93 protein-coding genes, 1 tRNA gene, 1 pseudogene and 1 riboswitch (2 of these 96 only partly in view) are annotated in these 114623 nt (G+C 69.2%); of the genes and pseudogenes, 47 read left to right on the top strand and 48 right to left on the bottom strand.

The genetic code is table 11. The annotated features are described in order from the left end of the window. The 3 genes in view from MJ605_RS13880 to MJ605_RS13870 are tightly spaced (at most 47 nt apart) and all read right to left on the bottom strand, a layout consistent with a single transcriptional unit that may run on beyond the window. Positions 1-1579: the 5' portion of an alpha/beta hydrolase gene (locus MJ605_RS13880; protein WP_243042130.1), read on the bottom strand. 5 nt of this gene lie to the left of the window's left edge; 1579 of the gene's 1584 nt are visible here — the first part of the coding sequence; the start codon lies at positions 1577-1579; its stop codon lies beyond the left edge, outside the window. A gap of 47 nt (positions 1580-1626) precedes the next feature. After that, positions 1627-1821, bottom strand: coding sequence for a helix-turn-helix transcriptional regulator (locus MJ605_RS13875; RefSeq protein WP_243042129.1), 195 nt, complete (start codon positions 1819-1821; stop codon positions 1627-1629). Next, entirely contained in the window at positions 1818-2396 is a 579-nt protein-coding gene (locus MJ605_RS13870; protein ID WP_243042128.1) for a hypothetical protein, read from the bottom strand. The genes MJ605_RS13875 and MJ605_RS13870 overlap by 4 nt, the downstream gene beginning before the upstream one ends. Before the next feature lie 469 nt (positions 2397-2865). Between MJ605_RS13870 and MJ605_RS13865 the strand changes: the two genes are divergently transcribed. The 4 genes from MJ605_RS13865 (at position 2866) to MJ605_RS13850 (ending at position 8137) form a co-directional block, all read left to right on the top strand. Beyond that, entirely contained in the window at positions 2866-3441 is a 576-nt protein-coding gene (locus MJ605_RS13865; RefSeq protein WP_243042127.1) for a fimbrial protein, read from the top strand. A 72-nt stretch (positions 3442-3513) separates the two neighbouring features. Next, positions 3514-4263, top strand: a complete 750-nt coding sequence (locus MJ605_RS13860; RefSeq protein WP_243042126.1) for a fimbrial biogenesis chaperone — start codon at positions 3514-3516, stop codon at positions 4261-4263. Continuing rightward, the gene (locus MJ605_RS13855; protein WP_243042125.1) at positions 4260-7028 is read left to right on the top strand and encodes a fimbria/pilus outer membrane usher protein; all 2769 of its coding nucleotides are present in this window, start codon (positions 4260-4262) and stop codon (positions 7026-7028) included. Before MJ605_RS13860 ends, MJ605_RS13855 begins: the two co-directional genes overlap by 4 nt. Further along, the gene (locus tag MJ605_RS13850; protein WP_243042124.1) at positions 7025-8137 is read left to right on the top strand and encodes a fimbrial protein; all 1113 of its coding nucleotides are present in this window, start codon (positions 7025-7027) and stop codon (positions 8135-8137) included. Before MJ605_RS13855 ends, MJ605_RS13850 begins: the two co-directional genes overlap by 4 nt. A gap of 4 nt (positions 8138-8141) precedes the next feature. Here MJ605_RS13850 and MJ605_RS13845 read toward each other — a convergent pair whose 3' ends face one another. Together MJ605_RS13845 and MJ605_RS13840 are read right to left on the bottom strand one after the other, a co-directional pair. Beyond that, positions 8142-8474, bottom strand: a complete 333-nt coding sequence (locus MJ605_RS13845; RefSeq protein WP_243042123.1) for a hypothetical protein — start codon at positions 8472-8474, stop codon at positions 8142-8144. A 369-nt stretch (positions 8475-8843) separates the two neighbouring features. Beyond that, positions 8844-9587 (bottom strand): FAD-binding oxidoreductase, encoded by a 744-nt coding sequence (locus MJ605_RS13840; protein WP_243042122.1) that lies wholly within the window; start codon positions 9585-9587, stop codon positions 8844-8846. A gap of 93 nt (positions 9588-9680) precedes the next feature. Between MJ605_RS13840 and MJ605_RS13835 the strand changes: the two genes are divergently transcribed. The 7 genes from MJ605_RS13835 to MJ605_RS13805 all read left to right on the top strand — a co-directional run bounded on the left by MJ605_RS13835 (position 9681) and on the right by MJ605_RS13805 (position 17630). Continuing rightward, positions 9681-10637, top strand: coding sequence for an ABC transporter ATP-binding protein (locus MJ605_RS13835; RefSeq protein WP_243042121.1), 957 nt, complete (start codon positions 9681-9683; stop codon positions 10635-10637). Beyond that, entirely contained in the window at positions 10634-11407 is a 774-nt protein-coding gene (locus MJ605_RS13830) for an ABC transporter permease (RefSeq protein ID WP_243042120.1), read from the top strand. The genes MJ605_RS13835 and MJ605_RS13830 overlap by 4 nt, the downstream gene beginning before the upstream one ends. A 115-nt stretch (positions 11408-11522) precedes the next feature. Then, positions 11523-12242, top strand: a complete 720-nt coding sequence (rluF, locus tag MJ605_RS13825; protein ID WP_243042119.1) for a 23S rRNA pseudouridine(2604) synthase RluF — start codon at positions 11523-11525, stop codon at positions 12240-12242. Between the two features lie 284 nt (positions 12243-12526). After that, positions 12527-13966, top strand: a complete 1440-nt coding sequence (locus MJ605_RS13820) for a sugar porter family MFS transporter (protein WP_243042118.1) — start codon at positions 12527-12529, stop codon at positions 13964-13966. Between the two features lie 28 nt (positions 13967-13994). Then, positions 13995-15371, top strand: a complete 1377-nt coding sequence (dbpA, locus tag MJ605_RS13815; RefSeq protein WP_243042117.1) for an ATP-dependent RNA helicase DbpA — start codon at positions 13995-13997, stop codon at positions 15369-15371. A 28-nt stretch (positions 15372-15399) separates the two neighbouring features. Continuing rightward, positions 15400-16170 (top strand): glutaminyl-peptide cyclotransferase, encoded by a 771-nt coding sequence (locus MJ605_RS13810; RefSeq protein WP_243042116.1) that lies wholly within the window; start codon positions 15400-15402, stop codon positions 16168-16170. A 77-nt stretch (positions 16171-16247) separates the two neighbouring features. Continuing rightward, complete coding sequence (locus tag MJ605_RS13805) at positions 16248-17630, top strand: M28 family metallopeptidase (protein WP_243042115.1); 1383 nt, start codon at positions 16248-16250, stop codon at positions 17628-17630. Between the two features lie 61 nt (positions 17631-17691). Here the strand turns inward: MJ605_RS13805 and MJ605_RS13800 are convergent, their stop codons facing one another. Further along, positions 17692-17967, bottom strand: coding sequence for a hypothetical protein (locus MJ605_RS13800; protein ID WP_243042114.1), 276 nt, complete (start codon positions 17965-17967; stop codon positions 17692-17694). Positions 17968-18135: 168 nt separating this feature from the next. On the opposite strand from MJ605_RS13800, the gene MJ605_RS13795 reads away from it, so the two are divergent. The 4 genes from MJ605_RS13795 to MJ605_RS13780 all read left to right on the top strand — a co-directional run bounded on the left by MJ605_RS13795 (position 18136) and on the right by MJ605_RS13780 (position 24466). Beyond that, positions 18136-20208, top strand: a complete 2073-nt coding sequence (locus MJ605_RS13795; protein WP_243042113.1) for a M13 family metallopeptidase — start codon at positions 18136-18138, stop codon at positions 20206-20208. A 132-nt stretch (positions 20209-20340) separates the two neighbouring features. Further along, positions 20341-20555: riboswitch (cobalamin riboswitch) on the top strand. Positions 20556-20709: 154 nt separating this feature from the next. Continuing rightward, a complete protein-coding gene (locus MJ605_RS13790; RefSeq protein ID WP_243042112.1) occupies positions 20710-23199 on the top strand; it encodes a ribonucleoside-diphosphate reductase subunit alpha in 2490 nt (829 codons plus the stop codon). Positions 23200-23206: 7 nt separating this feature from the next. Further along, a complete protein-coding gene (locus MJ605_RS13785) occupies positions 23207-23434 on the top strand; it encodes a hypothetical protein (protein WP_243042111.1) in 228 nt (75 codons plus the stop codon). A 27-nt stretch (positions 23435-23461) separates the two neighbouring features. After that, positions 23462-24466 carry a ribonucleotide-diphosphate reductase subunit beta gene (locus MJ605_RS13780; RefSeq protein WP_243042110.1) on the top strand — a complete coding sequence of 335 codons (1005 nt, stop codon included), beginning with the start codon at positions 23462-23464 and terminating at the stop codon, positions 24464-24466. A 561-nt stretch (positions 24467-25027) separates the two neighbouring features. On the opposite strand, the gene MJ605_RS13775 is transcribed toward MJ605_RS13780, so the two are convergent. From MJ605_RS13775 to MJ605_RS13765, 3 genes are all read right to left on the bottom strand, one after another. Beyond that, positions 25028-25501: a bacteriohemerythrin gene (locus MJ605_RS13775; RefSeq protein WP_243042109.1), complete on the bottom strand. Its 474-nt coding sequence runs from the start codon at positions 25499-25501 to the stop codon at positions 25028-25030. Positions 25502-25689: 188 nt separating this feature from the next. Then, positions 25690-26160, bottom strand: coding sequence for a bacteriohemerythrin (locus tag MJ605_RS13770; RefSeq protein WP_243042108.1), 471 nt, complete (start codon positions 26158-26160; stop codon positions 25690-25692). 151 nt (positions 26161-26311) lie between these two features. After that, on the bottom strand, positions 26312-26743 hold the full coding sequence (locus MJ605_RS13765; RefSeq protein ID WP_243042107.1) for a hypothetical protein: 432 nt from the start codon (positions 26741-26743) through the stop codon (positions 26312-26314). A gap of 149 nt (positions 26744-26892) precedes the next feature. Here MJ605_RS13765 and MJ605_RS13760 point away from each other — a divergent pair, with 149 nt between their 5' ends. The 4 genes from MJ605_RS13760 to MJ605_RS13745 all read left to right on the top strand — a co-directional run bounded on the left by MJ605_RS13760 (position 26893) and on the right by MJ605_RS13745 (position 31892). Continuing rightward, positions 26893-27279: a BlaI/MecI/CopY family transcriptional regulator gene (locus MJ605_RS13760; protein WP_243042106.1), complete on the top strand. Its 387-nt coding sequence runs from the start codon at positions 26893-26895 to the stop codon at positions 27277-27279. A gap of 1 nt (position 27280) precedes the next feature. Next, positions 27281-29242: a M56 family metallopeptidase gene (locus tag MJ605_RS13755; protein WP_243042105.1), complete on the top strand. Its 1962-nt coding sequence runs from the start codon at positions 27281-27283 to the stop codon at positions 29240-29242. A gap of 125 nt (positions 29243-29367) precedes the next feature. Beyond that, positions 29368-30669, top strand: a complete 1302-nt coding sequence (locus MJ605_RS13750) for an ABC transporter permease (protein ID WP_243042104.1) — start codon at positions 29368-29370, stop codon at positions 30667-30669. 8 nt (positions 30670-30677) lie between these two features. Further along, the gene (locus MJ605_RS13745) at positions 30678-31892 is read left to right on the top strand and encodes an ABC transporter permease (protein ID WP_243042103.1); all 1215 of its coding nucleotides are present in this window, start codon (positions 30678-30680) and stop codon (positions 31890-31892) included. Positions 31893-31955: 63 nt separating this feature from the next. Here MJ605_RS13745 and MJ605_RS13740 read toward each other — a convergent pair whose 3' ends face one another. Beyond that, complete coding sequence (locus MJ605_RS13740; protein ID WP_243042102.1) at positions 31956-34289, bottom strand: S9 family peptidase; 2334 nt, start codon at positions 34287-34289, stop codon at positions 31956-31958. A 252-nt stretch (positions 34290-34541) separates the two neighbouring features. Here MJ605_RS13740 and MJ605_RS13735 point away from each other — a divergent pair, with 252 nt between their 5' ends. Further along, a complete protein-coding gene (locus MJ605_RS13735) occupies positions 34542-34952 on the top strand; it encodes an acyl-CoA thioesterase (protein WP_243042101.1) in 411 nt (136 codons plus the stop codon). A gap of 11 nt (positions 34953-34963) precedes the next feature. Here MJ605_RS13735 and MJ605_RS13730 read toward each other — a convergent pair whose 3' ends face one another. From MJ605_RS13730 to MJ605_RS13720, 3 genes are all read right to left on the bottom strand, one after another. Further along, positions 34964-35329, bottom strand: a complete 366-nt coding sequence (locus MJ605_RS13730) for a hypothetical protein (protein ID WP_243042100.1) — start codon at positions 35327-35329, stop codon at positions 34964-34966. Between the two features lie 129 nt (positions 35330-35458). Next, positions 35459-36586 carry an FAD-dependent oxidoreductase gene (locus MJ605_RS13725; RefSeq protein WP_243042099.1) on the bottom strand — a complete coding sequence of 376 codons (1128 nt, stop codon included), beginning with the start codon at positions 36584-36586 and terminating at the stop codon, positions 35459-35461. 81 nt (positions 36587-36667) lie between these two features. Then, positions 36668-37567, bottom strand: a complete 900-nt coding sequence (locus tag MJ605_RS13720; protein ID WP_243042098.1) for a LysR family transcriptional regulator — start codon at positions 37565-37567, stop codon at positions 36668-36670. A gap of 105 nt (positions 37568-37672) precedes the next feature. On the opposite strand from MJ605_RS13720, the gene MJ605_RS13715 reads away from it, so the two are divergent. After that, entirely contained in the window at positions 37673-38665 is a 993-nt protein-coding gene (locus MJ605_RS13715; RefSeq protein WP_243042097.1) for an aldo/keto reductase, read from the top strand. Positions 38666-38844: 179 nt separating this feature from the next. Here MJ605_RS13715 and MJ605_RS13710 read toward each other — a convergent pair whose 3' ends face one another. Further along, on the bottom strand, positions 38845-39933 hold the full coding sequence (locus tag MJ605_RS13710) for an oxidoreductase (protein WP_243042096.1): 1089 nt from the start codon (positions 39931-39933) through the stop codon (positions 38845-38847). 119 nt (positions 39934-40052) lie between these two features. Between MJ605_RS13710 and MJ605_RS13705 the strand changes: the two genes are divergently transcribed. After that, positions 40053-40457 carry a cupin domain-containing protein gene (locus tag MJ605_RS13705; protein ID WP_243042095.1) on the top strand — a complete coding sequence of 135 codons (405 nt, stop codon included), beginning with the start codon at positions 40053-40055 and terminating at the stop codon, positions 40455-40457. A gap of 10 nt (positions 40458-40467) precedes the next feature. Here the strand turns inward: MJ605_RS13705 and MJ605_RS13700 are convergent, their stop codons facing one another. The 3 genes from MJ605_RS13700 to MJ605_RS13690 all read right to left on the bottom strand — a co-directional run bounded on the left by MJ605_RS13700 (position 40468) and on the right by MJ605_RS13690 (position 46088). After that, positions 40468-41778, bottom strand: a complete 1311-nt coding sequence (locus MJ605_RS13700; RefSeq protein ID WP_243042094.1) for a Xaa-Pro dipeptidase — start codon at positions 41776-41778, stop codon at positions 40468-40470. Between the two features lie 67 nt (positions 41779-41845). Continuing rightward, entirely contained in the window at positions 41846-43993 is a 2148-nt protein-coding gene (locus MJ605_RS13695; protein WP_425601019.1) for a penicillin acylase family protein, read from the bottom strand. Positions 43994-44120: 127 nt separating this feature from the next. After that, positions 44121-46088, bottom strand: coding sequence for a M1 family metallopeptidase (locus tag MJ605_RS13690; RefSeq protein ID WP_243042093.1), 1968 nt, complete (start codon positions 46086-46088; stop codon positions 44121-44123). Positions 46089-46223: 135 nt separating this feature from the next. On the opposite strand from MJ605_RS13690, the gene queF reads away from it, so the two are divergent. Beyond that, positions 46224-47048, top strand: coding sequence for an NADPH-dependent 7-cyano-7-deazaguanine reductase QueF (queF, locus tag MJ605_RS13685; RefSeq protein WP_243042092.1), 825 nt, complete (start codon positions 46224-46226; stop codon positions 47046-47048). Positions 47049-47201: 153 nt separating this feature from the next. Next, on the top strand, positions 47202-47801 hold the full coding sequence (locus MJ605_RS13680) for a hypothetical protein (protein ID WP_243042091.1): 600 nt from the start codon (positions 47202-47204) through the stop codon (positions 47799-47801). A 63-nt stretch (positions 47802-47864) separates the two neighbouring features. On the opposite strand, the gene MJ605_RS13675 is transcribed toward MJ605_RS13680, so the two are convergent. Continuing rightward, entirely contained in the window at positions 47865-48416 is a 552-nt protein-coding gene (locus MJ605_RS13675) for an HdeD family acid-resistance protein (RefSeq protein WP_243042090.1), read from the bottom strand. Between the two features lie 278 nt (positions 48417-48694). Here MJ605_RS13675 and MJ605_RS13670 point away from each other — a divergent pair, with 278 nt between their 5' ends. Further along, a complete protein-coding gene (locus tag MJ605_RS13670) occupies positions 48695-48901 on the top strand; it encodes a CsbD family protein (RefSeq protein WP_243042089.1) in 207 nt (68 codons plus the stop codon). Positions 48902-48976: 75 nt separating this feature from the next. Here MJ605_RS13670 and MJ605_RS13665 read toward each other — a convergent pair whose 3' ends face one another. The 6 genes from MJ605_RS13665 to MJ605_RS13640 form a co-directional block, all read right to left on the bottom strand. Next, a complete protein-coding gene (locus MJ605_RS13665; RefSeq protein ID WP_243042088.1) occupies positions 48977-50518 on the bottom strand; it encodes a TolC family protein in 1542 nt (513 codons plus the stop codon). Beyond that, positions 50499-52490 (bottom strand): FUSC family protein, encoded by a 1992-nt coding sequence (locus tag MJ605_RS13660; protein ID WP_243042087.1) that lies wholly within the window; start codon positions 52488-52490, stop codon positions 50499-50501. The genes MJ605_RS13665 and MJ605_RS13660 overlap by 20 nt, the downstream gene beginning before the upstream one ends. Further along, positions 52471-53520 (bottom strand): multidrug transporter subunit MdtN, encoded by a 1050-nt coding sequence (gene mdtN, locus MJ605_RS13655; RefSeq protein WP_243042086.1) that lies wholly within the window; start codon positions 53518-53520, stop codon positions 52471-52473. Before mdtN ends, MJ605_RS13660 begins: the two co-directional genes overlap by 20 nt. 2 nt (positions 53521-53522) lie before the next feature. Continuing rightward, positions 53523-53759: a YtcA family lipoprotein gene (locus MJ605_RS13650; protein ID WP_243042085.1), complete on the bottom strand. Its 237-nt coding sequence runs from the start codon at positions 53757-53759 to the stop codon at positions 53523-53525. An 83-nt stretch (positions 53760-53842) separates the two neighbouring features. Next, positions 53843-54244: an MAPEG family protein gene (locus tag MJ605_RS13645; RefSeq protein ID WP_243042084.1), complete on the bottom strand. Its 402-nt coding sequence runs from the start codon at positions 54242-54244 to the stop codon at positions 53843-53845. A 138-nt stretch (positions 54245-54382) separates the two neighbouring features. After that, positions 54383-54769, bottom strand: coding sequence for a hypothetical protein (locus MJ605_RS13640; protein ID WP_243042083.1), 387 nt, complete (start codon positions 54767-54769; stop codon positions 54383-54385). Positions 54770-54840: 71 nt separating this feature from the next. Here MJ605_RS13640 and MJ605_RS13635 point away from each other — a divergent pair, with 71 nt between their 5' ends. The 6 genes from MJ605_RS13635 (at position 54841) to MJ605_RS13610 (ending at position 60295) form a co-directional block, all read left to right on the top strand. Beyond that, positions 54841-56481: a Na+/H+ antiporter gene (locus tag MJ605_RS13635; protein WP_243042082.1), complete on the top strand. Its 1641-nt coding sequence runs from the start codon at positions 54841-54843 to the stop codon at positions 56479-56481. A 171-nt stretch (positions 56482-56652) separates the two neighbouring features. Continuing rightward, a complete protein-coding gene (locus MJ605_RS13630) occupies positions 56653-56982 on the top strand; it encodes a BufA1 family periplasmic bufferin-type metallophore (protein ID WP_243042081.1) in 330 nt (109 codons plus the stop codon). A 66-nt stretch (positions 56983-57048) separates the two neighbouring features. After that, positions 57049-57966: an MNIO family bufferin maturase gene (gene bufB / locus MJ605_RS13625; RefSeq protein WP_243042080.1), complete on the top strand. Its 918-nt coding sequence runs from the start codon at positions 57049-57051 to the stop codon at positions 57964-57966. A 7-nt stretch (positions 57967-57973) separates the two neighbouring features. Continuing rightward, a complete protein-coding gene (locus MJ605_RS13620) occupies positions 57974-58951 on the top strand; it encodes a hypothetical protein (protein ID WP_243042079.1) in 978 nt (325 codons plus the stop codon). A gap of 5 nt (positions 58952-58956) precedes the next feature. Further along, positions 58957-59766 (top strand): HvfC/BufC N-terminal domain-containing protein, encoded by an 810-nt coding sequence (locus MJ605_RS13615; protein WP_243042078.1) that lies wholly within the window; start codon positions 58957-58959, stop codon positions 59764-59766. Between the two features lie 13 nt (positions 59767-59779). Beyond that, positions 59780-60295, top strand: a complete 516-nt coding sequence (locus MJ605_RS13610) for a DoxX family protein (protein ID WP_243042077.1) — start codon at positions 59780-59782, stop codon at positions 60293-60295. A gap of 27 nt (positions 60296-60322) precedes the next feature. Here MJ605_RS13610 and MJ605_RS13605 read toward each other — a convergent pair. The 4 genes and pseudogenes from MJ605_RS13605 to MJ605_RS13590 all read right to left on the bottom strand — a co-directional run. Then, positions 60323-60586, bottom strand: a pseudogene (locus MJ605_RS13605) (transposase); the annotation flags it as partial. Between the two features lie 213 nt (positions 60587-60799). Next, positions 60800-61756, bottom strand: coding sequence for a helix-turn-helix transcriptional regulator (locus MJ605_RS13600; protein WP_243042076.1), 957 nt, complete (start codon positions 61754-61756; stop codon positions 60800-60802). Positions 61757-62057: 301 nt separating this feature from the next. Next, positions 62058-62134, bottom strand: a tRNA-Arg gene (locus MJ605_RS13595). A 194-nt stretch (positions 62135-62328) separates the two neighbouring features. Next, positions 62329-64227: a M61 family metallopeptidase gene (locus tag MJ605_RS13590; protein ID WP_243042075.1), complete on the bottom strand. Its 1899-nt coding sequence runs from the start codon at positions 64225-64227 to the stop codon at positions 62329-62331. A gap of 262 nt (positions 64228-64489) precedes the next feature. Between MJ605_RS13590 and MJ605_RS13585 the strand changes: the two genes are divergently transcribed. Further along, positions 64490-65074, top strand: coding sequence for an outer membrane protein (locus tag MJ605_RS13585; RefSeq protein ID WP_243042074.1), 585 nt, complete (start codon positions 64490-64492; stop codon positions 65072-65074). Positions 65075-65222: 148 nt separating this feature from the next. Here the strand turns inward: MJ605_RS13585 and MJ605_RS13580 are convergent, their stop codons facing one another. From MJ605_RS13580 to glk, 12 genes are all read right to left on the bottom strand, one after another. Continuing rightward, on the bottom strand, positions 65223-66656 hold the full coding sequence (locus MJ605_RS13580; protein WP_243042073.1) for an amino acid permease: 1434 nt from the start codon (positions 66654-66656) through the stop codon (positions 65223-65225). Between the two features lie 153 nt (positions 66657-66809). After that, entirely contained in the window at positions 66810-68072 is a 1263-nt protein-coding gene (locus tag MJ605_RS13575) for a sterol desaturase family protein (protein WP_279237578.1), read from the bottom strand. A gap of 2 nt (positions 68073-68074) precedes the next feature. Next, a complete protein-coding gene (locus MJ605_RS13570) occupies positions 68075-68794 on the bottom strand; it encodes a lysoplasmalogenase (protein ID WP_243042071.1) in 720 nt (239 codons plus the stop codon). Positions 68795-68938: 144 nt separating this feature from the next. Continuing rightward, entirely contained in the window at positions 68939-71239 is a 2301-nt protein-coding gene (locus MJ605_RS13565; protein ID WP_243042070.1) for a TonB-dependent receptor, read from the bottom strand. A 371-nt stretch (positions 71240-71610) separates the two neighbouring features. Then, positions 71611-72936 (bottom strand): alkaline phosphatase family protein, encoded by a 1326-nt coding sequence (locus MJ605_RS13560; protein ID WP_243042069.1) that lies wholly within the window; start codon positions 72934-72936, stop codon positions 71611-71613. Between the two features lie 107 nt (positions 72937-73043). Further along, positions 73044-74108: a glycerophosphodiester phosphodiesterase gene (locus tag MJ605_RS13555; protein WP_425601018.1), complete on the bottom strand. Its 1065-nt coding sequence runs from the start codon at positions 74106-74108 to the stop codon at positions 73044-73046. A gap of 146 nt (positions 74109-74254) precedes the next feature. Next, positions 74255-75988 carry an alkaline phosphatase gene (locus MJ605_RS13550; protein ID WP_243042068.1) on the bottom strand — a complete coding sequence of 578 codons (1734 nt, stop codon included), beginning with the start codon at positions 75986-75988 and terminating at the stop codon, positions 74255-74257. A gap of 425 nt (positions 75989-76413) precedes the next feature. Beyond that, positions 76414-77487, bottom strand: coding sequence for an acyltransferase family protein (locus tag MJ605_RS13545; protein ID WP_243042067.1), 1074 nt, complete (start codon positions 77485-77487; stop codon positions 76414-76416). Further along, the gene (locus MJ605_RS13540; protein ID WP_425601013.1) at positions 77484-79853 is read right to left on the bottom strand and encodes a family 20 glycosylhydrolase; all 2370 of its coding nucleotides are present in this window, start codon (positions 79851-79853) and stop codon (positions 77484-77486) included. Before MJ605_RS13540 ends, MJ605_RS13545 begins: the two co-directional genes overlap by 4 nt. Further along, positions 79813-81648: a glycoside hydrolase family 9 protein gene (locus tag MJ605_RS13535; RefSeq protein WP_243042065.1), complete on the bottom strand. Its 1836-nt coding sequence runs from the start codon at positions 81646-81648 to the stop codon at positions 79813-79815. Before MJ605_RS13535 ends, MJ605_RS13540 begins: the two co-directional genes overlap by 41 nt. A gap of 95 nt (positions 81649-81743) precedes the next feature. Beyond that, positions 81744-84524 carry a TonB-dependent receptor gene (locus tag MJ605_RS13530; protein ID WP_243042064.1) on the bottom strand — a complete coding sequence of 927 codons (2781 nt, stop codon included), beginning with the start codon at positions 84522-84524 and terminating at the stop codon, positions 81744-81746. A 97-nt stretch (positions 84525-84621) separates the two neighbouring features. Continuing rightward, positions 84622-85650 (bottom strand): glucokinase, encoded by a 1029-nt coding sequence (gene glk / locus MJ605_RS13525; RefSeq protein WP_243042063.1) that lies wholly within the window; start codon positions 85648-85650, stop codon positions 84622-84624. Positions 85651-86173: 523 nt separating this feature from the next. On the opposite strand from glk, the gene pxpB reads away from it, so the two are divergent. The 10 genes from pxpB to nagA all read left to right on the top strand — a co-directional run bounded on the left by pxpB (position 86174) and on the right by nagA (position 96029). Beyond that, a complete protein-coding gene (gene pxpB / locus MJ605_RS13520) occupies positions 86174-86893 on the top strand; it encodes a 5-oxoprolinase subunit PxpB (RefSeq protein ID WP_243042062.1) in 720 nt (239 codons plus the stop codon). After that, complete coding sequence (locus MJ605_RS13515; protein ID WP_243042061.1) at positions 86890-87873, top strand: 5-oxoprolinase subunit C family protein; 984 nt, start codon at positions 86890-86892, stop codon at positions 87871-87873. The genes pxpB and MJ605_RS13515 overlap by 4 nt, the downstream gene beginning before the upstream one ends. After that, complete coding sequence (locus tag MJ605_RS13510; protein WP_243042060.1) at positions 87870-88658, top strand: LamB/YcsF family protein; 789 nt, start codon at positions 87870-87872, stop codon at positions 88656-88658. Before MJ605_RS13515 ends, MJ605_RS13510 begins: the two co-directional genes overlap by 4 nt. Then, positions 88655-89350: a DUF969 domain-containing protein gene (locus MJ605_RS13505; RefSeq protein ID WP_243042059.1), complete on the top strand. Its 696-nt coding sequence runs from the start codon at positions 88655-88657 to the stop codon at positions 89348-89350. The genes MJ605_RS13510 and MJ605_RS13505 overlap by 4 nt, the downstream gene beginning before the upstream one ends. Before the next feature lie 2 nt (positions 89351-89352). Then, positions 89353-90321, top strand: a complete 969-nt coding sequence (locus MJ605_RS13500) for a 5-oxoproline transporter, DUF979 family subunit (protein ID WP_243042058.1) — start codon at positions 89353-89355, stop codon at positions 90319-90321. A gap of 22 nt (positions 90322-90343) precedes the next feature. Next, entirely contained in the window at positions 90344-90997 is a 654-nt protein-coding gene (gene pcp / locus MJ605_RS13495; RefSeq protein WP_243042057.1) for a pyroglutamyl-peptidase I, read from the top strand. A gap of 369 nt (positions 90998-91366) precedes the next feature. Continuing rightward, positions 91367-92653, top strand: a complete 1287-nt coding sequence (locus MJ605_RS13490; protein WP_243042056.1) for a sugar MFS transporter — start codon at positions 91367-91369, stop codon at positions 92651-92653. Between the two features lie 85 nt (positions 92654-92738). Further along, positions 92739-93791 (top strand): LacI family DNA-binding transcriptional regulator, encoded by a 1053-nt coding sequence (locus MJ605_RS13485; protein WP_243042055.1) that lies wholly within the window; start codon positions 92739-92741, stop codon positions 93789-93791. A gap of 46 nt (positions 93792-93837) precedes the next feature. Beyond that, on the top strand, positions 93838-94872 hold the full coding sequence (locus MJ605_RS13480) for an SIS domain-containing protein (protein ID WP_243042054.1): 1035 nt from the start codon (positions 93838-93840) through the stop codon (positions 94870-94872). Beyond that, positions 94872-96029 carry an N-acetylglucosamine-6-phosphate deacetylase gene (gene nagA, locus MJ605_RS13475; RefSeq protein ID WP_243042053.1) on the top strand — a complete coding sequence of 386 codons (1158 nt, stop codon included), beginning with the start codon at positions 94872-94874 and terminating at the stop codon, positions 96027-96029. The genes MJ605_RS13480 and nagA overlap by 1 nt, the downstream gene beginning before the upstream one ends. 47 nt (positions 96030-96076) lie before the next feature. Here nagA and MJ605_RS13470 read toward each other — a convergent pair whose 3' ends face one another. Further along, a complete protein-coding gene (locus MJ605_RS13470) occupies positions 96077-97801 on the bottom strand; it encodes an LTA synthase family protein (RefSeq protein WP_243042052.1) in 1725 nt (574 codons plus the stop codon). A gap of 193 nt (positions 97802-97994) precedes the next feature. Here MJ605_RS13470 and MJ605_RS13465 point away from each other — a divergent pair, with 193 nt between their 5' ends. The 4 genes from MJ605_RS13465 (at position 97995) to thrC (ending at position 103828) form a co-directional block, all read left to right on the top strand. After that, on the top strand, positions 97995-99980 hold the full coding sequence (locus MJ605_RS13465) for a bifunctional 2',3'-cyclic-nucleotide 2'-phosphodiesterase/3'-nucleotidase (RefSeq protein ID WP_243042051.1): 1986 nt from the start codon (positions 97995-97997) through the stop codon (positions 99978-99980). A 400-nt stretch (positions 99981-100380) separates the two neighbouring features. Continuing rightward, positions 100381-101529 (top strand): homoserine dehydrogenase family protein, encoded by a 1149-nt coding sequence (locus MJ605_RS13460; protein ID WP_425601012.1) that lies wholly within the window; start codon positions 100381-100383, stop codon positions 101527-101529. Beyond that, positions 101526-102500 (top strand): homoserine kinase, encoded by a 975-nt coding sequence (locus MJ605_RS13455; protein ID WP_243042050.1) that lies wholly within the window; start codon positions 101526-101528, stop codon positions 102498-102500. Before MJ605_RS13460 ends, MJ605_RS13455 begins: the two co-directional genes overlap by 4 nt. Then, a complete protein-coding gene (thrC, locus tag MJ605_RS13450; protein ID WP_243042049.1) occupies positions 102497-103828 on the top strand; it encodes a threonine synthase in 1332 nt (443 codons plus the stop codon). Before MJ605_RS13455 ends, thrC begins: the two co-directional genes overlap by 4 nt. Positions 103829-104161: 333 nt before the next feature. Here the strand turns inward: thrC and MJ605_RS13445 are convergent, their stop codons facing one another. Beyond that, on the bottom strand, positions 104162-105514 hold the full coding sequence (locus tag MJ605_RS13445; RefSeq protein WP_243042048.1) for a GH1 family beta-glucosidase: 1353 nt from the start codon (positions 105512-105514) through the stop codon (positions 104162-104164). A 144-nt stretch (positions 105515-105658) separates the two neighbouring features. On the opposite strand from MJ605_RS13445, the gene MJ605_RS13440 reads away from it, so the two are divergent. After that, positions 105659-106750 (top strand): ABC transporter ATP-binding protein, encoded by a 1092-nt coding sequence (locus MJ605_RS13440; RefSeq protein ID WP_243042047.1) that lies wholly within the window; start codon positions 105659-105661, stop codon positions 106748-106750. Here the strand turns inward: MJ605_RS13440 and MJ605_RS13435 are convergent. The 6 genes from MJ605_RS13435 to MJ605_RS13410 all read right to left on the bottom strand — a co-directional run. Next, positions 106747-107568 carry a carbohydrate ABC transporter permease gene (locus tag MJ605_RS13435; protein WP_243042046.1) on the bottom strand — a complete coding sequence of 274 codons (822 nt, stop codon included), beginning with the start codon at positions 107566-107568 and terminating at the stop codon, positions 106747-106749. The genes MJ605_RS13440 and MJ605_RS13435 overlap by 4 nt on opposite strands. Next, a complete protein-coding gene (locus tag MJ605_RS13430) occupies positions 107565-108443 on the bottom strand; it encodes a carbohydrate ABC transporter permease (protein WP_243042045.1) in 879 nt (292 codons plus the stop codon). The genes MJ605_RS13435 and MJ605_RS13430 overlap by 4 nt, the downstream gene beginning before the upstream one ends. Further along, positions 108440-109744 (bottom strand): sugar ABC transporter substrate-binding protein, encoded by a 1305-nt coding sequence (locus MJ605_RS13425; protein WP_243042044.1) that lies wholly within the window; start codon positions 109742-109744, stop codon positions 108440-108442. The genes MJ605_RS13430 and MJ605_RS13425 overlap by 4 nt, the downstream gene beginning before the upstream one ends. 2 nt (positions 109745-109746) lie before the next feature. Continuing rightward, positions 109747-111204: a glucoamylase family protein gene (locus MJ605_RS13420; protein WP_243042043.1), complete on the bottom strand. Its 1458-nt coding sequence runs from the start codon at positions 111202-111204 to the stop codon at positions 109747-109749. Between the two features lie 83 nt (positions 111205-111287). After that, positions 111288-114329, bottom strand: a complete 3042-nt coding sequence (locus MJ605_RS13415; protein ID WP_243042042.1) for a TonB-dependent receptor — start codon at positions 114327-114329, stop codon at positions 111288-111290. A gap of 29 nt (positions 114330-114358) precedes the next feature. Further along, positions 114359-114623, bottom strand: partial view of a LacI family DNA-binding transcriptional regulator gene (locus MJ605_RS13410; protein WP_243042041.1) — the 3' portion only. Its footprint extends 782 nt past the window's final position; the window shows 265 of its 1047 coding nt (coding positions 783-1047); its start codon lies off the right edge, out of view; the stop codon is at positions 114359-114361.

The following is a 114623-nucleotide window of genomic DNA, read 5'->3' as shown; positions in this document are numbered from 1 at the left end:
GCGTGGCTCCGTTGAAGTCGACGAACATCGGCGTGGCCCGCAGGCGTCCCAGGCACTTGGCGTCCAGCGCCTTGGGGTCGGGGTTCTCGATGAAGCGCTTGACCAGCTGCGGCGCGCAGCCGGCGTTGATGACGTTGTGGCCCTGGCCGGTCAGCACCAGGTGGCGCGAACGTGGCAGGTTCCTGGCCACCTGCTCGCCGTAGCGCGGCGGCGTCACCGGGTCGTATTCGCCCGAAAGCAGCAGCACCGGCTTGTCGGTCTTTAGCGGCTGGTGGAAATCGGCCGGGCGGGTGCCCTTGGGCCATACCGTGCAGACGTTGCGCAGGGTATCGACCATGCGCGTGCCGAGGATGGTGTGCGCATCCTCCGGACGCGGCGCCAGCAGGTCGGCGTCCTCGCTGCAGATCACCGACAGTTGCATGCCGTCGTTCATGCTGTCGGACAGGTCGCCTGACAGCAGCTTGGCCTGGCCCAGCAGCGGCCCTACGTCGCCGTGCGCGGCGGCGTCGATGGACAGCGGCAGCAGCGACGCCGTCAGCGGCGTGTAGGCGAACATACGCACCACGCTGGCCAGCGAATATTCGCTGAGCACGCGCTGCACGCTCTGGTAGGTCTGCGGGTCGCGGAAGCTGACCTTGTGCGGGTTGGCGCGCAGCGCGTCGCGCAGTTGGTAGAGCGTCTGGTACGGGTCGTTGAAGCGGCGGCGGCAGGCTTCGTCCGCGCTGCAGCGGGCGAACTGCGCCTTCAGCGCGTCATCCAGGTTGCGCGCGAAATCCTCGCCCAGCGCCAGCTCGTTGGGCACCACGCCGTCCAGCACCAGGCTGCGCACTGCCTCGGGATGGCGCATGGCGTACTGCTGCGCCATGCGCGTGCCGTACGACACGCCGACCAGGTCGAAGCTGGGCGAGCCCAGCGCCCGGCGCACGTCCTCCAGGTCCTCGGCGGCGATGGTGGTGGTGTAGTAGCGCGGATCGGCCTTGTCTTCGAGTTGGCGCAGGCACTGCTCGATCTGTGCGCGCTGCTTGTCCGGATGCGCATCGAGATCGTCGGCGACGCTGTCACCGCCCGCGTTGTCGTCCTTGCAGGTGAGCGGGTGGGAACCGCCGGTGCCGCGCTGGTCCAGCAGCAGCACGTGGCGATGCGCGGTCAGCGACTGCAAGGCCGGGGCGACGCCGGGCCACGACTCGGTGGCCGCCTGGCCGGGGCCGCCGGCCAGCAGCACCAGCATGTCCTTGCTGGCCACCTGGGCGCTGCTGCGGATGACCGCGAGCTTCAGGCCGATCTTGCGGCTGTGCGGATCGTCGCGGTTCTCCGGCACCTCGAACGGCGCGCACCAGGCGGCGGTGGACAGGCCGCTGTTGGGCTGGCCCAGCTCGCATGGATGCAAGGTCAGCGAACCCAGTTGCCAGGTCATCGGCCTGGCCGGCTCCGCCGCTCGCGCAGGGGCATCCACGGCGACGGCCGCGCCATCGTCCGGCGGCGCGGCGGCATGCTGGCGATGCCAATGATTCCATCCCAATGCGGCGAGGCCGATGGCCACGACACCTATGCGCAGGGCGGTCCGCCCTTGGATTGCCATGTCTCTCCCCTCCTTCCCTCAGGGTGGTGCACTGTATTCCCGGCCCCTCAGGGTTCGGGTTCGAAAATCGATTCGATGGCCAGGTCGAACAGCCGCGCGATCCTGAAGGCCAGCGGCAGGCTTGGATCGTACTTGCCCGTCTCGATGGCATTGACGGTCTGGCGCGACACGTCGAGCCGCTCGGCGAGGTCGGCCTGCGACCAGCCACGATCGCCGCGCAGTTCGCGGATGCGGTTGTTCATTCGCCACGCTGGCGCCAGACCAGCCAGCATTTCGTGATGCCATAGGTCAGGCACAGCGCCGGGTACACCAACAGCAGCACCAATGCCCCGTCCACCTGGAAGATACCCGCCGAGGCCAGGAAGCCCATCGTCATCGCGGCCACGCTGACGATGGCGGCGCCGATCGCCAGGGCTTCCAGCTGCTGGCGGCGTTCCAGTTCGTCGCTGCCCAGCACGTAGCGGATCGAGGCGACGATCACCCACAGCACCGGCAGGGCCGGCAGGATGGCAATGCCCAGCTTGGGCCAGCCGGGTGCCATGCCCTTCTGCAGCGGCCACACATAGATCATCAGCAACATGTAGGCGACCATGGCCGGCATGAATTCGCGCGCATAGCGGCGGTCGACCTGGCGGCTGCGTTCGCGCATCGCCGCGCGTCCGGCGTGGATCAGCAACGGCATCGACGCCGCGAAGGCCAGCAATCCCAGTACCCGCAACGGGCCTTCTCCCCAGGCCATGGCCCAGCCGCCACCGAGCAGCAGCGCATAACCCAGCGCCAGCACCAGCCAGCGAGCCCAGGCAGGCCACAGGTGCAAGGGCCGTCCACGCCTGGAAGGTTCCGCCCGGTCCGTCATGTCGATGCCCATCCACTGTCAAGCACGCTTGACACAACGGTAGAGCCTGCCCGGGCAAGATGTCAAGCACGCTTTACATCGACGCCGCATATCGGCAGCCAGGACCCTAACTTTAGGTCGAACGCAATAAGAAAAGTCCAAAAATGTGACACAATTTGCACATTGAGCCGCACTTCGGGCCCGAAGTGACCTGATCCGGCTTAACAAATCGCCGTCCCGCCTTAGCAAATTCACCGGAAAACCCGATCCAGGCCATGGCAGTGGCCCTTTCCGGGGTTGGCACAGTGGTTGCTATGGGTGGGTAAGCGATCTGGAAACCGCCCGCAGAGACGGCACCAGAGAAGCAGACAGCGCAATCGGGGGGGCGCCAGCCCGTGGTCCGGAAGCGCATCAACACGATGTATCCACTACACGTTCAAAGGACATGGGTATGAAAAAGCTTCTTATCTCCGCCGTGATCGCCGCCTCGCTCGGCGCCGTGGCCGTAGCCAACGCCGCCACGCCGGTCACCAGCGGTACCATCACATTCACCGGCAAGGTGATCGCGCCGACCTGCACCGTCAGCGTCAACAACGGACCTGCCAGCCAGACGGTCAACCTGACCCCCTACTACGACACCACCGCCCTGACCCAGGGCAACGCGGTGGGCTGGACGCCCGTCACCCTGACGCTGAGCAACTGCGGCGCCACCGCCAACGCCAGCAAGGTGTACCCCTACTTCACCGGCGCCAACATCGACGCCGCCAACGGCTACCTGGCCAACACCGTGACCTCCGGCAACGGCGGCAGCAACGTCGAGGTCGTGCTGTCCAGCGACCAGAGCCTGGGCAACGCCCTCACGCTGCAGAACGCCTCGGGCAGCCAGGGCGCGGGCACCGCGAACCTGCCGACCTCCGGCACGTCCACGCTGTCCTTCACCTACTACGCGGCCTATGTGGCGGCCAAGGCCGATGCCACGGCCGGTACCGTCAACACCTCCGTCCAGTACGCGCTGAACTACCAGTAATCGCGCACCCAGCCGTTCGCTGCGGCCGGTCCGCCGGCCGCAGCGCATCCGCTCCTCTGTATTGGGATCGCCATGAAGTTCTCGACTTGCGCCATCGCCGTGGCGCTGGTGGCCTTCGGCTGCGCCGCGTCCACCGCCCATGCCAACGTCATCATCGCCGGCACCCGGGTGATTTTTCCCGCGAAGGATGGCGAGGCCACGGTTCGCCTGACCAACCAGAACACGACGCCGGCACTGATCGAGGCCTGGGTCGACAACGGCGACCCGATGTCCACCCCGGACAAGGTGCAGACGCCTTTCCTCATCACGCCGCCGCTGTTCCGCATGGAGCCGAGCCGCGACCAGAACCTGCGCATCCTGTTCACCCACAGCGAACAGCCGCTGCCCGCCGATCGCGAGACGGTGTACTGGCTGAACGTGCTGGAAGTGCCGCCCAAGCCCAACAGCCTGGAACCGCAGAGCAGCAACTACATGCAGCTGGCGATCCGCTCGCGGCTGAAGCTGTTCTATCGCCCGGCCGGCCTGGCCGGCGATCCCCTGAAGGCACCCGGCGAGTTGCGCTTCAAGGCCATCGCCCAGGCCGGCGGCGTCGCCCTGGTGGTGCACAACCCGACGCCCTACTACGTCACCATCAGCCAGATCACGGTGTCCGCCGGCGGCGCCGAACACAAGGCCGACACCGGCATGGTCGCGCCGCTTTCGGACCTGAGCCTGCCGGTGGTCGACCTGAAGCAGGCGCCGGCGGACGGGAGCGTCGTCAGCTATGACTGCATCAACGATTTCGGCGCCGACGTCCCGCTGAAGGGAAGCGTGTCGCCGTGAGCGTCGCGCACGCCGCCAACCAGCCGTACCCGCGCTGGTCCGTGGCGTGCCGCCGCGCCCTGCTCAGCGCGGCCATCGCCGCGACGCTGGCGGGCTGGACCGGCCTGGCGGCCGCCGCCGCGATGCCGGCGGCGGGCGCGGATGCCAGCGCGACCGGCGGCTATGCCGACTTCGACCGGAGCCTGCTGTCCGGCGCCGGCCAGAACACCACCGACCTCTCGCGCTTCGAGCGCGGCAACCCGGTGCTGCCGGGCAGCTACAACGTCGACGTCTACCTCAACAGTGCCTGGGTGGGCCGCGCCGCCGTGCGCTTCGTCGCCCCGTCGCCGGACGCCAATGCCGTGCCCTGCCTGGACCGCAAGCTGCTGGACCAGCTCGGCCTGCATCCCCAGCTGTCCGAGCAGGACACCGCGCGCCTGCAGGAGCCCTCGGCTTGCGTGGCGATCGGCGCGCTGATTCCCGATGCGTCGATGAGCTTCGACATGTCGCAGCTGCGGCTGGACACGAGCGTGCCGCAGGCCTACCTGGGCCAGGCGCCGCGCGGCTACGTGAGCCCGGAATACTGGGACCAGGGCGTGCCGGCCGCGCTGCTCAACTACAACTTCAACAGTTTCCGCGCCAGCAACCAGGGCACCAGCCAGACCACGTCGTACCTGGGGATCAACAGCGGCGTCAATGTCGGCCTGTGGCACCTGCGCGAGGACGGCACCATGACCTGGCAGTCGGCCACGTCCAACGCGCCCGCGCGCCGCAAGTGGCAGAACATCGATACCTACCTGCAGCGCGACCTGCCTTCGCTGCGCGCGGTGCTGACCGTCGGCGACAGCTACACCGACGGCGCGGTGTTCGACAGCTACGGCATCCGCGGCGTGCAGCTGGCTACCGACGATCGCATGCTGCCGCAATCGCTGCAAGGCTACGCGCCGGTGATCCGTGGCGTCGCCAACACCAACGCCCGGGTGACCGTGCGGCAGAACGGCGTGCAGATCTACCAGGCCACGGTGGCGCCCGGCCCATTCGCGATCACCGACCTGTACCCGACCGGCTATGGCGGCAACCTGGACGTGACCGTCAACGAAGCGGACGGCCGCGTGACCACCTTCACCGTGCCCTATGCCTCGATCGCCCAGCTGCTGCGCCCGGGCATCACCCGTTTCGACATCGCGGCCGGCGAGCTGCGCGTGGCCTCCATCAAGGACCGGCCCGCCGTGGTGCAGGCCACGCTGCAGCACGGCTTCAGCAACCTGTTGACCGGCTATGCCGGCATCGCGGGTTCCCAGGGCTATGGCGCCGCGCTCGTCGGCGCGGCCGTGGATACCCGCTTCGGCGCGCTGGCGCTGGACCTCACCCAGGCCCAGGCGCACATCCCGGGCTACTCGACGCAGTCGGGCCAGAGCGTGCGCGTGACGTACAGCAAGATCGTGCCATCGACGCAGACCCAGCTGTCGGTCGCCGCCTACCGCTATTCCACCGGCGGCTTCCTGAGCCTTACCGATGCCGCCCAGGCGCGCGACTACGTACGGCATGGCCTCGACGCCTTCGGCGCCGCCGCGGTGCCAGTGGCGCCCACGATCGACGGTGTCGCCGCGCCCAGCCTGCTCACGCCCGCGCAACAGGCCGCGCTCAACGGGAGCACGGCGGGCACCCCCCTGGTCACGGCGGCCGGCGTGGAGCGTCAGCGCAGCGACTTCACCCTTTCGCTGAGCCAGCCGCTGGGTGGGCGTGGCGGCTCGGTCTACGCCAATGCCTCGGTGCGCGACTACTGGAACCACAGCGGCACGGACACGCAGTTCCAGGTGGGCTACAGCAACACCTTCCACCGGATGAACTACAACGTCTCGGCGACCCGCTCGGTCGATCCGACGGGTCGCCACGACAACCAGTTCTTCGTCAACCTCAGCATTCCGCTCGGCGGTGGCGCGCACGCGCCGAACATCATGCTGAACCTCTCGCACGACCAGCAGGCCGGCAGCCAGGAGCAGGCCATGGTGAACGGCGCGCTGGGCTCGGACAACCAGTACAACTACACCGCCACCGCCACCCATGGCCCGGGCGGCAACGGCAATGCCGGCAGCGTCAACCTGGGCTATCGCAGCCCGTTCGCGCTGCTCAACGGCAGCTACGGCAAGGGCGACGGCTATTCGCAGGCCTCGCTGGGCCTGAGCGGCTCCGTCATCGCGCATCCCGGCGGCGTCACCTTCGGCCAACCCATCAGCGATACGGTGGGCATCGTGCACGCGCCGGGGGCCGAGGGCGCCCGCGTGAACAGCGGCGGCGGCATCCGGGTGGATCGCTTCGGCTACGCCATCGTGCCCTACCTGACGCCCTACAACCTCAACACGGTGCAGGTGGATCCGAAGGGCCTGCCGCTGGACGTGCAGCTCGACGCCACCAGCGCCCAGGTGGCGCCCTACGCCGGCGCCATCGTGATGCTGAGCTTCAAGACCGAGAACGGTCGTACGCTCATCGTCCATTCGCAGCTCGACGATGGCGAAGCGCTGCCCTTCGGCGCCGAGGTCTTCAACGAGAAGGACATGTCGCTGGGCGTGGTGGGCCAGAACGGGCAGATCCTGGTCCGCGGCGTCGAGGCGTCGGGCCGGCTGACCGTGCGCTGGCAGGACGACGACGGCACACCGCGGTCCTGCTCTTTCGCCTACCAGTTGCCCTCGCGCGAAAAAGGCAGGCAGGCCAAGGCCTACCAGCAGATCGGGGCGACCTGCCTGCGCCCCGCCTCGGTCACGCAGGCCGTCAGGAGTGCTCCATGATGCTATGCGATAGCCACGCCTCGTCCCGCACGCGGCTACTGGGGGTGGCGCTGCTGGCCCTGGCCTTCTTCGGATGGATGCCGAAGGCCGAGGCCGCCAGCCCCAACTGCACCGCAAGCTCGGCCACGCTGAGCTTGCCCGGCACGATCAACGTGCCGGCCAACCTGGCGCCTGGCCCGATCCCCAACGCCACCGGCACGGCGTCGATCACGTTCAACTGTTCGGGCCTGCCCGCGACCACCTCGCACGCGGCCGACTACACCGCGACCATCCAGGCCGGCCAGAACCTGGCGACGCGGGACAGCACCAACAACCCGAACGGCCCCGGCATTACCTTCGCAACCGGCATCACTGGCCTGGCGCTGCTGGTCACCGCCACGCCGGTACAGGCCACCAGCAATACCTGCCTGGCCTGCGGACCCACCAGCACGGCCGGCTACGTGCCGGGCTCGGTCACGGCGCCGGCCGGCACGTCGCAGGGCAGCTACTCGGGCGCGGTCGTCGCCAACTACACCGCCCAGTTGATCAAGACCACCTCCGGCAATGTCCCGCCCGGCACCATCGGCCCCATTACCCTGATCCCGTTCTGGTGGTACATCGCGGGCGGCAGCGTCGATTCCACCAGCCAGAGCCTGCATGCCTCGCTCAACCTCGGCACCATCACGATCACCGCGCCCACCTGCGCGGTGGCGGCGGGCACCGGCCTGACCGTGCCGCTGCCGGGCGTGGAAACGGCGGACCTGGCCGCCAACGGCAGCGTGGCGGGCACCACCCCCTTCAGCATCGCCATCACCGGCTGCCCCGACGGCCTCAGCGTGGCGACCAATACCTTCAGTGGCGGCAACGTGGACCGGAACACCGGCAACCTGCAGAACAGCGGCTCGGCCAGGAACGTCGAGGTGCGGCTGTTGAACGGCGCCGGGGGGAGCGCGAACGCCGGCTCCGCCATCAACCTGCACGGAACGACCGCCAAGGCGCAGAACTCGGGGACCTTCCCGGTCGTGAACGACGCGGTGACGCTCAACTACTTCGCGCAGTACTACGCCACCGGAAAGGCCACGGCCGGTACCGTGAGCGCCAGCGTGCAATACACCATCACCTACCAGTGAGCCATCACTCGTAGGTGCGGGTCACCACCTGCGCCTTGGCCATGCTCGCATAGCCGGCGAAATAGACCAGCAGGCGATCCTGCGTGCCGGCCGCGTGCTCAAGCGGGACGACCTCCTGCCGATACTGGGCAACAGGCACCGATGCATGGCCCGGCGCCGCGCCACAGCCGCCGTGCGAACTGCCTGGCGCCACGTCCGGCAGGCCGGCCACATGGCACGTCGGGGCGACGATGGCTCCCACGAAGGTGATGCGCCCGCCCTCTGCATGCGCCGGGGCCGCGCCGAGTGCCAAGGCGATGGCGCATCCCATCCAGGTCCTGCGAATCCAGCCTTTCATAAACACCCCTTCCGGCGCCCCGCTGCGAAACGAGGGAGCACTTGTCGGGTCTATCGGCGTGGTATGCCGGGGCTTGATATCGGAACCCGGGGCAGGTCTCGACAGTGTGAAGTGCATCACACTATGGGGTCGGAAACGGGAGGCCTACGGCGTTTTTAGCGGCCGTCGTTTGCAGAACTTAAAAGCGGCGTTCGCATGCCGTTAAGCCGCAACCGACCAAGTCCTCGGTTAGCCACGAGCACCCCTCCCCAACCCTCCCCTGCACGCAGGGGAGGGGGCCAAGAGCATGCGTGACTTGACTCCTCCCCCTGCTAGCAGGGGGAGGCCGGGAGGGGGTGGTTGGGTTGTACCGAGACTTTGAACAAGCGCTCAGCGCGAGGACACGTATTTCTCGCGCCGGATATGCGCGACCGGCAGGCCGGCCTCCTTCAGAGCGGCAAAGGCGGCATCCACCATGTTGGGGTTGCCGCACAAATAGGCGATGTCGCGCTCCGCCGCCGGCGCCAGCCCGGCCAGCGCGTGCTGCACATGGCCGGGGCGGTCGTTCGGCCGCGGCACCGCGCGCGGCTGGCGGCTCAGGCAGCCGTAGAAGCTGAAGCCGGGATGGGCCTGCGCGAAGGCCTCGAACTCCTCGCCATAAAGCAGCTCGGCCTCGTTGCGGGCGCCATACAGCAGCGCCACCTCGCGGCCCTGCTTCACCAGCTCGGCGAGCTGCGGGAGCATCGCGCGGTACGGCGTGACGCCGGTGCCGGTGGCCAGCAGCAGGTAGCGGCCGTTGGCGTCGCCCGGCTGCAGGCAGAAGCGCCCATACGGGCCGCTGGCCTCGATCACGCCGCCGATCGGCAGCTCGCTGAGCAGGCGGGTGGCCGCACCGCCCTCCACGTAGCTCACCGCGATCTCGATGCGCATCACCGGCGAGGCGCCGTCGCCCACCGTGCCCACCGAATAGCTGCGCTTGGTGGCGGTGCCGTCCTCGTAGTGGAAATGGATCTGCAGGAACTGCCCCGGCACGAAGGCCAGCGGCTGGCCATCGACGCGCTCGAAGGCGAGGTGGCGCACGGTGGGCGCCAGCATGCGGCTGTCGGCGAGGCGGAGCTGGAAGGATTCGGCCATGGGTCTTTTGCGGGAAACAGTGTGGTCTCAGCCCGCGCCGGTCGGCCGGGGGAAGCCACGTATAATAGAAGGCTGACTCCCTCGGTGCAGCCCATGTCCCCCACTTCCATACCCGCGCTGGTCGTCGACAACCTGCGCAAGACCTATGGCAACGGCGTCGAGGCCCTCAAGGGCATCAGCCTCACCGTACAGCCCGGCGACTTCTTCGCCCTGCTCGGCCCCAACGGCGCCGGCAAGTCCACTCTGATCGGCATCCTTTCCTCGCTGGTGAACGCCACCAGCGGCGACGCGCAGGTGTTCGGCGTGTCGGTGAACAGGCAGCGCGGCAAGGCCATGCAGCTGATCGGCCTGGTGCCACAGGAAATCAACTTCAACCAGTTCGAGAAGCCGTTCGACATCTGCGTGAACGAGGCCGGCTTCTACGGCATCCCGCGCAAGGTCGCCGCCGAGCGCGCGGAGAAGTACCTCAGGGAATTGCGCCTGTGGGACAAGGCGCAGCACCAGGCGCGCATGCTGTCCGGCGGCATGAAGCGGCGCCTGATGATCGCCCGCGCCATGATGAACGAGCCCAAGCTCTTGATCCTGGACGAGCCCACCGCCGGCGTGGACATCGAGATCCGCCGCTCCATGTGGCAGTTCGTCAGTGGCATCAACGCGGCCGGCACCACGGTGATCCTCACCACGCACTACCTGGAGGAAGCCGAGCAGCTGTGCCGCAACATCGCCATCATCGACCACGGCACCATCGTGGAGAACACCTCGATGAAGCACCTGCTGGCCTCGCTGGACGTGGAGACCTTCGTGCTCGACGTGAATCGCCTGCCCGCCGAACTGCCGGCCATTCCCGGCATCACGCTGCACCGCGTGGACGAGCACACGGTGGAAGCGGAGATGTCCCGCTCGCATGACCTCAACTCGCTGTTCGCCGGACTCTCCGAACACGGGGTCACGGTGACCTCGATGCGCAACAAGACCAACCGACTGGAAGAACTATTCGTGCGACTCGTCGAAAACGGCCGAACCAAGAACCACGTGGAGCAGGCCGCATGAACGGCGCCGCCAACCTCGTCGCGCTGAACACCCTCGTCCGGCGCGAGATCGTGCGCATCATGCGCATCTGGACCCAGACGCTGATCCCACCCGCCATCACGATGACGCTGTACTTCGTGATCTTCGGCAAGCTGATCGGCAGCCGCATCGGCCAGATGCACGGCTTCACCTACATGCAGTACATCGTGCCCGGCCTGGTGATGATGAGCATCATCACCAACAGCTACGGCAACATCTCCAGCTCGTTCTTCGGCGCCAAGTTCAGCCGCGCGGTGGAGGAAATGCTGGTGTCGCCGATGCCCAACTGGGTGATCCTGCTCGGCTACGTGGTCGGCGCGGTGGCGCGTGGCCTGATCGTGGGCGGCCTGGTGCTGCTGATCGCGCTGTTCTTCACCGACCTGCACGTGGCCCATCCGCTCATCACCTTCCTGTCGGTGCTGCTGGGCGCCACGGTGTTCTCGCTGGCCGGCTTCGTCAACGCGGTGTTCGCCAAGAAGTTCGACGACATCGCGCTGGTGCCCACCTTCGTGCTGACCCCGCTCACCTACCTCGGCGGCGTGTTCTACTCGGTGGACCTGCTGGGCGAGCCCTGGCGCAGCATCTCGATGGTCAATCCGATCCTGTACATGGTGAATGCGTTCCGCTTCGGCGTGCTGGGCGTGAGCGACGTGCAGATCGGCGTGGCCTTCGCGGTGATGCTGGTGTTCGTGGTCGGCCTGGCCGGCGTGGCGTTGCACCTGCTCAAGCGCGGCGTGGGGCTACGTTCTTAGCCGGGCAATGCCCTGTGGGAGCGCACCCTGTGCGCGACCGCGGCATGGCAGGTCACCGCTCCGTCGGACTGTCGCGCACAGGGTGCGCTCCCACAAAAAGAAAAAACATCGCTCCATGCGCGTCAACAAGTACATCAGCGAAGCCGGCATCTGCTCCCGCCGCGAGGCGGACGAGCTGCTGCTGGCCGGGCGCGTCACCATCAACGGCGAGGTGGTCACGACCGGGGCCAAGGCGCTGGAGGGCGACGAGGTGCGCGTGGACGGCGAGGTCGTCAGGCCACGCCTGCTCGCCGCCACCCCGGCCGCCAAGCGCGGCGTCTATATCGCGCTGAACAAGCCGGTGGGCGTCACCTGCACCACCGACACCACGGTGAAGGACAATATCGTCGACTTCGTCGACCACCCGGAGCGCATCTTTCCCGTCGGCCGGCTGGACAAGGATTCCGAAGGGCTGATCCTGCTCACCAGCAACGGCGACATCGTCAACGAGATCCTGCGCGCGGAGAACCACCACGAGAAGGAATACCTGGTGGCGGTGAACAAGCCGGTCACCGACGAGTTCCTCAAGGGCATGGCGCGCGGCGTGCGCATTCACGGCCAGATGACCCAGCCCTGCAAGGTGCGCCGGATCGCCAAGTTCGGCTTCGCCATCATCCTCACCCAGGGCCTCAACCGGCAGATCCGCCTGATGGCGGCGGCATTCGGCTACCGCGTAACCCAGCTACGGCGCGTGCGCATCATCAATGTGAAGCTCGGCCACCTGAAAGTGGGCCAGTGGCGCAATCTCACCGAGGCGGAACTGAAGGGGTTGCTGCCGAATCGCACGCAGTGGTGAGGAACTCACCCTTCCCTTGTCTGTAGGAGCGCGCACAGGGCGCGCTCCTACAGGGAGGAGCCGGGAGCGAAGGAATATTGCGACGCAACAATATCCCCACCCACACAACCCCGAAATCCTCACCGTTCCCCACCCGATACGACAATCAACCATTTCGCACCTGCACCATCACCGCGCCGCCCAATAAAACCTCGACATCGCAAGCTCCCTGGTGCATACGTATTCACTTCTCTAAGCCGGGACTGCCAGCGCAGAATCGCCGGACTTTGCATTGGGGAGAGGCGATGAACCTGAATTCAACTCCGACGTCCACGAACGCCGTCGATGACCTCGGCCAGCGCGCCACCGCGCGCGTGGTGCTGATCGCGGCGGCGGCCGCGCTCGGCGGCTTCCTGTTCGGCTTCGACACCGCGGTGATCAACGGCGCGGTGGATGCGGTGCGCGGCAATTTCGGACTGGGCGCGGGACAGATCGGCTTCGCCGTCTCCTGTGCGCTGCTCGGCTCGGCGGTGGGCGCCTGGTATGCCGGCCCGCTGGCCGACCGCTTCGGCCGCGTGCGCAGCATGCAGGTGGCGGCGCTGTTCCTGGCATTGAGCGCGCTGGGCTCGGGCCTCGTGTCCGGCGTCGGCAGCCTGGTGTTCTGGCGCCTGGTCGGCGGCATCGGCGTGGGCATGGCCTCGGTGATCGCGCCGACCTATATCGCGGAGATCTCGCCGGCGGCCGTGCGCGGTCGGCTGGGTTCGCTGCAGCAGCTGGCCATCGTGCTGGGCATCTTCGCCGCCCTGCTGAGCGACGCCTGGCTGGCCGGTACCGCGGGCGGCGCCGCGCAGCCGTTGTGGCTGGGCCTGGCCGCCTGGCGCTGGATGTTCCTGGTGGCGGTGGTGCCCGCGCTGATCTACGGCTCGCTGGTGCTGGGCGTGCCCGAGTCGCCGCGCTACCTGGTGGCCAAGGGCCGCCTGGCCGAGGCCCACGACGTGCTGCGCCAGGTACTGGACATGCACGGCGAGGCCGCGCTCAACGCCAAGGTCAAGGACATCCAGGACAGCCTGCATTCGGAATACCGCCCCACCCTGAAGGATCTGCGCGGCCCGCGCCTGGGCCTGCTGCCGGTGGTGTGGATCGGCATCCTGCTGTCGGTGTTCCAGCAGTTCGTGGGCATCAACGTCATCTTCTACTACTCCTCCACCCTGTGGCACTCGGTGGGCTTCAGCGAGACCGACTCGTTCTCCATCACCGTGGCCACGTCGGTGGTGAACGTGCTGGTGACGCTGGTGGCGATCGCCCTGGTCGACCGCATCGGCCGCAAGCCGCTGCTGGTGATCGGCTCCGCCGGCATGACCCTCACCCTGGGCCTGATGGCCTGGTGTTTCTCGCAGGCCACCGGCAGCGGCGCATCCCTGAGCCTGCCGGCGCCGTGGAACATCGTGGCGCTGGTCTCGGCCAATGTCTACGTGGTGTTCTTCGGCCTGAGCTGGGGCCCGATGGTATGGGTGCTGCTGGGCGAGATGTTCCCCAACCGCATCCGCGCGATCGCGCTGGCGGTGGCGGCCTCGGCGCAATGGCTGGCCAATTTCGCCATCACCAGCAGCTTCCCGGCGCTGGCCGAGGCTGGCCTGAGCTTCGCCTATGGCCTGTACGCGCTGTTCGCGCTGCTCTCGCTGGTGTTCGTGGTGATGTCGGTGCGCGAGACCAAGGGCATGGAGCTGGAAGCCATGCAGGGGTGAATCCAGCCGGCTCATGCGATCATGGCGCATGACCGATTTCCGCACGCTCCCGCTCAAGCCCACGCTGCTCGCCAGCGTGGCAACGCTAGGCTATACCGAGATGACCCCGGTGCAGGCGCTCAGCCTGCCACCGGTGCTCGAAGGCCGCGACGTGATCGCCCAGGCCCGCACCGGCAGCGGCAAGACCGCCGCGTTCGGCCTGGGCCTGCTGCAACAGCTGGAGGTCGAGACCATCCGGCTGCAGGCGCTGGTGCTGTGCCCCACGCGCGAACTGGCCGACCAGGTCAGCAAGGCGATCCGCAAGCTCGCCGCCAATATCCCCAACGTGAAGCTGCTGACCTTGTGCGGCGGCATGCCGCTGGGACCGCAACTGGCCTCGCTCACGCATGACCCGCACATCGTGGTCGGCACGCCCGGCCGCGTGCAGGAACACTTGAAGCGCGGCAGCCTGCATGGCGGCGGCATCAAGGTGCTGGTGCTGGACGAGGCCGACCGCATGCTCGACATGGGCTTCGCCGAGGCTATCGACGACATCGTCGGGCGCATCGCCAAGCACCACCAGACCCTGTTGTTCTCCGCCACCTATGCCGAGGCGATCCGCCAGGCCAGCAAGCGGCTGCAGCGCGATCCGGTCGAGGTGACGGTGGAGGCGCCGCACCAGGAGACCACCATCGAGCAGCGCTTCCACGAGGTGGAGCCGGCACAGAAGCTCGACGCGCTGGCCCAACTGCTCGGCAAGGAACATGCGCAGCACGCGCTGGTGTTCTGCAATATGCGCAAGGACGTGGACGCGGTGGCGCAGGAGCTGGACCGGCGCGGCTTCTCCGCGCTCGCCCTGCATGGCGACATGGAGCAGCGCGACCGCGACGAGGTGCTGGTGCAGTTCGCCAACCGCAGCTGCTCCATCCTGGTCGCCACCGACGTGGCGGCGCGCGGCCTCGACATCGCCGGCCTGCCGCTGGTGCTGAGCTACGACATCGCGCACGATCCGGACACGCATACGCATCGCATCGGCCGCACCGGACGCGCGGGTGAGGCCGGCCTCGCCATCACCCTGGTCACCCCGCGCGAACGGCCCAAGGCGCTCAACATCGAGGACCAGCTCGGCCATCCGCTGCCCTGGCATACGCTGAAGGTGGCGCCGCCGCGCGGCAAGCAGCTCCACCTGGCGCCGATGCGCACCCTGGTGATCGACGCGGGCCGCCAGGACAAGCTGCGGCCCGGCGACATCCTCGGCGCACTTACCGGCGACGCCGGCCTCGATGCGAAGGACATCGGCAAGATCGACGTGTTCGCTACGCGCGCCTACGTCGCGATCCGGCGGGATCTTGCGAACAAGGCGCTGGAGCGCCTGCGCGCCGGCCGGATCAAGGGACGCAACTTCCGCGTGCGCACGCTGCAGTAACATCCACGCTCCACCCGAGGAGTCCCGAATGATCCGCTGGCTTACCTGCGCCGCCGTGCTCGGTGCGCTGGTCATCCTTCCCGCGCAGGCGGCCACGCCGGTGTACGGCTACCGCGTGGTGCACGTCTATCCGCACGACACCTCGGCCTATACCGAGGGACTGTTCTACAAGGACGGCTATCTCTACGAAAGCACCGGCGAGGCCGGCGAGTCGACCGTGCGCAAGGTGGCGCTGGAAAGCGGCAAGGTGCTGCAGCGCCACGACCTGCCGGCGCAGTACTTCGGCGAGGGCATCGTCGACTGGGGGACACGCATCGTGCAGCTCACCTGGAAGGACCAGCTGGGCTTCGTCTACGACCTGGATACCTTCGCGCAGCAACGCACCTTCGATTATCCCGGCGAGGGCTGGGCGCTGACGCGCGACGACAAGCATCTCTACATGAGCGACGGCTCGGCGGTGCTGCGCATCCTCGACCCCGCGACGCTCGCCACGATCGGCAGCCTCATGGTCACGGACGACGGCAAGCCGGTGACCAACCTCAACGAACTGGAATGGGTGAAGGGCGAGATCTACGCCAACGTGTGGATGACCGACCGCATCGCCCGCATCGACCCCGCCACCGGCCACGTGACGGGTTGGATCGACCTGGCCGGCCTGCTTGACACTAGCAAGCTGCCCGACCCCACCAACGACGTGCTCAACGGCATCGCCTACGACGCCCAGCATGACCGCCTGTTCGTCACCGGCAAGCGCTGGCCCCGGCTGTTCGAGATCACGCTGGTGCCGCCCGGCCGCTAGGCCACCCCTGCCGTCCGGCAGGGGGCATGCCCGCCGGGGCGGCGCTAAAGTGGGGTGTTGTCTCACCGGAGAGTCCGATGCGTTCCATTCCCCTGCTGCTTCCGCTGGCATTGAGCTTTGCCGTATCCACCGCGTTCGCCGACGAGGCGCCGGCGCAGCCGCGCCCGCAGCCTTCGCTGCTGGCCCTGTCGACCGCGCCCAGCGAGGCGGAACTGCACGCTACCATCGAGAAGCTGGTCGGCTTCGGCACGCGCCACACCTTGTCCGACACCAAGTCGGACACGCGCGGCATCGGCGCGGCGCGGCGCTGGGTGAAGTCGCGCTTCGAGCAGATATCCAGGGACTGCGGCGGTTGCATCGAGGTGGCGACGCCCTCGCAGGTGTTTACCGGCAAGCGCGTGCCGCAGCCCACCGAGGTGATGGACGTGGTGGCGATCAAGCGCGGCACGACCGATCCCAAGCGCGTGATCGTGATGACCGGCCATCTCGACTCGCGCGTCACCGACGTGATGAACGCCACGGCCAACGCACCGGGCGCCAACGACGACGCCTCCGGCGTGGCCGCGCTGATGGAAGCGGCGCGCCTGCTGTCCAAGCAGGACAACGGCGCCACGCTGGTATTCGCCGCGCTGTCGGGCGAGGAGCAAGGCCTGTACGGCGGCAAGGTGCTGGCCGACTACGCGGTGGCGCAGGGCTGGCAGGTCGAAGCGGAACTCAACAACGACATCGTGGGCAATAGCCACGGCCAGAATGGCGTACTCGACAACACCACCATTCGCGTGTTCTCCGAGGGCACCAAGACCAACGAGACGGCCTCGCAGGCCAAGTACCGCGCCTACCACGGCGGCGAGGTGGATTCGCCCTCGCGCAACCTCTCCCGCTACATGGAGCAGATCGCCTCGACCTACCTGCCGGACGTGCATGTGCGCATGGTCTACCGCACCGACCGCTACGGCCGCGGCGGCGACCAGGTGCCCTTCCTCGAGGCCGGCTATCCGGCGGTGCGCGTTACCGAGGGCCACGAGGACTACACCCGACAGCACCAGGACCTGCGCACGGAGAAGGGCATCCGCTACGGCGATACCATCGACGGCGTGGACTTCCGCTACCTCGCCCGCGTCACCGCGCTCAACACGGTGACCATGGCCGCGCTCAGCCGCGCGCCCGCGCCGCCGTCCGGCGTGAGTACCGAAGGCGCGCTGGCCACCGATACCACCGTGCATTGGAAGAAAGTGCCGGGCGCCGCCGGCTACGTGGTGCACTGGCGCGACACCACCGCACCGCAGTGGCAGTACAGCCGGGCCGTGGGCGACGTGGACCAGGCGGTCATCAAGGATGTGGTGATCGACGACTGGTTCTTCGGCGTCTCGGCGGTCTCGGCCGATGGCTATGAGAGCCCGGTGGTGTTCCCGGGCGACGCCGGCGGCTTCGAGCGCTCGCCGGCGGCTGCGTCACCCTGATACCACCACACACCGGCAACCACCGGCGCGGCGGCGATGGCCACCGCGCCGGGCAAGGGACTCACTCCTCCTCGTCTTCCTCGCCTTCCTCGTCGCCCTCGTCCTCTTCATCCTCGAAGTCGGCCAGTTCCTCGACGCGCACGAAGCCGGCGATGGCATCGGCGAACACGATGCTGCCGCCGTCCGCGCACATCGGGCGGACGCGGCGCTGGGCGGCGCCTTCCTCCACCAGTGCGAAGCACACCAGGGACTCGGCGCTTTCCTCGCCGTCGTGCTCGTAGACGGCCACCCAGCCGGCGGCCGGCATGATCTGGATAATGTTCGCGCTGTGGGACATGGAGCCTCCGGGGCAATGAAAGCGCGCTAGCTTGCCCGGCGCCCATATCAGCCGCAAGCGCGCCCACGCGGACGCGCCACGACACCATCCGTGACTCAACTTCCAGCACTGGTGGCCGCCTGGGGGTGTGCCAGCATGCGGCTTTTCTCGATCACGACGGGAGGGTGTATGCGCAACGGGATCCTCGCGATGGCATGCATGGCGGCGCTGGTGGTGGGAACGGCGCAGGCCGCCGATCCGGCGGCGGGCAAGCCGCAATACGGCGCCTGGGGCTTCGACCTGGCCGGCGCCGACATGGCCACCCGGCCGGGCAACGACTTCTTCCGCTACGCCAATGGCGCCTGGCTGGACCACACGCCGATTCCGCCCGACAAGCCCGCGGTCAGCCTGCGGCTGGCGATGACCGACCTCACCGAGCAGCGCCTGCACGAGCTGATGGAAGCGGCGGCACGCGGCGGCAAGCCGGCCACCTCGCTCGAAGGCAAGGTCGGTGCGTTCTATGCCTCGTTCATGGACGAGGCGCGCATCGAATCGCTGGCCGCCAAGCCCATCGCGCCACAGCTGGACGCGGTGCGAAAGGCCACCACGCACGAGGCGCAGGCGGCCCTGATGGGGCGCACCAATACCGATTTCGAGGGCGCGCTGTTCAACCTCTCGCTCGATGTGGACCTGAAGGACACTACGCGCTACGCCGTCTACGTCAGCCAGGCCGGCCTGGGCCTGCCCGACCGCGACTACTACCTCGAACCGGCGTTCGCGGCGCAGAAGGCGGCCTACCAAGCCTATGTCGCGCGGCTGCTCGCCCTGGCCGGCTGGCCGCAGCCGGAGGCAGCCGCCAAGGACGTGGTCGCCTTCGAGACGGCCATCGCCCAGGCCAGCTGGAGCAAGGTGCAGCAGCGCGACCCGGTGGCGATGTACAACCCGATGAGCATCGCCGAGCTACAGAAGTTGGCGCCGGGCTTCGACTGGAAGGGCTACCTGGACGCCGCCCGGCTTGGCAAGCTCGACCGCATCGTGGTGGCCGAGAAGACGGCGTTCCCGAAACTGGCAGCGCTGTACGCCAGGACGCCGGTGGCGACCCTGCAGGCCTGGCAGGCCGCGCGCATCGCCGACAACGCGGCGTTCTACCTGTCCCGGCCGTTCCAGGACGCCTACTTCGGCATGCACAACAAGACGCTGTCCGGCCAGCAGCAGCAACAGGTGCGCTGGAAGCGCGGCGTGCACGCCATCTCCGGCGGCGACTGCGGCGTCGGCGAGCGGCTGGACTGCTTCGGCAACCTGGGTTGGGGCGTGGGCCAGCTCTACACCGCCACGTATTTCCCGGCCTCGTCCAAGGCGAAGATCGAGGAACTGGTGGCCAACCTCAAGGCGGCTTACCGCGTGCGCATCGAGAAGCTCGACTGGATGGGTCCCAAGACCCGCCAGGAAGCGCTGCGCAAGCTCGATACCTACACCATCAAGGTGGGCTATCCCGACCATCCGCGCGACTACGCCAACGTCACGGTGAAGCGCGACGACCTGGTGGGCAACGTGCTGCGCGCCGCACAGGCGGACTGGTCGTTCTACGTGGACCGCCTCGGCGGCCCGGTCGACCGCAGCGACTGGTCGATGACGCCGCAGACCAACGACGCCTACAACGGCTCGCTGCGCGACATCGTGTTCCCGGCCGCCATCCTGCAGCCGCCGATCTTCGATCCCAACGCCGACCCGGCCATCAACTACGGCGCCATCGGCGGCGTGATCGGCCACGAGCTGACCCACGGCTTCGACGACCAGGGTCGCAAGATCGACGCCGACGGCAACCTGCGCGACTGGTGGACCAGCGACGACGCCAAGGCCTTCGAGGCGCGCGCGAAGCAGCTCGGCGCGCAGTACGACGCCTTCCAGCCGCTGCCCGGCGTGCACATCAACGGCAACCTCACCATGGGCGAGAACATCGCCGACCTGGGCGGCCTCACCCTGGCGCTCGACGCCTACCATGCCTCGCTGCACGGCCAGCCTGCGCCGGTGCTCGACGGCCTCAGCGGCGACCAGCGCGTGTTCCTCGGCTGGGCCCAGGCCTGGCGCGGCAAGCTGACCGACGACGCCATCCGCCGCCAGGTCGCCAGCGACCCGCACTCGCCGCGCGCCTTCCGCGTCAACGGCCCGGTGCGCAACATCGACGCGTGGTACCAGGCGTTCGGCGTACAGCCCACCGACAAGCTCTACCTCGCCCCGGACCAGCGCGTGCGCATCTGGTAAGGCCCACCAGCGGCGATCCATGCCGGCGGGAAAATTTCCTACTCTCATGCTAAGCCCGCCAACCGACACGCTTTTTCGTGCTTATCCACGCCTCATCCACAACATATCGGGTTGACCCGCCAGGATTGGCCCGATATGTTGTGCCGGTCGGTGCCACTCTCAGACTTGACGTCGGAATGGCTCAATAGGGAATCCGGTGAAAATCCGGAACTGCCCCGCAGCGGTAAGCGGAAACGAAAGCCAACAACGCACTGGCCCCGAGCGGCTGGGAAGCGGGAGCGAGTAGGCCCAAGGTCGCAAGGCCTCAGTCCGCAAGTCCGAAGACCTGCCGACACATCGCGGCCTTGAGCGCCGCGGTGCGAGATGGCGGCTTCCGCGGGGAAGCGCGTCGAGTCGCGGGGCCGTCGGCCCCAGCGTTCGACCGTCCGCGGAAACGTCGAATCTCTTCAGCCCTGCGCGCGGGAGCAGGCGGTTGATGACTACGCCTGGAGCGAAGCCGCCATGCAACCTATCGATACCACCGGCCGCGAACGTGACGACGGGCGCGCCGACAGTGCCGCTTTCCCTGCCGACACCGCCGTGGCGGAAGCCCCGCGCACGGATACCCCGTTCGCCCTGACTCCGCCGCACAACCCCGGCCAGATGCGCGTGACCAAGCGCAATGGCCGCCAGGAAGTGGTGGACGTCAACAAGATCGTGCGCGCCGTGACGCGCAACAGCGAGGGACTGCACGCGGTCGATCCGCTGCGCGTGGCGCTCAAGACCATCGGCGGCCTGTACGACGGCGCCACTACGCAAGAGCTGGACGAGCTGTCCATCCGCACCGCCGCCGCGCTCACCGCGGAGGAACCCGAGTACGGCCAGCTCGCCGCGCGCCTGCTCAGCGCCTTCATCGACAAGGAAGTGAGCGGCCAGGAGATCCAGAGCTTCTCGCAGTCCATCGCGCGCGGCGCCGAGCTGGGCATCGTCAACGCGCGCCTGCGCGACTTCGTCGCCGCCAACGCGCGCAAGCTCAACGACGCGATCGACCCGCTGGCCTCGCGCCGCTTCGAGTACTTCGGCCTGCGCACGGTGTACGACCGCTACCTGCTGCGCCACCCGCAGCTGCGCAAGGTGATCGAGACGCCGCAGCATTTCTTCATGCGCATCGCCTGCGCGCTGGGCGGCAACGAGATCGGCGAGACGCTGGAGCTGTACCGCCTGCTGTCCTCGCTGGAATACATCGCCAGCTCGCCCACGCTGTTCAACGCGGGCACCGCGCACGAGCAGCTGTCCTCCTGCTTCCTGCTCGATTCGCCGTCCGATTCGCTGGAATCGATCTACGAGAAGTACGGCGACGTGGCCAAGCTCAGCAAGTTCGCCGGTGGCATCGGCCTGGCCTACTCGCGCGTGCGCTCGCGCGGCTCGCTGATCCGCGGCACCAACGGCCATTCCAACGGCCTGGTGCCGTGGCTGAAGACGCTGGACGCCTCGGTCGCCGCGGTGAACCAGGGCGGCAAGCGCAAGGGCGCAGCCTGCGTGTACCTGGAGCCCTGGCACGCCGACATCGAGGAATTCCTCGAACTGCGCGACAATACCGGCGACGAGGCGCGCCGCACGCACAACCTCAACCTCGCCAACTGGATCCCCGACGAGTTCATGCGCCGCGTGGAAAGCGACGGCGACTGGTCGCTGTTCGATCCCAAGATCGTGCCCCACTTCGTGGACAGCTGGGGCGAAACGTTCGACCGGGCCTACCGCGAGGCGGAAGCCGCCGGCCTGGCCGTGAAAAAGGTGAAGGCGCGCGAGTTGTACGCGCGCATGCTGCGCACGCTGGCACAGACCGGCAACGGCTGGATGACCTTCAAGGACCGCAGCAACGCCACCAGCAACCAGACGGCGAAGGCGGAGAACGTCATCCACCTGTCGAACCTGTGTACCGAGATCCTGGAAGTCACCTCCGCCGGCGAGACGGCGGTATGCAACCTCGGCTCGGTGAACCTGGCGCGCCACGTGGTGGACGGCCGCTTCGACTTCGACAAGCTCGCCGCCACCGTGCGCACCGCGGTACGCCAGCTGGACCGCGTGATCGACCTCAACTTCTATCCCATCGCCACCGCCAAGACCGCCAACGGCAAGTGGCGCCCGGTGGGCCTGGGCGTGATGGGCCTGCAGGACGTGTTCTTCAAGCTGCGCCTGCCGTTCGATTCGGCCGAGGCGTTGGCGCTGTCCACGCGCATCGCCGAGGAGATCTATTTCCACGCGCTGTCGCAGTCGAACGAACTGGCCGCCGAGCATGGCCCGCATCCGGGCTTCGCCGAGACCCGCGCGGCGAACGGCGAGCTGCAGTTCGACTACTGGCCCGGCGCGCAGCCGCACGATGCGGAACGCTGGAACGCGCTGCGCGAGGCGATCAAGGCCAAGGGCCTGCGCAACTCGCTGCTGATCGCCATCGCGCCCACCGCCACCATCGCCTCCATCGCCGGCTGCTACGAGTGCATCGAGCCGCAGGTGAGCAACCTGTTCAAGCGCGAGACGCTGTCCGGCGACTTCCTGGTGGTGAACCGCTACCTGGTGGAGGAACTGAAGACGCTGGGCCTGTGGACGAGCGAGATCCGCGACGCCATCAAGCTGGCGGAGGGTTCGATCCAGGGCATCGACGCCATCCCCGAACGGCTGCGCAGCATTTACCGCACGGTGTGGGAGCTGCCGCAGAAGGCGCTGATCGACCTCGCCGCCGCGCGCGGCGCGTACATCGACCAGAGCCAGTCGCTGAACCTGTTCATGGAGAACCCGAACATCGGCCAGCTGAGCTCCATGTACATGTATGCCTGGAAATCCGGCGTCAAGACCACCTACTACCTGCGCTCGCGCCCGGCCACCCGGATCGCCAAGACCACCGTGTCGTCGGCACCCGCCGCCAAGGCGACGCCGGTCGTGGAGCAGGAACAGGCCACGGCGGCGGTGTTCTGCTCGCTGGAAAACCCGGAGTATTGCGAGGCCTGCCAGTAGCCATGCCATGAAGCGCTACCGCAACCTCAGCGGAAACTCCGGCGTCGCCGGCTTCGAATCCGGCGAGGGCTTCATCCGGGTGCGCTTCGTCGACGACGGTACCTACGAATACACCGATGACACACCCGGCCACCTGCATGTGAAGAACATGCAGGCATTGGCCGAGGCCGGCCTGGGGCTGGCCACCTACATCAGCCGCTTCGTGCGCGAACGCTACGCGCGCAAGCTCGATTGAGGCGCCCCGGCGCCACGAGGAACATCCATGTCGCACCTGCTCGATCCCGGCTTCGAACTCACCCTGCGGCCCATGCATTACCCGCAGTTCTACGAGATGTACCGCAACGCGATCAAGAACACCTGGACGGTGGAGGAGATCAATTTCCAGATCGACATTTCCGACCTCCACGACAAGATGTCGCCGGCGGACCGTCACCTCATCCATCGCCTGGTGGCGTTCTTCGCCACCGGCGACTCCATCGTGTCCAACAACCTGGTGTTGAACCTGTACCAGCACCTCAACGCGCCCGAGGCGCGCATGTACCTCTCGCGCCAGCTGTACGAGGAAGCGCTGCACGTGCAGTTCTACCTCACCCTGCTGGACAACTACCTGCCCGATCCCAACGAGCGGCACAAGGCGTTCGCGGCGGTCAACAACATCCCCTCGATCAAGACCAAGGCCGACTTCTGTTTCAAGTGGATCGACTCGATCCATGACCTCAGGCGCATCGAGACGCGCGAGCACCGCAAGCAATTCCTGCTCAACCAGATCTGCTTCGCCGCCTGCATCGAGGGCCTGTTCTTCTTCGCCGCCTTCGCCTACGTGTACTACTTCCGCTCGCGCGGCCTGCTGCCGGGCCTGGCGGCGGGCACCAACTGGGTATTCCGCGACGAGAGCTGCCACATGGCCTTCGCCTTCGAGACGGTGCAGGTGATCCGCGAGGAAGAGCCCGAGCTGTTCGACGCCGACCTGGAAGAGAAGATCTACGCCATGCTTGCCGAGGCGATCGACTGCGAGACCCAGTTCGCCGAGGACGTGCTGGCCGGCGGCGTGGCCGGTATCTCCACCCGCGAGATGCGCCAGTACCTGGAGTACTGCGCCGACAACCACTTCCAGCGCCTGGGCATGGCCAAGCGCTACCACGTGGGCAATCCGCTGCCCTTCATGGAACTGCAGGACGTGCAGGAACTCACCAATTTCTTCGAGCGCCGCGTCTCCGCCTACCAGGTCGGCGTGGAAGGCGAAGTGTCGTTCGACATGGCGTTCTGAGGAATGGCCCGTACCCCTTACCCTGCCCTCCTCTGCTTGCAGCCCGATTAACGTCGGGTCTCGCTGGCTATCTCCATGGCCCCCCCTGTAGGAGCGCACCCTGTGCGCGACCTCCTTTTGCCTCATGGCTCGTCATCCCGGCGCTCCCCGCAAAAGGGGGCAAGGGCCGGGATCCAGTAACGGTATCGCCTGGTTGTCGCCTTATCGACAGGGTGCCGCCTACGACCGAAGGAAGTCCCCGTGGGACGCGGCGGGCGTTTCGACGTCCTGACGGGCTCTGAGCGATGTGATGAATACAAGCTTTGGAGCTTGCCGCCAGCCGGATCAATGACGTGCTACCTCGAACGGCGCCGCTACCCCGCAACGCGCCATAGCGATGAGGAAGCGCAGCACTGCGGTAGATACAAGCCTTGCAGTTCTCGCAAGCCGAATCCGCGTCTCCTTCCGCCACACACCGCGGCTACACCGCGGGGCGGCGATGGACTGAGGGCTTAGAGCCTGTTCGAACTCTTGCAGGGGGTTGGAAGGGGTGTGCCACGAGCCGTCCGCGTCGTGCCCTCCTCAGGCGCCCTTGTGCCCGAAGAACCGGCGCAGCGCCACGGCCAGCCAGCCGTTCTCGCGGGTATCGGCGGTCAGGTGCAGCATGTTGCGCCTGACCGAGTCCACGTAGGATCGGTCGTCATGGCGGATGTGCTCGAACAGCCAGCGCGTCAGCAGGGTCTGCAGCTCGGTCGCGATGTCCTCCCCCTGGCGGAAGCGCTCCTTGTACCGGCGGATGCGGGCCGCGAAGAGGTCGTGCAGCCGCTTGTGCGGATCGACGAACTCGTAGCCGGCATCCTCCATCAGCGCTTCCTCGAAGGTGAAGTGCGACAGCGTGTAGTCCACCAGTTCTTCCAGCACCAGGGCCACCGCGTCGCGGTCGCCTTGCGCCTGGGCCTCCCGCAAGGCGTTGGCGATGGTGACGATGCGCCGATGCTGGTGATCGATGACGTCGATCCCGGTGTTGAGATCCTCCTGCCAGACCAGTGCTGTCATTGCGCCCTCCCCTCGGCGATCCATGGCCGGGCAACAGATAGCGGCGTTCCCTGACAGACGAAATGATCTGCGTCATAGCTGACGCTGATGGCGATGAACGGCACGGCGCGCCCGGCGTTTACCCGGCCATGCGCCCGAGGGGTGCGGATACGGTGGCGTCTTGCGCGGGGCCACCGGCTGCCGGATAGCTAGTGCCGGCCGCCGAAGAAGCGGCGCAGCGAGCGGGCCAGCCAGCCGCCCTCGTGTTCGTCGGTACCCATCTCGTGCATGTGGCGACGCACCGAGTCGACGATGGCCTTGTCGTCGTTGCGGATATGGTTGAACAGCCAGTGCGAGAGCGTGTGCAGCAGCTCGTGGCCGATGTCCTCGCCGGCGCGGAAGCGCATCTGGTACTCGGCCACGCGCTTGACGAACACCTCGTGCACGCGCTTGTGCGCGCGGGTGAATTCGTAGCCGGCGTCCTCCATCAGCGATTCCTCGAAGGTGAAGTGCGACAGCGTGTAGTCGACCAGCTCGTCGAGGATGTCGTTCAATTCCTGCCGGTCATGGGAATCCATGGCGTCGTGCAGGTGGTTGATCATGTCGACGATGCGCCGGTGCTGGTTGTCGATGACCTTGATGTTGGTGTTGAGATCGTCTTGCCAAACCATGTAGGGCACGTCGCACCCTCCCTTGTGCGTAGGTCCGTCCATTGGCGGACAAACGGGTGGGCACCGGGATGACGTGCATCAAGAGCAAGCTTTCACCGCCTTCATTGCGACACTAAGCCGCATTAACGAAGACTCAAGTTCGACGGCATGCCGCCGGTGCTTACCTCGGCCGTAGCGGGACGTATACCGAGGCCACGTTCGAGGCCGCGCCGCCGGCGAAGACGTAGGTCGTCACCTGGTATCCCGCCAGCCGGGAGCGCGCGTCGTAGACCGGCGTGCTGGCGCTGACGGGACCATTGCCTGCCGGCGTGGGCACGCCCGCGCCATCCGACAGCTCGCTCTTGCCGAAGCTGGCGCCGGTCGGGATCTCCAGCAGATTGAACGTCTTGAGCACGGCGCCGCTGGCCGGATCGCGCGCGACCAGGGTCGACACGTAGCCGTTGGACACGTACTCCAGGCAGGCGCCGCCGCAGGCGTTGGTGTTGAATGGCGGCGGCACGTCGAGCTTGTGCGTACCGGCCGTGGCCGCACCGCCGGCGGACACGGCGATGGGCCATCCCAGCAGCACGACCGCGAAACCTGGCTTGCGCATGGCAATCTCCTTGCGATGGAGCGTGGCGCCTTGCGGTCAAGCCTGCCTGGGCTCGGCGGCCACGTCCAGGCACCCATCCGACGACCTATTGACTACAGTTGTAGTCATGGCGTAGCGTGACTACACGTGTAGTCATGAGGGGAATGGCAATGGGCAAGCCAACCATCGGCGACCAGGAGCTGGCGCTCCTGCAGTACCTCGCCGAGCACGGCGATGCATCGGTGGGGGAGGTCGCGGCGGGCTTCGGCGAGCCACGCGGCCTGGCCCGTTCCACCGTGCTGACCATGATGGAACGCCTGCGCGGCAAGGCCTACCTGCGCCGCCGCCAGGTGCAGGGGGTATACCGCTACAGCCCGGCCACCGGCCCGGGCGAAGTGATGCGCAGCGCGGTGGGCCAGTTCGTGGAAAAGACCTTGAGCGGCTCGGTATCGCCCTTCGTGGCGTGGATGTCCGAACGCGGCAAGGTCAGCGACCAGGAACTGGCCGAACTCGAAGCGCTGGTGACGCAACTGCAGTCGCGACGCAAGGAGACCTGACATGTCATCGTTCCTGCCGTTTGCCGAACAACTGGTGGGCCGCCTGGCCTGGACTTCATTGCAGGCCGCCGTGCTGGTCGGCCTGGTGTGGCTGGCCGGGCGCCTGTTGCCTCGGCTGAGCCCGGCCACGCGCTCGATGCTGTGGTGGCTGCTGGGCGTGCAATTGCTGCTGGGCCTGTTCGCGCCCGTGCCCGTCTCGCTGCCGCTGCTGTCGTCGCCGCCGGCTCCCATGGCCGCATCAATCCTGGCGGCGACTCCCGCAGCGCCCAGCGAGCACCAGATCAACAGCTTTGCCCATGGCTCATCCCCCACTGTCCAGGATGCGTCGGAGGACGCCGCGAGCACCGTTGCCGTGCCGGCGGATCGGTCGCCGCACTGGCAGCCGGTCGTGCTGGCGCTATGGCTGTCCGGCGTGCTGGTGCAGTTGCTCGCCGCCTTCCGCCAAGGCCGCGAGGCCAGGCGGGTAGTGCGCGAGTCGTGGCCGGTGGACGATCCGGCATTGCGCTCCGCCTGCGTCGCCCAGGCCCATGCGATGCGGCTGCGCCGCTGCCCGGCGTTGCGCGTATCCGACGCCATCCGCTCGCCGCAGGTCAGCGGCCTGTGGCGCCCGGTGGTGCTGCTGCCCGCGCAACAGGGGCTGACCCCGGAGGAAACCGCGCTGGCGCTGGCCCACGAGCTGACCCACCTGCGCCGCGGCGACCTGTGGATGGGCTGGGTGCCGGCGCTCGCGCAGCGGCTGTTCTTCTTCCATCCGCTGGTGGCCTGGGCCATGCGCGAATACGCCTTGCACCGCGAGGCGGCCTGCGACGCGCAGGTGATGGAACGGCACGACGCCGCGCCGCAGGACTACGGCCGCCTGCTGCTGCGCCTGGGCGTGGCGCATCCCCTGCATGCGGGCCTGGCCGGCGCCTCGCCGACCTTCCACAACCTGAAACGGCGGCTCACCCTGTTGCAACTCGATCCGCGCGACGCCACCTCGCGTACACGGGGCTGGCTGCTGGTGGCGGCGGTCGCGGCGGTGGGCGTGCTGCCCTATCGGGTCACCGAGGCCCGGCCGGAACCCACCGGCGCCGCCACCGCGCCACAGCCGGCCGCGGCGGCCTCCGCCGCCGCCCCCGCGCCATCGGCCGGCGCGGCCACGACGGCGCCCCGGCATGCCGACGCCCAGGCATCCGCCTGGCCGTCCCCACCACCGGTACCCAAGACGCCACCCGTGCCGCCGGTGCCGCCGACGCCCATCACGCCGGCTACCCCGGCCACGCCGCCGACGCCGCCCACCCCCATCATGCCTCCCGCGCCGCCGCCGGTCGTCTTCACGGATACCGATGGCTTCCATGCGCACCACGTGGATATCGATACCGACGACCATGCGGTCTTTGGCTTCGCCGCGCTGGACGACGACTCGGTCATCGTCAACGGCAGCAGCGCCGACCTGGCCGCGGCGCGGCGGCTGCGCGACACGGGCAAGCCGCTGGTGCTGTTCCGCCGTGGCGGGCAGGCCTACGTGATCCATGACGCGGCCTACGTGGCGCGCGCCAAGGCGGCCTACGCGCCGGTCACCGAGCTGGCCCGCGAGCAGGGCAGGCTCGGCGGGGAACAGGGACGCCTGGGTGGCCAGCAGGGGGCGATCGGCGCCCGCGAAGGTGCGCTGGGCATGCGCCAGGCCGCCCTGGCCACCCGCGAGGCCACGCTCGCCATGCAGGCGGCGCAGGGCACCGCCGAAAAGGACCTGGCCGCCGAACGCGCGTCGCTGCGCGCCGAGATGGCGCAGCTCGACAAGGAACGCGAGGGACTGGCCCACGAGCAACAGGCGCTGGGCCGGCAACAGGCGGACCTGGGCAAGCAACAGGCGACGCTCGGCCGGCGCCAGCAGCAGGCCGGCGCCCAGGCCAGCGAGCAGATGAGCCGGCTGCTCGACGAAGCGCTCGCCAAGGGCGTGGCACAGCCGCTCGGCCCTCGCTGACCCGTTGAACACGTCGCGCCCGCCGGTACGGCGGGGCGGCGCGGCAGCCCTTTCCATCCCCGGGCTCCGGCGCAAGCCGGGGCGCGGCACCGTGCGGCCCGCCACCAGGCCGCCAGGAGAGTCCCATGCTCGGCTACTACGCGGCGATCGCCGCGCACAACCTCAGGCGGAACAAGGCGCTGGCAATGCTGATGGTGCTGGTGATCGGGCTGGGCATCGGCGCCAGCATGACCATGATCACGGTGTTCCACGTGCTGTCCGGCGATCCCCTGCCCGGGCGCAGCGGCCAGCTTTATGCGCCCCTGATCGATCCGCGCCCGCTCGCGCACGACCGCGCCGAACAGGCCATACCCGATGGGAACTTCACCTGGCCCGACGCAATGAACCTGCTGCACGCGGCCCGCGCGGATCGCCAGGCCGCCATGGCCGGCGGCGCGGTGCCGGTGCGGCCCGCGCAGGCGGGCGGCCTGCCGTTCTACGAAACGGGCCACTACGTCACCGCGGATTTCTTCACGATGTTCGGCACCCCTTTCACCGCCGGCGGCGGCTGGAGCGCGCAGGACGACGAGCAGCGCGCGCGCGTGGTGGTGCTCGACCGCGAGCTGAGCCGCCAGTTGTTCGGCGACGCCTCGGCCGTGGGCCGCTCGGTACGCCTGAAGGACACCGACTTCCGCGTCGTCGGCGTGCTCGACGGCTGGCACCCGCAGCCGCAGTTCTACGCGCAGATCGACAGCCGCGCATTCGGCCGCACCGACCAGTTCTTCCTGCCGCTGTCCACCGCGCTGGACCTGAAGCTGGATTTCAGCGGACGCTTCGCCTGCTGGGGCGACAGCGGCGACACGCGCGACAGCGACCACTGCAGCTGGCTGCAGTTCTGGGTGCAGCTGGACAGCGCCGCCAAGGCGGGCGCCTACCGTGAGTTCCTCGCCGGCTACTGGCGCGAGCAGCAGGCGCATGGCCGCTTCCCGCGCCCGGTGGACGCGCAGCTCTACGGCCTGATGGACTGGTTGGCGCACGAGCACGCGATACCCGACGACCTGCGCCTGCAACTGGCGCTGGCGCTGGGCTTCCTGGGCGTGTGCATGCTCAACGTGATGGGGCTGCTGCTGGCCACCTTCCTGCGCCGCGGCGGCGAGATCAGCGTGCGCCGCGCCCTGGGCGCGCGGCGGCGCGACGTGTTCCTGCAACTGGGCATCGAGGCCAGCGTGATCGGCCTGGCCGGCGGACTGCTCGGCCTGGCCATCGCCTGCCTGGGCCTGTGGACCGTGCGCCAGCGACCGGACGGCTATGCCCAGCTGGCGCAGATGGACGGCGCCATGCTGCTGCAGACCTTCGTCCTGGCGATCGTCGCCAGCGTGCTGGCCGGCCTGTTGCCGGCCTGGCGTGCCTGCCGCATCCCGCCGGCCCTGCAGCTCAAGACCCAGTGAGGACTGTCATGCCGCACTCGCCCCTGCTCGCCAGCCTCACCCGCCACAAGCTCACCGTGCTGCTGATGGTGCTGCAGGTGGCCTTCACCTGCGCCATCGTGTGCAACGCCGCCGCCATCATCGGCCATCGCCTGGTGCAGATGCGCCAGCCCAGCGGCGTGGCGGAGGACGCCGTGGTGATGCTGGAAAGCATCAGCGTGGACGACCGCGAGGATCCGCTGGTGCGCCACCAGGCCGATCTCGCCGCCCTGCGCGGCCTGGCCGGCGTGCAGGCAGCCGCCGGCGTCGATGCCCTGCCCTTCAACGGCTACAACTGGAGCAACGGCATCGCCACCGAGCCCAAGGGCCAGCCGCGGCTCACCGCTACCGCCTTCAACGGCACGCCGGGCGAGCTGGCCACGCTGGGCCTGCGTCTGGTCGCCGGCCGCGACTTCCTGCCGGAGGAATACCTGCCCATCGACACTGCCCACGACTGGAACGGCATCAACCACGTGCCTTCCACCATCGTGACGCGCGCGCTGGCCGAGCGGCTGTTTCCCGGACAGGACCCGCTGGGCAAGCTGATCTATCCGGGCGACGGCCCCGTGCGCATCGTGGGCGTGGTGGACCACCTGCTGCGGCCGGTGCTGGACGAGAGCGGCGGCAGCGAATACGCCACGCTGTTTCCCCTGCTACCGGACGACGGCGGCATCAACTACATCCTGCGCACCGCGCCGCAGGACCGCGAGCGCGTGCTCAAGCAGGCTGCGGAGACGCTGACGCGGCTGGACGGCAACCGCGTGCTGCGCCATCCACGGACCTTCAGCCAGCTGCGCAGCGACTACTTCCGCCGCGACCGCACCATGATCGGCCTGCTGCTGGCCGCCGCGCTGGGCCTGCTGCTGGTGACCTCGGCGGGCATCGCCGGGCTGGCCAGCTTCTGGGTACAGCAGCGGCGCCGCGCGATCGGCGTGCGCCGCGCGGTAGGCGCCACGCGCCGGGACATCCTGCGTTACTTCCAGGCGGAAAACGCGCTGATCGTCACCGGCGGCATCCTCGCCGGCGCGGTGCTGGCCTATGCGCTCAACCTGCTGCTGATGACGCACTATGCATTGCAGCGGCTGCCCTGGTTCTACCTGCCGGTGGGCGCGGCCCTGCTGTGGCTGCTGGGGCAACTCGCCGTGCTGGGACCGGCGCGGCGAGCCTCGGCGGTGCCGCCGGTGGTGGCGACGCGGTCGGGGTGAGGGTTGGGCCAGGCCCGCAACCTCTCCCCAGCCCCTTTCCCGACAGGAGAGGGGCTGGGGCGATCACTCCTTTGGCGGCTTCATCGCGTATTCCTTCGGCGGCGTGTCGCCGGCGAGGTAGCGCACGAAGTAGTCCCAGCGCCGACGCATCATGTAGTTGCCGGCCGCGCCGTAGCCGTGGCGGGCGTTGGGGATCAGCAGCAGGTCGAAGTCCTTGTTGGCCTTGATCAGCGCATCCACCACCAGCAGCGTCTCGTAGGGCGGCACGTTGTCGTCCATGGTGCCGTGGGCCAGCAGCAGGTGGCCCTGGAGGCCGGTCGCGTGGTTCTGGTTGGCCTGGTCGTCGTAGTTGCCTTTGCCGTCCTTGCCGGTGGTCAACAGGCCCTGCCACTTCTCGGCCCAGTCGTCCTCGTAGTTGCGGTTGTCGTGGTTGCCGCTCTCGGCGATGCCCACCTTGAACAGGTCGGCATGGCGGAACATCGCCGTCACCGTGGCGTTGCCGCCGCCGGAATGGCCCCAGATGCCCACGCGCCCCATGTCGATCCACGGATAGCGCCTGCCCAGCTCCTTCAGGCCCGCCACCTGGTCCGGCAGGGTGTTGTCGCCGATGTTGCCGTAGTAGGCGTCATGGAAGGCCTTGGAACGCCACGGCGTGCCCATGCCGTCGATGGCCACCACGACGAAGCCCAGCTCGGCCAGCGCCTGGTGGTCGCTGCGCGCGGGATTGAAGCTGCGCGAGCCCACCGAGCCGGTCTGCGGGCCCGGATAGACATAGTCGATGATCGGGTACTTTTTGCTGGGATCGAAATGCGTGGGCTTGAACATCAGGCCGTACAGGTCGGTCTTGCCGTCGCGCCCCTTCACGATGAACGGCTCGGGCGGCTTCCAGCCGGTGGCGAGCAGGCGCGAGAGGTCGGCCCGGGCGATGGTGCCAAGCACGCGGCCATCGTCGGCGCTGCGCAGCACCGTGACCGGCGGCGTGGTCGGCGTGGACCAGGCGTCGGCGAACAGACGTCCATCCGGCGACAGGGTGATGGTGTGGTCGGCCGGCTCCGGCGCCAGCAGCGTGGGCGCGCCGCCGTCCAGGCTGACCTTGTAGAACTGCTGATAGTAGGGATTCACGCCCTGCTCGCGGCCCACGCCGCGGAACCACAGCGTGCGGCTGTTGGGATCGACCCGCAGCACTTCGGTGACGTTGCCCTCGCCGGTGGTGATGGCGTGCTTGAGCTTGCCGCTGTCCAGGTCGTAGAGGTACAGGTTGCCCCAGTTGTTGCGCTCGCTGAACCACACCACCTCGTGGCTTTCGGGAAGGTAGTGCCAGTTGACCTTGCCGTTGCCGCTCTCGTAGTAGGTGGGCACGCTTTCATCGAACACGGTGCGCACCTCGCCGGTGCGCGCGTCGGCGACGCGGAACCAGGCCTGCTTGTGGTCGCGCGAGCTGGAGACGAAGGCCAGCGTGGCGCCGTCCGGTGCCCATTGCACGTCGTCCCAGCCACCGTCGCGGCCGCAGCTGACGTCGTCGCACAGGGTGGAGCGGTGCTGGTCCGGCTCCATCTTCAGGCGCAGCACCTTGCGGCCGGCCACGTCGACGATGACGCGCTCGATCATCGTCACGTCCTGGTCGCCCACCAGCGGATACTTCCACGTCTCCACCTTCGGATGGCCGACGTTGGTGCCGACGATCACCATGTCGCCGGTCTTGCGCTGGTCCTGCTGGAAGGTGGCGATCCGACGGGAATCGGGCGACCACACCAGGATCGCCTTGTTGGTGTGCTTCCAGCCAGCGTTGTCGGTGGCGTAGCCGTCGTTCTCCACGCCGTCGAAGGTGAGCTGGGTCTCCTTGCCGGTGGCGACGTCGCGCAGCCACAGGTTCCAGTCGCGCACGAAGGCCTCGCTGCGCTTGTCGGGCGAGGGCACGCCGGGCTCGTGGCCCGGCCCTTCGGCGTTGTCGTCCCTGCCGGCGGCGCAGGCATCCAGCGCCGCGTCGCACAGGTAGTGGCGGCCCTTGAGGTCGACGTCGAGGCGGGCGTCGGCCGCGACCTCGAAGCCGGTCAGGCCCAGCCTGGCGGCATTCACCGGCTTGCCCAGCGCCTTGCCGAGCGCACCGGCGAGCCTGGCGTGGTCGAACGCGGGCGCGGCCTTGCCGGTGGCGGTGTCGTAGCGCAGGTACCGGTCGCCCTTGGCGTCGTGGTCGCGATACCAGAAGTGCGTGGCGTCCAGCCAGGTCACGCTGGGTACCGCGTGGTCGACCAGCGGCGTGGTGTTGTAACCCACGTAGCGCTCCGCCCTGGCGTAGTCCTCGTCGGTGAGCGTGCGGCCCTGCGCGGCCACGCCGGACGCCAGCACGCCCATCGCCAGCACGCCCAGCAAGCGCGCGCCGTACTTGTTCGAAACCATGCGTTCCCCCCAGGCTCAAGGTGTTGCGCAGGCGCCATGCGCGCGCCGCGACGAACCCTTCATCCTACTGGCGGGGGGCGGCAAGGCACCCCTGCCATTGGTCCCGCGCGCGGACCGGCGACGCGCATCCCGGCCACACCCGTCCGGCAAGTTCGGCGACAATATGCCGCGTCATCCGACGCCCATGGCGCATGTCCGCTTAGCACCCGGCCCGACGCCCGCCCCCATCCACCCGCCCGCATGAATCCCGCCATGAGCCAGACCCCCGCCATGACCGACCAGCCGCTGCCCGAGGCCCGCCTGCTGGAGATGGTCTTTCCCGACCACACCAATCACCTGGGCACGCTGTTCGGCGGCCAGGCGCTGGCGTGGATGGACAAGGCCGCCTTCATCGTCGCCTCTCGGCATGCCCGCCGCACCGTGGTCACCGCCCGTTCGGAGGAGGTGAACTTCCGCGTGCCGGTGCGCAAGGGACAGCTGGCCGAACTGGTGGCGCGCATCGTGCACGTGGGCCACAGCTCGATGACGGTGGAAGTGGAGCTGACCGCCGAGGATCCGCTCACCGGTGACCGCCGCGTCTGTACCACCGGCCGCTTCGTGATGGTGGCGCTCGATTCCAACGGCGCGCCGGCCACCGTGCCGGCGCTGCCGGGCGCCGGCTGACACGGGGATCGTCAGCGCAGGTGCAGCCAGTGCAGGTGCACGCCGTTGGCGCGGTCCTCGGCGCGGAAACCCTCGCGGCTCTCGGCCACGATGCCCCACAGGCTACGCATGCCGTCGCCCTTGGGCACATCCACCCGCACGTGCTCGCCCATCGGGATGGGGAAGCGCGTCTCCAGCATCATCACCTGGTCGCGTTCCCACACCAGCACGGCCGGACGGGCGGTGGTCGCGCCCCAGCCGAGATGGACCTGCACGTCCCTGGGCTCGTAGGTGCCCCGGTTGTCGAGCTTCCATTCCTCGGAACGGCGCAGCAGCGCCTGCAGGCGCGGATCGTTCCAATCCACGCGGTTGTTGGTGTGGGGCTTGCGGGCGGTCATGCGTCGGGGGACATCTCGTGGGGCGGATACGTCGCGGCGCGGGCCGCGCCCGCGCAGGTGACGTGACCGTCACGGACGTATGGCGAGCTATCCGCATTATCGACGCCCCACCGGGAAACTTGAGCGTGGCTAGGGATGCACCTTCAGCGGGTGGTCAAGTCCGCCCACGGTGCGCAGCATCAGCTCCCGCGCGAAGGAAAGGTGCCCAGCCAGCGGTATCACGCCATCGCGCACGCGCCGCAGCCACGGCGTGCGCCCATGCACGAGGCGCGTGATTGCGCCAATACGCCGCACCACCGACCGGTGCACCGCGTGGCGCAGGACGGCGTAGTCGCGCAGGCGCGCCATGTCGCCCGCCAGCGCATCGGCCGCGCAATCGGCGAACACGTAGGCATCCTCGATGCCCAGGTTCATGCCGCGCGCGCCGATCGGCGAATGGATGTGCGCCGCGTCGCCGCCCAGCGCCACGCGCCCCACCCCGGCGCGCGCGGCGACGCGGTGGCCGATGTGGAACTGCGATTGCCACGCCACGCCGTCCAACGTGCCGTAGCGGCGCAAGGTGGCCAGCGGGTCGGCGGTGTTGCCGATCACCCGCCAGGTGGCACCGGCCAGTCGCAGCACGAAGATGAAGCCGGCGGGCTCGAACAGCACGTGCGCGCGCCAGGGATCCAGCGGCGTCTGCATGCCGATGTCCCACAGCAGCCACGGCTCGGGCAGGTTGCTGCCGGCGAAGTCCAGCCGCAGGGCGTGGCGCGTGGCGCTGCGCGCGCCATCCGCGCCGAACAGCAGCCGGGACTGCGCCTGTTCCTGGCGGCCGTCGGCATGCCGCAGGGTGGCCGTCACCCTCGATTCGTCCTGCGCCAGCGCCAGCAGGGTGGCGCCCCGCTCCACCGTCACGCCCTGGGCTTGCAGGGCGTCGGCCAGCAGGGCCTCGGTCCGGGCCTGCGGCAGCACGGTCATGGCCTGCCGCACGCCCAGCGCCGCGGGCAGGTCCAGGGCGAGCACCTCGCGGTCGCGTTCGTGCAGGCTGGCGCCCTTCACCGCCCAGCCCTCCACCACGATGCGGTCGGCCACGCCGGTTTCCTGCAGTACTTCCAGCGTGCGGCTGTTGACCGCCAGGGCCTTCGAATACACGTTGGGCTCGGTCGCGCCATCGACGATGCGCACGGCAACGCCACGCCGCGCCAGCAGCAAGGCGGCGGCCAGCCCGGTGGGGCCGGCACCGACGATCAGCACATCCACCTGCGGCGATGCCATGCGCTTGCCTCCTGTCAGCCGGCAGTCTGCCGCCGCCGTGCGTTGCGCCGACGTCAAGGCGGCGTGGCAGGCCCGGCCCGGTCAGGCTAGGTCGCGCAGCAGTTCCGCCACCCAGTCGATGAACACCCGCAGACGCAGCGGCAACTGGCGCTGCGAGGGGTAGAGCACGCTCACCGGCAGGACCGGCGGCGGCATCGCCGGCAACAGCTCGACCAGGCGGCCATCGGCCAAGGCCTCCCCGATGCGGTAGCGCGGGAATTGCGCGATGCCCAGGCCCGCCTCGCAGGAGGCGAGGTAGGCCTCGGTGCCGCTGACGGTCACCCGCGAGGGCAGCATCACCTCGCGCATGCGCCGCCCCGCCATGAATTCCAGTGGCGAGAGACGGCGCGTGGTGGGCGAGGCCCAGTTCACCGCCACGTGGCCGTGCTGCAGCTCGGCCAGGCTCTGCGGCAGGCCGTGCCGGCGCACGTAGTCCGCGCTGGCGACGGTGGCCTGCGACATGCTGGCGAGGCGGCGCCCCACCATGGTGGAGTCGGCCAGGTCGCCCGCGCGCAGCACGCAGTCCACCCCTTCCTGCACCAGGTCGATAAAGCGGTCGCTGGTGCCGATGTCCAGCTCGATCTGTGGATAGCGCGCGAAGAAAGCCGGCAGGGCCGGGATCAGCGTATGGCGCGCCAGCGAGGAGGCCAGGTCGATGCGCAGCCGGCCCTTGGGCACCACCGCGGCCTCGCGGAAGTCGGCCTCCACCGCATCGAGGTCGGCCAACAGGCGCACGCAATGGTTGTAGTACACCTCGCCGTCCTGGGTGGGACGCACGCGGCGGGTGGTCCGCTGCAGCAGGTGTGCGCCCACGTGCTCTTCCAGGCGCTTGATGGTGTGGGTGAGGGTGGCGCGCGGCAGGCTCAGGTCGTCGGCGGCGCGGGTGAAGCTGCCCAGCTCGACGATGCGCGTGAAGACCCGCATGGCTTGCAGGCGGTCCATGGCGATTGTTGGCCGTTTCGATAATAGACATGGCGATTATTGAGCATTTATCGCGCCCCCGCCATGGCGAACAATGCATGTCTTTCCCCCGCCAGGACACCTGTGATGCAAATGCGACAGCTGGGCCAGCAAGGCCCCTCCGTCTCCGCCCTCGGCCTCGGCTGCATGGGCATGAGCGACTTCTACGGCGAACGCAACGACGCCGAGTCCATCGCGACCATCCACCATGCGCTGGAACGCGGCATCAACCTGCTCGACACCGCCGACATGTACGGCCCGCACACCAACGAGGTGCTGGTCGGCAAGGCCATCGCCGACCGCCGCGAGCAGGCCTTCGTGGCCACCAAGTTCGGCATCGTGCGCGATCCGGCCAACCCGTCCCTGCGCGGCGTGAACGGCCGCCCCGAGTACGTGCGCGCCTCCTGCGACGCCAGCCTCAAGCGCCTGGGCCTGGACCATATCGACCTGTACTACCAGCACCGCGTGGACGCCAGCGTGCCCATCGAGGAAACCGTGGGCGCCATGGCCGAGCTGGTGAAGGCCGGCAAGGTGCGCTACCTGGGCCTTTCCGAGGCCTCTGGCGCCACCCTGGAACGCGCCTGCAAGGTGCACCCGATCGCCGCGCTGCAGGTGGAGTTCTCGCTGTGGACACGCGATCCGCAGGAGAACGGCATGCTGGACGCCTGCCGCCGGCTGGGCGTGAGCCTGGTGGCGTACTCGCCGCTGGGCCGCGGCTTCCTCACCGGCGCCTACGCCAGCCCGGACGATTTCGAGGCCGACGACTACCGCCGCCAGAGCCCCCGCTTCCAGGGCGAGAACTTCCAGCGCAACCTTGAACTGGTGCACAAGGTGCAGGCGCTGGCCGCCGAGAAGGGCTGCACGCCCGCGCAGCTGGCGCTGGCCTGGGTGCTGGCGCAGGGCCAGGACGTGGTGGCCATTCCCGGCACCAAGCGCCGCGATCGCCTGGACGAGAACCTCGGCGCGCTGGGCGTGTCGCTCAGCGATGACGAACTGAAGGCGATCGATGCGGTGTTCCCGCCCGACGTGGCGGCCGGCCCCCGCTATGCCGAAGCGATGATGCACATGGTCAACATCTGATCCGCCCCGAAAGCCGGAGACGCTTTGGCCCTACCCCAGCTGTGGGCGTCGGCTGATACCGGCCTTGCCATCGCCCGGGCAATCTATGCGGGCCGTGCGCTCCCTCGGGTGCCCGGCATACCCTGGGGCCGATCGCACCCCTGATCGGCCCACCGGCCCCCGCAAGGGGGCCTTCTTTTTCAGGGAGTGTCCACGCCGCCGGCCCAGGCCGCGCGTTCCTCGTCCGACCAGGCTGGGGAAACGGCCTGCCCGGTCGCCGCGGCCTCCATGACCGCCTCCAGCACGGCCATCACCGAGGCCGCCTGCCAGGGTGGCACCGGGTTCGGTCCTTCGCCGAGCAGCGCTTCGCGCAGGGCCTGGTAATAACGGCGCTGGTCGCCCGCCGGCACCGGCAGCCGCGACGCCTGGCCACTGCCGTCGTACAGCCGCATGTCGTCCGCGTCCTCGCCCCAGCCGGCGGCGCCGGGCCGCATGCCGGCCAGCAGCTGGGCCTCCTGGCGATCCGCCTGCGCCTTGAGCAGGCTGCCGCGCGCGCCGTGCAGCATGAAGCGCGCGCCGCCTCCCGCCACCAGCATGCCCGCGTGCAGCACCACGCGGCGCTGGCCGTACTCCAGAACCACGTGCGCCCAGTCGATGGTTTCCCCACCCTCGCGCTGGATCGCCAGGCTGGCCAGTACGCGGTCGGGCAGGCCGAACAGCAGCAGGGCCTGGTCCACCAGGTGCGGCCCCAGGTCGTACCACAGCCCGCTGCCGGCGCCGCGCCGCTCGCGCCAGCGCGCGCGCACCTGCGGGCGGAAGCGGTCGATATGCGATTCGACGTGCATCACCTCGCCCAGCACGCCCTGTGCCAGCACCTGCCGCACGCCGAGGAAGTCGCTGTCCCAGCGCCGGTTCTGGAATACCGAAAGCACCCGTTGCCGCTGCCCGGCCAGCACCGCCAGCGCACGCGCCTCGGCGAGGTCCAGCGCGAAGGGCTTGTCCACCACCACGTGCTTGCCCGCCTCCAGCGCGGCGCGCGCCAGGGGCGCGTGGGTGTCGTTGGGCGTGGCGATCACCACCAGGGCCACCGCAGGGTCGGCCAGCGCCTCGCGCAGGTCCGCCACCACGGCCACGCCCGGCAGGTCGGCATGCACCTTGCCCGCATCGCGCGACACCACCACGGCCAGGTCCAGGCCAGGCACGCCGCGGATCAGCGGTGCATGAAAGGTCTTGCCGGCATAGCCGTAGCCGATCAGCGCCACGCGGATCGGCGGGGAAGTGGAATCCATGGGCCACCCTCACGAAGAACCAGGCCGCCCATGGTAAGCCATGGTCCGGGCGGCTTCGCGCCGGCGTAACGATCCAGCGCGCACGATGCGGCGCGTCCACGCGTGCCGAGGAGACCACCATGCTGCTTCGCCCCGTTGCATTCGCCGCGATGTTCGCCACCCTGGCGCCCGCTGCCTGGCTGCATGCCCAGGCGGCCCCGCAGCCGACGCGGACCATCCTCGACACGCACGATGAGAGCGGCGTGCCCGGCAAGCAGATCGTGATCGGCACGGCCGAGCTGCCCGCCGGCGGCGTGATCGGCTGGCACGAGCACGCGGGCGACGAATCGGGCTACGTGCTCAAGGGCAACCTGGTATTGAAGACGCGCGGCAAGCCCGACCAGGTGCTGAAGGCCGGCGACCATTTCTTCAACCCGCGCGGCGCGGTGCACAGCCTGGCCGCCGCGCCCGGCACCGACGGCGGCGTGGCGCTGTCCACCTGGGTGGTGGACAAGGGCAAGCCGCTGGCCGAGCCGGTGAAGTAGGCACAGGCGCTCAGCGCGCGAGGTCGTTCCTGTCCACCGCGCCGCCCTTCATCACGAAGCCCACGTGTTCGAGCTGCGTGATGTCGCCCAGCGGATCGCCCTGGACGGCGATGAGGTCGGCGTAATAGCCGGGGGCGACGGCGCCCACCTTGTCCTTCATGTCGAGCAGGTCGGCGGCGTTCACCGTGGCGGCCTGGATGGCCTGCATCGGCGTCATGCCCCAATGGGTCATGACGGCGAACTGCCTGGCGTTCCAGCCGTGCGGATAGACGCCCGCGTCGGTACCGAAGGCGAGCTTCTCGCCGGCCTTGACCGCGCGCTGGAAGTTCTCGCGCTGCAGGCGGCCCACGCGCTTCTCCTTCTCGATGGTGGACGGCGGAAAGCCTTTCTTGGCGTACTCGCTGAGGATGTAGTCGTCGTTGTAGACGTCGAAGTCGAGATAGGTGCCGTGCTGCTTGGCGAGCTTCAGGCCCTCATCGTCGATCAGGCTGCTGTGCTCCACCGAGTCGACGCCGGCGCGGATGGCCATCTTGATGGCCTCGGCGCCGTGCGCGTGGGTGGCCACCTTCTTGCCCCAGCGATGCGCCTCCTCGACGATGGCGTCCATCTCCTCCTGCGAATACTGCGGCGCGCCCACCGATGCCTCGGCGCTCAGCACGCCGGCGCTGGCCATGAACTTGATGACGTCGGCGCCGTGCTTGACGTTCTCGCGCACGCGATGGCGGACGGCATCCACGCCGTCGGCGACGCCATTGATGTCGTGGAACTCGATCCACGGCGAGAAACCCGTGGTGCCGTCGGCATGGCCGCCGGTGGCACCCAGCGGCGGGCCGGACACCAGCATGCGCGGACCGGGGATGTCGCCCCGGTCGATCGCGTTGCGCAGCGCGACGTCGACGTAGTCGTCCGCGCCGAGATTGCGCACGGTGGTGAAGCCGGCGTCCAGCGTGCGCTTGGCGTAGGTGGGCGCCAGGATCGCCGAGTCGATGGCGCTGCGCTTGAGGATCGCCTCGTAGTAGTCGCCCTTGACCTCGCCCGGATCGCCGGTGAGATGTACGTGGCAATCGATGAGGCCGGGCAGCAGGGTCGCGCCGCCCAGGTCGATCAGCCTGGCGCCAGCCGGCACCTGGCCGTCGTAGCGCACCTCGGTGATGCGGTCGCCGTCGATGACCACGATGGGGTTGTCCCTCACCTTGCCGGCCTGTACGTCCACCAGGTGGGCGGCGCGCACCACGATGCGCGCGGGCGCGTCGTCGGCCCTGGCGGCGACCATGGGGGCAAGGGCCAGGGCGATGGCGACGAGCAGAGGCGGCAAGCGCATGGGGCGGGATCTCCGTAGGCGGTGGGGGATGAACGCGGTATTTCCCGCGAGGCATCTTAGAGCCTGTTCACAGGCCCGGGTGGTACACCTTCTCGACGTGGCCTTGCAGGTCCTCCGGCCAGAAATACACCGGGCGCAGGTTGCCGGTGGTGTAGCGCTCGGCCTCGTCGTTGAAGTGCGGCGAGTCGGGATGGCCGCTCTCGCCGCCGGCGGTGATGGCGCGCGCGCTGACCTTCGGGCCGAATTCCACCACCGCCACGAAACTGTTGCCGCTGGTGCCGTAGTAGCGCCGCGTGCCGGGCCAGCGATGCGCGCCGAACGAGGCGAGCGAGCCCCAGCGCGAGGAAGTGAACGGCACCGGGAGGCTGGGCCTGGCGTCGTCGAAGGGCTGCGCCAGGTCGCCGTTGAGGCGCTGGTAGCGGTTCACCTCGCCCCACGGCACACCCCAGCTGCCGAAGTCCTTTTCCAGTCGTGCGCAGGCTTCGACCAGCGCGGCGAGGCGCGCCTTCGAGCCCGCGCGTTCGGCCATGATGTCGTACACGGAAAGACCCTCGGACACGTCCGACTTGTCCACCTCGTCCCACAGCGTGTCGCCCCAGAACACCGCCAGTGTGGTCGGCATCGAGGCAATGCCCCAGCGGTAGTCCCAGTTGCGCAGCAGCGCAATGGGGCCGGCGAGCCTCGGCTTCAGCGGATCGCCCGCCGGCAGCGCATCGTAATCGGCCACCAGGATGGGGATCTGCCGCGCGAACGCCGGCAGGTAGGCGTCGAACGCCGCGCTGATCAGCGCGGCCTGGGTGAAGTCGCGCTTGCCGCTGAGCACCATGGTGGCGTGCAGGCCGCGCGGGTTCTCGCCCACGCTGTCCATGTAGCGCGGATAGTCGGCGCGCCTGGGGCTGGACGCGCCCGCCGCGGAATATGGCCAGTCATTGGTGTTCATGATCCAGCCGTTGGCCGGATCGAGCAGGTGCGGCGCGGCGTCGAGCGGCAACAGGCCCTGCCAGTCGGTGGCCGGATCGCTGCCGTCCACCGGCCGGGTGTAGTCGAAGCGGTCGTCGCGCCGGGGGATGAACTGCGGATGCAGGTACGCGATCTCGCCCTTGTCGTCGGCGAAGATGGTGTTGTTGGAGGAATTGGCCTTGAGCGCCGCCACCTGCAGGTAGCTGGCATAGTCGCTGGCCTTGGTGCGCAGCCAGCTCTGCTCCAGCGCTTCCAGTGGCTTGTTCATCAGCGCGGTGGCGATCCACTTGCCGCCTTCCTCGCGCACGATGGGTCCGTGGTGGGTGGCATAGGTGGTGAACACGCGCTCGCCCATCGCGCCGTCCGGCCGGCGGTAGGCCACGCGGATCTCGCGCGTGGCCACCGGGCGCAGCGCCTTGCCGTAGCGGTAGCCCAGCTTGCCGCCGTCGCGCACGATGGTCTCGGCGAACTCGTCCACCACGTCGGCGGTGGTGGAGGTGTGCATCCAGCCGATGTGCCGGTTGAAGCCTTGGTAGACGAAGAACTGGCCCCAGGTCACCGCGCCGTAGGCATCCAGGCCCGCATCGCTGCTCATCTGCAGCTCGGAGCGGAAGAAGAACGAGGTGTGCGGGTTGATCAGCAGCAGCGCATGCCCATTGGCGGTGAGCCGGGGCGCGATGGCGATGCCGTTGGAGCCGGTAGGCTCGGCCCAGCTCGACGGCGTGTCGGCGAAGGCCACCTTGTCATCGGCCTTGCCGTAGAACGCCTGCAACGACTTGAGCGAGACGCGCTCGATGTCGCCGCCGATGCTGCCCTCGCTGAAGCTCAGCGCCATCCACGGCTCGAAATGGGTAATGACGCGCGGATGCACCTGCGGATGCGCGGCAAGGTACGCGTTGAGGCCGTCGGCCCAGGCGTCCATCAGCGCGCGCAGCCAGCCGGGGCTCCTGGCGTACAGGCGCTTGAGTTCGGCCGGGTCGATCCACAGCCGCTGGCGCAGGTCGGACCAGATCGCCTTTTCGCCCTCGGCCTGGGCCAGCCAGCCCAGTGCATTGAGGTAGTTGGTCTCGACGCGGTTGAAGTCGTCCTCGGCCTGCGCGTAGGCCACGCCGAACACCGCGTCGGCATCGGTCTTGCCGTGCACGTGGGCGATGCCCCAGTCGTCGCGGGTGATGGTGACGGCCTGGGCCTCGGCGTGCCAGCGGGCCTGGTCGCTGGACCGGGCCATGGCGCTATTGCCCAGCGAGAGCAACATGGCGAAGGACAATGCCTGGATGGCGCCAACACGCGCGAGCAAGGATGAGGGTCTGGAGATCACGTGATAGGGTCTTTGTCTCTAGCTTAGCCGGCATCCCGGCCTGCGCCGGGATGCCGGGCAAAGGTCACGGCATCGTCAGGCTGTTGTTGCCGCGGTCGGCGTCCGGCAGCTTGTGCTCCGGGTCGAGCGTGAGCTTGCTGATGCGCTTGGTGGTGGGCAGCGCCAGCTTCGGCGTGGCGCTCTGGCGCCACGTCTCCACCGGCACGCGCACGTCCTCGTGGCTGCCGTCTGCGTAATCGATGCGCAGCGTGGCCGGCATCACCAGCTTCTGGCGGCTGGCGAGCGTGACCGACACACCCTTGGCGGGATCGTTGTCGACATAGCTGGCCGCACTCACACCCATGTCCAGCTGCCAGTTGTTGAGGTACCAGCCGCGCCACCACCACGACAGGTCCTCGCCCGCCTCGCTGCTCATGAAACGGAAGAAGTCCGACGGCGTGGGATGCCGGTACGCCCAGGTGGCGATGTAGCGGCGGAACGCGGGATCGAAGCGCTCGGGCCCGAGGATCTGCTCGCGCAGCAAGACCAGGCCCAGCGCGCCCTTGAAGTAGCTCACCGGGTGGCGGTACTTCTCGGCCACCGAATCGGCCGGCGCCATCAGCGTGGGCGCGGCGGCATCGGCCAGCAGCGGCAGGATCTCGTCCACCGGGTTGCCGCCCTTGGGCGCGTATTCGCCGTCGCGCTTGGGCGCGTACTCGCCGTGGTTGAACGCATCGGACGCATAGACGTCGATGAAGGTGTTGAAGCCTTCGTCCATGAACGCGTTGCGGCGCTCGTTGGAGCCCACGATCATCGGGAACCAGGTATGGCCGATCTCGTGCGCGGTGATCCAGAACAGCATCGGCCCCTTGTCCTCGTAGCCGTCGAACACGATGCCGGGGTATTCCATGCCCGCGCCATGCCCGCCGAGGTTCACCGCCACCGGCCAGGGATACGGATACCACTTGGCGGAGAAGTGCTCGACCGCGCCCTTGAGGTATTCAGTAGAGCGGTTCCACTGGTCCTTGCCCACGCCCTCCACCGGATACACCGACATGGCCAGCGCATGCTTGCCCTCGGGCAGGTCGATGCGCGCGGCGTCCCATACGAAGGCCGGCGAGGCGGCGAAGGCCACGTCGCGGGTGTGTTCCATGTGGAAGCGCCAGGTCTGCGTGCCGTCGCGCTTGGGGCGGGTGGCCGGGTCGTTCACTTCCTGCGGCGTGCGGATCATCACCGTGGCGTCGCTCTGCGCGGCCTGCGCCAGGCGTTGCTGCTGCGTGGCGGTGAGCACTTCCTTCGGATTGACCAGCTCGCCGGAACCGGCCACCAGGTAGTTCCACGGCACCGTCACGGCGTAGTCGATGGTGCCGTATTCGAGGTAGAACTCCTGGCCGAGATAAGGCAGCGTGTCCCAGCCGCGCAGGTCGTCGTACACCGCCATGCGCGGGAACCATTGGGCGATCTCGTAGATGTCGCCGTTCTTCGTCGGCGTCACCGCGGTACGGCCACCCCAGGGGCCCGGCACCGTGTAGTGGTAGCGGATGCGCAGCTTCAGCTGCCTGCCGCCGCCGGCCAGCGCCTGTGGCAGGTCCACGCGCAGGCGGGTGTCGTCGACCAGGAAGTGCACGGGCCTGCCGTCCACTTCCACCGCGTCGAGGCTGTAGCCGTCGGTGGATTCCGCGCGCGGGCGCGGCGCGGCAAGCGAGCCGCGCGAATCGCGGCGGTAGCCGTTCTGGTCCAGTTGCACCCACAGCTCGTCCAGCGCATCGGGGCTGCGGTTGGTATAGGTGATGGTCTCGTCGCCCTGCAGCGTATGCGTGGCCGGATCGATCTGCGCCTGGATCGCGTAGTCCGCGCGGTTCTGCCAGAACTGCGGTCCCGGCTTGCCGGCGCCGTCGCGGAAGGCGTTGGCGGCGTCGGGCAGCGAAAGCGGCGCGAACAGCACCTGCGGATCGAACACGGCATCCGGGCCGTCGGCGAAGGCAGGGGCGATCGAGGCGCCAGCCAGGAACAGGCCCGCGCCGATGCGGCAGGCCAGGACGGTATTCTTCATGCAGATGGTTCCTTCGTCTCCCCAGGATCACCGGACACTATAGAAACCGGCCGCGCCACTGAACCGGGCCAGTGGTCATGGTCCCGCCCGCAGGTTTCTGCGATGGCCCGCGGCGCGCGACGCTACAATGCGCGCATGAGCACTCCCGAACATTCCCCGCTCGGCAAGGCCACGATCTACGCCGACCGTTACGACCCCTCCCTGCTGTTTCCCATCCCGCGCGCCGCCAAGCGCGAGGAGATCGGCGTCGCCCTGCCGCTGCCCTTCCATGGCGTGGACGTGTGGAATGCCTACGAGCTGTCCTGGCTGGATACGCGCGGCAAGCCGGTGGTGGCGCTGGCCGAGTTCCGCGTACCGGCCGATTCGCCGAACATCATCGAGTCGAAGTCGTTCAAGCTGTATCTCAACGGCTTTTCGCAGGAGCGCATGGCCAGCGCCGGCATGCTGGTGGACACGCTGGCGCGTGACCTGTCCGTCGCCGCCGGCGCGCCGGTGGAGGTGACGCTCAGCGAAGCGCGCGCCCAGGGACATGCCATGGCCGACCTGGAAGGCACGCTGATCGACGCGCTGCCGCTGGACATCGACGACTACGGCCCGCCGCGCGCGGACTACCTGGTGGCCGATGCCGCGCGCCCCGCGGTGGAGGAAGCCCTGGTATCGAACCTGTTGCGCTCCAACTGCCCGGTCACCGGCCAGCCGGACTGGGGCAGCGTGCAGGTCCGCTATCGCGGCGCGCCGATCGACCCGGCCGGCTTGCTGCGCTACCTGGTGTCGTTCCGCAACCACAACGAATTCCACGAGCAATGCGTGGAGCGCATCTTCGTCGATGTCATGCAACATTGCCGACCCGAGCAACTCAGCGTGTATGCGCGCTATACCCGCCGCGGCGGTCTGGACATCAACCCCTACCGCAGCACCGGCACCGAAGCGCCGGACAATCCGCGCGGCGCGCGCCAATGAACGGATGCGCCACCGGTGTTAAGGCAGCGTGGAGGGGCCACGGCTGGTAATCGGGGCTTCAGTCCCATGGGACTAGCCTGTTTTTCCAGGCGCCCGGCAGTCGCGGCATCGCCGGCCGGGTGTGTGTTCAGCCACCAGCCACGGGGTCTGCCCATGAACATTCAGGCACGCAACACCGCTTTGTACTGCGCGACCCTTGCCGGCCTGCTGATGCTCAGCGCGTGCGGCAAGAACGACCAGGAATCCGGCCCGCCGGCATCGCCCGCGCCGCCCGCGAGCGCGCCGGCACCCTCGCCCACCATGCCGCCGCCGGCGGCTACCCAGTCGTCCGCGCCGCCGCAACCCGCGCCGCCGGCCAGCACGCCGCCGCCGGCCAGCAGTTCCGGCAAGTCGGCCAGCGTGCAGCCGCATGACATCAAGGTCACCGCGGTGACCATCGGCGGCGCGGTGGATGCCTCCTCGCTCGCGATCAGCAAGGAGCAGCGCCGCTTCTCGCCGCAGGACAAGTCCATCTATGCCAGTGTCGCCACTACCGGCAACACCGACAATGCCACGCTGAATGCGCAGTGGAGCTACGAGGACGGCAAGGAACAGCCGTTCAGCAGTACCAGCGAATCCATCGCCACCGACGGACCGGCCACCACCACCTTCAAGGTACAGAACCCCAATCCCTGGCCGACGGGCAAGTACAAGGTGGTGATCTCGCTCAACGGCAAGGCCGTCGCCAGCGAGAACTTCGAGGTGCGCAGCTGACGCCGCGCGTCCGCGCAAGCATCGAGGAAAAGGCGCCCCACGGCGCCTTTTCCTCGGAGAGCATCAGAGCGCCGACTTCCAGCGATGCAGGCGCACGCCGGCCACCAGCTGCAGCACGCCGTACACCAGCGCGGCCGCGCCGATCCAGATCGCCACGGTGAGCAGCCCCGCCACCGGATAGGCCACGAACAGCAGGCCCAGCAGGATGGCGAGCACGCCGCTCAGCGCGATCATCCACTCGCCCTGGATGTGCTTGCGCACGCGGATGGCGAACACCACGCGATAGACGCCGGCCACGATCAGCCACGCCGCCAGGAAAACCAGCAGCACGTTCGCCATCGCCAGCGGATGCCAGATGGCCAGCAGCCCGAACACGATGGAGGCGACGGCATACAGCACCAGCCACCCGCGCGAGATCGCCACCTGGCGCTGGAACAGCGCGAACACGCTGGCGATGCCCTCGGCCAGCGCCATGATGCCGAATGCCCAGGCCAGGGCGATTACCGTGCTGCCCGGCCAGAGCAGCGCGCTGAGCCCGAACAGTATCGAGATGACGCCGTAGATCACCAGCAGCCAGCCGGTACGGCCGACGTCCTGCTGCAAGATGGAGCCCATATCGCGATCCTCCTGATAAAAGTGGGTTGGCACGTCCCATGACATCGTGCAGCGGCATGGAACCATGCGCTTGCCGCTGCCGTCGCCCACCATGCCGAGACGCCATCGACGCACCATCGGCGTGGAGACGATGCGAACGCCGTATCAGGCGCCGCCATACGCCCATGAACCGCAACCACCACAGGCAACGCCTCGGGCACGTGGACTTAACTCCAGGCTTGCTCGAATCCATGGTTGCCATGCGTATGGCATCCCACCGACACCAGCGAGGCAACGTCATGAACCAGGACACCATCCAGGGTCAATGGAAACAGCTCAGCGGCCAGATCAAGCAGCATTGGGGCAAGCTCACCGAGGACGACCTGAAAGTGACCGAAGGCAACGCCGAATACCTTTCGGGCAAGCTGCAGGAACGCTACGGCATGGCGCGCGACGAGGCGGAGAAGCAGGTCAAGGCCTTCGAGAAAGAACTGCGCCATCATTGACGATCCGGTACGTCGGCGGATGCACCGCCGCCGGGCGGCGCGTCCGCTGGCGATGGCCGGGACCGACGCATCGCCCTACCACGCCGGCGCGGCTCCCAGCGATCCGGTGACCAGGGCGAGCGTGGCCGCGGCCGTCAGCGCCTGGCTGCGCGCATCGCTACGGGCGTTCCTCGCCTGTAGCCATTGGCTCTGCGCCAGGGTCACGTCGGTGAGCGTACCGACGCCGCGGCGATAGGCCGCCAGCGCCGCGTCGAAGGTGATCCCGGCCGCCTGCACCAGCGCCTCGGCGGCATCGCAGGCGGCCAGGCTGGTGCGCAATGCATTGTCGGCCACCGCGACCTGGCGCGCGGCTTCGTCGCGCACCTGCGCCAGCCTGGCGCCGGCGCTGTCCGAGGCCGCCTGCGCCCGCGCCAGCATCGCCGAGCGCGTGCCGCCGTCGTACAGCGGCATGGTCACGCCCAGGAACACCGTGCTGCCGAAGTGATGCCCACCCACGTTCACGGTAGGCGGCTGCTGGCCGGCCGCAGGCAGCGCCGCCACGTCGAGATCGCCATGGCCGTAGCTGCCCGTCGCGGCGAGGAACAGCTTGGGCCGGGATTCGGCGCGCGCCGCGCGCACGTTGGCCTGGCTGGCCTTCATGGCGGCATAGGCCCCCAGCACGTCCGGCCGCCGCGACAGCGCGGCCGCGATCATGTCGTCCAGCGGCCTGGCCAGGTCCAGCGACAGCTTGCGCTCCGCCAGTTCCGCGATCCTCAGCTCGCTGGTGGGCGGCACGCCCACGGCGGTAAGCAGGGCGACATAGGCGTCCCTGGCGCCGCCCTGCGCCTGTACGCGCGCCAGCTCGGCCGCGGCGGTCGCCTGGCGGGCCTGCGCCACCTCGACCACGGTGCCGATGCCCTGCCGGTAGCGCGCCTGCGCGGCCGCCTCCACCTGCCTGGCATTGTCCAGCGCCTGCACGGCCGTCCGCGCGCGGGCCTGCGCGGCCGCATGCGCATAGAAGGCCGTGCTCACCGCGTGGATCACCTGCTGGTGCGCGGCGGTGAAGGCGATGTTCGAGGCCACGGAGACCTGCCGCGCGGCCTCGACCAGGGCCGAGCGCTCGCCGAAGTCGAACAGCAGCCATTGCACGGACAGGACCGAAATCGTGCCGTGCGCCGAATCGCTGCCGTCGGCGCCCAGCCCGGAGACGGCATCGCGCGCATGGCCGTGCTGCCGGCCCTCCAGCGCGCTGGCGGCGAGCTGCGGCAGGTAGGCGCTGCGCGCGATGCCTTCGGCCAGCGCGGCGCGGCGCGCCTCGTCCCAGGCGATGCGCGTATCGGGGTTGCTGGATTCGGCCAGGTCGATCAGGTCCGGCAAGGCATAGGCCCTGCCGGCGTCGAGCCCGGCCGGCGCCGGCGGCAGCATGGCCAGGGCACGGTTGGCCGGCAGGACGTAGCCCGCCTGTCCCGCCGCCGCCGTCGCGGCGGCGCCGGCGACGATCTCGCCATCCTGGTTCGTGGCCGGTTGCCACGGTCGATCGGGGGCCGGCGGCGCCAGGTCCAGGCTCGACGTCGCACAGGCCGACAGGCCCAGGGCCAGCGCCGGGACCAGCAGGATGTCAGACCAGCGCATGGACATGGCCCGCGTCTCCGTCCGCCTCGATCCCGGGTGCCGCGCCTTCGATGGCCCGCAGCGCGGCGTCGGCCACGGCCCACGTCGCATCGGTGCCCGGCGCGTGGCTTGCAATGACGGCGGGCGGAGCTTCGGCGCCATCGATCCAGCGCGCCACCCGTTCGAGCCGCTGCCCGAATGCGACACCCGGCGCCGCCTCGCGTCCGGCGGCCAGCAGCAAGGGCGCCGTCGCCGCCAGCGCCTTGCGCAAGAGCACGCGGCGCTGGCGCAGCCAGGATCGCGACGGACGCAGCGGGCCCGGTTCGTAGTGGGCCAGTTCCAGGTCGCGCATGACCTCGGCACCGCCGGCCAGCACCTGCGCCGCGATCGCGCGGCGCGCGGTGGCGGCCGGCGCCGAAACCATCTCCCCGAGCCGGCGCAGCAGCCCGGCCATGGCCGGATCGACGCGCCCGGCGATGCCGACCGGCCAGAGCCGGGTGAAGAACAGATAGGCCACCAGATTGCCGAGCAGGATGCCGATCACGCGGTCGCGCGCGATGGTGAGGTCGAAGGCCGGCCCGGCGCCCTGCATCACGCACAGGAAGAAGGCGAACGCCACCTGGAAACCGGCATAGGCGATCCTGGGGCTGCCCGCGGCGATCCACGCGCAGGCGAAGGCGCCGAGAAAGACGATCGCCATCAGGCCGCCGATGGAGGTCGCGGCGGGAATCAGGAACACGATGGCGGCGGTACCGACCAGCGCGCCGGCCAGGCAGCCCGCGATGCGCAGCGTCAGCTTCTCGATGGTCTCCGCCGCGGTGGGCAGGGCGACGATGTAGCAGGTGATGAAGCAGGTATGGATGCCCGGCCAGTCCAGCAGCTCGTACAGCACGTAGCAGGTCAGCGCGGCCGCCGTGGCCTTCAGGGCGTACTGCACATGCACGGCGCTGCCGAAGGCATCCGGCAGCAGGAAGCCCGTCTTGCCCTCGCCGTGTTCCGTGGCCGGCGGCGCGGCGGCCGGCGGCGGCGCGGCGAAGCCAGCCAGCACGCCGCGGAATTCGTCCAGCATGGCGGCCTGCAGCGGCGACGGGGCATCTCCCGCGTCGGGCGGCAACGTCACGTCGAGCGGGTAGCCGCCGTCGGCAAGCATGTCCGCCATGGGTTCCAGGACGTCCGCCAGCGCGATGCGCCACGCATCCGGCAACGGCGCGCCGCCCTCGCGCGTGGCGAGGTGGACCAGGAGCATCAGCGCGAGGCTCGATGCCTGCGCCTGCTTCAAGGCCGCCAGATCCGGCGGCGGCGAGGACGCCTCCAGCGCCGCCATCCTCAACCATTCGGGCAGCTTGCCGGGCGCCTGCGCCAGCTCCCCGGCGAAGGCGCGCCGCGTGTCCCCGCCGTGCATGCGCAGCATCGCCGCGCACAGGCGCAGGCGGCCGGCCAGGGCACGCCCCAGCAGGCGGCGCGGCGAGGGCGCGGCCAGCAGGCTGGCGAGCAGCGAGACGCCCGCCGGGATCCCCACGAACAGCCAGGCGTAGCGCAGCGCACGCGTCGCCACCTCGCCGCTGTGGAAGCCGCCGAGCAGGTCGAGGCCGTAGCCGACGATCAGGGCCAGGATCGGCGCGATGGGACGCAGCTTGCTCGCCGAGGCCAGGAACAGCCATCCGAACGACAGCACGCCCATGCACGCCACCCGCGCCATGGCGTCGTCGATGGTGAAGAGGGCCACCCCCAGCACCAGCGCGATGACCAGCGTCACCAGCAGCAGCTCCACGACCGACATCACCACGCTGGTCATGCGGTCGGCCGCGTTGAGGAAGAACACCACGTACACCGTCAAGGCCGCGTCGGGCGTCTGGTAGAACTCCACCACCCACGCCACCGCCGCGCAGGTGAGCGCCTGGCGCAACGCGAACGCGCGCCGTCCCGGCGTGGCCGCGAACAGCAGCCGCGACAGGCCTCGGACGCCCGCCCGCAGCCGTTCAATGGCATGCCGCGCCATGCTTCACCTCCACCACCGCGCTGGCGCCCAGGCGCATCAGGGCCTCCGGCGGCCTGTCCAGGCTGACGCGCACCGGGAATCGCTGCGCCACGCGCACCCAGTTGAGCGAACGTTCCACGTAGGGCACGCCGCGCGGCAGGTTGATGCGTTCCTCGTCCAGCACGCCGGCGCCGATGCCCTGCACCGTGCCCTTGATCGCGCGGCGCCGGTCGATCAACGAATAGACCGTGGCGCAATCGCCGGCGGCGATGGAACGCAAGTCGTATTCGCGGAAGTTCGCCACCGCGAACCAGTCCTCCGTGACCACCAGCGTGAACAGCGCCTGCGAAGGCAGCACCGTCTCGCCGGACGTCACCGCCAGGCCGACGATGCGGCCGGCATGCGGCGCGCGCACGGTGGTGTCGGCCAGCGCCCGGCGGGCGATGGCCAGGGCGGCCGTTCGCGCGCGCACCGCGGCCTCCGCGCCTTCCTCGGTATCGACGGCGCGCTCGGCGGCGACTTGCTGCTCCTGCGCCTGCTGCAACGAGGTGACGGCATCGTGGCGCGTGGTCTGCGCCTGGTCGAGCTGCTGGACCGGCACGTAACCCTCCTCGCTGAGCGGGCGCAGCCGGTCCACCGTGCGTTCGGCCAGCTGCAGGTTGGTGACGGCGCGTCGCGCCTGCGCACGCGCGACGGTCGCGGTGGAACGCTGCGTGGACAGCACGCGCCGCTGCGTCTCCAGCGATGCGCGGGCCAGGTCCAGCTCGGCCTGCGCCTGCGCCACCGCCTGGCGGTAGGGCTCGGGATCGATCTGGAACAATAGCTGGCCTTTCACCACCAGCATGTTCTCGGCCACCGGGATGTCGATGATCCGCCCGCCGACGGCTGCCGCCACGTGGACCACGTCGGCATCGATCGTCGCGTCGTCGGTCGATGGCGCCTGCACGCGCCGATGCGCCGCGACGACGGATACCAGCACCGCCGCGACAACCAGCACGGCCAGGACCGTCTTGCCCCGCCAGCCGTGCGCCATGGCGCCGCCCTTGCGCATGGCTAGCTTCCGAACCAATACAGCCAGGCCAGCAGGGCGGCGCAGACTCCCACCGAGGCGCAGGCGAAGAGCGGCAGGGGCAGCGCGTTGGCAAGTCCCGTCGCCACCAGCGCGACGCGCACCAGCACGGCCGCGACGATGCCCAGCAGGGCGCACAGCATCCACGCCGGGAAATAGGCGCCGAACAGCTCGAACGACGGCGCCACCCGCGCGGCGCAGCCACCCAGCGCGAGGACCATCGAGGCGCCGAGCACACCGCGGTGCCGGGCGATCGCTTCAGCGGGAGGCGCCTTCCGCCTGTATGGTGTCGGCATGGCGGCGGTCACGACATGAGCAGGGCCATGGCCACCGCCAGCGTCGCCCCCCATCCGGCGAAGAATGCCAGCGTCCTCACCACCGGCACGCCAGCGGCATAGACCACGTAATGGACCAGCCTGGCCACGAGGTAGGTGCTCGCGGCGGTCCGCACCAGCGGCGAAGCCAGCCCCGTCGACGCGGCTACCAGCAGCAGCGGCGCGAACACCGCCAGGTTCTCGACGGCGTTCGCATGGGCGCGCCGGGCCCGCTGGGCCCACAGGGGCAGCCCCGGCAGGGCGTGGTCGCGGTTGCCCATGGTTTTCCACAGGCCGGCACGCCAGATCATGGCCAGCACGTAGGGTATCCACATCAGCGCCGTGGCCATGGCTACCAGCGCGAGGTCGTACAGCTCCGGGGATGGCTTCATCGATATGCCGCGTTGGTGATGGAAAAGAGGCGGTGCGGCCGCACGCCAAGGGTGCTGGAAGGCGCCCTGGCATGACTTGGAAAGTCTTGCGATGAATGGAAGGGGCTTGCGTTTCGGCCGCGCCGAGTGGATGGACACCTAATCCCAGCCCTCGATGACGATCTTTCCGCGGAGCGTGCCGCTTTCCACCCCGGCATGGGCCTGGCGCAGCGTGCCGGCGCAGATCGGCGCAAGCCGCACGCCCAGGATCCTGGCGATCCGCCCGGCATCGACCACCACCTCGTCCAGCAGCGTGTGCTGCCCGCCCATGCCGGCCGTCCGGCACAGCGCCCGCCCGAACATGTATTCCCAGTACGCGGACAGCGCCTTGGCCAGTTGGATCGCGATCGAGCCGGCTCCTGGGATTGCCGCTTCATGCGCCGCTTTGACTGTGGTTGCGCTTTCGGCGATGGCGCGGGCCCTCATCGCCTCCCTCGCCCCGCCGGCCATGCGAACATCGATGCGTGCGATCGACCGCCGTGCCACGGCAGGAGGCGCCTTCGCCATCCGCCGTTGGCGAAGGTGCCGTGCAACGTGGACCACCGACGAGGGCAGCCATGGAAGCGATAACGACCACTCTCCTGCTGCTGGCGAGCGTCGTCGTCAGCAGCATCGTCCAGCGCGTGGTGCGCGTCCGCCTTCCCCTGGCGATCGTGCAGACCGGACTCGGCGCGCTGCTGGCGCAGCTGTTCGACTTCCACGTCTCGCTGTCGCCCGAGGTATTCCTGCTGCTGTTCGTCGCCCCGCTGCTGTTCCTCGATGGCTGGCACATTTCCAAGGAGGGCCTGCTGCGCGACAAGTGGACGATCGGCGCGCTCGCCCTGGGCCTGGTCCTGTTCACGGTCCTGGGCGCGGGCCTGTTCATCCACTGGCTGGTGCCGGTCATGCCGTTGCCCATCGCCTTCGCGCTCGCGTCCGTGCTGTCGCCCACGGATGCGGTCGCGGTATCGGCGATGGCCGAGCGGACCCCGCTCCCCAGGCGGCTGATGCACGTCCTGGAGGGAGAAGCCCTGCTCAACGACGCCTCCGGCCTGGTCTGCCTGCGCTTCGCCGTCGCGGCCGCGCTGACCGGCTACTTCTCGCCCGCCGAGGCATCCCGGACGTTTCTGTGGCTGGCCGGCGGCGGCGTGCTGGCCGGCGCGGCGGTGACCCTGGCGGCCAATGCGACGAAGGACTGGACGGCCAGGCATTTCGGCGAGGAGACGGGCACGCAGATCCTCATCAGCCTGCTCATCCCGTTCGGCGCCTATCTGCTGGCCGACCGGCTCGCCGCGTCGGGCATCCTGGCGGCCGCTACCGCGGGCGTGGTGATGAGCTACGAGGAACTCGCCGGGCGCGCGCTCGCCAGCACGCGCATCCGCCGCGCCGCCGTCTGGGACGCCGTCCAGTTCGCGGGGAACGGCGTGGTCTTCGTCCTGCTGGGACACCAGTTGCCGGGCATCATCGCCGGCGCGGGGCGGGCCATCCAGCCGACCGGGCGACAGCACGCGCTGTGGCTGCTGGCCTACGTCGCCGCGATCAGCGCCATCCTCTACCTGTTGCGGGCCCTGTGGGCCTGGGCATCCCTTCGCCTGATCCTGTTCCGCGCGGCGCGCGACGGCCACGGGATCAGCGCGCCGGGCTGGCGGCTGGTCGCCGTGACCACGCTGGCCGGCGTTCGCGGCGCGGTGACGCTGGCCGGCGTGATGACGCTGCCGCTGGCCTTGCGCGGCGGCGCCGGCTTCCCGACCCGGGACCTCGCCATCTTCCTCGCCGCCGGGGTGATCGTCGTGACCCTGCTTGCCGCCAATGCCGGGCTGCCCTTGCTGATGAGCGGCATCAGGCTGCCGCGCGGGACGCTGGAGCAGCGCCAGGCGGAGGCGGCGCGCTCCGCCGCGGCCCGCGCCGCGATCCTCGCGGTGGAGCGCGCCATGCAGGAGGCGGGCAACGAAACGAGCGACCTTGGCCTGTATACGCAGGCCGGGGCCAGGGTACTGGCGCAGTACCGGGAGCAGATCCAGGCGCGCACCGACGCCGGCGACGCGAGCCAGCCCACCCGCACGCTCGAGGAGATCGAACGCGGGCTGCGCATCGTGGCACTGCGCGCCGAGCGCGACGAGCTGTACCGGATCGCCCGCTCGGGCAAGCTGACGGAAGAGGCGACGCGCGCCCTGGTCCGCGAGGTCGACCTGCAGGAATCACGCTTCAGCGCGCACTGACCCCGGCGAAGTCCAGCCGCATGCAAGGGCAAGCCGGTCCCAGGCGGCGCAAGATCACTCAATCCTCCACAGCCCTCTCTCCCGTAGCTTGGCGGGGCGGCGAGGCCATGGCGCCGGCAAGGCACCCTGGCTCCCCGGTCGCAGTTTCCCCCCAAGCACTGGAGAACACGCATGTCTGACCGCACCCTGTCCGCCCTCGTCGCCGGCGTCTTTGCCGCCGCCCTCGGCCTTTCCGTCGCGCCCGCCCATGCGCAGGAATTCACTCCCGCGCAGAAGAAGATCCAGGCGGAGCACACCGCGCTGGTCAAGGCCGGCAAGGTGGAACCCTGCTTCGGCACGGCCCTGAAGGGCCACAACGACTGCTACGCGGGGCCGGGCACCACCTGCGCCGGCACCAGCACGGCCGATTATCAGGGCAACGCCTTCCGGCTGGTGCCCAAGGGCACCTGTACCAGCATCTCGACGCCGAACGGCCCCGGCAGCCTCACCCCGAAGGTCTGACCCAGGGACGCCGACGCCGGGCCTCGCGGGGCCCGGCTTCCTCCCCGCGCGCAGAGGCCTACTCCCTTGTCCGAGCCGTCCGTTTCCGCCGCAAGCATCCGGCTGCCCTGGCGTGCCGGCGTCGGCCTGAAGGCCGAACACTACCGCGTGGTCCTGGACACGCGGCCGGAGGTCGGCTTCTTCGAGGTGCACGCGGAAAACTACATGGGCGCGGGCGGTCCGCCGCATCGCTACCTGTCCGCCATCCGCGATGCCTACCCGCTTTCCATCCACGGCGTCGGCCTGTCGATCGGCGCGGACCGGCCGCTCGATGCAGCGCATCTTGGCCGGCTGAAGGCACTCGTCACGCGCTACGCGCCGGGGCTGGTCTCCGAGCACCTGGCCTGGTCGAGCCACGACGCGGGCTTTCTCAACGATCTGCTGCCGCTGCCCTACACGCGGGAGACGCTGGCCCGCGTGGTGGAGCACCTCGACGAGGTGCAGGAAACACTCGGGCGCCAGGTGTTGCTGGAGAACCCTTCGACCTATGTGGCGTTTTGCGAAAGCACGTATTCGGAAACCGACTTCATCGCCGAGATCGCCCGCCGCAGCGGCTGCGGCCTCCTGCTGGACATCAACAACGTGTACGTCGCATGCACCAACCAGCGTTGGGATCCCACCCGTTACCTGGATGCGTTTCCCCTGGCCGCGGTACGGCAGATCCACCTGGCCGGGCATGCGGACGATGCGGACGAACAGGGACGGCCGCTGCTCATCGACACCCATGACCGCGCGGTCGCGGCGGTGGTGTGGGATCTGTTCGCCCGGGCGGTGCGCCGGACCGGCCCGGTCCCGGCATTGATCGAATGGGACGCCGCGGTGCCGGCATGGCCGATCCTCAAGGCGCAAGCGGAGCGCGCCGACGCCATCCTCCAGGCGTCGCTGCCGCCGGTTCCGCAGGCGTCACGGCAATCGTCCCGCCTGGCGGCCATGGCCAGGGGATAGAGAAGGAATGATCGCGCGCAAGGTCGCCATCTACTACGCCTGGAGCCATCCCGGCGAAACCGGGGCACCCCTCGGCGTGATCGAGGATCGCTTCCCGACGCTGTTCGAAAGCCGCCGCATGCGCTATCCGGCCTACGAGGAACTGGCCGACCCGCGCCGGTTCGACCAGGGCATCGCCGGCTTCCTCGACCACATCATGAAGCGCAACTTCAGCGTCTTCATCGACTGGACGAGGACGCTCACCGGCCGGTCGGTGGCGCAGGCCGAGCGCGTGGCCGGCGACGGCCGCGCCACGCCGCTCGACGCGGGTTTCCTCGACGGCGTCGATACGCTCATCGTCATCAGCTTCGATTCGCTGCGGACCCGCCAGGATGCCGGCCATGCCGAGATCGAAGCCCTCCGGGCGTTCCTCGACCATCCCGACCACCTGGCGTTCGTCTGCCCGCACCATGACATAGGCGACGTCGCGGACGTGCCGCACGGAGAGCGCATGCAAAGCCAGCTCGTGGAATTCCTCCACCATGGCGACAGGACGATTCCGCCCCGGCAGCAGTTCGGAGGCCTGGCGCGCTCGCTGCTGGCCGGCCTTGGCGTCCCGGTGGCGAACCGCTACGGCCTGCGTCCCGCGGCCGAGCCCGATGGCTCCCCGTCGCCGATCGAGGTCGAGGCCGGGCTGGATCGCCTGCACCTGTTGCAGGGCGTCGCCACGTTCAACCGGCACGCCCACCTGCCGCAGCTCGATCGGCTGGGTGCATCCGCAGGCAGGCTGGATGTGCTGGCCCGCCAGAAGATCGATCCGACGGCGCCGCCACATCCCTTCACGCGCGGGCGCAGCCATTTCGACGCCCTGCTCCAGTCGCGCCAGGAAACCTTCGCCGGCACCCTGCTCGTGGGCGACACGACGCTGTGGAGTTCGACGGCCGGCGGCGTCGACAGCCTGCGCCGGTTCTGGACCAACGTCGTCCAGCGCCCCCACCGGCCGTGACGCCGATGCCGCGCGCCAGCCATGCCGGCCCTCGCCGCCTGGACGAACGCCAGCGCGAATTCGCCGCGGCCCTCCTGGACCCCGGCCTGCCGGTGCCCGCCGGCATCGTCGATCCGGAGGGAAAACCGAGCGCCAAGCGTTTCGCCGTCTACCGGAACAATGTCGCCGCCGGCCTCATCGACGCGCTGGGCGCGGCCTTCCCGGCCGTGCGGCGCATCGTGGGCGACACGTTCTTCCCGGCGATGGCGCGGATCTACGCCGCGCGCCATCCACCCCGCTCGCCGGTGATGCTCGGCTACGGCGAGACGTTCGCCGGTTTCATCGGCGCGTTCGAGCCTGCGGCGGGCGTGCCGTACCTGGCCGACGTCGCGCGGATGGAATGGGCGTGGCTGGCGTCGTACCACGCGGCCGAGGCGTCGCCGCTCGACCCGGCCCTGCTCGCCGGCATGCCGCGGGATCGCCTGCCGGCGCTCCGCCTGGCCCTGCACCCGTCGTTGCGCGTGGTGCGATCGGCCTTTCCCGTGGTGAGCCTGTGGCGGATGAACATCGATGGCGGGACGGTGCGCGCCATCGACACCGGCGAGGGCGAGGATGCCCTGGTGGTCCGGCCCGACGCCGAGGTCGAGGTACGAATCGTGCCCAGGGGCGCGGCGCTCTTCATCCAGGGCCTGGCGGCCGGCATGCCCGTGGCGAGCGCGGCGGCCGGCGCCCTGGATGAGGATGCAAAGACCGACCTGGCCGGCACGCTTTCCGGGCTGCTGGCGCTCGACGCCATCGTCGGCCTGTCCCCGGACCCTGCGCCGGATTCCCCTTGATGGCGAGGCTCCCATGAACCTGACGCATCCCCATGCAAGCATCGGCCACGGCATCGGCAAGGCCCGGCGGTGGGCCAGCGCGACCGCCGGACTAGCCGCGCCGCCGCTGCTGCGGATCGCCCTGCTGCTGCCCTTCCTCCGCTCGGGACTGACCCGGTGGGATGGTTTCCCGTCGCTTTCCGCCGGGACGGTCTACCTGTTCGAAAACCAGTTCAAGCTGCATCTCTTCGGCGGAACCTATGGTTTTCCGGCACCCGACACGGTGGCCTTCGTGGTCGCGCTCGCGGAAACCATCCTGCCCGTCCTGCTCGCGATAGGCCTGGCCACGCGGCTGGCGGCGCTCGCGCTGCTCGTCATGACCGGCGTGATCCAACTGGTGTTTCCCGATGGCTGGATGAACTTCCACCTCTACTGGGCGGCCCTGGCCATCGCCATCATCGCGCTGGGACCCGGGCCGCTGTCGCTGGACCACCTGATCCTTCGCTGGCGGGACGCATCCGGCCGCGCCGGCGAACCACGTACCCAGTAAGGCGCCGCGCGACAGCGGGCCCATCTATGACTTCTTCGCGATGAGATCCCTCAACGCCTGGTTTTCCATGGCCAGCTCGGCGTACATCCGCTTGAGCTTGCCGTGTTCGGCCTCGATGTCGCGCAACCGGTGGAGGTCGGCATCGTCCATGCCGCCGTATTTGGACTTCCATACGTAATAAGTGGCTTCCGATACGCCAAGTTCCTGGCAGGCCTCCCTGACCTGGCGGCCACCCTCGATCTGCTGCAGCAGGGCGACGATCTGGCTCTCGGTGAACTTGCTCTTGCGCATCGCTTCGGGTCCCACGCGTCATGGTTGAAGGCACGGCGGAGGGCGCGCGGAAGCGGCGTGACTTCGCGAGCGCGACCCGGTGCCTCTGGACCGGGAGACGAGATGCCGGCACTCCCTTCCAACGGATACATCGGCGGACGACATGCTACGTGGCCCGCGCCCCGGAGAATTGACACTTCTTGCGCCGGCTTGATGCCCATTGCGGGTGGCGGTTTATTCCCTGGTCGCCGCGCGTCGGGCGGGGCGGCGGCAGCCATGCTCCCGCGCGTAGGCCGCGGGCGTGCAGCCGACATGGAAGTGGAACCTGCGCGTGAGGTGGCTCTGGTCGGCGAAACCGACCATCAGCGAGATCTCGGCCAGCGAGAGGTTGGTCTCCACGATCAGCACCTGGGCACGCCGTATCCGGCATTGCTCCACGAAGCTGAAGGCGGTCACCCCCGTGCTTTTCTTGAAGATCCGGCAGAAATGGAAGCGGCTGACATTCACCTGGCCCGCGAGGTCCTCCAGGGTGATGCTTCGATGGAGATTGTCCTCGATGAACGCCGTCAGCCGCGCCATCTCCAGCCGGCCGAGCATGCGGACGCGATCGGGTTCCTCGACGCCGAAGGTGTTGTAGCGCCGGAGCAGGTGGGCGGCGATCGCGATGGAGAGCGCATCGACCATCAGCACCTGGCACGGGTGCGGCTTCATCTCCATCTCGGCAAGGAAGGTCTGCACCAGGCGACCGATGACGGGATCGAACACCTCGAAAACGTTGCGGATTTCCACCTGCGGCACCGCGTGCCGCCCCAACTGGTCGGCGGCGGCGGCGATCAGCGAGGTCGGGATGCGCAACCGCGCGGACAAGCCCGAGTCGCCTTCCCAGGACGAAGGGTAGCCGGCCGGCATGATCAGCGAGGCTCCCGCCTTGACCATGCCATGATGGACGGTGCCCGCGCGCCGCTGGATCAACCGGGCACTGCCGGAAGGGCAATAGCAGATCAAATGGTGGTCCAGCCCGGCATAGCTCTCGGCGCACTTGAAATAGGGACGATGCAGGTCGACCGTCACCCCGCTCCAGCCGCGCTCACGGGTGCTTGAGATGGGTTGCTGCGGCCTGGCATGCAGGATCTCGTCGATCGAGATCAATGGTCGGCTCGATGACGACCGGGTGTCTGTTTCGGCAATCATGCGGTCCTCCGTCCATCGTCAACCGAGCCGTCCGGCCGACTGCTCGACCCATGAATCCTTCGCCACCTTGGAGAGCCCATGCGCAACTTGGCGCCCCTATTCTGGACCGCCGTACCGCCCCGGGTTCTAGTTTGATATTGCTCGCATTGGAACGAGGCTGCACCTCGCCGTGGAGCATCATCTGGAGGCCAGCTTGCCGCCCAGCCGCAGGCACAGGGCCACGCCGGATGTCCAGAACAAAACCCCGCCATTGGGCGGGGCTCCAGGAATGCAACGAACTCGATCTCGTCGAACCGGCATATGGCGCGCCCGGAGGGATTCGAACCCCCGACCAATGGCTTCGGAAGCCACTACTCTATCCGGCTGAGCTACGGGCGCATGAGCGTCGGCGCGTGGGCGGGGCAAGGCCCGGGCCGCACGGCGGATGCGCAGTATAGCGGAGTTGGGGGCGGGCGCCCATGTGTCCCTGGCCCTTTGTAGGAGCGCGCTTTGCGCGCGACCGGCCTGCGAAGCGGAATGTTGTGCGCTCCGCGGTCGCGCACTGGGTGCGCTCCTACAATGGCCTCCCGCGGTCAGCGGGCCTTGAGCAGCTCGGACAAGCGGTCCGGCTTGCCGGCGATGCGTTCCAGGTGCGGGTACTTCAGGCCGTCGTGGTAGTCGATGCGCAGGGTCTTGTACTCGTCGAAGTTCTTCACCAGCAATTCCACCGGCTGGCTCTTGTCCTTCGCCGCAGCGGTCACCGCGTCCTTGACGGCGTCGCTGGAGTATTCCTTGCCGTTCACCGCGATGATCTTCATGCCCGGCGACAGGCCGGCCTTGAAGGCAGGACCGTCCCACAGCACGTCGATGATGTCGCCGCCCTTGCCCAGCGATACACCCAGCGAATAGGTGAGATTGGCGCCGCCGGTGCGGGTCTCCAGCGCCTTGCTTACCGCCGAGGGCTTGTCGTTGTAGACCAGCTTCCAGCCATTGGCCGCAAAACCGCCGATCAGCGGGCCGTGCCCGTCCAGGCGTTCGCGCAGGTAGCTGGCCCAGTCGTACGGGGCGATGTCGTTGAGCGTCTTGACCACGTCCTCGAAGGTGTAGGTGTTGACGTCCCACTCGCCGTTCTTCACGCCGAAGAAGGCCCTGGCGAAGTCGTCGATGGAGCGCTTGTCGCCGGTGAGGTCGCGCAGCTTGCCATCCACGTCGAGCCAGATCATCTGGCCGCCGGAGTAGTAGTCCTCGCTCATCTGGTAGTTGCGGTACGGCAGCGGGCGGCGCATCGCGATGACCGGGTCGTTGGTGGTGTCCTGGATGTTGCGCCACTGCTCCAGGCCCGGGCGGCCCTTGTCGTAGGTGGCGGCCACGTTGGCCAGCATGTCCAACGCCTCGTCCTGCTTCCACAGGCCCGAGCGCGCGGCCATCACGTAGCCCCAGAACTGGGTCTGGCCCTCGTACACCCATAGCAGGCTGTCCTGCATGGGCACGTTGAAGCTGGGCGTGGAAAGATCGGCGCCGCGGCGGTACTTGCCGTCCCAGGAATGGTTGTACTCGTGCGCGAGCAGGTCGCGCGAGGTCACGTTCTTGTCCCACTCGGTGAAGTACCCGGGGCCCACGCCGTTCTCGCTGGAGCGGTGGTGTTCCAGGCCGTTGCCGGACATCTTCTCGCTGAGCGAGAACAGGAAATCGTAGTGGTCGTAGTGGTGCGCGCCATACAGCTTGTACATCTGCTGCACCAGGTTCTGGTGGATCTTCAGCTGCTCGGGGGTGATCTCCAGGTACTTCGGATCGTCCGCGACGATGTTGATGAACACCGGCGTCTTGGCGCCCGGATCCAGGTCCACGCGCTTGAAGTACTTGCCGGCATAGATCGGCGAGTCGACCAGGTCATCGTAGTCGATCGGCTTGAACTGCACCGTGTCGCCGCTGCGCGAGGCCACTTCCAGCGCGCTGCCGAACTGCCAGCCGGCCGGGAAGGTCACGCTGGTCTCGGCCTTGATGCGGCTGGCAAAGTAGCCCGCCGGATACAGCGACACCGTGTTCCATTGCAGGTTGAGCATTTCCGGCGTCATCACCACGCGGCCCTGGCGGGTGTCCTGCGCGGAGAGGAACTGGAACGCCACATCCACTTCGCTCGCGCCCTGCGGCACGTCGATATGGAAGGCGTACACGTTGAGCGGATCGCGCTTCCACGGCACCACCTTGCCGTTGGCCTTCACCACCAGGCCGGCCAGCTTGTCGATCGGGCCGGTCGGCGAATGGTTGCCCGGCAGCCACTGCGGGTACAGCAGCGTGAGCGGGCCCGGCCTGGCCGGCACCACCTCGCGCACGCGGAAGATGCGATGGGCGATGTCGGTCGCATCGACGCTGATCTTCAGCGTGCCGTCGAACGGAATGTCCTGCGGCGCGGGCACGTCGGCGAGCGCGGCGAAGCTGCCCAGCCCGAGGGTGGAAACGAGAATGGCGGAAGCGAGGCGCGAGGCTTTCAAGAGGTTCTCCTATGACGAACCCGTGCGGCCTGGCGCTCTGGCTGCACGGCACATGAACCTCCGATGCTAGTGCGCGATGGCATACCTCACACCCTGCCATTGGTCATGGCAGTGGCTGAACCTCGCCCATCCCGCAAACGCCGCAACAGGGCTCCCATCCGTTAAAAACCCGTATCCTTTCACTACCGCGATCCCCACGCGGACCGCCGCGACCTTCCCCCTTGTCGTCGCAGCGGAAACACAAAAAAAGATGGAGCACACCATGAACAAGACTCTGATGGCGGCCGCCTTGGCCGTCGTAGCCGTTGCACCGTTCGCCGCCAAGGCCGACGAGGCCAGCCAGCTCGACAACTTCTTCGTTGCCGGCAACCTCGGCCAGAGCAACTACCGCCTCGGCGGCGCCTCCGACAAGACCGACGTGTTCCAGAACGTCCGCTTCGGCTGGCGCTGGAATGGCATCGTGGGCGCGGAAATCGGTTACGCCTACCTCGGCAAGGTCAAGAACAACTTCGACTTCGCCAGCGTCTCGGCCAAGCCGCGCGTCGGCCAGGTCGGCCTGACCGCCAAGTACAACTTCTACAACAACTGGTATGTCACCGGCCACGGCGGCTACCTGCGCTCGCGCACCACCGGTGCCGTCACCGTGGGCGACGTCTCGGCCACCCAGAAGAGCTGGAACAACGGCTGGTACGCCGGCGCCGGCGTGGGCTACGACATCACCAGGAACGTCAGCCTGGCGCTGAACTACGACAACTACCACGTGAAGTACGACCGCGGCAGCGCCGACGACCTGAGCGGCAAAGCCAACGTGGCGACCTACTCCGCCTCGGTGGAAGTGCGCTTCTAAGCGCACTCATTGCGATGACGAAAAACGGCCGCGCAAGCGGCCGTTTTTTTATCCGATCCCATCAACTGTAGGAGCGCACCCAGTGCGCGACAGGCAACGGGGCATGGCGGTCGCGCACTGGGTGCGCTCCTACAACGGGATGCGAATCTCAGGTTTTTCCAAGCTTGCTATGGCGCATGCCGTAGCCGAAGTAGATCACCAGGCCCAGGCTCACCCACACCAGGAATACCTTCCAGGTGATCGCCGGCAGTTCCGACAGCAGCCAGATCGAGAAGCCGATGCCGACCAGCGGGATCAGCGGCACCAGCGGCGTGCGGAACGCGCGCGGCAGCTCGGGCTTGCGCCGGCGCAGGATGATCACCGAGCTGCAGATCACGATGAAGGCCGACAGCACGCCGATGTTGACCAGCTTGGCCACCTCCTCGATCGGCAGCAGGCCGGACACCAGCGCGGTGAACACGCCGAGCGCAACGGTGGGGCGGTGCGGCGTGCCGTAGCGCGGATGCACCCTGGCGAACCACGACGGCAGCAGCCCGTCGCGCGCAAGCGCAAACCAGATGCGCGTGGCGCCCAGCATGAAGGCGAACAGCACGCTGATCAGGCCGAACACCGCCGAGACGGAGATGATCATCGCCACCCAGTGCAGACCCAGGCCCTTGAACGCATCCGCCACCGGCGCATCGGTATTGAGCGTCTCGTAGTGGGCGATGCCGGTGAGCACCAGCGACACGGCCAGGTACATCGTCATCGAGATCAGCAGCGACAGCAGCACCGCGCGCGGCAGGTCGCGCTGCGGGTTCTTCGACTCCTCCGCGGCGGTGGTCAGCGTGTCGTAGCCGAACACCGCGAAGAACACCACGGCGGCGGCGGTGGCCACGCCCTGGAAGCCGAAGTGGCCGACGCCATCGGGGCCGACCACGCGCGCGGGAATGAACGGCACCCAGTTGGACGCCTTCACGTAGAACACGCCCACGCCGATCACCAGCGCCACCGCGGCGACCTTGATCGCCACCACCAGCGTGTTGAAGCGCGCGCCCCACTCGGTGCGGAAGGTCAGCAGCGCCGCCACCGCCAGCGTCACCAGCGCGGCGATCACGTTGAACACGTGGCCCTCGCCGGTGCCGATGGCGCCGCGCGCCCATATCGGCAGATCCAGCCCCATGCTGGCGAGCGCCGATTGCACGTAGCCGGACCAGCCGATCGCCACCACCGCGACGATCAGCGCGTATTCCAGCAGCAGGTCCCAGCCGATCAGCCAGGCGGCCAGTTCGCCCAGCACCGCGTAGCCGTAGGTGTAGGCGCTGCCGGTGACCGGGATCAGACCGGCGAACTCGGCGTAGCACAGCGCCGCCGCCGCGCTGGCGATGCCCGCGATCAGGAAGGAGATGACCACGGCGGGGCCGGCGTTGAGCGCGGCCTGCTGGCCGGCCAGCACGAACACGCCCACGCCGATGATGCCGCCGATACCGATGGCGGTGAGTTGCCATAAGCCCAGCACGCGGCGGAAGTCTCCGCGCTTGCCGGCTTCGGCCTGCAACAGCTCCACCGGCTTGTGGCGCACCAGCTTATTGAAGAAACCCATCAGCTCATTCCCAGGACAAACGAGCCGCGATCATAGCGAATGCCCACGCCGCTGCCACGCTGCGCCTGCCCGATGGCGCCGCATGCATGACCACTGGCCTATATCCGCGGGCGGCGCGGAGCGCCCCGGACAACGGTGCGCAGTTGCGCGACGCTAGCCTGGAACGGCCTTGCCGCCGTCCGCGCGGGCGGGCGCGGAGAGCGCCAGCCAGCCCAGCACCAACGCGCTGAGCACGGGCACGGCCGCCAGCGCGGCCACCATTCGGACGTCCAGATGCGGCAGCCCGAACCAGCCTCCGGTAAGCGGCGGCACCAGCGCGGTGGCGAACAGGCGCGCCAGTTCCCAGCCGATGCCGCTGCGCCGCCCCTCGGTGAGCGTGCCCAACGCGGTGAGGCTGAGCACCAGGAACACGGCATAGCCGGCCAGCGCGGCGGCGGGCAGGTGCTTGGCCAGGTCGAGGAACTGCACCGCCATGCCCAGCAGCAACGCGAACTGCACCAGGCTATAGGCGGTGAACCCACGCGGCAGCGGCGGCAGGTAACGTCCGCGGCGGATATCGAAGGCCGGCTTGGGAAAACGTTCGGCCACATCCGCCGGCCGCCAGCCCGGCGGCTTGATCCACACCAGCAGCTTGTCGCGCCAGCGCCGCGCGTGCCAGGCGTCCTTCGCCGTAGCCCAGTACACCTCGGCGTTGGCCCATAGCGGGTTCCAGCTGCGCAGCGGCGAGCGGGTGCCGAATACCGGCGGGTCCGCGTCGTCCTCCTCGACGAAGGTGCCGAACAGGTGGTCCCACAGGATCAAGATGCCGCCGTAGTTGCGGTCCAGGTACTTGTCGTTCACCGCATGGTGCGCGCGATGGTTGGAGGGCGAGCAGAACACGCGGTCGAACCAGCCCAGGCGCCCGATCACCTCCGTGTGCACCCAGAACTGGTACAGCAGGTCGATCAGCGCCACCACCACGAACACTTCCAGCGGATAGCCCGCGACCGCCATCGGCAGATAGAACAGCCAGCCCAGCAACACGCCGCTGCCGGTCTGGCGCAGCGCGGTGGTGAGGTTGTAGTCCTCGCTCTGGTGATGCACCACGTGCGCGGCCCACAGGATGTTCACCTCATGCCCGGCGCGGTGCAGCCAGTAGTAGCAGAAGTCGTAGCACAGCAAGCCGGTGACCCATACCCACGCGCGGTCGGCCTGCAGGTGGAAGAGCGCGATGCGCTCCACGCACCACGCGTAGATGCCGAAGCTGAGCAGCTTGCCGAACACCGCCACGATCTGCGAGATCACGCCCAGCGCGAGGCTGTTGATGGCGTCGCTGCTGTGGTACACGACGCGGCCGCGCCACTTCGCCACCAGCAGTTCCAGCGCGATCAGCGCGAAGAATGCCGGCGTAGCCCAGGTAATGATGGTTTCCTGCATGTTCACGTGTGCTTACCCGTCCCGTGGACCGAACGCGCCAGGCACCACAGCGCCGCGTAGTAGGTGGCCAGTATCCATAGCGCCGACAGCGGAATGGCGAGGCGGAAACGGTTCCAGGCCAGCAGTGTATCGCTGAGCATGAACAGCAGCGCGCCCACCGCCGCCCAGCGCGCCGGCTTCGCCAGCGCATCGTGGACATGCCGCCAGGCACGCGCCGTGGCCTGGCCCGCCATGCTGGCCAGCACCGCCACGTAGACCACCACCGGCAGGTGCAGGGCGTCCGGCAGCGAAGGCCAGAGCGCCCACAGGTTGATCGCCCCGTAGGCCAGGCAGGCCAGCAGCGCCAGCGAACGCGCGGTGAATCGCGTACCCACCAGCAGGGCACGGAGGAAACAAAGGTGGCCCAGCAGGAACGCCACCAGGCCCGCCACGAAGGTGTCCGCCGGCAGCATCAGGAAGATGTCGCCGGCCAGCGAGAACGTCATGCCCGCCACCATCCAGCGTCGGTAGTCCACCGAGATGGGCGGCGCGGCGCGCCAGGCGGTATAGAGGATCAGCAACGTCGCCAGCGGCTTGCACGCCCAGTGCAGCCAGCGCCAGCCGTCGGCGGCGTCGGGACCGGCAAGGATGGCGCCCACGATGGCGGCCACGGCCGCCAGCGCGATCGCCAGGTCGATGCCGCGTGGCGCGGCAGGCGCCATCGCAGCGTTTGAAACGGACATGCCCCGATCCCCTTTGGCCCGGACGCGTCCGATCTTAGAGCCTGTTCAACCTCTCGGTGTCGTCCCAGCCCCCTCCCGACCTCCCCCTGCACGCAGGGGAGGGTTGGAGAGGGGTGCTCTGCGGCCACACCGAGATGTTTCCGGTCAGAACTTCGCGTTGATGTTGAAGAACACCTGGCGCGGCGCGCCGGCCATCAGGGTCTGATTCCAGCCCATCGGGTCGGAGGCCACGTAGCCGTTGGTGCCGGTGGTGGCGAAGTAGCGCTTGTTGAACAGGTTGGTGACGTTCAGGCCCAGGCTCACGTCCTTGAGCAGGGATACCTCGCCCACGTCGTAGTTCACGCCCGCCTCGAACAGCCAGTACGAGGGCACCTGGGAGTCGTTGATGTAGGTGATGTAGCGGCGGCCGGTGTACTTGCCATCGATGCTCGCGCTCCACGGTCCCTGGCTGTAGCTGAGGTCGCTGGTGAACATCCAGGTGGGAATGCCGACCACGTACTTGCCGTCGGTCGCCACCACGCCGTTGTTGAGGTAGTCGTCCTGGTACTTGGAGTTGTCGTAGGACAGCGTGTTGAGCCAGCGCACGTGCTCCACCGGGCGCCAGATCACCGCCAGGTCCACGCCGGTGCTCTTGACCGAGCCCACGTTGTTGAGGATGGCCGAGCAGGTCTGCACCGCGCTGCACGGCGACACCGCCAGCAGGCGGTTGGTGAAACGGGTGATGTACGCGTCCGCCGACGCCTCGAAGCTGTCGCCGTGCACGCGATAGCCCAGTTCGAGGGTCTGCGACTGCTCGGGCTTGAGCGAGCCCTTGCTGGCGTCGAACGCCGCCTGCGACTGGCTGAAGGGCAGGAAGCCGTAGGCCGACAGGTTCTTGCTGTAGGAGGCATAGACCTCCTGGTGCGCGTCGATCTTGTAGTTGACGCCCGCCTGCGGCAGGAAGCCGTCGCTGGCGCGGATGCGGCCGGCCGCCAGCGCGGCGCTCGGCACCCACGAGTCGGCCGTGTTGGTGACGCCCAGTGCCTTGGCGCCGAAGTTCACGGTGAGGCGGTCGTCCAGCAGGTGGATGGTGTCGGCCGCATAGGCCATGCGCGTCTGGGTGACGTAGTGCTGCAGGAAGTCGCGCGCGAACGGCGCCTGCGCCTCGTAGAAATTGCTCAGGTAGTCGTAGGCACCGGTGAGGTAGAAGTAGTTGCGCTCCTGGTTGGTCTTGGCGTTCTCGCCCCAGAAGCCCACCTCGACGTCGTTGTTGCCCAGCGAGAACTGCAGCGATCCGGTGGCGCCGTAGCGGTCCAGCCCGTAGTCGGTGGTGCGCATCGCCAGCGGCACGCTGGCCGAGGAAGGCACGTACGGCGTGGCCCATTGGCCCTCGCCGCGATTGTCGTGGTAGTAGGTACCCAGGTTGAGCGTGGCATGCTCGCTCAGGTTGAAGGTGCCGCTCAGGCCAGTGAGGCTGTCGCGGCGGATGCCGCCACCGGCGTAGTAGGTGGAATCGACCAAGTCATAGCCGGCCGGCAGCTTGGACAGCACGGCCGGGTAGCTGCCGTTGCCGTTGTATGCGTTGGCGATCTGCACCGCCTCGCCCCAGTTCGGCTGCAGGTAGTCCCAGTTCCAGCCCAGCGCCTTCTGGCTGGCCAGGGACAGGTCCATGTAGTCGTATTCCTTGCGGCGCGAATCGTCGTGGAACAGGCTGATGCTGCCGCCGCTCCACTGGTACACCGCCTTCAGGTTGATCTGGTCGGACTTCTGGTCGCCATAGCCCTTCCACTTGTCGGTGTCGGCGTGGTCATAGGACACGTACATCGAGAAGCCGTGGTAGTCGCCCGAATCCAGGCGCACGAAGGTGCGGTGGGTGGAATCCGAACCCAGCACCTGGTTGATGCGCGCGCCGGCCACTGCGTCCGGGTCGGCCGAATAGAACTGGATGGTGCCGCCCAGGTTGGTGTTCGAGGCCGTGCCCAGGGCACCGGCGCCCTGGGCCAGTTCCACCGTGCTGATGTTGTCGCTGCTGATCGCGCGGGTCACCTGCAGGCCGGTGGTGGTGCCGTAGCTCATGTTGCCCAGCGGGATGCCGTCGAGGGTGAAGCCGAGGCGGCTCTGGTCGAAGCCGTGCAGGAAAATCTGGGTGGACCACTCGTAGGCGCCCCATGGGTCGGCCGACTGGAAGCTCACGCCCGGCAGCTTGTCGATGGCCTTGAGCGGGCTGCTGCCCGGCGCCAGCGTCTGGATGTCCTGGGCGGTGACCTTCTGCACCTGGCGTGTCTCGCCGCTGGCCACGACCGATACCGCCTCCATGGTCTTGGGGTTGTCCTTGCTGGCGTCCGCCGCATCGGCGGGCGCGGTCGGCGCGGCAGCGGCGCCATCCTCGGCGAGCAGCAGCCCGCTATGGAAGAAACCCAGGATGGCCAAGGCGAGCGCGGTCCTGCGAAGGGAATGCTTGGGCATGACGAATCCTCGCGCGCGGATTCGCCACGAATCCGCACGATGTGGTGATGGAGGTACCTGAGGGGAAATAGCCGTCCAAACCGTTCGGACGGCACCAGCCAAGCGTGAAGGTCGCGTGTGTACCGGCGATGACACGCAGGTTTAAGACCTGCGCGCGCGAACCGTGAAACGCCGCCGATGTGCGGCAATGCACATCGGCGGCGTCGCTTAGAGCTGTTCAAAGTCTCGGCTTGGCCACAAGCACCCCTCCCCAACCCTCCCCTGCATGCGGGGGAGGGGGCCGGAGCGTGCATGTTTTGGCTCCTCCCCCTGCTGGCAGGGGGAGGTTGGGAGGAGGTAGCTGGGATAACACCGAGATGTTGAACAGGCTCTTAGAGCAGCGGCTTCCCTTCCGCCTGCGGCAGGCTGACACCGAGCGCATGGGCGATGGTCGGCGCGATGTCGCGCATGTCGATGTCGCCCAGGTTCCTGCCCGCGGGGATGCCCGCCCCTTCGATCAGGAAGGTCGAGCGCATCGCGGGCAGCGCGGGGTCGTAGCCGTGCATGCCGTGGTAATGGCTGTCCTGCGAGGGCGGCGCATCCGGCCGGGCGCCCATCTCGTAGCCCGGCTTGAACAGCACGAACCATTGCGCGAGCCCGGTGCCGCCGTCATGCACGACCTGCGCCTGGTCCAGCACGCGGTCGATGCCATAGGCCGGATTCTTCTGGAGGCCGGCCAGCAGCGCGGCCACCTTGTCGCGGGTGGCGGCATCGTCCGGCTCGCGCAGCACGATGGCGGCGCTGCCGCCGTCGTTCCATGGCATCGCCTGCCAGCTGGCGACCTCACCGTCCTTCAGCGTCACCAGGCCCGCCTGGATGAAGGGCGCATACAGGTTCACGTCGCGCTGCACCGGCAGGAACCCGTGGTCGGACACTACCGCCACCACGCCGTCGGGATGGACGCGTTGCGCGGCCTGTACCAGCTCGCCGACCAGCGCGTCGATGCGTTCCAGCACCTTGTGCGCGGGAGGCGTATCCGGTCCGCTGGCGTGCTGCTCATGGTCGAGCGAAGTGAGGTAGGCGGTCATGAAATCCGGCTTGCGCGCTTCCAGCAGGGCGACCGCGAAGCGGGTGCGGTTCTCGTCGCCCGCCAGGCTTTCGTCGATGCCGTCGGCATAGGGCCCCAGGTCCTTTTCGAGCGCCGGCAGCAGGCCGGGCGTGGCCAGCGCCGCCAGCAGCTTGCGGTCGTCCGGCGTGCCGGTGCGCCAGATCTGCGGCAGGTTCCAGTCCACCGCCGCGCCCACGCTCACCGGCCAGTGCACGTTGGCCGTGCTCAGGCCGGCCGCATGCGCGGCGTCCCACAGGGTAGGCACGCGGATGTCGCTGGCGTACCAGTCCCAGCCCTGCTGGTTCTTGTTGTACGGATCGAAGGTGAGGTTGCCGCCGATGCCATGCTGCTCCGGCGAAACGCCGGTGATCAGCGTGGTGTGGCTGGGATAGGTGAGCGTGGGCAGCACGCCGCGCACCGATTCGGCGTAGCTGCCATCGCTGAGGAAGGCGCGCAAGTGGGGCAGGTGCAGCCCGCGCTGCTCGGCCTGCAGCACGTCGGCCGGGCGCAGGCCGTCGATGGAGATCATCAGCACCGGCGCGGCCGTGGCCGGCATGGCGAAGGCGAGCGCCAGCAGGCTGGCGACGAGGGGAACCTGGGGGATGCGCATGATGAAGTCACCGTGTGAGTGAAGTATCGCCAAGAGCCGCCGCCCGCCGTCATCACGGTGGCAGTCGGGATCGGCGCGGAATGCGGGAATGCGATGGGATGGGCGCGTCAGCGCCCGTCCACGGCCTTGCGGCCGAGCGCGGGATCGTCGGTGAAGAACGCATCGATGCCGGCCGCGAGGTAGGCGCGGATCTCCGCCACTGAGCCCGCTTCGTTGAAGGTCTTCGGATCGGTGCCCTGCCAGAAGTTCTTCGCCTGGAAATAGTTCTCCGGGCGGAAGGTGTAGGGATGCAGCTCCAGCCCGGCCGCATGCGCGTCGTGCACCAGGGCGGTGGGCCTGCCCAGCGTGCCGTCGGCCGCCAGCGGGATGATGGCGCGGATGCCCGGGCCGATCGCATCGGCGTAGCTGGCGATCTCGCGCAGGCCGGCGGGCGTCATCATGTCGCCGTAGCTCAACCTGCCGCCGGCGGCCACCACGTCGTAGGGATGCTCGCCAGGATCGTCCATAAGCTGCAGCAGGCGGATGTTGGGATGGTCCTTGCCGAGCTTGCCGCGCAGGTAGCGCAGGTTGGCGGTCTCGAACGACTGGATCTCCACCGGCGCGGTGCGCGTGTACGCGTGCGCGGCGAGGATCGCCAGCACCTTGTCCTCCATCGGCAGGCCGGCCTTCTGGAAATAGGTGCCGTGCTTGATCTCGGGGATGATGCCGATCACGCGGCCCCGGGTGGCCGATTCGGCGGCGACGAAGTCGATGATCTCGTCCAGCGTGGGGATCTGGAAGCGGCCGTCGTAGGCCGTGCCGCGGAATGCCGGCAGCCGCTCGCGGGCGCGCAGGATCTTGAGTTCGGCGAGGGTGAAGTCCTCGGTGAACCAGCCGGTGACCGGGTGGCCGTCGATGGCCTTGGTGGTCTTGCGGGCGGCGAATTCCGGATGGCTGGCCACGTCGGTGGTACCGCCGATCTCGTTCTCGTGGCGCGCCACCGGCACGCCGTCGCGCGTCATCACCAGGTCCGGCTCGATGAAGTCCGCGCCGTCGGCGATGGCCTTGCCGTACGAGGCCAGCGTGTGCTCGGGCCGCAGCGCACTGGCGCCACGGTGGCCGATCACCAGCACCTTCGCCGCCAGCGGTGCCTCGTTCGCCTGCACTTGGCCGGCCATCGCCCAGATACCCATCAGCAAGACGGCCCAGCTTAAACGACCCATGTCACTCTCCGCAGTCCCCTTGGCGGGCGCGGCCCGCGCACGCCATCCAGCCATGGTGGAGCGGCCACGTGTCGATTGCTTGACAGCCATCTTGCGTCGCGCGCGCGGCCCGGCGACTAGCGGTTCGCCTCCCGCTGCAGCCAGGCCTGGTAGCTGGGTCGTTCCACCGGCACGCCCCCGGCGTTGCAACTGCCCAGGCTGCACAGCTCCCCGCGCAGGCGCGGCGTGTGCTGCACGATCACGTGGAAGATGGCGTTCTGCTCCATCTCGCCATGGAACGCCGCCGCGCCGGGGCCCTGGGCGAAGATGGCCACGTCCTCGCCGCCATGCGTCTCGGCCTTCAGCGGCAGGGTGCTTTCCTGCATGTAGTCCGCATCGCCGGTCGCCACCCGGGCGAGGTCCGGCCGGCCCTGGGCCGCGTACGCATAGTCGTGCGGGTTGTGCGGGTAGCGCTTGCCGCCTTCCGGCTGCATGTCGGTGGCGCCGGTGTAGCCGGGTCCGTTGGCGAAACCCAGCGTGGTGTAGGGCCGGCCTGCGGCATCGCGCGCCATGCCGGCCGCGCCCTCGTCGTCGTAGCTGTCGGTGGGGCCCTGCACCAGGCCGAGGATGTCGTTGCCGCGCCGGGGATAGCCGGCGAAGGTCAGCGTGTGGCTGTGGTCCGCGGTCACCACGATCAGGGTGTCGCGCGGATCGGTATGCTCCAGCGCGGCCTGCACCGCGTCCGCCATGGCAATGGTTTCCTCCAGCGCGCGGTAGGCGTTGCCCGCGTGCAGCGCGTGGTCGATGCGGCCGCCCTCCACCATCAGGAAGAAACCGTTCGGATGCCGCTTCAGCACCTCGATGGCAGCGGTGGTCATCTCGGCCAGGCTGGGCTCGTCCAGGTGGTCGCGGGTGCGCTCATGCTCGTAGTTCAGGTGCGAACTGTTGAACAGGCCCAGCAATTGCGGCGTGCGGGCGGGGTCCAGCGATGCCAGCTGCCGGCCGCTCCACACGTAGGCGCCCTGCGGGTGCCTGTGCCGCCATTCCGCGATCAGGTCGCGGCCATCCAGGCGCTGGCCCACCTTGCCCGGCTCCACCGGATCCTCCATGCCGGCAGGCATGAATTCCGTGCGGCCGCCGCCCATGGCCACAGTGAGCCCGCCGGCCACCGGAAAGTCGATCAGTTGCGCGGCGAAATCCTTGCAGCCCTGTGCCTTGGCCGCAGGTGTGAGGTCGGCATCCACCTCCCAGTTGCGCTCGGGCAGGTGGCCGTAGGTCGCCGCGGGCGTGGCGTGCGTGATGCGAGTGGTGGTGACCGCGCCGGTACCCATGCCGGCGGCGGCGGCCAGCTCCAGCGCGTTCACCAGCTCCTGCCCGTGCGAGGCCTCGCAATCCTGGCGGCGCGGTGCCTGCGATATGCCGACGAAGCCGGCGCGGGTCTTCACGCCGCTCATGATCGCGGTCATGGTGCCCGCCGAGTCGGGCGTCTGCTGGTCGGTCTCGTAGGTGCGGCTCAGGGCGCTGAACGGGAAGCGCTCGAAGCTCAGGCGATGGCTCTCGCCATCCCCGCCCTCGCGCTGGCCCGCGCGCACATGCGCGGCGGCGATGGTGGTCAGCCCCATGCCATCGCCCAGGAACACGATCACGTTCCTGGCACGCTGGCCCTGGGTGTTGGCCTGCGCGGCCAGCTGCGCCGCGGTGGCCGCGCCGCTGCGGAACCACCACTGCGGCGTCTCGCCCCCGGGGCGCTGGATGGCCGGCACCTCGATGGGTGTCGCCGGCGGCGGGATTGCCTGCGCCGCGCAGGCGGACAGCAACGAGAACAGGGCAAGCCACGGGGCGTGGCGGAGCAACGGCGACGATGCGGTCATCGGCAACCTCTCGGGATGAGGGAAGGGAGAGGCGTATGATCGTAGTCGCATCGCAAGAAATTGCGATGACAGCTCCGTGCCACCCACACGCGCTGTCCCGCGCCCACGGCACGACGCCGAGCTGGTGCGCGGCGGCCGCGCGATGCTGCTGAGGCGCGCCTGTACCATGTCGCGCGGCACGATCCGCTCACCGACCTGGTCAACCGCGACCGCTTCCAGGCGCTGCACGTGCCCGCCAGCATCGGCGTCGCCTTTCATCCGCTGCACGGCGACGATCCCGGGAGATCACCCGCGCCGCCGACTACGCGATGTACCAGGTCAAGAAAAGCGGCGGCAACCGCGTGTACCTGGCATGGGGATCATGCAGCGCAGCCGGGCTTCCTGGCGTGGAGGGCCTGTTCAAGGTCTCCACATGGCAAGGCTCTCTACAGCTTGAGGTAAAGCCGTCGCCGGTCCATCGCGTAGACGATGCCCCACCATACCGCCACGAAAACCATGGCGAAGGCCAGCGAGGCCACGTAGGGACCGGCCAGCGGGGTGATCCAGCCGGCGAAGGCGTGGCGGTACAGCGGGTCCTGCAGGCCCAGGCCGGGCAGCAGGATCTGCATCAGTTCCGAGCCGGCATAGGCCGCCACCGCATTCACGCCAAAGCGGCGGCCGATCGCCGGCCAGCCGCGGCGGTCGACCAGCACGTGGCACAGCCACAGCGCCAGCATGGCCCAGCCACCGGTACACAGCACGAACGAGGACGTCCACAGGTTCTTGTTGAGCGGCAGCGCCAGCGACCACGCATAGCCGGCCACCAGCGATAGCACGCCGGCAATGAGCAGCGGACGCATCTTCTCCTCGCGCAGCCACTGGCCCGCGCGCAGGCCGAGCAGGCTGGTCGCCAGCGACGGCAGGCAGCCCAGCAGGCCTTCCGGGTCGTGGCCGAGGCCGGTGTGCGGATCGACCAGGTAGACGAAGCGGCCGAACACCGCATGGTCGGTGCGGCTGACGATATTGACGAAAGGTTCCAGGCTGCCGCCGGCCAGCAGCAGGCCCCAGTAGCCTAGCAGGAGCACCGCGATGGCCACCCATTGCGTGCGCGCCCGGGTAAAGACGGCAAACGCCGCCGCGCCCGCGAAGCACACGCCGATGCGCTGCAGCACGCCGGGAAAGCGCAGATGCGCGCCGGGCATCACCAGCCACGCCAGCACGTTGATCGCCACGCCCAGCAGCAGGATGCGCAACGCGCGCTGGAGCGCCGCGCGCATCAGCGCGCCCCGGTCGGCGCCCTGCTCCACCCGTGGCCCGATCGCCAGCGCGATCGACACGCCCACCACGAACAGGAAGAACGGGAACACCAGGTCGGTCGGCGTGCAGCCGTTCCACTCGGCGTGTTCCAGCGGCCAGTACACATGGTCCCAGTCGCCCGGATCGTTGACCAGCAGCATCAGCGCCACGGTGCAGCCGCGCAGCGCATCGACCGAGGCGAGGCGTCGCCCCACGGCGTTCATCGCGCGCCCCCGTCGGTTGGCAGCAGCGCGGCCTCGCCGATGCCGTAGAGCGGCCCCGTGATCGGCGAGGTGAACAACAGGCACAGGTCGTGCACGCCTTGCCGGGGCGGCAGCGCGCCTTGCAGGGTAAACGCGTCGGACCCGCCGGCGGGCAGCGGCAGCGAGGCCAGCCGCTCGCCCTGGCAGCCGTCCAGGCGCACTTCCAGCTCGCCCTGCGGCGTGTGGCCCGGATGTGCCACCACCAGCCTGGCGTCATGGGCGAGCTGGTAGTTGCGCGGCAGCCGCGCGGTATCCACGCGGATCGCCGCGATGCCGTCCAGCCGCGCGGCGCGATACAGGCGGCAGTTGTCGAACACGTTGACCAGGTAGGTAGGCGCCATGCTGGTGGCATCGGGCGTGGGCTGCACGCGCAGGCGGAAATCGCTGCCGGGGCAGTTGTCCAGCTCGCCGCTGCCCATGCTGCGCAATGCGGCCAGGCTGAGCTGGCGCTGGCGCGGCGCGGCCAGCGGGGTGCCATCCGGCGCCAGCGCCACCGCATTGACGACGGCGGGCAGCGCCACCGCGAACGGCCCGGCGTACAGCGGTGAGGCGGCACTCGGCACGCTTCCGTCGGTGGTGTAGCGCAGATTGCCGTAGCGGGCCTGGTTGGACAGCGTGACCGTGGCACGCCCGCTCTCAATGGCCGCGTTGCGGTCCACCTCGACCGACACGGCGAAGGCGCTGTCGGCATAGGCGATGTCCTGCGCGCGGTAGCGCGCCAGTTGCGCCGGCAGGCGGCCGAGGAAGCCGTGCCAGTCGCGCGCGGCCACCGGCGTCCATGCCGCCTCGGCCAACGCATCCATGCGTGGGAACACCGCATGCTCGACATGCCGCAGGGTCGGCATGTGCTCGGTCCACATGTTGGCCTGCAGGCCCAGTACGTGGGCGGCCTGCGCGGCGTCGAGCTCCTTGGGCACCGCCTCGAAGGCGTAGACGCTTTCCAGCGACATCGACGGCAGGCGGCCGGTGGTCTCGTCGTCGCGGTCGCTCTGCATCTGGTCCAGGTAGAGCTGCGGCGCCGGCGAGAGCACCACGTCATGGCCCTGCTTCGCCGCATCGATGGCGCCCTGCGTGCCGCGCCAGGACATCACGGTGGCGCTGGCTGGCACGCCACCTTCGAGGATCTCGTCCCAGCCGACCAGGCGGCGTCCATGCGCGGCGAGGTACGCGCCCATCTGGCCGATGAACCAGCTTTGCAGTTGCTCCTCGTTCTTCAGGCCCAGCGCCTTGATACGCGCCTGCACGGCGGGCGAGGCCTGCCACTGGTCCTTCACCGCCTCGTCGCCGCCGATGTGGATGTAGGGGGAGGGGAACAGCGCCATTACCTCGTCCAGCACGTCCTCGAGGAAATGCACGGTGGGCTCGTCCACGTTGTAGAGGTACGGATGCACGCCCCAGTCGGGCGATACCGGCGGACGCTTGCCGGTGACGCCCAGCGCGGGATACGAGGCCACCGCCGCCTGCGCGTGGCCCGGCATGTCGAGCTCCGGCACCACGGTGATATGGCGCTCGCTGGCATAGGCGACGATGGCGCGGATCTGCTCCTGCGTGTAGAAGCCACCATAGCGCGCGGGTTCGCCGTGCCTGCCGGCGTCCGGCGGCGTGCGCCAGGCGCCGATGCGGGTGAGGTCGGGATACTTCTTGATCTCGATGCGCCAGCCCTGGTCGTCGGTGAGGTGCCAGTGCAGCACGTTGAGCTTGTGCTGCGCCATCTGGTCGAGCAGCGTGCGCACCTCGTCCGGGGTCTGGAAGTGGCGTGCGGAGTCCAGCATCAGGCCGCGCCAGGCGAAGCGCGGCTCGTCGCGGATATGCACCGCCGGCACCTGCACGTCGCCGCTGCCACGGGCGGGCGTCAGCAGCTGCCACGCGGTGATGGCGCCGTAGAACAGCCCCGCCTCTTCCCGTGCCACCACGCGAATGCCCCGTGGCGTCACGTCGAGCGTATAGCCTTCCGCATTGGCTACCGGCGCCTGCGCATCGCGCGTGAGCACGATGGCCGCGCCGGCCAGCGGTCCTTCCTTCACCTGCAACCGCAGATGGCGCGTGCGCGCGATCAACGCCGCCAGGTAGTCCGCGGTGCGACGCGCCGCGGCGTCGCCGGCATCCACCACGATCGGCGTCTGCGTCTCCACGGTGAATGCCTGGCCGGCATGGCTCACCTGCGCCGGCATCGGAATCACATCCACCGAAGTGGCATCGGCGCCATGCGCGAGCGCGGCGATGCCGTACAAGGCGAGGCACAGCAGGCGGTGTGGTTTTCTCATCAGGCGTCTCGCGGCTCCGGCGTCAATCGTGGGGAAGGCTGATGGCGAACAGGTACCACGCATCGTGTGGCAGCCACTGTTCGGTCCAGCGCCAGTCGTCGTCCTTGCCGGTCTGCGCGTAGCCGAGGTCGAAGGCGATGCCTTCCTCGTCGGCCAGCCCGGAGGTAATGCCGTTGATGATGGCGCCCGGCGCGTTGGTGAACGCATAGGAGTCGAAGAACATATACGGCGCGTTGCGCTGGCCGCTGCCCATCAGCAGGCTGCTGTCGTACGGGTTGCGGCCCAGGATCCAGTGCAGCTGGTTCCACGCATAGCCTTGCAGGCGGGCCTGGAAGGCCGGGTCGCCCGCATACAGCGGCGCGGCCAGCCGGGCGGCGGCGGCCAGCGAGGCCAGCCGCGCATCCTCGCCCTGCCACCACGGCGCGGCCTCGCTGTCGTGCGGAAAAAAGAACGCGGTGCGCACGCGCCCGTCGCCGCCGCGCACCAACTGGCGCGCGTAGCCGAACGGATTGGCGACCTCGGCCGTCACCGCCAGCTCCGCCTGCAGCGAGCGGCGCACCGCCTCGCGCACGCGGGCCTGGTGATCCGCATCGGCGATGGCGGCGTATTCCACCAGCGCCACCACCGGCAGGCCGGCGTCGGAGGGATGGAAGAACGGGCGCACGCCATCGTCGGCGCGCCAGTAGTCGCGATGGCCGTCGTGGCTGGTCAGGCGCGCCATCAGGTGGTCGGCGCGCGCGTCGGCCGCCCGGCGCCACGTTTCGTCGCGCGTGGCGCGGTACAGCGCCACCGCGGCGAGCAGCGCGCCGTAGTCGTCGATGATGTTGTCCTTGCCGTCGTTGGTCAGCTCGGCGTTGTGCGCATCGAGGAAACGGTAGGCATCCTCGGCGGCCTTGAGGTAATCTCTGGCGGCGAAGTCGCCGTCCACGCCGGTGCTCGCGGCCAGCGCCAGCGCGGCGATGGCCATGCCGCCGCCGGCGCGGAAGCTGGCCTCGTAGGCGTGCGGCCCATGCGCGGGCTGGTCCACCCGCTCGGTATGGTCGCCGGGCTTGAGCTTGATCCGGGTGCGCCAGTTGGGATCGCCGATGCGGCGGTCCTGCGGCAGCTTGCCGGCGCCGGGCGCGTCGATGGACTGGTAGAACGAACCGTCCGGGCGCTTGTCGCGCACCAGGAAATCGGCGCCGAACAGGCCCTCGTCGAGCAGGCGGCGCTGGTATTCGTGGAAGTTGGGATCGTGCCGTGCCTCCAGCACCTGCCAGCTGCGCAGCAGGCTCCACGCGACCAGCGGCAGCTGCTGGGTGTTGAAGTAGCTGGTGGGGTTCTGGTGCGACAGGTGGATGCCGTAGTCGCCGGTGGCGTCGTACCAGCCACCGTGGATATCCAGCGTGCCCGGCGAGCCGTCGGGGTGCGGCAGGCGCGTGTCGGCCTTGTCCAGCAGGCCGCTGGCGCGCTGGCCCTTGAAGTAATAGATGACGTTGGACAGCGTGTGGCGTTCGAGCACGTTGTCGCGCACGTCGAAGGTCCACGAGCGCAGCTCGTGCCCGCCCTCGTCCAACGCCACGTAATAGTGGCCGGGCTTGGCCAGGCCGCTGAAATCGGCGACCGCGTAGCCTTGCTCGCCCCAGCGGGCCACCCTGGCCGGCGACGACAGCTCGCCGTGCCATGCCTCCTTGCCTGTGTCTACGTCCACCACGCGGAAGCCGTGCGACGCATCGCCCGGCGGCAGCGCCACCACCGCCTGCTTGGACGCGTGCGTGTCGTAGCCCACCTGGTCGACCAGGACCTTTCCTTCGGTAGCGGCCGCGGCCGGCGCACCGAGCGCCAGCAGCACGGCCACGAGACAGCGGCGACGCCTCATGCCATCGACCCTTCGCAGCAACGACGGATGGATCCCCGATGAAAAATCGGGCCCGGCAAGCATGCCGGGCCCGTAGGCGGGGAGGAAGCCTTGAATCAGATCTTGAAGTTCAGGTTGAGGTAGTACTGGCGACCGTTCACGTAGAACGCATACGGCTGGTTGCCGTAGGCCGGATTGGTCGTGTAGTACTTGAGCTTGGGGTTGTTGAGGTTCATCGCGTCCAGCGAGATCGACATCCACTGGTTGATGTTGTAGCCCAGCGACGCCGCCAGGTTGCCGATGCCGGCCTGGTAGTAGGTGTCGGTGCGGCTCACGCCGTCGTAGAACGACGAGCGGTAGGTGTAGCTGATGCGCGCGTTGAACGTCTTGTTCTCGAAGTACGCCGACACGTTGTAGGTGTTCTTCGAGGTGCCCTGCAGCGGCTTGCCGCCGTCGGCATGGCCTTCGGCGTAGGTGTAGTTGGTCTGCACGCCGAAGTACTCGCCGATCGGCTGGATGTAGTTCAGTTCGATGCCCTTGACGTTGCCATTGACGTTGGTCGGCACGCTGACCAGGTAGGTCGAGAACACGTCGTGGCCCTGGGTCAGGCTGGCCTGCTGGTCCTTGAACTGCAGCGCCTGGGTGCCGAAGTTGATGTAGTTGGCCAACTCCATGTTGTACACGCCGGCCGATACCAGGCCGCGCGGGGCGAAATACCATTCCAGGGCGGCGTCGAAGTTGGTGGAGATCAGCGGCTTGAGCTGCGGGTTGCCGCCGCTGCCGGTGTGGGTCAGGTCATCCAGCGAATACGAGCCGGCCAGCGCGGAGTAGTCCGGGCGGGTCATGGTCTGCGAGGCGGCGAAGCGGGCCAGCAGGTCTTCGGTGAGGTTGAACTTCAGGTTCGCGCTCGGCAGCACGCGGTCGTAGTTGTGGTTGTAGTTGTTGACGTAGTACGGGCCGAAGGCCGAGCCTTCGATCGGGCCGGCCACGCTGTAGTCGGACTGCGCGCCGGTGTTGTAGGTGATGTCTTCCTTGGTGTGCACGTAGCGCAGGCCGATGTTGCCGCTCCAGCGGTCACCGGCGAAGTTGGCCTGGATATAGGCCGCCGCGTCCTTCTCGTTCACCTTGTAGATGTTCTGCCAGTTGAAGCGCGCCACCGGATCGCGGGTGGCGTACAGCGCATCGAACGCGGCCAGCGCGCCGGGGCTGTAGTACCACACCGGGCCTGGGGCGCTCAGGCCGAGGTCGCTGTTGAAGCTGCCCGGGTAGTTCGACCAGGTGGTCGGGTAGTTGGCCGGGTTCTGCCAGTCGCCGGCCGGGCCCTGGCCGATGTCGGTCTTGTTCTCGCGCGTGTGGTCGGAGTAGCGCACGCCGAAGTCCAGCGAGCTGAGTGCGACCGGCGAGCTGTCGAAGGCGTAGTTGCCGTCGAACTGGTAGAAGTTCTCCTTGTCCTTCACGTGGATGTCCTGGTCGCCGAAGATCCAGCCGGCGGAGGGCAGGATGCCGGACGGCGTGGTGTTGTCGCCGCCCATGGACCAGTTGATCGGCTGGCCGGTGCCGCGCATGTCCCAGCTGGCGCCGGCGCCGGCGCCGAAGCCCAGCTCCGACACGTTCTGCTCATCGCTGTTGCCCTTGCCCTCGGTGGTGCCGATCTGGCCGGTGAAGGTCAGGTGGTCAGTGGCGCGCCATTCGGCGTCCAGGGTGGTGTAGGCCGACTGCGAGGACGCGCCCGGGCGGGAGATCTGGTCGTACACGCCGTACGGCGTGGTGCTGCCCGGCACCGGCGCGAACGTGGCGTTCTTCAGCACGTTGCCCGAGACGGTGTAGCCCGGCTGCAGGCCCACGCCGCTCGGCACGAACTGGCTGGCCCACATCATGTAGTTGCGGTTGTAGTTGTCCGCGTTGAGCTTGGAGTAGAAGCTGTCCAGGTTCAGGGTCAGGTTGTCGAGCGGCTTCCACTCGAGGTCGATCAGGCCGCCCTTGCGCGTGCGCGTCTGGGTGAACAGAGTCTGGCCGGTCTCGTTCGGGTAATACACGCCGGCGAGATTCGGATGCGCCACGGCGATGGGGTCGGTGGCCTGGATCTGGTTGTAGCCGCCGACGACTTCCTGGCCGTCGCGCTGCAGGCTGCGCTTCTCGTAGAAGCCCTGCACCATCACGCCGAAGGTGTTGTCGGCGTTCTTGTAGTTGAACAGGCCGTTGAACTGCGGCTTGGTGTTGCCGGGCAGGTCGGCATAGACGCCGCCGATGGAGGCCTGGCCCGTCACCTGCTTGTCGAACTCCAGCGGCTTGCGGGTAATGATGTCCACCGAGCCGGCGCTGCCGCCCTCCTCCAGCTTGGCCTCCGAGCTCTTGTGCACCACCACCTCGCTGACCACTTCGGCCGGCAGCAGGCTGTAGCTCACGCTGCGGCCCACGGTCTGCACCTGGCTCAGCACGAACCAGTCGCCGGTGCCCACGGTGTGGCCGTTGACGGTGGTCTGGGTCATGCTCGGGTTGGTGCCGCGCAGGCTGACGCGGTCGTTCTCGTCGAAGCCGCCTTCGCTGGCGCTGGACGAGCTGATGTTGACGCCGGGCAGGCGCTGCAGCGTGTCGGCCACATTCTTGGCCGGCAGCTTGCCGATGTCCTCGGCAGTGATCACTTCGACGTGCGCGTCGGCGGACTTCTTGAGGTTCAGCGACTCGGCTTCCGAATCGCGGATGCCCACCACGGTAATGGTGCTCAGTTCCCTGACCTTGCTCTTGTCGGCATCGGTCTGCGGATTGGCCTGGGCATTGTCCTGGCCGGACGGGACCGGCGCGGGCGCCGGCTGGGTATTGTCGGCGGCATACACGGAGCCGGACAAACACAACCCGGCGATGATGCTGGCTGCTAGCAAAGTTCTGCGGTGTGACATGGTTTCCTCCCCTCGAAGGCGTGACGGCGGCGGATGTCGTGGGTCATCCGGCGCGGCTTGGCTGTCTGGGCTTGCGCCCGGTCCGATGCATACGGCGTTACTGCGTTACTGCGTTCTCCCCTGGTCTTGCATGCTGGCCATCCAGGTACATCCCGGCCGCGCCGATCACCCCCAGCTGGCCGTGTTCCATCAGTCGTACGGGCACCTGCTGCAGGAAGGCGCGCATCACTCCCTTGTTGAAGAAGCGCTCGCGGAACCGGCTGGCCAGCAGCACCTCGCGGATCTGCGGCAGGATGCCGCCCGCCAGGTACACGCCCCCGCGCGCCCCGTACAGCAGGGTCAGGTCTCCCACGAAGCTGCCCAGCAGCCCGCAGAACACCTCCAGTGCTTCCATCGCCGCGGCGTCGCTGTGCGCGAGCGCCGCCTGCGTCACCTCGCTCGGCGCCGACAGCGCCACCGCCTGGCCGCGCAGCGCGCACAGTGCGCGATAGGTGTTCAGCAGGCCCGGCCCCGACAGCACGTGCTCGAACGACACGTAGGGCCGTTCGCGCGACAGGTAGCGCAGCAGTTCGATCTCCCGTTCGTTGCCCGGCGCCAGCGCGATCTGGCCTGCCTCGGTGGCCAGCACCGTGGCATGGGGCTCGCCCGGCAGCAGCACCGCCGAGCCCAGGCCGGTGCCCGGCCCCATCACCAGCACCGGGCCGCGCGCCGGCGGCGCCGGCGTCGGGATCACCGGCGTGCTGTCGCTGTCGCCGAGGAATTGCGTGGCATAGGCCACCGCCTCGAAATCGTTGATTACCGCCAGCTGGTCGATGCCCAGGCTGTCACGGATGTCGCGGATGGACACCGGCCAGGGCAGGTTGTCGTTGACGATGGCATCGCCCAGCACGTAGCCCGCGCTCGCCACCGCGCAGCGCTCGACCCGCACCGAGCGGTCGAGCTGGCTGACGAAGTCGCGCAGCACCGCGGTCAGGCTCGGCCAGTCCGCGCAGGCATAGCGGTGGTATTGCAGCACCGTCACCGGCCGCGCGCCGTCCGGCCGTTCGCTCACCAGTCCGATGCGCGCATGCGTCCCGCCCACGTCCGCCGCGAGAAACACGGCATCCTGCGCCGAGTATCCATGCATGCTGTGGCCTGCCCCTTCGCCCACTGCCATTCCCCCGGTCATCCCTACGTCACGTCGTTGCAACGCGAACCTGATTTTGACCGGAGTCTGGTAACGGCTGACAACGTTGTCAACAACCTGTCGCGAGGCAGCGCCGACTTTCCATGCTGCAGTACCGCACGGCGCCTGGCAAAGCCCGCCAAATCAGCCACATAATCCAATATACACAAATAGTTATGACGCTCTCCAAGGCACCTGCCACCATGCCGCGGCGCGCCAACGAAAAGGCATGGCCGAGCGTGTCATGTGGACATCCGGCGCGGCGGACCGGCCTTCCCGGTGGCCGCCGGCAGGCTTCCCTGCGACACGAATTGACAACGTTGCAAGGCCCGCCACGGCCATTCGTCGCGGTTGGCAGCGCGGCGGACGCGGGGCACCCTTGCAGCCATCGCCCGGCGCCGTCGATTCGACGGGCGCGAGCCACAGGATCCATCGCCCACCATGTCCGGCTTCCATCCCACCTCTCCCGCGCGCGCGCGTCGCCATGCCGAAGCCTGACGCGATGTGGCTTCCCCCGTCCCTGGAAACGCTCGCCGAGGATGCCTTGCTGCTGCGCTTCGGCGACCGCATCGATGCGGCCGTCAACGACCGCGTGCACGCCGCGGCGCGGCGGCTCGCCTCGCTGCCCGGCGTGGAATGCGTGCCCGCCTATGCGAGCCTGCTGCTGCGCTTCGAGCCGGCGCGCTGGCGCCGTGGCGATGCCGCGCCGCACGAGCATTTGCGTGAAGCGGTCGCCACCGCGCTGCGGGAAAGCGACGACACGGAAGCGGCGACGCGCGAGGTGACAGTGCCCGTGTGGTACGGCGCGGAAGCGGGCCCCGACCTGGACGATGTCGCGGCGCATGCGCGCCTCACGCGGGAGGAAGTGGTCGCGCGCCACGTCGCGGCCAGCTATCGCGTCGCCATGCTGGGCTTCGCACCGGGCTTTCCCTATCTGCTGGGCCTGGATCCCGCGCTGGCCATGCCGCGTCGCACCGACCCGCGCCTGAGCGTGCCCGCCGGCAGCGTGGCCATCGGCGGCAGCCAGACCGGCATCTACCCACAGGCCCTGCCGGGCGGCTGGCACTTGATCGGCCGCACGCCGTGGCGCCTGTTCGACCTGCGCGCCGCCGAGCCCTCCCTGCTGCGTCCCGGCGACCGCGTGCGCTTCCGCGCCATCGACGGGACGGAATACGCGCGACTCGCCGCCAGGGCCGATGCATGAGCGTGACCGTGCTCAAGCCCGGGTTGCTCACCAGCCTGCAGGACGGCGGACGGCCCGGCCATGCCGCGCTGGGCATCGGCCGCGCGGGCGCGATGGACGAGCCGGCCCGCCGGCTGGCCAATGCGCTGGTCGGCAACGAGGAGCATGAAGCCGCGCTCGAATTCACCCTGCTCGGCCCCACGCTGCGCTTCGAGCGGGCGGCGGTGATCGCGCTGACCGGCGGCGAATGCGGCGCACGGGCGGGCGACTGGCCCCTGCCCCTGTGGACCTGCTGCCTGCTGCCCGCCGGCAGCGTGCTGCAACTGGGCGGCATGCGCCGGGGCTGCCGCGGCTACCTGGCGGTGCGGGGCGGCTTCGACGCGCCGCCCGTGCTGGGCAGCCGCAGCACCGACCTGCATGCGCGGCTCGGTCCGCTGGACGGCCGCGCGCTGCAGGCCGGCGACCGCCTCGCGGTGGGCCCACCTTCGCGCGGCCCCTCGCCGCGCGGCCTGCGCGCGCCGCACGCGCTGCGCTGGAGTCTCGATCCCCGGCCCTGGCTGGACGATGGCGAGACGCCGCTGGCCCTGCTGCGCGGCCATCATTTCGATGCATTGGACGATGCTTCACGCCAGCGGCTGTTCACCGCGCGCTTCACCGTCAGCAAGGACAGCAACCGCACCGCCAGCCGTCTGGACGGCCAACGGCTGGCCTTGCGGCAGCCGCTGGAACTGGTCTCGGAGGCCACCTTGCCAGGCACCGTGCAATTGCCGCCCTCGGGCCAGCCGATCGTGCTGCAGGCGGAGGCGCCGGTCACCGGCGGCTACCCGCGCGTGGGCCAGCTGGCGGCGGCGGACCTGCCGCGGCTGGCGCAGCGGCGCCCCGGCGATGCCGTATGCTTCCGCGAATGCACGCTGGCGGAGGCCGTCGAGCGCCTGGCCCGACGCCAGCAACGGCTGCAACGCCTGCTCCACCACATCGCGCGACGCCTGGAATCCGCATGACCCGTGCCGGCAAGACCATCGACCTCAACAGCGACCTGGGCGAATCCTTCGGCGCCTGGCGCATGGGCGACGACGAGGCGCTGCTGGCCGTGGTCAGCTCGGCCAATATCGCCTGCGGCTTCCATGCCGGCGACCCGGACATCATGCGCCGCACCGTCGCGCTGGCGGCCCGCCACGGCGTGGCCATCGGCGCCCACGTCTCGCTGCCCGACCTGCAGGGCTTCGGCCGCCGCGAGATGGCGGTGAGCCCCGACGAGGCCTATGCGATGACGCTCTACCAGGTCGGCGCGCTGCACGGCTTCGCCCAGGCCGCCGGCACGCGCCTGCGCCATGTGAAGCCGCACGGCGCGCTGTACAACATGGCCGCGCGCGACCGCCGCCTGGCCGAGGCAATCGCCCACGCCGTGCGCGATTTCGATCCCTCCCTGCGGCTGTTCGGCCTGGCCGGCTCCGCGCTGGTCGAGGCCGGTCGCGCCGCCGGCCTGGCGGTGGCCGCCGAGGCCTTCGCCGACCGCCGCTACCGCGCCGATGGTTCGCTGCAACCGCGCCGCGAGGCCGATGCCGTCATTGCCGAAAGCGACGAGGCCATTGCGCAGGCGATGGCGATGGTGCGCGAGGGCCGCGTGCGCGCCGTGGACGGCGAGATCGTCGAGCTGCGGGCGGACAGCTTGTGCGTGCACGGCGACGGCGCGCATGCGGTGGCCTTCGCGCGCCAGTTGCGCGCCGCGCTGCAGGCGGCCGATATCGCGGTCGCTGCGCCGCACGCCATGGAGGACGCCGCATGAACTACTGGCCGTTGCTCGGCGTGGCGGTGATCGTGGTCGGCTTCGCGCTGCGCCTCAACGCGGTGCCGGTGGTGGTGGGCGCGGCGCTGGCCAGCGGGTTGCTGGCGGGCATGACGGTACCCGACCTGCTGGCCCTGCTGGGCAAGAGCTTCGTCTCCGCGCGCATGCTGCTGCTGTTCGTGCTGACCCTGCCGGCCATCGGCCTGCTGGAGCACGCCGGATTGCGCGAGCACGCGCAACGCTGGATGGCGCGCCTGCGCGGCATGACCCTGGCGCGCCTGCTGATCGGCTACCTGCTGGTGCGCGAACTGCTGGCCATGCTCGGCCTGACCGGCGTGGCCGGCGCCCCGCAGACGGTGCGGCCGCTGCTGGCGCCGATGGGCGAGGCCGCCGTGGAGAAGATCCTGCCCACGCTGGACGACGCCGACCGCGACGAGCTGCGCGCGGTGGCCGTCGCCACTGATAACGTCGGGCGCTTCTTCGGCGAGGACGTGTTCATCGCGCTGGGCGCGGTGCTGCTGATCCAGGGCTTCTACGCGCAGCACGGCATCGAGCTGACCCCGCTGTCGATCGCGCTGTGGGCGCTGCCCACCGCCATCGCCGCGTTCGCGATCCAGTCGGCGCGCATCTGGCTGTACCAGCGCCGGCTGCAGCGGCGCGCCCTGCGCCTGCGCGACGGCGGGGCGGGCTGAGCATGCTGCGCATCCAATATGCCTACTGGCTGATCGCCGCCTTCCTGTTCTACGTGGCGTGGCGCAACCTGCGCGCCGGGCAGGGGTGGCGCGCGGCGTTCTGGCTGCTGCTGGGCCTGCTGTTCGGCGGCGGCGACTATGTGCTGGCGCAGCAGGCGGCCGGCCATACGCTGCCAGCGCAGGTCGCCGGCGCGGTGGTGATCGCGCTGGCGGCGCTGGCCCCGCGCCTGCGCCGCCATCCGCACGGCGAGGAAGGCGACGCCGCGCAGCGCCTGCAGTCGGCGATCCGGCTGGGCCACAGGCTGTTCGTGCCCGCCCTGCTGATACCGCTGGTGACCCTGCTGGTGGCGCTGTTCGGCGCGCACTTGTCTATCGCCGGCCACGCGCTGTTCGCCGCGCCGCAGATGACCCTGACCGGCCTGGCGCTGGCCTGCGTGGTGGCGCTGCTGGCGGCGGCGTGGGTGGCGCGGGCACCGGTACATCGCGGCCTGGCCCAGGGCCAGCGCCTGCTCGACGCGATCGGCTGGGCCGCCCTGCTGCCGCTGCTGCTGGCAGCGCTGGGCGAGGTGTTCACGCAGAGCGGCGTAGGCGCCGCCATCGCGGCGATCGCCGGCCACCTGCTGCCCGAGGGCAGCGCCTTCGCCTGCCTGCTGGTGTTCGCGCTGGGCATGGTGCTGTTCACCGTCATCATGGGCAATGCCTTCGCCGCCTTCCCGGTGATGATGGCGGGCATCGGCCTGCCGCTGCTGGTGGGCCAGTACGGCGCCCACCCGGCCATCCTCGGTTCGATGGGCATGCTGTGCGGCTATTGCGGCACCCTGGTCACGCCGATGGCCGCCGACTACAACCTGGTGCCGGCCGCCCTGCTGGAGCTGCGCGATCCCTACGGGGTGATCCGCGCGCAGTGGTGGAGCGCGGTCGCCATCTTCCTCGCCACCTTCGTGATGATGTGGCTGCTGGTATTCCGCTGAGCGCCGCGTCGGGAGCATCGCCATGAGCCACCCCCCCTGCATCCTGCTGACCGGCTTCACCCCGTTCGGCGAGGACACCGTCAATCCCTCGTGGGAGGCCGTGCGCGTGCTGCACGACCAGCGCATCGGCGGGCACCGCGTGGTGTCGCGGCTGCTGCCCACCGCCTTCGAGGCCTCGCGCCGCGAACTGGAGCGGGCCGTCGCCGAACTGGCGCCGGCCATCCTGCTCGGCGTGGGCCAGGCCGGCGGGCGCAGCCGGCTGTCGATCGAGCGGGTGGCCATCAACGTGCAGGACGCGCGCCTGCCGGACAACGACGGGGCCCAGCCGATCGACGAGCCGGTGCTGGCCGGCGGCCCCGCCGCCTACTTCAGCACGCTGCCGGTCAAGGCCATGCTGGCCGCGCTGCACGCCCAGGGCGTGCCGGCGGAGGTCTCCAACACCGCCGGCACCTACGTCTGCAACCACCTGGCCTACCTGATGCTGCACCATGCGGCGGCGCGGCCCAGCACCCGCGCGGGCTTCATCCACATCCCCTACCTGCCGGCACAGGCGGCCCGGCTGGCCGGCGCCCCCAGCATGGCGCTGGAGGACGTGGTGCACGGGCTGACCGTGGCGATGCACGCGGCGGCCACCCACCTGGTCGACGAGAAGCTGGGCGCGGGCACGCTGGACTGAGCAGAACCGGTGCAGGATCGACGATAGCAAGACAACGTTGTCATCACCTCATTGTCCGCATCCCGGCCAAATCCTGGCGCGGACCGGAGGGACGCTTGCGGCGCCCCCGACGGACGCCCTTTCCGCAACGCAACACCCCGTGACTAATGGATTTTTCACGAACGCCAGGCCAGCACGGCGTTGTCGCCGAAGTCCGCCGGGACAGGCGATTGCCGGCATTTTCGTGCCACCGTCCGGCAACAGGACTCATGTCCTGCACGCGACAACAATTGACAACGTTGCACGTAGCGCCGATAAAGCGTTTCGGGGAGAGTGAGGGCCGCCGGGCCCACCAGTCACGAGGCCAATCCGCGGGGAGTCTTCACGTCCATGTCGTCCACAACGCTTGCCGCCGGCGAGACGCATCGCTCCAGCATGGTGCCGATGCTGATCATCGGCGTGCTGTTCTTCATCTTCGGCTTCGTCACCTGGCTCAACGGCCCGCTGATCACCTTCGTCAAGCTCGCCTTCAACGTGGACGACGTGTCCGCGTTCCTGGTGCCGCTGGTGTTCTACTTCTCGTATTTCTTCCTGGCCATTCCCTCCTCCAGCGTGCTGCGACGCACCGGCATGAAGAAGGGCATGGGGCTGGGCCTGTTCGTGATGGCGGTGGGCGCGGTGCTGTTCGGCCAGTTCGTCAGCATGCGCATCTTCTACCCGGCGCTGGTCGGCCTGTTCGTGATCGGCGCGGGGCTGGCGCTGCTGCAGACCGCCTCCAATCCCTACATCTCCATCCTCGGCCCGATCGACAGCGCCGCGCAGCGCATCGCCTTCATGGGCATCTGCAACAAGGTGGCCGGGGCGCTGGCGCCGTTCGTGTTCGGCGCGCTGGTGCTGAGCGGCATCGACAGCTTCGACGCGCAGGTCAAGGCGGCGCCGACCGACGAGGCGCGCGAGGCGCTGCTCAATACCTTCGCCGCCAAGATCCACATGCCGTACATGGTGATGGCCGGCCTGCTGGTGCTGCTGGCGATCTGGGTGGTGCGCTCGCCGCTGCCGGAAATAAGGCCGGCCGGCGCCAACGCCGAGTCGGACATCGGCCACGGCAAGGGCGGCATCTTCAGCTTCCCGCACCTGTGGCTGGGCGTGCTGTGCCTGTTCCTCTACGTGGGCGTGGAGGTGATGGCGGGCGACGCCATCGGCACCTACGGCCAAGGCTTCGGTCTGCCGCTGGAGGAGACCAAGCACTTCACCTCCTTCACCCTGATCGCCATGCTTGCCGGCTACCTGGCGGGCCTGGTGCTGATCCCGCGCTTCATCTCGCAGCAGGGCTACCTGGCAGTGTCGGCGGTGCTGGGCGTGCTGTTCACGCTGGGCGCCTACGTCACCACCGGCCATGCCTCGGTGGGCTTCGTGGCGGCGCTGGGCTTCGCCAACGCGATGATGTGGCCGGCGATTTTCCCGCTGGCCATCCACGGCCTGGGCCGGCTCACCGAGCGCGGCTCGGCGCTGCTCATCATGGCCATCGCGGGCGGCGCGCTGGTGCCGCAGCTGTTCGTGCACCTGAAACAGCACTTCAACTTCCAGCTGGTATTCATGGCGCTGATGGTGCCCTGCTACCTGTACATCCTCTACTACGGCATGAGGGGCCATCGCGTCGGCCAGCGCGCTTCCTGAAGGCGGACGGCGCGGTGCCACGCCGCCGCCGAGCCGCACCCCGCTGGGCTACGATGCCCTTTCCCGTTCCGCCGGAGTTTCCACGTTGCGCAACCCCACCATCAAGGACGTCGCCAAGCGTTCGGGCGTTTCGCTCAAGACCGTCTCGCGCGTGATCAACCACGAGGCCTCGGTACGCGCCGACACGCGCGAGAAGGTCGAGCGCGCCATCGAGGCGCTGGGCTACCAGCCCAACCCTTCCGCGCGTGGCCTGCGCAGCACGCATGCCTACGCCATCGGGCTGGTCTACGACAACCCGAACGCGCATTACGTCATCAGCATGCAGGACGGCGTGCTTTCGGCCTGCCGCGAGCGCGGCTACGGCCTGCTGATCCACCCCTGCGACGCCACCTCGCCCGACCTCGGCGACGAGCTGTGCGCGCTGGTCGAGCGCAACCGCCTGGCCGGCCTGGTGCTGGCCCCGCCGATGTCCGAGCAGGCCGAGCTGATCGCCCAGCTGAGCGACGCCGGCATCAGCTTCGTGCGCATCATCTCCTCGCGCGAGGATCCGCACGACGGCGCGCCCTGCGTCTACGTGGACGACCGCAGCGCGGCCTATGCGATCACCGAGCACCTGATCCAGATGGGCCACAAGCGCATCGGCTTCCTGTGGGGCGAGCCGCACCACCGCTCCAGCCCGGAGCGCTACCAGGGCTACGCCGACGCGCTGAAGGACTACGGCCTGCCACTGGACAAGAAGCTGGTGCTGCCCGGCCGCTACGCCTTCGACGACGGCTTCCGCGGCGCGCGCAAGCTGCTGGCGCTGAAGGACCCGCCCACCGCGATCTTCGGCAGCAACGACGAGATCGCCGCCGGCGTGCTGGCCGCCGCCCGCTCCAGCGGGCTGGACGTGCCGTGGAACCTCTCCATCGCCGGCTTCGAGGACAGCCCGTTCTCCAAGCAGGCCTGGCCCGCGCTGACCACCGCGCGCCAGTCCACCAGCGACATTGGCCGCCACGCCGCGCTGCAGCTGATGGCCGAGCTGCAGCGCAAGGCCGGCGCGGCGGTGGAGCTGCCGCACAGCGAATGCTTCATCCCCGAACTGGTCGTGCGCGGCTCCACCGCGCCGCCGCAGACATCCGCGCCACGCAAGGGCTGAGGCCGCCCCTGCGGTGTGCGCCCACACGCATGCCGAGAGACCGACGATGAAGGAAGCCAGCTCCACCCTGATGTACCGCGAGGCCCACGAGACGGCCGCCGTGGTCGAGCGCCAGCTGCGCGATAACGCGCCGGTCCTGAAGGCGCTCGGCGAGCGCCTGCGGGCCCGGCCGCCCCGCTTCATCGTCACCTGCGCGCGCGGCAGTTCCGACCACGCCGCCGCCTACGCCAAGTACGTGTTCGAGACGCGGCTGGGCCTGATCACCGCCTCGGCCTCGCCGTCGATCTCCTCCATTTACGACGCCGACCTGCACCTGGACGGCGCGCTGTTCGTGGCCATCTCGCAATCGGGCAAGAGCCCGGACCTGCTGCGCAGCGCGCAGGCCGCCAAGGATGCCGGCGCGCACGTGGTGGCGCTGGTCAACGTGGAGGATTCGCCGCTGGCCCGGCTGGCCGACACCTTCGTGCCGCTGCGCGCCGGCCCGGAACTGAGCGTGGCCGCCACCAAGAGCTACCTCGCCACGCTGGCGGCGATCCTGCAATTGACCGCGCACTGGAGCGACGACGCCACTCTGCACGAGGTGGTGGCGCGCCTGCCGGACGACCTGCGGCGCGGCTGGGAGGGCGACTGGAGCGCGCTCGCCGACGGCCTGCGCGAGGCACGCAACCTGTTCGTGGTGGGGCGCGGCTACGGCTTCGGCGCGGCGCTGGAGGCGGCGCTCAAGCTCAAGGAAACCTGCGGCCTGCACGCGGAGGCCTTCAGCGCCGCCGAGGTCAAGCACGGCCCGATGGCGCTGGTCGGCGAAGGCTTCCCGGTGTTGTTCTTCGCCCAGGACGACGGCACCCTGGACAGCACGCTGGCGGTGGCGCGCGAGTTCCGCGCGCGCGGCGCCCGCGTGTTCGTGGCGAGCCCGGGCAGCACCGAGCCCGGCACGCTGCCGCTGCCGGCCAACATCGCGCCCATCGCGGCCCCGCTGCTGGCGGTGCAGAGCTTCTACCGCGCCGCCAGCGCGCTGTCGCTGGCGCGCGGCTTCGATCCCGACGTGCCGCCGCACCTGCGCAAGGTGACGGAGACCGTGTGATGAGCCAGCCCCTGACCGCCCTCGTCAACGGCCGCGTGCTCGGCGACCATGGCCCGCGCGACGGCCTCGCGGTGCTGGTGCGCGGCGAGCGCATCGAGGCCATCGCCCGCGCCGGCGACCCGCGCGTGGCCGGCGCCCAGGTCCACGACCTCGGCGGCCGCCTGCTGCTGCCCGGCTTCATCGACGTGCAGGTCAACGGCGGCGGCGGCGTGCTGTTCAACGCCGAGCCCACCATCGAGGCGCTCGCCGCCATCGGCGCGGCGCACCGCAAGTTCGGCACCACCGGCTTCCTGCCCACCCTGATCACCGACACCAGCGACGTGATGCGCCGCGCGCTGGACGCCGTCGACGCCGCCATCGAGCAGGGCGTGCCGGGCGTGCTTGGCATCCACCTGGAAGGCCCCTTCCTCGCCCCCGCGCGCAAGGGCATCCACGACGCCCGCCTGTTTCGCCTGCCCGACGCCGACGACCTTGCCGCCATCACCCGCCATCGCCGTGGCGTGGTGATGCTCACCCTGGCGACGGAGCAGGTACCGCTGGACACCATCCGCCGGCTCAGCGAGGCCGGCGTGCGCGTGGTGGCCGGCCACACCGCCGCCGACTACGAAACCACCCGCGCCGCGCTCGATGCCGGCGTGTGCGGCTTCACCCACCTCTACAACGCCATGACCCCGCTGGGCAGCCGCGAGCCCGGCGTGGTCGGCGCCGCCCTGGACGACCCGCACAGCTGGTGCGGCCTGATCGCCGACGGCCATCACGTCCACCCGGCGGCCCTGCGCGTGGCCATCGCCGCCAAGGCGCGCGGCAAGAGCGTGCTGGTCACCGACGCCATGCCGCCGGTAGGCGCGGAGAGTCCCGAGTACGTCCTCAACGGCCAGACCATCATCGCCCGCGACGGCATCTGCCAGAGCGACGATGGCGTGCTCGCCGGCTCCGCCCTGGACATGGCCACCGGCGTGCGCAACCTGGTACGGATGGTCGGGCTGCCGCTGGCCGAGGCCTCGCGCATGGCCAGCGCCTATCCTGCCGCATGGCTGGGCCTGGAGCGCACGCAGGGCCGCCTGGTGGCGGGGCAGCGGGCGGATTTCGCGGTGGTGGACGAGGGGTTGGTGGTGGGGGAGACGTGGGTGGGGGGCGTGCGCTACGCGGTGGGTTGAGTGTTGGCTTGGCGCGTGGCGCTCTTCGCTCGTCATCCCGACGCCCCCTACTGATACACATGCAACCGCTCAAACACCCACGCGTGATACGACTTCACCAGCTCCGGCTGCGCGCAATCGGTATACAGGCCATGGCACCGCGTCCGCAGCGCGATCGCCGCCGAGAAGTACGGGTCGGTCGGCAGGTCCGCCGCCTGCAGCACCATGCTGGGCAATAGCGCGATGTCGAGTACGGGATAGCGCGGCAGCGGCGCGCCCGGGACGTTGCTCTTGATCATGTAGTAGGTGAGGTAGTCCTGGTACGGCACCAATGCCGCCGGCCAGCTGCGTGGCATGGCACGGATCAGGCCGTTGAAGGAGGGCTGGTGGTCGCCGAAGTGCACCAGCACCGTGGGCTGCGCGCGGTCGAGGAAGTCGTGCTCCAGCGTGCGCATGGCCGCGTCCGAATCGTGCAGGCGCGAGAGGTAGGTGTTGAAGTTCACCGACGCGGCGGGCGGCAGCCCCTTGAGCAGGCCCTTGTTGAAGGGTCTGGGCAGCGCGGAGATCGGGTCGGTGTCGTGCGGGCCATGCTGGGCCAGGGTCAGGATCGCCACGAACACCGGCTGGCCGGGTTTCTTCACCTGGTCGTAGACGCGCTTGGCGGCGGCGAACATCTGCGCGTCGCTTTCCTCCCATTCGTCCAGGCCGAGCTGGGCGGCGTCGTAGAAGCGGTCGAAGCCGTAGGCGGTGTAGGCGTTGCGGCCGTTGAGGAAGCTGCCGTTGGTGGGATAGATCGCGATGGTGAGGTAGCCCAGCCGCTGCAGCTGGCGCGGCAGGCTGTCCTGCACGTGCGGTGCCAGCACGTAGGGCGCGTACATGCCGCCGGGGCCGAAGATGTCCTGCGGCAGGCCGGTCAGCGTGGCGAACTCGCTGACCCAGGTGCCGCCGCCGAAGGTGTGCACGCGCATCGGGCCGGTGGCGCGGGTGCGCGCATCCGGCTTGAACAGCCCGACCCGGCACTCGGGGATGTTGCACTGGCTGAAATTGGAGGGATCGAAGGTGCTTTCCTCCAGCACCTGCACGATGTCCGGGTAGCTATCCGGCGAACGCGGCACCGCCGCCGGCTCGCCCGCCGCGGTGGCGCCCCACTCCTGCTCGGCCACCGCCTCGTCGCCCATCGCGGGCATCTGGACGTCCGAATCGCTGAAGTTGACGAAGAAGTTGGTGATCTGCGCGTCGTCGGAAAGCTTCTCCCAGGTGTTGCGCGCATGTACCTCGGCGAACGGCCCGGTCGGCAGCAGGCAGACCCAGAACGCCAGCGCCCACAGCGCCGCGCCGCCGATGCGGGTGACCAGCGCGCGGCTGGGGCTCAGGTGCGCCAGCATGCGGCGGTCCCAGCGCCACACCGCCCACAGCGCCAGCGGCACCGCCACGCCCACTCCCAGGCTGAGCATCCACAGGTGCGGGTAGTGCCCCAGCGTCTCCAGCAGGCTGCTGCGCAGGTAGTAGACGAAGTCCGAGGGCATCAGCGGCGAGTCGAGGTAGCGCAGCTTCAGCACCGACAGGAAGTTCAGCGCCAGGAACAGCCCGCCGCTGACCACCAGCGCGGTGGCCGGCCGCGCGAAGGCGAACAGCAGCATGCCGAAGGCGCACACCATCAGGGCGATCACGAAGACCTGCTGGAGCATGGCGGGCTCGCGCAGGGCGGTCATGTCGATGCAGAACACGAAGAAGCCCGCGGCGCACAGCCATGGGCCGCACTTCCGCAGGAAGCGAAGCGGTGATCGCGACATAGAAAGGTAAGGCCCCCTGTTCGGCCCGGTGTCATCGGCGCGTCATTCTACGGACTTGCCGGTGTCACAGGCACAACCGCCGGCAACGGCACGAGAGCGCCACGGCGCGGTTCAGTCGCGGTTTCGCCGCCACCCGGCCATGCCGATCTGCTAGCTTTCGCGGCTTGCCCCGCCATCCATGGACCGTCTCCCCATGCACCTCCGCTTGCGCCCCCTCGCCCTCGCCGCCGTCGCCCTGCTGGCCGGCTGCGCGACCCAGGCCCCGAAGCCGGCCGCCCTGCCGGACGGCAGCCACGCCCGGGTGGCCATCCTGGAAACCACCGACGTGCATTCCAACGTGCTGAGCTACGACTACTACAAGCAGCGCGAGGACGACACGGTGGGCTACGAGCGCACCGCCACGCTGATCCGCCGCGCCCGCGCGCAGTATCCGGACAGCTTCCTGTTCGACAGCGGCGACACCATCCAGGGCAGCGTGCTGGCCGACTACCAGGCGCTGGTGAAGCCGGTCGGCTGCGGCGAGGAGCTGGGCATCTACCGCGCCATGGACGCCATGGGCTACGACGGCGGCACCGCCGGCAACCACGAGTTCAACTACGGCCTGGGCTTCCTCTCCCAGGTCACCGGCACCCCGATGAACGTGGACGGCGGCCACAGCGACCACTGCGCCGGGCCGCACTTCCCGCTGGTGCTGTCCAACGTGCTCAGCGCCCGCGACGGCCAGCCGATCTTCAAGCCGTGGACGGTGGTGCAGAAGGACGTCACGGTGACCGCGCCCGACGGCAGCACGCGCAAGCTGCCGCTGAGGGTGGGCATCATCGGCTTCACCCCGCCGCCGATCCTGGAATGGGACAAGCAGAACCTGGCCGGCAAGGTCACCGTCACCGGCGTGGTCGAGGCGGCGCAGAAATACCTGCCCGAGTTGCAGGCCCAGCATCCCGACCTGGTGGTCGCGGTGCTGCACGGCGGCCTCAACACCGCGCCCTACACCCCCGACATGGAGAACGGCGGCTGGCACCTGGCCGGCGTGCCGGGCATCGACGTGGTGCTGCTGGGCCACTCGCACACCGAGTTCCCGGGCCCCCACTACAAGGGCATGCAGGACGTGGACGCCGAGCGTGGCTTTGTGCGCGGCAAGCCGGCGGTGATGGGCGGCTTCTTCGGCAAGGACCTGGGCGTGATCGACCTCGCGCTGCAGCGCCAGGGCGGCCGCTGGGTGATCGACGCCAGCCAGACCCACAGCGAGGTGCGCCCGATCTGCCCGGCGAAAAACGACTGCGTGCCGGCCGACCCGGTCGTCGCGCCGCTGGTGCGGCAGGCGCACGAGGCGGCGGTGCAGTACGTCAACACGCCGATCGGCCGCACCACCGTGCACCTGAGCAGCTACTTCGCCGATGAGGGCAACATGAGCGCGCTGGCGCCGATCAATGCCGCCATGCGCGACTACGTGCGCGAGGAGCTGCCCAGGCTGCATCCGGAACTGGCCGGCGTGCCGGTGCTCTCCGCCGCCGCCGCCTTCCGCACCGGCTTCGGCGGCCCGGACGACTACACCGACGTGGCGGTGGGCACGCTCACCCTGCGCAGCGCGGCGGACCTGTACTTCTATCCGAACACCCTGGCCGCGGTGAAGGTGGACGGCGCGGGCCTGAAGGCCTGGCTGGAGAAGTCGGCCGAACGCTTCAACCGCATCGACCCGGCGAAGGACGGCCCGCAGGAACTCATCAGCGATCGCCTGCCCGGCTACAACTTCGACCAGATCCAGGGCGACCTGGCCTACGTCATCGACGTGTCCCAACCCGAGGGCCAGCGCATCACTCGGCTCACCTACCAGGGCAAGCCGGTGACGCCGGGGCAGGTGTTCATCGTCGCCACCAACAACTACCGCGCCAGTGGCGGCGGCAACTTCCCTGGCCTGAAGGGCGACAACATCGTGCTGGCCGCGCCAGACGGCGCCCGCGAGATCCTGGCCAAGTGGCTGCAGCAGAAGCAGACCCTCGCCGCCCGGGAGCTGCCCCGCACCTCCTGGCGCTTCGCCCCGCTCAAGACCCGCGGCGAGGTGGTGTTCAAGGCCGCCGCCGGCAAGCAGGACGTGGCCCGCGAGGCCGGCCTGGCCAACATCCGCCAGCTCAAGGACAACGGCGACGGCACGGCGGAATACGCGATCGACCTGTCGCGTTGAGGTGGGCGAACCGCAGTCGCGCACAGGGTGCGCTCCCACAGGGTGCGCTCTGCTGTGGGAGCGCACCCTGTGCGCGACTGGCGCCCCCCATCCTCCCAAAAAGTTTCAAACGAACCTGTTGACGCCACCGCCAGCGCCAGCCTAAGGTCGAACCCATGTCGCCCTCGCTGCCAGCACGCATCGCTTCCCACCCGGCCGTCGCCGGGCGCGCGCTGCCGCCCGCGAGCGCCATGACCTTCGCCGCCACCCTGACCACCACGACCACTATTACCACCGGGTCGGGGTGGGTCTGCGTGCGCGAATAAGTTTTTGACGCCAACGGCCCCGCCCTCGATGAGGCGGGCCGGCGTACATCCGACTCCCCCTCGACGAGCACGGGCCCCCACCTCAGGAGGCCATCGTGAACGCTGTCGCATCACCCTCGCTCGAACCATCGTCGCCGCCGCCACATGCCCTGGCGCTGCCGGCGACCACCGCACGCCAGCGCGTGCTCGCCGTGGGCCTGGTCGGTCCCGGCCGTGTCGGCAGCGCCCTGCTCGACCAGCTGCGAACCGCGCAGCCCCGGCTGGCGCGCGCCGGCCTGGACCTCGCGCTGCGCGGCGTCGCCGCGAGCCGCCGCATGTGGCTGGACACCGACGACCCCGAACTCAACGGCCGCGATGGCGGGGCGCAGACCTGGCGGCCCACCGACTTGGACGATTTCGCCGCCCACCTGCAGGGCGACGGGGACCGCCACGCGCTGCTGGTCGACTGCAGTGCCAGCGAGGCCGTCGCCTCGCGCTACGCGCAGTGGCTGGCGAGCGGCATCCACGTGGTCACCCCAAACAAGCTGGCCGGCAGCGGCCCGCTGCCGCGCCTGCAGGCGATCCGCGCGGCCTGCGGCGGCGCGCGCTTCCGCTACGAGGCCACGGTATGCGCCGGCCTGCCGGTGGTGCAGACGCTGCGCGACCTGCTCGATACCGGCGACGAGCTGCTGGCGGTGGAAGGCATGTTCTCCGGTACCCTGGCCTGGCTGTGCCATCGCCACGACGGCAGCCGCCCGTTCTCCGCGCTGGTGCGCGAGGCGCATGCGCTGGGCTATACCGAGCCCGATCCGCGCGACGACCTGTCCGGCCTGGACGTGGCGCGCAAGCTGGTGATCCTGGCCCGCGAGGCGGGCCGGCCGTTGTCGCTGGAGGACGTGGAGGTGCAGAGCCTGGTGCCGCCGGAGCTGGCCGTCCTGCCGCGGGAGGAGGCGCTGGAACGGCTGCACCTGCTCGATGCGCCGATGGCCCGGCAGGTCGCCCACGCGCAGACCCGGGGCAGCGTGCTGCGCCACGTCGCCAGCCTCGACGCCAAGGGCCATGCCAGCGTGCGGCTGGCGATGCTGCCGCTCTCCCATCCCTTCGCCCACACGCGCCTCACCGACAACGTGGTGCAATTCACCACGCACCGCTATCGCGACAACCCGATGCTGGTGCAGGGTCCCGGCGCCGGGCCTGAGGTGACGGCGGCGGGGGTGTTCGCCGACCTGCTGCGCATCGCCGAATCGCTGGAGGTGCGCCGATGAACGCCCGACTGGCCGATGCCGTGAGCGCACCGCAACGCGCCCTGAGCGCGCAAGCCATGGCCCATGCCAGCGTCGGCAATGTCGCGGTGGGCTTCGACATCCTCGGCCACAGCGTGGCCGGGGCCGGCGACCGCGCCGTGGTGCGCCGCATCGACGAGCCCACCGTGCGCATCGCCGCCATCCACGGCTGCGTCACCGAGCTGCCGCTGGACGCGGCCCGCAACACCGCCGGCGCGGCGCTGCTCTCGCTGCGGCGCGCGCTCGGCCTGCGCCACGGCTTCGAGCTGGAACTGCACAAAGGCATCGCGCTGGGCTCGGGCATGGGCGGCTCGGCCGCCTCGTGCGTGGCCGCGCTGGTGGCCGCCAACGCGCTGCTGGAACGGCCGTTGCCGCGCGAGGCGCTGTACGGCTTCGCGCTGGACGGCGAGGCGGTCGCCAGCGGCAGCCGCCACGGCGACAACCTGGGCCCGATGCTGCTGGGCGGCCTGGTGCTGGCCACGCGCGAGCGGCTGCTGCGCCTGCCGGTGCCCGAGGCCTGGCACTGTGCCCTGGCGCATCCGCACGTGGTGCTGGAAACACGCCAGTCGCGCGCCGTGCTCGGCGGCGGCTTCGCATTGCACGACGTGGTCGCCCAGCACGGCCACCTCGCCTTGACCCTGGCCGGCTGCTACCGCGGCGATGCCGCGCTGGTGCGCGAGGGCCTGCGCGACGTGCTGGTGGAACCGCGGCGCGCCCCGCTGGTGCCGGGTTTCGCGCAGGTCAAGCAGGCCGCGCTGGACCACCACGCCCTGGGCGCCAGCATCTCCGGCGGCGGCCCCAGCGTGTTCGGCTGGTACGAGCGGCGCGAGGATGCCGAGCGCGCGGCGGCCGCGATGGCGGCCGCCTTCGCCGGGGAAGGCCTGGATAGCGATACCCTGGTGTCGCCCATCAACGGACCGGCCGCCATGCTGGTCGAGGAGGACGCGGCATGAGCGAGCCGCTGCATTACCGCAGCACGCGCGGCGGACAACACGCGGCGCGCATCGAGGAGGTGATCGCCGCCGGACTGGCGCCGGACGGCGGGCTCTACGTGCCCGAGGCCCTGCCCTACCTCGACCTGGCCGCGTTCGATCCGCATGGTTCGCTGGCCGACACCGCCGCCACCCTGCTCGCGCCATTCTTCCGCGGCACCGCCCTGGCGGCGGAGCTGCCGACGATCTGCCGCGAGGCGCTGGATTTCGAGGTGCCGCTGCGGCCGCTCGCCAGCCACGAGGGTGCCAGCGTGCTGGAACTGTTCCATGGTCCCAGCGCGGCCTTCAAGGACGTGGGCGCGCGCTTCCTGGCCGCCTGCTTCCGGCGCCTGCGCCGCGCCGGCGACACGCCACTCACCATCCTGGTGGCCACCTCCGGCGATACCGGCGCGGCGGTGGCGGCGGCTTTCCATCGGCAGCCCGGCATGCGCGTGGTGATCCTCTATCCGGATGGGCGCGTGTCGCCGCGTCAGGCCCACCAGTTGGGCTGCTTCGGCGACAACGTGCAGGCGCTGCGCGTGGCCGGCAGCTTCGACGACTGCCAGCGCATGGTGAAGGCGGCGCTGAACGATGGCGCGGTGCAGGCGCTCACGCCGCTGTCGTCCGCCAACAGCATCAGCCTCGGCCGCCTGCTGCCGCAGATGAGCTACTACGCGCATGCCGCGCTGGGCTGGTGGCGGCGCCACCGTGCGCCGCTCAACTTCATCGTGCCGACCGGCAACCTCGGCAACGCGCTGGCCTGCGTGTGGGTGCGCGAGATGGGCCTGCCGGTGGGCGAGATCCACCTGGCCTGCAACGCCAACGCCGCGCTCAGCGACTACTTCGACGGCGACCCGTACCGTCCCCGTCCCGCCGTGCCTACGCTGGCCAACGCGATGGACGTGGGCGCGCCGAGCAACTTCGAGCGGCTGCGCTGGACCTTCCCCCGCGACTACGAGCTGCGCGTGCAACTGCATGCGGTCAGCGTGGACGACGACACCATCGGCGCCACCATCGTGCGGCACGCGCGCCAGCACGGCGAGGTGTTCTGCCCGCATACCGCCACCGCGGTGCACCTGCTGGACGACATGGGCGCGACCCATGCCTCCTGGGCGGTGGTGGCGACCGCGCACCCAGCCAAGTTCGACAGCGTGGTCGAGCCCCTGATCGGCCGCCGGGTCGAGGTGCCGCCGGCCCTGGCGGCGATGCTGCAACGGCCCGCCAGCGCCGAGCCGCTACCGGCGAGCGATGCCGCGCTGAAGGCCTGGCTGCGGCGGCAGGTGGAGCAGCCGCAGGCCGTCGCAGGCTAAGAGCCTGTTCACGATCTCCCCGTAGCCCGCGTTGAGCCGGTGTGCTCGCCAGGGAATCGAGCGTGGCGAAGCGCCTGACTGGCCGTCAGGTCGAGCCGCGTGCGGCTTCCTGGTGGGCACACCGGCTCAACCCTCCGGGCCGGGTCTGTTTGCCCCCAGGCCGGCGTCATCGCTCGGTCGTGTACGGACGTACACTCCCTCCCTCTTCCTTGCCCTGCGCGCAAACAGCTCCCGGCGCGGGCCATGCGGAGATCGTGAACAGGCTCTAAGGCCCACGCGGCAGCCCTGTGGGAGCGCACCCTGTGCGCTCCCACAGGGGGCTCCGGCGTCCCGTCAGTCGTCCAGCACCGCGCCGTTGGTCGCTATCACCTGGGCGTAGAACTTCGCGGTCGCCTTGGGCGTGCGCTTCTGCGTGGCGAAGTCCACGTGGTACAGGCCGAAGCGCTTGGCGAAGCCCAGCGACCATTCCAGGTTGTCCAGCAGCGACCAGGCGTAGTAGCCCTTGAGGTTCACGCCCGCCTCGATCGCGCGGTGCATGGCCTTCAGGTGCTTGCGCAGGTAGCCGGTGCGCAGCGGGTCGTCCAGCACCTCGTCCTCGGCCACCGGCGGATCGTAGAAGGCCGAGCCGTTCTCGGTGACGTACAGCGGGATGTCGCCGTAGCGCTGCCTGAACCAGGTGAGCATGTCGGTGAGGCCCTGCTCGTAGACCTCCCAGCCGGTCTCGGTATAGGTCTTGTTGGGCTGGCGCACCGGCGAGGCCCGCAGCGGGTACTGCCCAGGGTCGTGCCGGACCACCGCGCGCGTGTAGTAGTTGAGGCCGACGAAATCCACCGGCTGGCGGGTGAGCTTGAAATCGTCCTCGGGGAAATCCGGCCAAGCGGCGCCGAAGATTTCCTTCAGCTCGGGCGGATAGCTGCCCAGCAGCGCGGGATCGGCGAACTGCTCGTTCATGTAGGCCTGCGCGCGCCGCGTCGCGGCGATGTCCTCGGCGCGGTCGGACGCCGGGTACTTCGGCTCGATGTTGAACACCACGCCGATCTCATGCTTGCCCAGCGCGCGATAGGCCTGGATGCCGGCGCCGCTGGCGCGCATCAGGTTGTGCGCGGCGATCGGCGCCTCGTACTTGCTGCGGTGCCCCGGCGCCAGCACGCCGTGCAAGTAGCCGCCGTCGGTGACCACCCAGGGCTCGTTGAGCGTGGACCAGCGCTTCACGCGACCGTCCAGCGCCTTGAACACCACGCCCGCGTACTCGGCGAACCAGTCGGCGCTGTCGCGGTTCAACCAGCCGCCACGGTCGTCCAACGCCGCCGGCAGGTCCCAGTGGAACAGCGTGGCGTTCGGCTCGATGCCGTGTTCCAGCAGCTCGTCCACCAGCCGCGAATAGAAGTCCAAACCCTTCTGGTTGACGCGGCCGGTGCCTTCCGGCAGCACGCGCGCCCAAGCGATGCTGAAGCGGTAGCCCTGCAGGCCGAGCGCGCGCATCAGCCGCACGTCGTCCCTGTAGCGGCGGTAGTGGTCGCAGGCGACGTCGCCGGTGTCGCCGTTGGCCATCATGCCCGGCGTATGCGCGAAACGCTCCCAGATGCTCGGCCCCGCGCCATCGGCCAGGGGCGAGCCCTCGATCTGATAGGCCGAGGTGGCGGCGCCCCAATGGAAATCCGCCGGGAAGCGGTAGCTGTGGGTCATGGCGGGAACATCCCCTTCTGCCGCAGCGCGGCTTGATGTAAACGATTACATCGGGAGAATAGCCGAGCCCGGCCTCGATGTGCACGGGTTTTCGCCTATAACCGAACCTCACCACCGCCGATCCGCAGGAGTGACGCAGCGCCGATGGCTACCGTGCAACTGGACCGGCTGTGCAAGACCTATCCCAACGGCCACGCCGGTGTTGCCGAGGCCAGCTTCGACATCGCCGACGGCGAGCTGCTGGTGCTGGTGGGCCCCTCGGGCTGCGGCAAGAGCACGCTGCTGCGCATGATCGCCGGGCTGGAATCGATTTCCTCCGGCACGCTGCGCATCGACGGCCGCGTGGTGAACGAGGTGTCGCCCAGGGACCGGGATATCGCCATGGTGTTCCAGAACTACGCGCTCTACCCGCACATGACGGTGGCGCAGAACCTCGCCTTCGGCCTGCGCCTGCGCGGCAAGTCCAGGACCGAGATCGACGAGCGCATCGGCAAGGCCGCGCGGCTGCTGGAACTGGAGCAGCGCCTGGACGCCCTGCCTGCCGCGCTCTCCGGCGGCCAGCGCCAGCGCGTGGCGCTGGGCCGGGCGCTGGTGCGCGAGCCGAAGGTGTTCCTGCTGGACGAGCCGCTGTCCAACCTCGACGCCAAGCTTCGCCTGTCCATGCGCGTGGAGATCGCGCGGCTGCATCGCCAGCTCGGCGCCACCATGGTCTACGTGACCCACGACCAGGTGGAGGCGATGACGCTGGGCCAGCGCATCGTGGTGCTCGATGGCGGCCGCATCCAGCAGATCGACACGCCGATGAACCTCTACGACCGGCCAGCCAACCTGTTCGTGGCCGGCTTCCTCGGCTCGCCGGCGATGAACCTGCTGCGCGGCACGCTGCGCCATGCCGACGGCTGGCGCCTGCAGACGGCGAGCCAGGCGCTGCCGCTCGGCCCGCTCGGCGCGAAGGATGCCGCGCTGCGCCCCTGGACCGACCGCGAGGTGGTGCTCGGCGTGCGGCCGGAGGACCTGCGCCCCTGCGCGGCCGCCGACGCCGCGCTGGACGCGCTGCTCGAAGTGATCGAGCCGATCGGCAACGAGGTGTTCCTCAACCTGCGCCATGGCGACGCGCCGCTGGTGTCGCGCGTGGCGCCCGGCGACCTGCCCGAAGCCGGCGCCCCGATGCACTTCACCTTGGTGCCTGAGCGCCTGCATGTCTTCGACCCGGCGGGCGGCGCGCGCATCGCCTAGCCCTTCACGCTGCCCAGCAGCAGGCCCTCGATGTAGTAGCGCTGCATGGCCAGGAACAGCAGCAGCACCGGCACCACCGTCACCACCGAGCCGGCCATCATCAGCTCGCTGTCCTGCGCATGCTCGCGCGCCAGCGAGGCCAGGCCCAGCGGCAGCGTGTAGTGGTCCTGCCCGGTGAGCGCGATCAGCGGCCACATGAAGTCGTTCCAGGCGGTGAGGAAGGTGAAGATCGCCAGCGTCACCATGACCGGCTTGAGCAGCGGCAGCACGATCTGCACGAAGATGCGCAGCTCGCCGGCGCCGTCGATGCGCGCGGCCTCCATCAGCTCGTCGGGGATGCCGCGCGCGTACTGGCGCACCAGGAAGATGCCGAACGCGCTGGCCATCGCCGGCACGATCACCGCGGCATAGCTGTCCACCAGGCCCAGGTACTTGAGCATCAGGAACAGCGGCAGCATGGCCACCTGCGCGGGAATCACCAGCATGCCCAGCAGCGCCTGGAACAGCCGCTCGCGGCCATGGAAGCGCAGCTTGGCGAAGGCGTAGCCGGCCATCAGGTTGCAGGCCAGCGACAGCACGGTGATCGCGCCGGACACCAGCAGGCTGTTGAGCAGGTAGCGTCCCATGCCGGCGCGCAAGAACAGCGCCTCGTAGTTGTGCCAGGTGGGATGGGCGGGCAGCAGCGGCGACGGCAGGCTGCCGGCCTCGCCGGGCCGCATGAACGACACCGAGACCATCCACAGCAGCGGAAACACCGCCACCAGGGTGCCGCCGGCCAGCAGCCCGTGGATGATCGCCGAGGCCAGGCGCCGGTTCATGCCGCGCCGCCCCGCCGCGCCAGGCGCAGCATCAGCGCGGTCATGGCGAACATCACCACGAACAGCAGAAAGGCCACCGCCGAGGCCATGCCGAAGTTCCACCACTGGAAGCCTTCGTTGTACATCAGGTACAGCACGCTGGTGGTGCTCTGCAGCGGGCCGCCCTCGGTCATCACGTAGGGCTCGGCGAACAGCTGGAAATAACCCGACACGGTGAGGATGCCCACCATCAGCAGGGTTGGCCCCAGCATGGGCAGGGTGATGTGGCGGAACTGCTGCAGCGGCGAGGCGCCGTCGATGCGCGCCGCCTCGTAGAGGTCGCGAGGGATGGCCTGCAGGCCGGCCAGCAGGATGATCATGTTGTAGCCGAAGTTCTTCCACACCGCGAACAGGATGATCGCCGGCATCGCCCAGTGCGGGTCGCCGAGCCAGTCCACCGGATGGATGCCGACCAGGCCCAGCACGTGGTTGGCCAGGCCGTACTTGGTGTTGAACAGGTAGCGCCACACCACCGCCACCGCGACCACCGTGGTCACCACCGGCGCGAACAGCGCGGTGCGGAACAGCGCCTTGGCGCGCGCCAGCGGCGAATCGAGCAGCAGCGCGGCGCCCAGCGAAGTGGCGATGGACAGCGGCACGCCCACCGCCACGAAGTACAGCGTATGGCCCAGCGCCGACCAGAAACGCGGCTGGTGCAGCAGGTCCCAGTAGTTGCCCAGCGCCACGAAGCGCAGGTGGCGCACGTCGGCCAGCGCATAGAGGTCGTAGTCGGTGAGGCTGAGCGCCAGCGCCGCGATCACCGGCAGCAAGAAGAACACGCCCAGCACCGCCAGCGCGGGCGCCAGGAACAGCCAGGCGATGCGCTGGCGGCTCATGGCGAGGCCCCGTCGTGGCGCGCGTGGTCGAGTATCCAGCGCCGCTTGGCCAGGATGCGGTCGGCGCGGCGGTCGATCTCGGCGGCGGCCTGGTCCACCGTCAGCTCGCCGGCCACCGCGCGCGCGGCCACCAGCTGCATCTCGTTGGCGATCTGCTCCCACTCGGGCACCGGCGGCGTGGGCTTGACCCGTTCGAGCTGCGCGCGGAAGGCCTGCACCTTGGGATCGCTGCGCAGGCTGCCGCCATCCCACGCGCTGCGGCGCGCGGGCATGTCGCCCAGCATGTCGTAGAAGCGCTGCTGCACCTCGGGCCGCGACAGGTACTCGATCAGCGCCCAGGCGGCCTCCTTGTGCGGGGAGCGGCGGAACACCACCAGGCTGGAACCGCCGGCCGCGCCCGCGCCCGGGCCATCCGGTCCCGGCAGCGGCGCGGTGGCCCAGCGATCCTCATGGTCCGCCGACAGGCGCTGGCGGAACTCGCCAATGTTCCACGGCCCGGAGAAATAGAAGGCATACACGCCGCGCCCGAACTCCTCCCACGGATTGCCGGCCTCCACGTTGGTAATCGGCGGCGCCTGGCGCAGGCGGAAGGTATCGACGTAGAAGGCCAGCGCGCGCTTGAAGCCAGCGCTCTCGAAATTGCCGTAGCGGCCGCCGTCGCGCAGCATCGGCTCGGGCTGCTGCAGCGCCAGCGACATCAGCTGCTCGTACTCGTTGGTGGGCAGCAGGATACCGTAGGCGCCCCGCTGCGGATGGCTCAGCGCCGCCAGCATGCGCCGCCATTCGGCCCAGTCGCGCGGCGGATGGTCGAAGCCGGCCGCCGCGAGCAGGTCGCGCCGGTAGAACAGCAGCCGCGTGTCGATGTACCAGGGCACGCCGTACAGCGTGCCGTCGATGCGGTTGGTGGCCCAGATGGGCGCGAAGTAATCCCCGGCCTTCACCACCGCCGATCGGTCCACGCGCGCCTGCAGCGGTTCCAGCGCGCCGAGGACGGCGAACTCCGCCAGCCACGTATTGCCCAGTTGCCCCACATCCGGGGTGGAACCGCCGGCGAAGGCGGTGAGCAGCTTCTGGTGCGCCGCCGTCAACGGCAGCCGCTGCACGATCACGTGGATGCCGGGATGCTCCCGCTCGAAATCCGGCAGCAGCTTCACCACCGCCTCGCCTTCCGGGCCGAGGGTCCAGAAGCTCAGCGTCTGCGCATCGTCGTGCGCGCGGCCGCACCCGGCCAGCAGCACGGCCAGGGCCAGCAGGCCCGCCATGGCCCGGCCGATGCCCGCGCTGCCGGCAAGCCGCGGCATGGCTAGCCGCGCTTGCCGTCCAGCCAGCCGCCGGTGAAGCCGGCCCGTTCCAGGCCCTTGCGGATGTAGGGGTTCTTGCGCATCACGTTCCATACGAAGCCGCTGCGCCAGTTCTCGATCATCAACACGATCGGTCCCTGGTCGATGCCGATCTGCTTGTCGTCGGCCCAGCCCATGCCGGGCACCGCGCGTCCTTCCTTCGGCGCCAGGCCGGTGTCGTAGCTGGGGTTGAACGCATCGACGAAACCATACTTGCCGTACACGGCGTCGCCGTAGCGCGCCTTCATCGCCATCAGCGCGGGCACCACGATTTCCGGCGCGAACGCGATGGAACCGCCGGCGGCGGTCGGGGCGATGGTACCGTCATCGGAGACGTAGTCGAGTCCCGCGCCGCGCGCGGTATAGCCGTAGAAGGCGCGCGTGCCGCCATCGTTGCGCTTGACCACCGCGTCGCCCGGCCCGTTGCAGGCGGTCAGGCCCCAGATATTCTCGCCGTAGCCGTCCCAATGGTTCGGGTTGGCGATGGCGTAGGCGCGCTGGGCATAGGTGGCCTGGCGGCTGTTCTGGAAATAGTCGGTGTGGTGGTCGCGGCTCCAGCCATCCTGGATGCCGCGGAAGTCGATCCACGCATGGCTGTACTGGTGGCCGAACAGCGGCGCGAAATTGAGGAAGGTGCGCCCCTGGAACTCGCCCCACTGCTTGGGATAGGTGCTCGTCCAGGCCTGCCACGCGCCATCGGCGACCGGATGGGTGGGCGAGCCCAGCGCCAGCACGTAGACCAGCATGCCTTCGCTGTAGCCCTTCCAGTCGGCGGGGATGAACTTGCCGCCCGGCGTCCAGCCCATGCTGACGAGCGGCGCGTGCGGCTGCATCCAGGTCCAGTCGACGCGGCGGTAGATCGCGTCGGCGAGCCGGCGGATCTCCTTCTCGTCCTGGTTGTCGCGGTCGAAGTACGACTGCGCGAACAGCACGCCGCCCAGCAGCAGCGTGGTGTCCACGCTGGACAGCTCGATGCCGCGCCCGTAGCGCCGGCCGGTCCGCATGTCGAGGAAGTGATAGAAGAAGCCCTGGTAGCCGGCAACGCCATCCTCGTCGGCGCCCTGCGGCGCGTCGTTGAAGAAGCGCAGCGTGGCCAGGGTACGCTCGGCGGCCTGCTGGCGGGTGACGTAGCCGCGCTCCACGCCCACGCCGTAGACGGTCAGCGCGAACCCCACCGAGGCGATGCTGGCGAAGGAAGGCCCGGGATAGTGGTCGGGCACCAGGCCGGTCTTCGCATCGGCGCTGTCCCAGAACCACTGGAAGGTGCGCTGCTCCAGCTCGTCGATGGCGGCGCGCTGGTCCCTGGGCAGGGCCTGGTACGTCAAGGACGGGGCCGCCCCGGGCGCCGTCGCCGCCATCGCGGTCCCGGCGGCAAGGGTGAGCGCGCCGGCCAGCACGGCGCGGAGGAGTCGCTTGGTCATGGGTCCGCTCGTCTCAAAGAGAGGCCCGCCATGGGCGGGCCCCGAAAGTGCCGCCATGCCTGGCGGCAGTGGGAGGTGCCTGGTCAGAAGTTGATGCCGGCGGTGACCTTCAGGGTACGCGCATACCCCGTGATGTCGCCGATGGGGTTGTACATCACCGGCGTGCGGTTCAGCACGCCGTTGGAACCCCAGTTCTCGATGTAGGTGGTGTAGTTGTGCCAGTTGAACGCATTGATCAGGTCGATGCGCACGTAGGCGTTGAGGTTGCCGTACACCTTGAAGTTCTTGGTCGCCTGCAGGTCGATGTCGCGGTAGCCGAAGATCTTCCCGCCGAGCAGGAACTTGCCGGTGCCCGGCGGCATGGCGGCGATCGCCTGGCAGCCGCCACCCGCGATGCGGCCGATGTCCTCGTTGGTGGGCGTGGCGCCGAAGCAGGCATAGCCCAGGTCCGGGATCGGCGTGGCCAGGGTCAGCTTGGCGCCGAACACGAAGCCCCACGGGCCGTCCAGCGAGCCGGTGGCGACCAAGCGGTGCCTGGCCACGCCCGGCGCCGCCGAGAACGGATAGTCGCCGATGGTCTCGTAGTCGAACGCGTACTGGTCGGTCGGGTCGTTGTTGTCGTTGTTCTGCTTGGCGTGCGTATAGGTGTAGGCGACGCTGGCGCTCCAGTGCGAGTCCACCGTGTACGGCTTCTCGGCGGAAAGCAGGATCTGGTCGGTCTTGGTGGTCAGGCCGTTGTTGCCGATGATCAGGCTGCCGAAACCGGGGATGCCGTTGCCCCACGGCTGGCCGCCGTTCTGCCAGAAGCTGCCGTCCGGATAGCGGTTGCCCAGCGTGTAGACCAGGCCGTCGTGGCTCTTGATGCTGACGAAGGTGATGCTGGTGTTCCAGTCGCCGATCTTGTTGCGCATGCCCAGGCTGAGCTGGTCGGAATACGGCGCCTTGAGGTGGTTGTTGATCAGGTCCACCTCCTTGCCCGCCGTGGTGCCGGCGACCAGCCCCTGCAGCGTGGCGATGTTGAGGTAGGCCGGGTTCCAGGCCAGGCAGGTCGGCCCCGCGGTGCAGGGCACCAGCGGCGTGTTGAAGAACAGCGTGGGCTGCGACAGCACCGACTTGGTCTGCTCGACCTGCAGCGACTCGTACAGGTTGCGGTCGTAGGCGCGGCCCCAGCCGCCGAAGATCACGTGCTCCTCGTCGCCGAAGATGTCGTCGGAGAAGCCGAAGCGCGGCTGCACCTCGCTCTTGGTCGCGTGGCGGTTACTGCCGGTGCTGATGTAGTCGTTGATGTTGACGCCGCCCTTGGCCAGCGTCTGCGCGTAGGTCTGGCCGGCCGGCGCGTTCGGGTCCTGCGAGTTGATGGCGGCGATCACGTCGGAGGGAGTGACGTAATCGAGGTACGACGGGGTCTTCTCGTAGTCCCAGCGCACGCCGAGGTTCAGCGTCCAGTGGTCGTCGATCTGCCAGTCGTCCTGGATATAGGTACCGAACTGCTTGTCGCGGCTGGTCGCCACCGGGCTCTGGCCCGGCACCGGCGAGCCGAACTGCACCTTGTACGGGATCGCCTCGGTGCCGGCATCCGGCGTCACCGCGTAGCTGAACAGCGCATTGGTGTCGCCCGCGTCCTGCGCGGTGAGCTTCACCGACTTGAACTTCACGCCCATCTTCACGACGTGGTCGCCAAGCCACTGCAGGTCGTTGAAGGTCAGGTCGTCGGAGATCGCCGGACCCTCCTGGCCCTTGTTCTGGAAGGCCAGCGGCGAATTGCCGGTCTGCAGGATCGTCAGGTTCTGGTTGTCGTACGGCGTGTACACCTGGCCGGCGCCGGTGACGATCGGCGAAGGCGTGTAGTACGCGTCCTCGTAGGTGGCCTGCAGGCGGTTGAACCAGCTGTCGGCGCTATGGTCCCAGCGCACGTCGAAGCGCTTGTCGGTGTTCTTGGTGTTGAGCGCGGAGGACGGCGCGAGCGTGGTGCCGATGCCGCTGATCGCGGTCTCGTTGCGGTACTTGCCGCTGATCTCGAAGCGGTCGCGGTCGGTGGGCTCGAAATCGATCTTGCCGAACCAGTTATTCTCCTTGAACGGCAGGCTGGACGGACCTTCCTGAGCGATCGCGCTCGCCGGCAGCTGCTTCTGGTAGGTCACGTCGCCGCCAGGCGTCACCGCGATGGGGCTGTCGAATTCCTTGCCCTCGTAGGCGACGTAGAAGTGCGCCAGGTTCTTCAGGATCGGGCCGCCGAGGTCGAAGCCATAGTCCTTCTCGTGCGAATCCTGCTTCTTGTGCGCGGCCGACTCGGAAGGCGTCTCGGCGCGCATGGCGGTATTGGTGTAGCTGCCGAACACGTCGCCGTGGAACTCGTTGGTGCCCGACTTGGTCTCGGCGGTGATCGCGGCGCTGGAAAGCTGGTCGTACTCCGCCTTGTAGTTGGAGGTGATGACCTTGTACTCGGCCACCGCCAGCTGCGGGAACGGATTGCCCTGGCTGTTGTTCTGGCCGGTGACGCCGCCGGGCAGCACGTAGTTCTTCTGGCCCACGCCGTCGATGTAGACGTTGATGTTGGAGCTGGCCTGGGCGCCCGAGCGCAGGCTGGTGTTGCCGTTGGCGTCGCGGGTGAACACCATGCCGGGCACGGTGTCGGCGAACTCCAGGAAGTTGCGCGAGGCGGCCGGCGTGGTCTGGATCTGCCGCATCGACACCAGCTGGCCCACCTCGGAAGTCTTTACCTCCTGCAGGGTGGTGGCGCTCACGGTGATGGTGCCCAGTTCCTTCGCGTTTGCCGCGTTTGCCGCATTCGCGGCGGGCTCGGCGGAGGCGTTCGCGGCCAGGTTCAGCGTGGCCACCGAACCCACCGTCACGGTCACCAGGCGCTCGGTGCCGGGACCGGCATCCACCTGGTAGGTACCCGGCGGCAGGCCGACCAGCGCGTAGCTGCCGTCCTTGTCGGTATGCGTACGACGCGTCGCGCCGGTGGCCGTGTTCTTGGCCACCACGTCGACGTCGGCCGGTCCCTTGCCGCGCAAGGTGGCGTCCGAGGTCTGCGCCCAGGACAGGGCCGGGGCCATGGAAGACACCGTCGCCAGGGCGATGGCGACAGCTAGTAAACGTTTACTTTTGTGAATGCGGTTCATGATGTTTCTCCCCTCCCTCAATACCGGCGCTAGCCGGCCCTCGATGGGTTAATCGTTGCAACGTCGGTTTGATGTGCTCCGCACGAGTCGCGCACGACCACGTCGCAGCCCAGGGTGCGGGTCGCGGGACTCGTGTGTGCCTTGCCTTCCATGAGTCCGGTCAACAGGAGCAGCGCGCTCTTGCCCAGATCGGTGATGCTTACGCGCACGGTGCTGAGCGCCGGGGTCACGTAGCGTGCGATGAGGATGTCGTCGAAGCCGGCCAGCGCGATGTCGCCCGGCACGTCCAGGCCC

Origin of the sequence: Dyella sedimenti (assembly GCF_022760995.1) — a bacterium.
GTDB classification, from domain to species: Bacteria; Pseudomonadota; Gammaproteobacteria; order Xanthomonadales; family Rhodanobacteraceae; genus Dyella; species Dyella sedimenti.
This window is presented reverse-complemented; position numbering and strand designations above follow the sequence as displayed.

Coding starts and splice junctions, on each gene's coding strand:
- MJ605_RS13720 (WP_243042098.1), bottom strand. CDS start 37,567: ATGGACCGCCTGCAAGCCATGCGGGTCTTCACGCGCATCGTCGAGCTG.
- MJ605_RS13850 (WP_243042124.1), top strand. CDS start 7,025: ATGATGCTATGCGATAGCCACGCCTCGTCCCGCACGCGGCTACTGGGG.
- MJ605_RS13490 (WP_243042056.1), top strand. CDS start 91,367: ATGTCGTCCACAACGCTTGCCGCCGGCGAGACGCATCGCTCCAGCATG.
- MJ605_RS13470 (WP_243042052.1), bottom strand. CDS start 97,801: ATGTCGCGATCACCGCTTCGCTTCCTGCGGAAGTGCGGCCCATGGCTG.
- MJ605_RS13415 (WP_243042042.1), bottom strand. CDS start 114,329: ATGAACCGCATTCACAAAAGTAAACGTTTACTAGCTGTCGCCATCGCC.
- MJ605_RS13500 (WP_243042058.1), top strand. CDS start 89,353: ATGCTGCGCATCCAATATGCCTACTGGCTGATCGCCGCCTTCCTGTTC.
- pcp (WP_243042057.1), top strand. CDS start 90,344: ATGAGCCACCCCCCCTGCATCCTGCTGACCGGCTTCACCCCGTTCGGC.
- MJ605_RS13780 (WP_243042110.1), top strand. CDS start 23,462: ATGTCGCACCTGCTCGATCCCGGCTTCGAACTCACCCTGCGGCCCATG.
- MJ605_RS13790 (WP_243042112.1), top strand. CDS start 20,710: ATGCAACCTATCGATACCACCGGCCGCGAACGTGACGACGGGCGCGCC.
- MJ605_RS13635 (WP_243042082.1), top strand. CDS start 54,841: ATGGAAGCGATAACGACCACTCTCCTGCTGCTGGCGAGCGTCGTCGTC.
- MJ605_RS13805 (WP_243042115.1), top strand. CDS start 16,248: ATGCGTTCCATTCCCCTGCTGCTTCCGCTGGCATTGAGCTTTGCCGTA.
- glk (WP_243042063.1), bottom strand. CDS start 85,650: ATGCATGGATACTCGGCGCAGGATGCCGTGTTTCTCGCGGCGGACGTG.
- MJ605_RS13440 (WP_243042047.1), top strand. CDS start 105,659: ATGGCTACCGTGCAACTGGACCGGCTGTGCAAGACCTATCCCAACGGC.
- MJ605_RS13540 (WP_425601013.1), bottom strand. CDS start 79,853: ATGCGTGGTACCTGTTCGCCATCAGCCTTCCCCACGATTGACGCCGGA.
- MJ605_RS13670 (WP_243042089.1), top strand. CDS start 48,695: ATGAACCAGGACACCATCCAGGGTCAATGGAAACAGCTCAGCGGCCAG.
- MJ605_RS13565 (WP_243042070.1), bottom strand. CDS start 71,239: ATGCCCAAGCATTCCCTTCGCAGGACCGCGCTCGCCTTGGCCATCCTG.
- MJ605_RS13675 (WP_243042090.1), bottom strand. CDS start 48,416: ATGGGCTCCATCTTGCAGCAGGACGTCGGCCGTACCGGCTGGCTGCTG.
- MJ605_RS13690 (WP_243042093.1), bottom strand. CDS start 46,088: ATGAAGAATACCGTCCTGGCCTGCCGCATCGGCGCGGGCCTGTTCCTG.
- dbpA (WP_243042117.1), top strand. CDS start 13,995: ATGACCGATTTCCGCACGCTCCCGCTCAAGCCCACGCTGCTCGCCAGC.
- MJ605_RS13765 (WP_243042107.1), bottom strand. CDS start 26,743: ATGCGCAAGCCAGGTTTCGCGGTCGTGCTGCTGGGATGGCCCATCGCC.
- MJ605_RS13795 (WP_243042113.1), top strand. CDS start 18,136: ATGCGCAACGGGATCCTCGCGATGGCATGCATGGCGGCGCTGGTGGTG.
- MJ605_RS13820 (WP_243042118.1), top strand. CDS start 12,527: ATGAACCTGAATTCAACTCCGACGTCCACGAACGCCGTCGATGACCTC.
- MJ605_RS13610 (WP_243042077.1), top strand. CDS start 59,780: ATGAACCTGACGCATCCCCATGCAAGCATCGGCCACGGCATCGGCAAG.
- MJ605_RS13730 (WP_243042100.1), bottom strand. CDS start 35,329: ATGACCGCCCGCAAGCCCCACACCAACAACCGCGTGGATTGGAACGAT.
- MJ605_RS13810 (WP_243042116.1), top strand. CDS start 15,400: ATGATCCGCTGGCTTACCTGCGCCGCCGTGCTCGGTGCGCTGGTCATC.
- MJ605_RS13580 (WP_243042073.1), bottom strand. CDS start 66,656: ATGGGTTTCTTCAATAAGCTGGTGCGCCACAAGCCGGTGGAGCTGTTG.
- mdtN (WP_243042086.1), bottom strand. CDS start 53,520: ATGCGCAAGGGCGGCGCCATGGCGCACGGCTGGCGGGGCAAGACGGTC.
- MJ605_RS13700 (WP_243042094.1), bottom strand. CDS start 41,778: ATGCGCTTGCCGCCTCTGCTCGTCGCCATCGCCCTGGCCCTTGCCCCC.
- MJ605_RS13435 (WP_243042046.1), bottom strand. CDS start 107,568: ATGAACCGGCGCCTGGCCTCGGCGATCATCCACGGGCTGCTGGCCGGC.
- MJ605_RS13680 (WP_243042091.1), top strand. CDS start 47,202: ATGAACATTCAGGCACGCAACACCGCTTTGTACTGCGCGACCCTTGCC.
- MJ605_RS13570 (WP_243042071.1), bottom strand. CDS start 68,794: ATGTCCGTTTCAAACGCTGCGATGGCGCCTGCCGCGCCACGCGGCATC.
- pxpB (WP_243042062.1), top strand. CDS start 86,174: ATGCCGAAGCCTGACGCGATGTGGCTTCCCCCGTCCCTGGAAACGCTC.
- MJ605_RS13840 (WP_243042122.1), bottom strand. CDS start 9,587: ATGGCCGAATCCTTCCAGCTCCGCCTCGCCGACAGCCGCATGCTGGCG.
- MJ605_RS13560 (WP_243042069.1), bottom strand. CDS start 72,936: ATGCGCATCCCCCAGGTTCCCCTCGTCGCCAGCCTGCTGGCGCTCGCC.
- MJ605_RS13510 (WP_243042060.1), top strand. CDS start 87,870: ATGACCCGTGCCGGCAAGACCATCGACCTCAACAGCGACCTGGGCGAA.
- MJ605_RS13715 (WP_243042097.1), top strand. CDS start 37,673: ATGCAAATGCGACAGCTGGGCCAGCAAGGCCCCTCCGTCTCCGCCCTC.
- MJ605_RS13865 (WP_243042127.1), top strand. CDS start 2,866: ATGAAAAAGCTTCTTATCTCCGCCGTGATCGCCGCCTCGCTCGGCGCC.
- MJ605_RS13615 (WP_243042078.1), top strand. CDS start 58,957: ATGCCGCGCGCCAGCCATGCCGGCCCTCGCCGCCTGGACGAACGCCAG.
- MJ605_RS13755 (WP_243042105.1), top strand. CDS start 27,281: ATGTCATCGTTCCTGCCGTTTGCCGAACAACTGGTGGGCCGCCTGGCC.
- MJ605_RS13775 (WP_243042109.1), bottom strand. CDS start 25,501: ATGACAGCACTGGTCTGGCAGGAGGATCTCAACACCGGGATCGACGTC.
- MJ605_RS13480 (WP_243042054.1), top strand. CDS start 93,838: ATGAAGGAAGCCAGCTCCACCCTGATGTACCGCGAGGCCCACGAGACG.
- MJ605_RS13430 (WP_243042045.1), bottom strand. CDS start 108,443: ATGAGCCGCCAGCGCATCGCCTGGCTGTTCCTGGCGCCCGCGCTGGCG.
- thrC (WP_243042049.1), top strand. CDS start 102,497: ATGAGCGAGCCGCTGCATTACCGCAGCACGCGCGGCGGACAACACGCG.
- MJ605_RS13455 (WP_243042050.1), top strand. CDS start 101,526: ATGAACGCCCGACTGGCCGATGCCGTGAGCGCACCGCAACGCGCCCTG.
- MJ605_RS13515 (WP_243042061.1), top strand. CDS start 86,890: ATGAGCGTGACCGTGCTCAAGCCCGGGTTGCTCACCAGCCTGCAGGAC.
- MJ605_RS13800 (WP_243042114.1), bottom strand. CDS start 17,967: ATGTCCCACAGCGCGAACATTATCCAGATCATGCCGGCCGCCGGCTGG.
- MJ605_RS13660 (WP_243042087.1), bottom strand. CDS start 52,490: ATGGCGCGGCATGCCATTGAACGGCTGCGGGCGGGCGTCCGAGGCCTG.
- MJ605_RS13845 (WP_243042123.1), bottom strand. CDS start 8,474: ATGAAAGGCTGGATTCGCAGGACCTGGATGGGATGCGCCATCGCCTTG.
- MJ605_RS13445 (WP_243042048.1), bottom strand. CDS start 105,514: ATGACCCACAGCTACCGCTTCCCGGCGGATTTCCATTGGGGCGCCGCC.
- MJ605_RS13740 (WP_243042102.1), bottom strand. CDS start 34,289: ATGGTTTCGAACAAGTACGGCGCGCGCTTGCTGGGCGTGCTGGCGATG.
- MJ605_RS13575 (WP_279237578.1), bottom strand. CDS start 68,072: ATGCAGGAAACCATCATTACCTGGGCTACGCCGGCATTCTTCGCGCTG.
- MJ605_RS13535 (WP_243042065.1), bottom strand. CDS start 81,648: ATGAGGCGTCGCCGCTGTCTCGTGGCCGTGCTGCTGGCGCTCGGTGCG.
- MJ605_RS13505 (WP_243042059.1), top strand. CDS start 88,655: ATGAACTACTGGCCGTTGCTCGGCGTGGCGGTGATCGTGGTCGGCTTC.
- MJ605_RS13545 (WP_243042067.1), bottom strand. CDS start 77,487: ATGAACGCCGTGGGGCGACGCCTCGCCTCGGTCGATGCGCTGCGCGGC.
- MJ605_RS13630 (WP_243042081.1), top strand. CDS start 56,653: ATGTCTGACCGCACCCTGTCCGCCCTCGTCGCCGGCGTCTTTGCCGCC.
- MJ605_RS13555 (WP_425601018.1), bottom strand. CDS start 74,108: ATGGGTATCTGGGCGATGGCCGGCCAAGTGCAGGCGAACGAGGCACCG.
- MJ605_RS13530 (WP_243042064.1), bottom strand. CDS start 84,524: ATGTCACACCGCAGAACTTTGCTAGCAGCCAGCATCATCGCCGGGTTG.
- MJ605_RS13585 (WP_243042074.1), top strand. CDS start 64,490: ATGAACAAGACTCTGATGGCGGCCGCCTTGGCCGTCGTAGCCGTTGCA.
- MJ605_RS13425 (WP_243042044.1), bottom strand. CDS start 109,744: ATGCCGCGGCTTGCCGGCAGCGCGGGCATCGGCCGGGCCATGGCGGGC.
- MJ605_RS13745 (WP_243042103.1), top strand. CDS start 30,678: ATGCCGCACTCGCCCCTGCTCGCCAGCCTCACCCGCCACAAGCTCACC.
- MJ605_RS13600 (WP_243042076.1), bottom strand. CDS start 61,756: ATGATTGCCGAAACAGACACCCGGTCGTCATCGAGCCGACCATTGATC.
- nagA (WP_243042053.1), top strand. CDS start 94,872: ATGAGCCAGCCCCTGACCGCCCTCGTCAACGGCCGCGTGCTCGGCGAC.
- MJ605_RS13710 (WP_243042096.1), bottom strand. CDS start 39,933: ATGGATTCCACTTCCCCGCCGATCCGCGTGGCGCTGATCGGCTACGGC.
- MJ605_RS13705 (WP_243042095.1), top strand. CDS start 40,053: ATGCTGCTTCGCCCCGTTGCATTCGCCGCGATGTTCGCCACCCTGGCG.
- MJ605_RS13650 (WP_243042085.1), bottom strand. CDS start 53,759: ATGGTCCTCGCGCTGGGTGGCTGCGCCGCGCGGGTGGCGCCGTCGTTC.
- MJ605_RS13785 (WP_243042111.1), top strand. CDS start 23,207: ATGAAGCGCTACCGCAACCTCAGCGGAAACTCCGGCGTCGCCGGCTTC.
- MJ605_RS13620 (WP_243042079.1), top strand. CDS start 57,974: ATGATCGCGCGCAAGGTCGCCATCTACTACGCCTGGAGCCATCCCGGC.
- MJ605_RS13835 (WP_243042121.1), top strand. CDS start 9,681: ATGTCCCCCACTTCCATACCCGCGCTGGTCGTCGACAACCTGCGCAAG.
- rluF (WP_243042119.1), top strand. CDS start 11,523: ATGCGCGTCAACAAGTACATCAGCGAAGCCGGCATCTGCTCCCGCCGC.
- MJ605_RS13695 (WP_425601019.1), bottom strand. CDS start 43,993: ATGTTGCTCTCGCTGGGCAATAGCGCCATGGCCCGGTCCAGCGACCAG.
- MJ605_RS13465 (WP_243042051.1), top strand. CDS start 97,995: ATGCACCTCCGCTTGCGCCCCCTCGCCCTCGCCGCCGTCGCCCTGCTG.
- MJ605_RS13550 (WP_243042068.1), bottom strand. CDS start 75,988: ATGACCGCATCGTCGCCGTTGCTCCGCCACGCCCCGTGGCTTGCCCTG.
- MJ605_RS13735 (WP_243042101.1), top strand. CDS start 34,542: ATGAGCCAGACCCCCGCCATGACCGACCAGCCGCTGCCCGAGGCCCGC.
- MJ605_RS13860 (WP_243042126.1), top strand. CDS start 3,514: ATGAAGTTCTCGACTTGCGCCATCGCCGTGGCGCTGGTGGCCTTCGGC.
- MJ605_RS13665 (WP_243042088.1), bottom strand. CDS start 50,518: ATGTCCATGCGCTGGTCTGACATCCTGCTGGTCCCGGCGCTGGCCCTG.
- MJ605_RS13750 (WP_243042104.1), top strand. CDS start 29,368: ATGCTCGGCTACTACGCGGCGATCGCCGCGCACAACCTCAGGCGGAAC.
- MJ605_RS13830 (WP_243042120.1), top strand. CDS start 10,634: ATGAACGGCGCCGCCAACCTCGTCGCGCTGAACACCCTCGTCCGGCGC.
- MJ605_RS13760 (WP_243042106.1), top strand. CDS start 26,893: ATGGGCAAGCCAACCATCGGCGACCAGGAGCTGGCGCTCCTGCAGTAC.
- queF (WP_243042092.1), top strand. CDS start 46,224: ATGAGCACTCCCGAACATTCCCCGCTCGGCAAGGCCACGATCTACGCC.
- MJ605_RS13420 (WP_243042043.1), bottom strand. CDS start 111,204: ATGACCAAGCGACTCCTCCGCGCCGTGCTGGCCGGCGCGCTCACCCTT.
- MJ605_RS13875 (WP_243042129.1), bottom strand. CDS start 1,821: ATGAACAACCGCATCCGCGAACTGCGCGGCGATCGTGGCTGGTCGCAG.
- MJ605_RS13645 (WP_243042084.1), bottom strand. CDS start 54,244: ATGAAGCCATCCCCGGAGCTGTACGACCTCGCGCTGGTAGCCATGGCC.
- MJ605_RS13725 (WP_243042099.1), bottom strand. CDS start 36,586: ATGGCATCGCCGCAGGTGGATGTGCTGATCGTCGGTGCCGGCCCCACC.